Source organism: Bradyrhizobium sp. Unk1, assembly GCF_059512345.1.
Genome location: NZ_JCAMOP010000006.1, coordinates 163,051 through 271,769 on the forward strand (window position 1 = coordinate 163,051; position 108,719 = coordinate 271,769).

The window sequence follows — 108,719 nt, forward strand, 5'->3', positions numbered from 1 at the left end:
TTCTCATGGGATTCGCGCACCCGTCGCTCGAGGGCTTCCCGGCCTTCGACCTTGCGGTCGCCGACATAGTGCCGTCCCTCGGGGCCCCACAGTTCCGCGATCCGGCTCTTGCGCCGCTCCGTATCGGTCTCGTTCCAGACGGCGACGTAACGGTCGGCCAGACTGCTTGGGCTCTCCATGATGATCTCCTCGGCATGATTGGTCCTGCCCCAGCGCCATGGCTCGGACCTTCGCCAGGCCCGGGAAGGGTGCTTCACGCGACCGCGCTCGGTCGATAACCTCGTAGGTCAAAAACACGCTGACGTGCGGCGCGAATATGACCTCGGAGGTCATGGTGTGGCGGACGCGGCGCTTGGTAGGATGTCGTATGTCCGGCCGCGCAGTTGAATTCGGCGTATTGCTACGGAGGTGGCGGGTCAGCCGGGGGCTGTCGCAGACGGCGCTTGCGCTGGCCGCAAACAGCTCGACCCGGCATCTGTCATATCTGGAGACGGGTCGTTCGCGTCCGAGCAGGGAGATGGTCCACCGCCTTGCTGAGCAGTTGAACCTGCCGTTGCGGGATCAAAACGTGCTTCTGCTCGCCGCAGGCTTTTCGCCCGCCTTCGCCGAGAGGTCTCTCGAAGAGATGTCATCCGCCAAATCCGCGATGGAGCAGGTCCTCCGGGTCCACCTTCCTTATCCGGCGTATGTGCTGGACCGACACTGGAACGTCGTCCTGTCGAACGCGGCGCTGCCGCAGCTTTACGAGGGGTGTTCTCCGGAACTGCTTCGCAGTCCGGTCAACGCCGTGCGCCTCATCCTGCATCCTGATGGCATGGGACCGCGCATCGAGAATTTCGTCGAGTGGCGCGCCCACACCGTCACGGTGCTGAAGCAGCAGATCGAGGCGAGGGCGGATCCCGTCATCCACGCTCTTTTGACCGAAGTATCGTCCTACCCGGTTCCCAAGGGGAGCGTGGCGCTCGCATCGCGAGATGGTCCTCAGCGATATGTTTCGCCACTTCGTGTTCAAACCCGTCTCGGCAGAGTCTCGTTCCTGAACACCACGACCGTTTTCGGTGCACCCGCAGATGTCACGCTGTCGGAGCTTGCTCTCGAAATGCTGTTTCCGGCCGACGAGGCCACGATCGCCATCGTGAACGACATGGTCGAGGAGACCAGATTGTCGGTTGCGAGCAATCCGCTCACCTCCAGGGCTGGTTGACCTTTCTGGTCGGGCTCCATGTGTGTCGTCGAGGGGCAGAGGCGGCACGCGTTCTCCGAGCAGACAATTTGACTTGCGAGATCATCGACTCTCTCCACTGCACGGCGCACCCTGGCGCAGCAGCGAGGGGCTCGCCGCGAACGATGCATGGGGCAGCTCGAGGGAGAACAGAATGAACAGGCGTAATCTTCTGATGGCATCAACGATGGCCGCGCTTGGCGCGCGACTTTCGTCAGGTGCGGTCGCAGCCGAGCGAGCAAGCGATGGGGGAGACAAGATGGTCGGCGTCAACGACATCGTCGTGCGGTATCTGGCGGCGTGGAACGAGCGGGACGCGAAGCGACGGCGCGATCTCGTCGCCGCGACATGGACCGAGGACGGCACCTATGTCGACAGAGTTCGTGATGGGCGCGGGCACGACTCCATCGACGGCATGATCGCGAAGGCCCAGGGGCAGTTTCCTGGCTGCCGGCTCAATCTCGCGAGCGGTATTGAAGCCCATCATGACCATGTCCGCTTCTCCTGGGTCGCGGGCGCCACTGCGGATGCACCGCTCTACATCAAAGGCACCGACTTCGCCTTCATTGCCGACGACGGCCGCTTCAAGTCTGTCGTCGGCTTTGTCGACGCCGCTCCGGCGCCCGCGGCGCGACAGTAAGGTCGAATTGCACTTGCGGTGTTGCCGATGGCAATTCGAACTGAACACCAAGCAGGTTGCTCATCACCGCGGCAACGACACGAGTAGCCAGACGCCGGCGGCCGCGCACGCAATGCCGGCGGCGCGCGCGATCCATCGTCCGATCGGCGTAAGTTTCTCCAACAGGACGAGCAGGGCCAAAAGCGCAATCCAAAGCACGTTCATCACCCCGCCGACGAACAAAAGCGCCATCAGGACCCAGCAGCAGCCGACACAATAGCTTCCGTGCCGCAGCCCCAGCAGCAGGCAGCCTCGCAGGTCGTCGCGAAAGCCGCCGTGGCGCATCAGGAACAGGAACGGCGACTGGCATTGGGCGAGACAAACGTCCTTGAGCGGTGTCCATTGATAGACTCCCGCCGCGATCAGCACGATTGCATTGAGCAGATTGCTGGCGATCGTCATCCGGGAATCCAGCAGGACTGCCCGCTCGATTGCCCATTGGAGGAGGGTTGCTGCCAGCGAAAAGCCGCCCCAGGCGAGGAGATAACCGGCCGCAAACCAGCCGGTCGCAGCGAACGGCTTGCCCTGCGCTTTCCCCTGTCGACCCACGCGGGCGTACATGAGGATCATGGGCGCTGCCGAGGGTGCCATCATTCCGACCATCATCACCACCCACATCAGCAACACATACGCGAACTCGATCGCTCGCCATGGCTCGCTCGCCGGCAACATGATTCCGATTCCGGCCGGGATCATGCGGAACCCGGTCATGTCCATGCCGCCCATGTCCATGTCCTTGGCGAGCCAGAGCACATAGCCCCAAGCCAGCGCGACAATGATCCCGATCGCGCCGCCGACGATCCAGCGATCGCGCCGCAGCACGGTTTCCAGGGGGCCGTCGGTCATTTGCAGTAAGTGTTGCCGGCCTTCTCGCAAGGCCGGATCAGGAGTTGCATCACGCCTGGTTCGACCAGCGGATCGGCGCATAGAGGCCGTTCTTGCCGGAATTGTCCCAGCGCATGCCATGATCGCTGAACGTATTACCGGCGGCGCCGACTGCCATCACCATCCTGTCAGGGCTGACGGGATGGCCGATGTTGGCCCACATTTCCCCGCTCGGATGCATGGTCGGCAACGGGTCGACGGACATGTGCAGAATCTCAGGGATTTCCGCGGACCGCGTCTTGCCCTCGATTCGGAATGTGATCGGGACCTTGCGAACCCCCAGGTTCTTGCTGATCAGCGGTGTGAACGCAGCCATCGGACCACCGGCGGCGCCGGTGAAGATCGCAGCTAGAGCCTCGGTCTGCTCATCGTTGGCGCGCTGGTCGATATAGGCGGCCACCGACCAATCTCCATCTGCCATGATGCCCGGCGCGTGGAGGATGACCAGGACATTGAGTCCATCGAGCTCGGTGTTGCCATAGCGGCCGCTCTCGACGTGGAAGATCAGCGGTACGTTACAGAAGCCCTCGGTCGGTCGCGCGGTCAGCGGGGGAGCCGCCGACACGAGGCAGGGACACACGATGCTGCAACTGCAATTCTCGAAATAGTCACCGGAAAGGTGCCATGGGACATCCGCCATCGCTATCTCCCGCTAGGCCGAACCCGTTAGTTTACTTTCGAATGAGCTACGTGGAGTTGAAAGTTACGCCGCGTTGCGAAGTCCCGCAAGCTGAAGTCCCGCAAGCTATTGTGAGGCTCGGTCAACCTACTGGAAAAAGCTGAAGATCCACCCAGACTCTTTGCCCATTTCCGCAAGCCATTGAAATTTCAATAAATGCGATCGCCCTCCAAACGCGCCACTTTCAGCCTCACCGTTGTCTTGGTTGGCTTTCGGCGACCGCCTCGGGCGCACTTTGGCCTGAGCGATCATCCGCTGGCCCGCCGCACACGGTAACCGGCGGGAATATGCTGTCGTAGATCGCACGCGCCTCACGGATGAGGCGCTGCCGCTCGAGCTCGGATTTCGGAACGAATCGAACGACGTTGGTCATTTGCGTTCCGCAGATTCGTCCGCGCGGCGCCAGACCGGGAAGGGGTCTGCGAGCTTCGCCCATTCCGTGACGTTCATCGCCGGCTTTCCCGGGACGAGGCAGGCGTCCAGACGGGCGCAGAGCGAGCCTTCGTCCATGCCGGTGCCGATGAACACGATTTCCTGGCGGCGATCGCCGTAGATCTCGTTCCAGCTCTCACGCAACCGCTTCCGCCAGGACGGATCATCCGGCCATCGTTCCGCCGGCACGCTCGCCCACCACGCACCAAGGGCCTGCGTGCGCGTGATCGTGCCAGCCTGGCTGATCTCGCCAAGCCATTGTGGGCGCGTCGCGAGCCAAAAGTGTCCCTTGGCGCGAATGACGCCGGGCCAGGGCTCCCTGACGAACTTGTCGAACTTTTCCGGATCGAACGGCCGGCGCGCGCGATAGACGAAGTTGGTCACGCCGTATTCCTCGGTCTCCGGCACGTGATCGGCAAAGCCGTAGAGCTCTTTGAACCAGAGCGGATGCTGCTGCGCCCGCTCGAAGTCGAATTTTCCGGTGTCGAGAATGCGATCGAAAGCGACCCGGCTGTGGTTGGCTTCGATCAAATCCGCGTCCGGATTGAGTGCGCGGATGATTTTCCGTGCCGCCTCGCGCTGCTCAGGTCGGGCGTCGTCGACCTTGTTGAGAACGATCACGTCGGCAAATTCGATCTGCTCGACGAGGAGATCGACCAGCGTGCGCTTGTCGTTCGCCAGCGCTTCGCCACGTTGCTCCAGAAAATCCGTAGACGAATAATCCCTGAGCAGGTTCACGGCGTCGACCACGGTGACCATGGTGTCGAGACGCGCCACATCGGAGAGGCTTTCGCCGTCTTCGGAACGGAAATCGAAGGTCGCCGCAACCGGCAGCGGTTCGGAGATGCCGGTGGATTCGATCAGGAGATAATCGAAGCGGCCGTTCTCGGCGAGGGCGCGCACCTCCTTCAGGAGGTCGTCGCGGAGCGTGCAGCAGATGCAGCCGTTCGTCATCTCGACGAGCTTCTCGTCAGTCCGCGACAGGTTCGCACCGCCATCGCGAACCAGATCCGCATCGATGTTCACCTCGCTCATGTCGTTGACGATCACCGCCACCTTCAGGCCGTGCCGGTTGTTCAGGACGTGGTTCAGCAAAGTTGTCTTTCCAGCCCCGAGGAAGCCGGACAAGACGGTGACGGGGAGCTTTTGCATGGAGATCGAAGAGCCTTTTCAAGGGGATAGGGCGGCGACGCTTGGGATCGGGCATTGGGACCAAATATGTAATGTTATAACATTACATTCGCTGGCGGCGCCGTCGTCAAGTCGTTTCGCGGCTCAGCTCAAATTCACGCGAACATTGAGGTGGATGATCGTTGTAGCGATCGGCTGCCGCTCAGCTCCAGGCAGCAGCGCGCTCGAAGGACCGGCGCGACGCGCTCAGCCGTATTCGTCGCCGATCCCGTATTCCCGGTAGATCTCGAGCGGATCCGTGTCCGGAAACAGGCGGCATTTGGCCTGGGCGAGGTGCAGGCTCACCGCCGACGGCTCCTTGCCGTTCGCCAGCATCTTGCGGATGTCGTCCATATGCGCGCTCGGCTGGTGTTTCGGTTCGAGCTGCTCCAGCGCGACGAGCGCGGTCGCCAGGGCCTCGGTCAGAACCCAGTCGTCGTGGCCCGTGATTCCCTTCTTCGGCATCGGCAGACCCCACATGCGGTGGCTGTGCCAATGTACCGTAGCTTCCGGTGAATCTCCATCGCGCAGCTGGCAACCTCGCGTTTACGTGGAACACGCAGGCCCCGGTACTCTCGCTTGCATTATGAAGGCGCGTGGCTAAAAGGCGGCCGGCGATCGTATCTTTGTCGAAATAAAGATGGGGTAGACCGGTCGCACCGCTCAGGGCTGGAGCCAGCATGGTCTTTCTTAGCTTCGTCTACCGCTTCGTGACGAACTTCGCCTTCATGGCGATGGTCTATTTCAGCCTGAATTTCATGGAGAAATACCAGAACCGGGCGATCCTCGCGATCCTGGTGCTGGTCTATGCCGGCATGCGCGCGGCCTCGACGCTGCGTGCGTTCTATTTCTTCCAGAAGATCGAGAAGCTGGAGGCGGAGACCAAGCGCCTGCAGGCTCCGATCAATGACGGTTCGGGCGCAACGAACGCGCGCAAGCAGGTGGTGGCCGACGTTGCCCGGCTGCGCCGCGACGGCGAGCTCAAGTCCTATATGGACCTGTTCTTCCTGGCGCTGATCGTGCTGCTCTGCGTCGCCAACATCATGCGGCAATAGAGCTTACTGCGCGCGCTTCTTCAGGCTGGCGACGCGGGTCGGATGCGTCACGGCACTCTTCGGTGCCGCGCCCTTGGGGGCGGTGCTCTTGGCCGTGCTCTTGGGGACAATGCTCTTGGGGGCGGTGCCCGTAGCCTGCGCGGTGTGCTTCGCTCCCGCTGGCGCCGTGTGCGCGGTCCGATGTCCGCGCGACTTGCCGGTCTTGCCCTTGGTTGCACGGGGCGTCTCGGCTGCCATCGCCAGCCGCGCCGCGGCGCGCCGCGACAAGGTCGTCGACAGCAGGACCTCGACCGAGCCCTCGGGGATGGCAAAGAGGTCGCGGTTTGGCACGGGCAGGGTGGCCGCGACATTCGCCAGCGCCATGGTCTTGCGCGGCAGCAGCGGCTGATGCTCGATCTGCGCGTTGAGGTCGGCAAGCGACGGCGCCGGCAGCGTCTCGGTCTGCGCGAACACGAAGTTCGGCACGGACGGCCAGCGCGCGATCGGCACGGTCTCGGTCGGCGGATGCAGTAGCCATTCCACCGGCGTGGTCGGCGTCGCCGGCCGGTCGGCGGTCGCGGGCACCACATGCACGATGCGATAGCCGCGCGCCTTGAGGTCGCGGATGATTTTTGGCAGCGCTGCAACCGTCCGCGGCTGGATGTCGTGCAGCAGCAGGATGCCCTTGCCCTTGGCCTCCAGCCGCTGGATCGCGAGCTGATAGACGCGGTCGGACGACACGTGGCGCCAGTCGTCGGCGGGGAAGTCGGCGCTCCAGACCTGGATGCCGCGCGAGATCAGGAGGTTTTCGACGCCTTCGGCGCGCATCAGGCCAGGAATGCGGAAGAACGGCGCGAGCTTGGACGGATCGGTCATCGCGGCCGAGGTCCACTCGATGCCGCCGTTGATCTGCGCCTCGGCCTTGTCGAGCGGCATCCGGTCGAACGTCAGCGGATGGTTCATGCTGTGCGTGCCGACAGTGTGGCCCGCGGCAATCAGCTTGCGCACGCCTTCCGGGTTCGCCTTGGCCTGCTCGCCGATGATGAAGAAGGTCGCCTTGATGCACTCGTCATCGAGCATCTTGAGGATCTGGTTCGAATATTTCGGCAGCGGACCGTCGTCGAAGGTCAGGACGACTTCATGGTCTTTCAGCGGCAGCGTTTCGCGGTACTGCATGGTGCCGATGCGCGGATGCTCGCGCGGATCGACCACGAGGGTGCGGGAGGTCCCGAGTGCATCCGGATGGCCGGGACAGTCCGCCGCAAGGGCCGCCGGTGAACCGACGACCAACAGCCCCAGACACAGGACGATCCACGATCGCGTCCGAACAACAACGCTACTTCCGATCATGAACCTCGTCTGCCTCCTTACGCGACTGCCGCCTTAATTGGTCGGAGACGCCCAGAAACGGTTCAGGCGCAATACCCTCTACATCCTTGCATGCCGTAGCATGAACAGACTGTTAATAGGGCCCAAATCACCCCATTTTGCACCGCCGTGACATTACGGCATCAATGCGCATCGGCACTCTTCTGTGACGTGCCCGTCGGCACGACGTGAACGACGCGATAGCCGTTGTCCCTGAGGTACCGCAGGAAGGCCGGCATGATCGCGGCCGTGCGTGCCTTGGGGTCGTGGAAGAGGATGATGCCCTTGCCGGCGGCGGCGAGGCGCTCGGTGACGAGCTTCAATTCCTGCTCCGGCGTCATCTCGTTCCAGTCGCTGGCCCAGAGGTCGGCCCCGAACACGACGATGCCGCGCGACTGCAGCAGGTCGAGCTGCGCTTGCGTTCCCTCGAAATAGGGGAAACGGAAGAACGGCGTCGAGGGCGTCGTCGTCGACACGCCTTTGAGCGCCATCTCGTCGGCTGCGATGCCGCGGTCGATCTCGCTCTTCGCCTTCTCGAACGGGATCCGCGCCATGAACGGGTGCGACCAGGTGTGGTGGCCGATGGTGTGGCCCTCGCGCGCGATGCGCTTGACCATGTCAGGATGTTCGGAGGCGTGCAGGCCGATCAGGAAGAAGGTCGCGCGCACGCATTCCTGCGCCAGCGCCGCCAGCACCTTCGACGTCGTCGGCGGATGCGGGCCATCGTCGAAGGTCAGCACGACCTCGTGATCGGCGAGCGGCAGCGTCTGCGGAAAGCTCTTCAGGCCGACGCGCGGCGTGGTCTTGGCGTCGACGCTCAGAACGCGCGAGGTGCCGAGCGCGTCCTTGCGCGGGCAGTCCGCGGCCTCCGAAGCGGCGATGCCGATGAGGCCCGCGAAGACCGCGCCCACCGAGATCGACATCCATTTCAGCCGAAGCATCTTTGCCATTGCGCTCGCAGTTCGCTTGTGGGTATTGCCTGACCGTCAGCTCAGACCACTCGTTCCAACCTGTCAAACGGCGAGGCGCGCCATGGATGAACATATGGACGGTGCCCCATCCGCCGAGGCCTCGGTACTCGACCACGTTCCGATGCGCAATGAAGACGGCGAAATTCGTCACGAATTCGTCGAGGAGATTGCCCATGCGATCGAGGCCGGCGACAGCGCCGCGCTGCGCGCCTGCGTCGCCGAGCTGCACGAGGCCGATCTCGGCGATCTGATCGGAGCTCTCGCGCCCGACCACCGCGTTCGCCTGGTCGAGCTGACCGGACGCGACTTCGACTTCTCGGCACTGAACGAACTCGACGAGGGCGTGCGCGAGGAGATCCTCGAGGAGCTGCCGCCGGAGACCGTTGCGGAAGGCGTCCGCGAGCTCGAATCCGACGACGCGGTCGAGCTGCTGGAAACCCTGGACGAGGCGGAGCAGGAGGAAATCCTCGAGAAGCTGCCGTTGCAGGAGCGCGTCGCGCTCGAGCGCAGCCTGCTTTATCCCGAAAATTCCGCCGGCCGCCGGATGCAGACCGAGTTCATCGCGGTGCCGCAGGATTTCACCGTCGGCCAGGCGATCGACTACATGCGCGAGACGCCGGACCTGCCCGACCGCTTCTACGAGATCTACGTCGTGGACAAGGACCAGCACTGGCAGGGTGCGGTCTCGCTCGACGTCCTGCTCCGCGCCCGCCGCCCGGTAGCGCTTGCCGAGCTGACCGACGAGGATCGCCGCCGCGTCTCCGTCCTGGAGGACCAGGAGGAGGTGGCGCGCATGTTCGGCAAGTACAATCTCGTCGCGGCACCGGTGCTCGATACCCAGGATCGCCTGGTCGGCGTCATCACCGTCGACGACGTCGTCGACGTGATCGAGGAGGAGGCGGACGAAGACCTCAAGGCGCTCGGCGGCGTCAACAGCGACGAAGAACTCTCCGACACCGTGTTCACCATTGCGCGGGCGCGGTTCAACTGGCTGCTGGTCAATCTCGCCACCGCCTTTCTTGCATCCTCGGTGCTCGGCCTGTTCGAGGGGCAGCTCGAGAAGATGGTCGCGCTCGCCGTGCTGGCGCCGATCGTCGCGAGCCAGGGCGGCAATGCCGCGACCCAGACCATGACGGTCGCGGTGCGCGCGCTTGCGACGCGCGAGCTCGGCTCCTCCAACGCCTGGCGCGTGGTGATGCGCGAAGGCCTGGTCGGGCTCGTCAACGGCCTCGCCTTCGCCTTGATCACGGGCATCGCGGCGGTGGCCTGGTTCAAGATCCCGGGCCTCGGCATCGTCATCGGACTTGCGATCGTCTGCAACCTCGTCGCCGGTGCGCTCGGCGGCATCCTGATCCCGATGGCGCTCGAACGTGTCAGGGCCGATCCGGCGGTCGCGTCAGGCACGTTCGTCACGACAGTGACCGACGTGGTCGGCTTCTTCTCCTTCCTCGGCATCGCGACGCTGTGGTTCGGGTTGAGGTAGGGGAAGTGCGGCAACTATCTTTAATCCGAACTTAAGCGACTTGCCGCATCATTGCCCGTGCTTGGGGGAATGGACATGCGGTTGCGGCTGAAGGCGGACGGACGGGTCGTCGAGTTGCGGGATGGGCAAGAGCTTCCGGTCCAGTCGCTTCCGGTCCAGCCGTTGCCGATCCAGCCGGCGGTCGATGCCGCCGCTGGCGACGATGCCAGCTCGCTTGCGGTGCGCGCTCTGCGCCGCCGCGCCTGCCTCACCCAGATGGAATTCGCCGCCAAGCTCGGCGTGCCCGTCGAGACGATCCGCAACTGGGAGCAGGGCAAGCGCGCCCCGCGGGGACCCGCCCGCGCGCTGCTCGCGGTGATCGCGCATGCGCCGGACACCGTGTTCCAGGCGCTCGCCAAGGCCTGACTTCAAGGCCGGGCGCGAACCTGCCGTTAGCATTGCCCTGAATATCCGGTCCGGCGCCGGCGTCGTCCGTTGGCAGTGTCACGGGCCGGGTCCATAATGGCGCTCGGATGATGTTTTGAGGCGATCGCAACAGAGAGGATTCCTCATGCTGTTCGTCGAGGCCAATGGCGCAAGGATACCGGCGCTCGGGCTCGGGACCTGGGAGCTGAGCGGGCGCGCTTGCGGCCGCGTGGTCGAGCAGGCGCTGCGGCTCGGCTATCGCCACATCGACACTGCGCAGGTCTACGACAATGAGCGCGAGGTCGGCGACGGCCTGCGCGGCTCCGGCGTGCGCCGCGATGACATCTTCCTCACGACAAAGGTCTGGACCAACCATTTCGCGCCCCATGATCTCGAACGCTCGGTCAAGGAGAGCCTCGCCCGGATGCGGCTCTCCTCCGTCGATCTCCTGCTGTTGCACTGGCCCAATTCGCACGTGCCGCTGGAGGAGACGCTGGGTGCGCTATCGCATGCCAAGCGCATGGGCCTGACCCGCCACATCGGCGTTTCCAATTTCACCGTGGCGCTGATCGAGCAGGCGGTGGCGCTGTCGCCGGAGCCGCTCGTCTGCAACCAGGTCGAATATCATCCTTATCTCGACCAGACGAAGGTGAGGGCAACCTGCGACCAGCATGGCCTCGCGCTGGTCGCCTACAGCCCGATCGCCAAGGGCCGCGTCAAGGCCGACCAGACGCTCGCTGGGCTCGGCCGCGCGCATCGCAAGACGCCGGCACAAATCTGCCTGCGCTGGCTGGTGCAACAGAATGTCGCCGCGATCCCCCGCACCTCGCGCGTCGAACGTCTGTCGGAAAACATCGATATTTTCGATTTCGAGCTCTCGGACGACGAGATGGCCCAGATCGCCGCGCTGGCAAATCCCAAGGGCCGCCTGACCGATTTCGGCTTCGCGCCAAAATGGGATTGAGAGGGGGCCGCTGTATGCTAGGACCGGCGTGGCAACCCAAGATCGATCGATGGAACTGCGGAAGATCATACGGACGGACATTGCAGCGTCGGCGGTCGCGCATCTGACGCTGGTGGCGCTGATCATCCTGATCAGCGAAGTCCATCCGTTTCACGCCGCGGCGCCCGAGACTGTTTCGGTGGACATCGTCACGCCGGAGCAGGTGAAGCAGGAGGAGGCCAAGGCCGAGGAGAAGGCTCAGGAGCAGGCGAAAGAGAAGCCGCCGGAGCCGCTGCCGGACCTGAAACTGCCGAAACTGGATTTCACCGACAAGGACAAGGCGGAAGCCGCGCCGAAGCCTGCGACCAAGCAGCAGGCCGCGGCGCCGTCGCCGTCACCGTCACCGCAGGCCTCGCCTGAACCGCAGCAGAAACAGCCGCAGCCCTCTGAGGCACCGAAGCAGCGGGAGGCCAATGTGCAGCCGCAGCCTCAACAGCCGCAGCCGTCGCAACAGCCGCCTCCGCAACCCCAGCAACAACCGCCGCCCCAGACGATGCCGCAGCCGCCGTCGCAACAGCCGCTGCCACAAGCGATGCAGCAGCCACAGGCCGCGCCGCCGGCCTATCAGGCGCCGGAGCCTGACGTGACGGTCAAGTACGGCGTCATGCTGGGCCTGCCGCCGGAATTGCCGCTGGAGCTGCCGAAAGACGCCCCCAAGGACGATGGCGGCGATGCCAAGGATTCAATCGCAGCCAAGCTGCCACCCGAAGTCATCGCCGCGCTGCGTCGCCACCTGAAGAGCTGCGCCAAACTGTCGGCCGGGGTCGACCCGACCGACAACGTCAACATCAAGCTGCGCACGGTGTTCGCCACCGACGGCACGCTGGCGCGCCCGCCGATCCTGATCGAAGCTCCGCCATCCGCGAAGGGCGTGGCCATCGTGAAGTCCGCGACCGCAGCGCTCCAGGCCTGCCAGCCCTACAAGATGCTGCCGGCCGACAAGTACGACGAATGGAAGATCTTGGACCTGCCGTTCTCGCCGCGGGATTTTGGCGGAGGGTAGGCGGCTCGCTCCACTCCATCCATCCTGCGAGCTAAGGCCTCCCGGTTCGCGGCTTCAACCACGCCATGATCACGGCGTGCGGCGTTCTCCGGCTGCGTGGCAGGCTATGTCTTTCGATGGTGTGCCGTGCAAACGCGCCGGCCTGCTCGGCGGAGCGTCGCTGCGCCGGTGCGAGAGCCATCCACGCGCGAATGACGGTGCGTCGAATATTCGATTTTGGCATCGGATCAAATCCATGAGTTTCGGCGGATGTTCACGCGGCCTGCCGAAGGGCGATGGCCTCCGAACGGCGCGCCAGAAGCACGCTGCCGCAGGGATGGTCGGCGCCTTGCAGGACCACGAAGCCGCGCTTCGTCACCGCGGCACGCAATGCTTCCTTCGCGGCTGCCTTCTGCGCGTCGAGCCAGATGACCAGCACGGCGCGGGGGCTCAGGAAATCGTCGAGCCAATCCACTGTCGCATCGAGTGTGTGAAGCGTGCGTCGCCGCCAATCCACGAGCGCGACTTCATATTGACCGGCCGGGAGGCCGCAATTACCTGCCGCCGCCGCCAGCAGATATCCGCGACGGTGCAGCTCCATCATCAATTCCATGCTCTTTGCGCCGACCACGACGATGCGTTGCCGCGTCGAGCAGTTCGCGATGGCCATCATCGGATCGATGATCCTGTCGCTAACCCCTGAATTCGACATCATTTCACCAGTTCGCTACGCCGCGCGAGCTTGCGCGACGGAGCGGATATGGTGCTGGATGCCGTATGATTTCGAGATTGGCGCGATCGCGATTGCATAGGATCGGCATAGGATCGGCCTCGGCCGAGCGCTGCCGGCAACTTACGCCGCACTTATAAACAGACGATGCACTCCCCATCGCATTCAAATGCCGGCAGCGCCATTCTTCCGGCCCGCGCTTGCTATCGCGCCTTGCCTGGAGGCCAAAATGTCCGCTTACCGTGCATTGATCGTGGGACTACACGATCGTCCCATCAGAATGATCCACATGGATTGCATCGACGACGAAGCTGCGATCAGCTCCGCGGAGAGACTCGTCGACGGTCACGACGTGGAGCTCTGGCAGATGGATCGGCCTGTGGCCAGATTCGATTGCCGGTCCGGGACGATGCGCAGGAAGTGACGGAGCCAGTCGTGTCGTCATCGGAAGCATAGCGAAGCAATCCAGACTGCCGCTGCGGAAAGATTTTGGATTGCTTCGCTTCCGCCGTCGCTCTTCGAGCTATGGCGGACAAGGCGCTCGCAATGACGACGTGGAGAGAGCCGGGATCAATGACCGCGCCTCGGCCCCCCATCGCCGTCCACCTCCTCCGGCGCCATCGCCGCCCAGGCACTGGACGCGAACTGCCTTCGCCAGGTCACGACCACCACCGCCGCCGTGGTCACGAACAGCACCCAGGGGCTGACGAACCAGCCGAGATAGCCGAGTGCGAAGAAGAAGGCGCGCTGGCCGCGGTTGAAGTGGCGGCCGGCGGATTCGAACAGGCGCGAGGTGCGGATGACGTGGGCCTCGGCCTCGGGCGTGTCGCGCCGGTCGGCCGGCGGCATGCCGCCGAACAGGATCGCGACATAATTGAACAGGCGATAGGCCCAGGCGAATTTGAAGAAGGCGTAGACGCAGATCAGCACCAGGCCGACGCATTTCAACTCCCACATTGCGGGCGAGGTGCTGAGGTCGATCGGGAGCTTGGCGAGGATGGTGATGGCGTCGTTGGTGGCGTGCAGCAGCGCCAGCGCGCCGCCGAGCGCGAACAGGCTGGTGGAGGCGAAGAAGGCGGTGCCGTTCTGGAGCGAGGCCATGATCTGCATGTCGACCATCCGGGTGTCGCGGTCGAGCAGGCGGCGCACCCAGACCTCGCGATAGCGGTTCATGCGCGCCGACAGGCTGTCGCGGCCATAGGCCGAGTGCTCCAGCGTGAGGGCATAGACCAGCCATTCGATGATGAAGAAGCCGACCGCCGTGATGTCGACCCAATGCCTGCTCATGTCTAACTCCTCGCGAAGATCGCAACGATTGCCATGCGCGGCCGGGTGCGGCAACGATTGATTGGCGGCAGGCGATGGCGCTAAAAGCAGCCGCATCCAGGGGACTCAGGGAAGGACCAGCGACATGGCAGCGCTCAAGCTCGCGATCGGAAACAAAAATTACTCGTCATGGTCGATGCGGCCATGGCTCGCACTGCGCGCCAATGACATCCCGTTCGTCGAGACCGTCATTCCGCTCTACACGGATAATCCCGCGGACAAGGATCAGATCCTGTCCTTCAGCCGTGCCGGCAAGGTGCCGGTGCTGGTCGACGGCGACATCACGGTGTGGGATTCGCTCAGCATCATCGAGTACATCGCCGAGCGCTACCCGGACGTGAAGCTGTGGCCCGACGATGTCGCCGCCCGCGCGCACGCCCGTTCGGTGTGCGCCGAGATGCATTCCGGCTTCATGGCCTTGCGCAACGAATGCGGCATGAACCTGCACCGCCCCGTGGGCGCCGTGACGCTGTCGGCGGATGCCAAGGCCAACGTCGCGCGTGTGCAGGAGATCTGGCGGGAGTGCCGGGCGCGCTACGGTGCCAAGGGACCGTTCCTGTTCGGCCGCTTCGGTGCGGCGGATGCGATGTACGCCCCGGTCGTGCACCGTTTCCGCACCTACGCGATCGAGGTCACGCCGGAGACCAGGGCCTACATGGACACGATGATGGCGCTGCCGGCGTTCCAGGAATGGACTCGCGACGGCATCGCCGAAACGCTCGTCATCGAGAGGTTCGAGAACGTCTAACCCGCGAATGTGATCGGGCGCCGCTTGACGGTGTGCAGGCTGGCGGCGCTCAATCGCGGTGGAAAGACCGCTTGGGAGAGGGCACGGTCATGGGAATCCTGGACTCGCTGGAAAACAACCCCGCGCTTCGGAGCGCGCTCGGTCAGCTCGGCGCCGCGGTCTTGCCCGCCGTGCTGAACGAGGTGCTCGGCAGCAACAATCAGGGCGGCCTCAGCGCAATCGTCGCCAAGCTCCAGCAGTCCGGCTTCGGTGACCAGGTCAAGTCCTGGCTCGGCAATGGCCAGAACCTGCCGATCTCGGCCGACCAGCTCCGTGCGGTGCTCGGCAACGAAACCGTTCGCCAGCTCGCGGCACGCTACAACATCCCGGTCGACCAGCTCGGCCAGATTCTGGCCCAGGAACTGCCCAAGGCCGTGGACCAGGCAAGCCCGGAGGGTCATCTGCCCCACACCGCCTGAGGGAGCGGGTTCCAGCGGTATCCTCCACTCACCGGTTCCCGCACTATCGTCCTGAAAATACTGCCGGATCGGCCTATTTGCCATGCCTGTATACCGCTGGCCAAAACGCCGCATCGCGTGCTATATGTCACACCGGGTTTTCAGCCGGTCCGTCGCAGTGGGACCCTGGGCACGGCCGGCGCTGTTTGAGTCATGGAGATGGGCGTTGAAGCATAAATTCCCCGTGGGAACGCGCGTACTGTTCACTGCCAGCAACGTCGCGCGCCCGGCTGCGAGTGGCTCATACGAGATCATCCGCCTGCTTCCGACGGATGGCGACGACTGCCAGTACCGCATCAAGAGTTCGACTGAAGCTTTCGAGCGCGTCGCCAAGGAAAGCCAGCTCGCCCAATCCTGACGGATGACTGTGCCGCGCATTGACATCGCGGACGAATTCGCTTCGCTCGCCGTCAAAAGGCCCCCTTCGCCTCGACATGGTGAACCGGGGGCAGTTGCCGACTCGCGGGGGCTCGCTTTGACCATTCGCTCTTTGCTCGCGTGAGGGGACGTCGCGCATGAACTGGGCATGGGCCACTTCGTTCGACCAGATCGGGCGCTCGCAGGCCGTACCGATGTGGATGATCCTGGTAGCCGCCGGCTTCCTCGGACTGATCCTCCTGATCACGCTGCTGCGCGCCGAAAGGTCGGTTGCCAACGGCGCGCTGACGGTCATCGCGCTGCTTTCCATTGCCATCGCCGTGGCTGCCACCGTGCGCGTTCATGGTCCGGCGGAGGTGGCGGCTCCGGGCGAGGCGCGCGCGCAGGCAGCGGTCGTCGCCAGCCTGCCGGCGTTGTCCTGTCTCGACGATCTCGCCGGCAATGCCGTGGCGATCGGTTGCGAGAAGGCGCTGTTCGGCTCGCCTGACGCGGCGGCAGCGGCCGTCTCCTACACCGCCGCGCGGATCGACCGACTCACCGCGCTCGGCGATGCCGCGACCGCCGAGAAGAGCCTGACGCTGGACATGAAGGTGCTGCGCAAGGCGCTGGAGCGCGACCGCTACGGTCTCGTCGCGCAGGTGCTGGTCGCACGCGACGGCTGCACGCAGTTCGACTGCTCCGCCTTCCGCTCGCTGACCGATCAGCAGCGGGTCGCCGCCAACATGGATTCCCATCTCTACGACACGCTGGTCGCACGCTATGCGCCAGGCTGGAACGCGCCCGCAACGGCAACGGGACCGGCGATGCCGGCCACCGCGGCGCTTGCCGGGATGCCGCCATCGATGCCGACGGGCAGGCCGACCAATGCGGAGTTCCCGAGCGCGTCATCGACGCCGCCGGTGAGCATCATGAATCCGGAGCCGCCCACGGCGGCGGTGCGACAGGCTGCGCCTGCCGGAGGCGCAGCCTCGGCGCCGCGCCCGTCCGCTCCGACCTCGGCGCAGGCCGCTGCTCCAGCGGCGCCGGCTGCGAAGAAGCCGCCGGCACCGAAGGCCGCGCGTGCGCCGGCGGCAGCACCGGTTCCGCTCGCCCCGCCGGCCCCAGCCCCGGCTCCTGCGGCTGCGGATAAGGAATAGTTTGGCATTCCAAATGCGTGGCTGCCCGGCTAATGCTGGGGCATGCCGCTACATCTGATCAAGCTCGCCGTCGGCTGCGACTCCGTCAAGGAATTGAAGGGATGGATCGCCGAACGGATGCAGACCGCCAAGAAGAAAGGTCTGCCGCAACATCACATCCACATCACCCGCATGGTGCCCAAGCGCGACGCCGAGATCCTGGCGGGCGGATCGCTCTACTGGGTGATCAAGGGCGAGATCGCCGCGCGGGAAAAGATCATCGGCATCGAGCCGTTCCGCGACAAGGACGGCATCGGCCGTTGCCGGATCGTGATGCAGCCGAAGCTGATCTCGGTATCGCCGCGGCCGATGCGGCCGTTCCAGGGCTGGCGCTATCTCAGCGATGATTCCGTGCCGCCCGATCTCGGCAAGTCGGCCGCCGGCTCGATCGCGGCGATGCCGGAGCCGATGCGGCGCGAGCTGCGCGATCTCGGACTGCTCTGACGCGGCGCTCATGGCGACGTGACGATGTGCAGCCGCGCCCAGTCGGAGGGCGGCATCACGACCGGACGCCCGCCTTCCCCGATGGCGTCGATGATGTCGACCAGTTCGGGCTCGACGCCCATCTCGAGCAGGTACTTGCGATACTGCTCGCCAAAGATCGCCGTCAGGCTCTCGCGCTGTTCGGGCGCCACGTTGGGCGCGCGGCGATTGCGGATGGAGCGGCCGGTCAGCACCACCGTCGCCCCCTGCGGGAGGCTGCGATGCACCCCGCCCGCGAGCATGAGGACGCACGCGAAATCGCATGCCGGATCCGGCAAGGACACCTTGGCACCGAGCGGCCCGCCCGGGCGCTTCAGCGCAAAACAATCGGCTTCCGGCTTGCCGGCGCAGGCCTCGACCTCGGTCGCGCCGGCGGTGGCATCCAGGCCGCGGTCGCGCAGGATGCGGCCCATGCTGACTGCAACATTGAGGTTGGAGCTGCCCCAGCTATGGATGACGAGCGGCAGCTTGTGTCCCGCCTGGCGATCGAGAATCGCGATCCGCCGCTTGTAGCTGTCCCATTGCACCGTGCCCTCGGCGGCGATCCAGTCGGAGCAGCCCGGTCCGCAGGCCCCGGCGGGGCCATGGGCGACGTAGAAGATCATCGCATCCGGCGGCGACCCGTACAGGCCGACCGGCGGGCGCTGTTGCGCCTGGGCGGCAGTCGCGGCGACAAGCGCCAGCACGCCGTTCACGATCATCGTGCGGATGAATGACATGCCCCTGCCAGCCGGCCCGTTCCCTCGCGCCGATCATCCATCCGGGCGAGGGAACGCGCAAGATCGACCCTGGCGGTTACACCGCGATATTGTCGATCAGCCGGGTCGTGCCGAGCTTGGCCGCCACCAGGATCCGCAACGGGCCGTCCTTGCGCGAGGTGACCGGCGCGAGCGTCTCGGCATGGCGCGCCTCGAAATAGTCGAGCGCAAAGCCGGCCGCCGTGATCATCCCGGCGCCGCGCGCCATCTCGGATGCGATCGCTTCGCCGGCGCGGATGCGCCCGGCGCTGTCCTTCATGGCGCGGTAAAGCGTGGTCGCGGTCTGCCGCTCCTCCGGCGAGAGATAGACGTTGCGCGAAGACATCGCGAGCCCATCACGCTCGCGCACGGTGCGGGAGCCGGTCACCTTGACGCCGAGGTCGAGGTCGCGCGCCATCTGCGTCACCACCCGCAACTGCTGAAAATCCTTCTCGCCGAAGATCGCGACATCCGGCCGGCACTGCGTGAACAACTTGCCGACGACGGTGGCGACGCCGCCGAAGAAGTGCGGCCTGAAGCGGTCCTCCAGGCCGGCCAGCGCCGGCCCCTCCGGCACGATGCGGGTCGCAAAGCCGCCCGGATACATCGCCTCGGCGCCGGGGTGCCAGACGATGTCGACGTCCTCGGCGGCGAGCTTGGCGAGATCGGACTTCCAGGTGCGCGGATAGGCACCAAAGTCCTCGGTCGGGGCGAACTGGGTCGGGTTGACGAAGATCGACACCACGACGCGACTCGCGCGCCGCTTGGCGAGGCGCACCAGCGACACATGCCCGTCATGGAGGGCCCCCATGGTCGGGACCAGCGCGATCGTGGCCTTTCGCTTGCGAAGATTGTCGACGGCGCGTCGCAAGGCGGGGACCGTGCGGGCGATCAAGGGGCTTCGTGACATCAGGACTCGACAGGTTGGGAATGGGAGGCGGGCGCGTCCCGGCGCCCGGCCGGCTAACCTTAACAAGGGTCGATCGTGGACGCCATGCATTCGGATGCGGCACAGCATCCCGCGCGAGGCCGCGCATGATGTCGCGACATCGTGGGCTGAATCACAGGCGAGGGATGGCGCCGTGATTCATGTCGAACAACGGCGCGTGCGATTTGCATTTACTGTCACGCATTTCACTTGACCGCAGACGCGGCCAACTCGAAGATATTCATTAGGGGTGTTGAGGATCACTATGCTTGTGCAAGCTAGCCAAGGCCAATCCGGCTCGGCGCATGTTGTCGTGCTCGGCAACGAAAAAGGCGGCTCCGGCAAGTCGACCACCGCCCTGCACATCGCGGTCGCGCTGCTGAAGGCCGGCCAGCGCGTCGCCACCATCGACCTCGACTGCCGTCAGCAGAGCTTTACCCGCTACATCGGCAACCGTTCCGCCTGGGCGCGCCGCACCGGCCTCGGCCTCGAGCTGCCGGTGCATCGCTGCATCAAGCTCGGCGAGACCATGCAGATCGCCGAGAACGAGAATTCCGAGTTCCTGCAGTTCATGGAGGCGGTCTCGGCGGTCGAGAGCAATTTCGACTTCATCGTCATCGATACGCCGGGCACCGACAGCTATCTGATGCGCTTGGCGCACTCGATGGCCGACACGCTGGTCACGCCGATCAACGACAGCTTCCTCGACTTCGACGTGCTCGGCACCGTCGATCCCGCCAACTACGCAGTGACGGGCGAGAGCCACTATGCCGAGATGGTGCGGGATGTCAGGCGCAAGCGGCGCCAGCTCGACGGCTCCAGCACCGATTGGATCGTCGTGCGCAACCGCCTGTCGATGCTCGGCTCCCGCAACAAGCAGCTCGTCGCCGAGGGCCTCAAGGATTTGTCGCTACGGCTCGGCTTCCGCTACGTCGACGGCTTCGCCGAGCGCGTCGTCTATCGCGAATTTTTTCCGCGCGGCCTGACCGCGCTCGACGAGATCGACGAGGCAACGCTCGGCATGCGGCCCAACCTTGGCCATCTCACCGCGCGGGAAGAGGTGACGGGCCTGCTCCGTCAGCTCAAGCTGCCGCTCGACGAACGCGGCCGCCGCCGTGCGGCAAATCGCGCCGAGTGGTTCAGCCAGGTCGACAAGCCGCTCGAGGTCCACGACATCCTCGGCGCCTGAGGCGGCGGTATATCGCTACTTCCAGCCGATTGAAGCTGCCGGTTCCCGCCGGAACTGAGTGCGGGCTTGGCCGTTTCACCCAGTATTTACCGTGAAATTGCACCAAATCGGGACCGGTTGCATAGGATGGTGGCTGCACCTGACATAGCCGCCTGAGAACGGGATGCCCAAGAAACGCGTGCGCCGCACAATGAAAGGGCTGAAGGTTCACAATATTTAAGCTTCCTGTCACGCGGCTGTGACATATATTAGGGAATAGGCGACCAGGGGCCGAAGAGCCCCGGAAGAACACGATTTTCAACAGGGATTCAGGCCGCAAGAGCCTGAGGCTGAGGACGAAAATGAAGCGTGGAATTGCCGTTCTGGTTTCGGTTAGTGCCCTCTGCGGCGTCGCCTATGTCACGGCGAGCAAGTGGGCGATCAGGCACGAGACCATCACCTTCTACGACGCCTCGCGCGACAACCGTCCCGTGCCTGTCGATATCGCGGTCCGCCGCGACAAGGAAATGCAGGCCGATGCCGGCATGATCACGCTGCCGGTTGCAGTGATCAATCACGGCAACACCGTCAAGAATACCGAGTACGGCTTCCTCGCCAACATCTTCGCGGCGCGCGGCTACATGGTCGTAAGCCCGCAGCATGATTTGCCGACCGATCCTCCCATGGTGACCAAGCCCGGCGAGCTCTATGTCGGCCGGCTGCCGCAGATCCTGCGCGGCGTTGCCAACATCCATCTCGCCATGCAGGAGATGAAGAAGGTTCAGCCCAACGCCGATTACGACAGGGTGACGATGGTCGGCCACTCCATGGGCGGCGACATCACGATGTATTTCGCCAAGCAGTATCCGGATGAGGTCAAGAAGGTCGTCACGCTCGACAATCTGCGCGTGCCCTTCGTCACTGCCGGCAAGTTCAAGATCCTGTCGTTCCGTTCGCAGGATCCGCAGTTCAAGACCGACGCCGGTGTCATCCCGACCGACGAGGAATGCGAGAAGGCCGGCATCCAGGTCGTGAAGACTGAATTCCAGCACAACGACATGCGCGACACCGGTCCGGATGCGGCCAAGAACTCGATCCAGGGCATGCTCGACAAGTTCCTGACCGATACCGACAGCGGCGTGGCGCCTGTCGATACGCGCTCGGCCCCGCCCAATATCCTGGAGCCCGGTCCGGTTGCTCTGATGGCGCCTGCCAAGAGTTGACACCGACCTGCTGAGACCGACACCAGCGGACACCGACACCGCTCCGATCGTCTGCACGACCTGCAAAGCCTCCGCCGGCATCCGCTCGCGGAGGCTTTGCACATTGACCGGGCCGCAGGCGCTATCCACATTAGCCGCTCACGCAAGAAGCGAGCAGGGATGCCCGGCGAACCCGTCAAACCGCGTGGCCGTGATGCCGTCTCGAGCCAAACCGGCGGCACGCTGCCTCAAGCCAGCACCGCGGAGGACATCGCCGCGTTCGTCGCCAAGGCGCGGGCGCTGTCGCCGCACGCCCCCGGCGCGAAGGGGCGACTGATTTTCGCGCTGGATGCGACGATGAGCCGGCAGCCGACCTGGGACATGGCCTGCGCGCTCCAGGCGGACATGTTCCGCGAGGCCGCAGCGATCGGCAGCCTCGACATCCGGCTCGTCTACTATCGCGGCTTGAACGAGTGTCGTGCCACGGGCTGGATTTCCGACAGCGCCAAGCTCGCGACGTTGATGAGCAAGATCGACTGTCGCGGCGGCGACACCCAGATCGGCAAGGTGCTGAGCGACGTGCGGCGCGAGGCGGTCGCATCGGGCGTGCGTGCGGTCGTCTTCGTCGGCGATGCCATGGAGGAGAAGGTCGACGAGCTCTGCGCCAAGGCCGGCGAGCTCGGCATGCTCAAGGTCCCCGTGTTCGTGTTTCAGGAAGGCGCCGACGCCGTGGCCGAGCAGGCCTTTCGCGAGATCGCGCGGCTGACCGGCGGGGCCTGGTGCCGATTCGATCCCGGCGCGGCGGCGCAGCTCCGCGAACTGCTGCGCGCTGCAGCAGCTTATGCGGCCGGCGGCCGCGAGGCGCTGTTGAAACTGGCCAAGAATGCGAGCGGTGCGGCCAAGCTGATCGGGCAGATGAAGTAGCGGCCCGCGCCGGAGACGGACGCCATGCATTTTGCCGTGAGGGCGACTATATTCCGGCCATGACCCTGATCGCCGGCGCCGTCGCCGTTATCACGCTTTATCTGCTGCTCCAGATGTTCCGCTCCGCCAATCCGGCGGTGCTGGCGCGCACCATCAAGTTCGGTGGTGGCGTGGTGGCGCTCGCGGTCGCAGCGTTCACGGGCCTGCGGGGCGAGCTGGCGGTGGCGATCCCGCTCGGGATTTTCGGCGCCGGGCTCCTGGGCTGGACGCCGCTGGCGAATGCCGGCTTCGGCAATATCGGCGGGCTGTTCGGCGGTGGCGCAACGCGGCCGTCCGGACAGGCCTCGCGCGTACGTTCGCAATTCCTGGACATGCGGCTCGACCACGATTCGGGTCAGCTCGCCGGCCAGATCGTCGCCGGCCCTCACGCCGGGCGCGATCTCAACGAGTTCGATCTCGCTGGCCTGCTGGCGATGGCTCCGGCGTTCGACGCCGAGAGCGTGGCGCTACTTGAAAGCTATCTGGACCGCCGGTTTCCCGCTTGGCGTCAGAACGCGCAAGGCGATGCGGCAGGGCGGCAGCGCCGCACGGCGCCGAGCGGCAAAATGACGGCGGAGGAAGCCTATCAGATCCTTGGCCTGCAGCCGGGCGCGGGGCGCGACGACATCAGCCGGGCGCACAAGTCCCTGATGAAGAAACTCCATCCCGACCAGGGGGGCTCGACGTATCTCGCTGCCCGTGTGAACGAGGCCAAGGATACTCTGCTTCGCACGCATAACGGCTAACTCCGGCACTACGCTACAAACGCCCGTACCGCGTAGACTCTACTTGCTCTGTCTGCCGTCGCCCCGATGCCCGCCTTTGTCGGCGTGGTCGATCCCTTGAGTAAAGTTTTAACCGTAAATCCTTGACGAGAGGTTGTCGCGGAACTGGCATCGCCGCATCCCCAAACAAAAATGCCCGCGCAAGGCGCGGGCATTTTGATTGGAGTGGTACGACAGATCAGTTGCGGACGGTGATGCAGGAGATGTCGGCGCGCTTCAGGGCGCGGCAGACGGCTTCGGCCTGGTCCCGCTCGAGCCCGGCGAAACGGGCCCGGTAAAGCTTGCGATTGTCCTTGGCGAGGACCGGCTCGGTGAACGGGTCGGCCTTGCTGAGCAGGCCGCGGGCCGAGCTGCGCGCGGCGTCGATGCGCTGCTGGGCTTCGTTCTCGCTCTCGAGTGCGCCGACCTGGACGATCCAGCCGCTATGGGTGGCGACCGGCTTGGTGGTGGCGCTCATCTGGATCGGCTGCGGCACAGGATCGGCCGAAGCGAGCTTCGCAGCAGCCGGAGTGGGCGCGGCGGCCGGTGCGGCCGGCAGCACGCCGAGGATGCCATTGCCGGTGCCGAAGCCCGCCGGCTGACGGGGCATCTCGGTGCGGGTGAGCTCGGCCCTCGGCGCTTCCGGCTGGCTCGCCATCTCGGGCTTGTTGATGAGATCGGCGCGGGCGACGACGGCGCCGGAAGTCTCCGCGACGTCGGAGCGGGCTGCAATCGTGCTCGTGACCTGCGGTGCGACCTGAGCCGGCGCGGCGGAGGCGACCTTCACGGTGCCGGCCTTGACCTGAACCGTCTTGACCCGGACCGGCTTCATCGGCTCGGACGAGCCGGGGATGATGGAGAGCGGCTGGCTCGAGATCACGCCATTGGTGAGCGGCGCGGGCTCGATCCTGGATTCAGTTGGCCGAACCTCAGGCTTGCTGGTGTCCGGCCTGGCTTGAGCCGGCGGCATCGCGGCGGTCGCGGCCGCCAGCGCCGACAAGCGCGAGGCAAGACGCTGCGGGGCCGTTTCGGGGGCAGGGGTGGCCGCCGCCTGTTGGACCTGCGGAGCGGGGCGGGCCGGGGTCTCCGATGCATCGGCGACATCGGTATTGGCGTCTGCGCCGTTGCGCTCGGTGACGGCGACGACGGTGTGGGTGGTCGCGCCCTTCTCGAGGTTCTCTGCGAGCAGGTTACGCATGGTGGCGTCGCGCGAGCCGCCGCTGCGGCCGCCGAGCACCACGCCGATCAGGTGGCGGTTGCCGCGACGCATCGAGGTCACGAGGTTGAAGCCGGAGGCGCGGGTGTAGCCGGTCTTGATGCCGTCCACGCCCTCGACGCTGCCGAGCAGGTGGTTATGGTTGCGGATCGACTGTCCGCGCCAATTGAACGTCGAGGTCGCGAAATAACGGTAGTAGCGCGGGAAGCGCTCCTGGATGGCACGGCCGAGCGTGGCCTGGTCGCGTGCGGTCGTGACCTGCTCGTCGTTGGGGAGGCCGTTGGCGTTGCGGTAGACCGTCCTGGACATGCCGAGCGAGCGGGCCTTGCGCGTCATCATGGTGGCGAAGTCGTCCTCGTCGCCGGCGATGGCTTCGGCTATGACCACGGCGGCGTCGTTGGCGGAGCGGGTGACGAGACCCTTGATCGCGTCCTCGACGCGGATGGTCTGGCCGGCACGCAGGTTCAGCTTGGTCGGATCCTGATCGGCGGCGTGCTGCGACACCGGCATCTCGGTGTCGAGCTTCATCCTGCCGGACTCGAGGCGCTCGAACAGCAGATAGAGCGTCATGATCTTGGTGAGCGAGGCGGGGTGGCGGATTCCGTCTGGGCTCGTTGCCTGGAGTACGGAGCCGGAATTGCCGTCGACGATGATCGATGCGAATTTCGGGCTGGAACTGTCGGACACATCGCGCTGCACCCGGTGGTGCGCGTAATGGCGCCGGTGACGCCGTGCCTCGGCAGCATCGGTGAAGATGACTACGGCGGTGACCGTAAGAAGCCCGAAAACGCCAACCCGCGCCAAGCGCGAGGAAGACAAGTTTTTACGAAGCATGAAACCCCGTCCCCGTTTCTGACTTGATCACCGGCCCGTGAGGCGAAATTGTGCCCACTCGACCCGGGATCATTACCTGCTCAGGCTGTCTCTCCGCTGGTGTTCGCTGCGGGAAACGTTGGGCTTGAGCCGCTGTTCTGGCTAAGGTGATGTTCTCGAACGGCTTTTGACCATTCACGGAAGCTGAACACGTCCAGGGAATCAGGGTAGGGGTCCGCGGTTTCTAAAAGCTTAAGGAACCCTTGCGGGAAACCCCGGGAATCTCAGCGATTTACATCTAGTTTTGTGCGTCGCACAATATTGTTGACTTTTTTGTGCGTTGCACTATTTTTAGGCGGAGTCAGGGAGCCGGGGCTTCCGGACGAAAGCCAGGGAAAAGGATTCCGAAATGTTCAAGGTTGAAGACTTTCAGAGCTACGGGAAAGAGCAGTTCGAGCAGTGCGTTGCTTCCGCGACCTCGATGCAGCATGGCCTCCAGGCGATCGCCAGCGCGTATGGCGACTACACCAAGAAGTCGTTCGAAGACACCAAGTCCTTCGTCGAGAAGCTTTCCGGCGTGAAGTCGCTGGACAAGGCCGTGGAAGCGCAGACCGACTTCGCCCGGTCCAGCTACGAGACCTTCGTTGCGGAATCGCAGAAGATTGCCGGCCTTTACAGCGACCTCGCCAAGCAGGCGTTCAAGCCGGTCGAGACCATCGTTTCGAAGTTCACCCCGGCTGCCAACTAACGTCCTCTGGAACTCCTGGAATCGAAAAGCCCGGCTGGTTCAGCCGGGCTTTTTTGTTGTCGCGACAGAGATCCGCTTCAGCGCGCCGCGCGCGGCTTCGACAGCGACGTACCGACGTCAACCCCACACGGTCTCACTCGCCGACATCACCGGACCGAACGTGTCGATGCCGCTCGCGCAATGCTCGCCGCCTTGGCGTCGCCGCGCAGCTTCTTCCGCTGCGTGTCGATCTGCGAGGCATTGCTGTACCACCAGCGGTTCTGCGCATCGAGACCGCCGACGACGAGCACGAGGCCACTGAGCTCACCGACCAGGTTCTTCGCGGCCGTCTGCATCGCCGACATCTTGCCGTCCTGGGCCCTCAGAGCCGGCGTTGTCGAGCAGCATGGCAACGCGCATACGCACCTGGCGCCACGCGATTGAACGGCAGCTCGATTGGTCCGTAGAAAACCGGAGGTGTCCCGCGAAATCGCCGCTGCCGCTTAACGGCCGGGTTCCTGGTCAAGATGTTCTAAACGGTGACGGCCGAAACTTTTGTCAAATCGGTCCGGATTGACTAACCTTGGTTAGGATCGCCGGACCGGGAATCGGGATTGCCTCGACCATATCGGCCAGGCCGTTGCACGCTTGCGGCGAGCCGGGGGCGGGCCCATATTCCCTACAATCGAGCCGGGCTTGACCGGACCGGTTGGAAGCGACGATCCAACAAGGCGGCGCGCCCGTGCAAAGCTCCGAAGGGAGGGGCCGCGCGGCTGACCGTCACTCGCTTCCGTGGGGAATTTGAACGCCTGAGCCATGCCGCACCTGACTTTCAGACTAGACCTGTCCGCGCAAGCCGCTGCCCACGCTCCTCGTATGAGCAATGACGAGAACCGTTCGGGCGGACCGACGGGGCCGAATACGTCTGTCATCACCAAGGTCAAGCCGAAGACCAAACGGCCGAACCTGTATCGTGTGCTGATCCTGAACGACGACTACACGCCGATGGAATTCGTCGTCCATGTGCTGGAGAAGTTCTTCCAGAAGGACATCGAGGCCGCGACCAAGATCATGCTGCATGTCCATCATCACGGCATCGGCGAGTGCGGCGTATTCACCTACGAGATCGCCGAGACCAAGGTGACGCAGGTGATGGACTTCGCCCGCAAGCACCAGCATCCGCTGCAATGCGTGATGGAAAAGAAATAACTGCGCGTTCAAATCCAGAGTTATTTAGATCGGTTCTGGTCGCGCGGTATGTGACGGCAGCACATCCTGCTGCGTGATCCCGCGAAAATCAGCGGCGTCAATCCTGCCCAAATGGGTAGTTCTGCCCAAATCGGAACGGGTTTTGCATCGAGCATGCCGTGGGCGCGTAATGCCCATTTGAGTCGCGGAACCGGTCTTTCGCCGCGATCTTGTATAACTATATGTGACAAAGGTTGTTGTTGCCTGACCGGGCGATGGCGATCATGATGGTGGGGGCCATAGAGGACGCGAATGCCGACTTTTTCCCAAAGCCTTGAACAATCCCTGCATCGTGCACTGGCGATCGCAAACGAGCGTCATCACCAATACGCGACGCTCGAGCATCTTTTGCTCTCCCTGATTGACGACTCCGATGCAGCCGCCGTCATGCGCGCCTGTAGCGTCGATCTCGACAAGCTCCGTACGAGCCTCGTCAATTATCTTGAGACCGAATTCGAGAATCTGGTGACGGATGGCGCCGACGACGCCAAGCCGACCGCCGGTTTCCAGCGCGTGATCCAGCGCGCGGTGATCCACGTGCAGTCGTCCGGCCGCGAAGAGGTGACCGGCGCCAACGTGCTGATCGCGATCTTCGCCGAGCGCGAGAGCCATGCTGCGTATTTCCTGCAGGAGCAGGACATGACGCGCTATGACGCCGTCAACTACATCAGCCATGGTATCGCCAAGCGGCCGGGCGTCTCCGAGGCGCGGCCGGTGCGCGGCGTCGACGAGGAGACCGAAGCAAAGGGTACCGAGGACGCCAAGAAGAAGGGCGAGGCGCTCGAGACCTATTGCGTCAACCTCAACAAGAAGGCGCGCGACGGCAAGATCGATCCGGTGATCGGACGCAACTCCGAGATCAACCGCGCGATCCAGGTGCTGTGCCGCCGGCAGAAGAACAATCCGCTGTTCGTGGGCGAAGCCGGTGTCGGCAAGACCGCGATCGCGGAGGGCCTCGCCAAGCGCATCGTCGACAGCGAGGTGCCGGAGGTTCTTGCGGCTGCGACCGTGTTCTCGCTCGACATGGGCACGCTGCTCGCGGGCACGCGCTATCGCGGCGACTTCGAGGAGCGCCTGAAGCAGGTGCTGAAGGAGCTCGAGGCGCATCCCAACGCCATCCTGTTCATCGACGAGATCCACACCGTGATCGGTGCGGGCGCGACGTCGGGCGGCGCGATGGATGCGTCGAACCTGCTCAAGCCGGCGCTTGCCTCGGGCACGATCCGCTGCATGGGCTCGACCACCTATAAGGAATACCGCCAGCACTTCGAGAAGGACCGCGCGCTGGTGCGGCGCTTCCAGAAGATCGACATCAACGAGCCGACGGTCGAGGACGCGATCGCGATCCTCAAGGGTCTCAAGCCTTACTTCGAGGATTACCATCGGCTGAAGTACACCAACGAGGCGATCGAGGCCGCGGTGCAGCTCTCCTCGCGCTACATCCACGACCGCAAGCTGCCCGACAAGGCGATCGACGTGATCGACGAGTCAGGTGCGGCGCAGATGCTGGTGGCCGAGAACAAGCGCAAGAAGACCATCGGCATCAAGGAGATCGAGACCACGATCGCGTCGATGGCGCGGATCCCGCCGAAGAGCGTGTCGAAGGACGATGCCGAGGTGCTCAAGCATCTCGAGCAGACCCTGAAGCGCACCGTGTTCGGTCAGGACAAGGCGATCGAGTCGCTCGCCGCATCGATTAAGCTGGCGCGTGCCGGCTTGCGCGAGCCGGAGAAGCCGATCGGCTGCTATTTGTTCTCGGGTCCGACCGGCGTCGGCAAGACCGAGGTGGCGAAGCAACTCGCCGCATCGCTTGGCGTCGAGCTGTTGCGCTTCGACATGTCCGAGTACATGGAGCGGCACACCGTGTCGCGCCTGATCGGCGCGCCTCCCGGCTATGTCGGCTTCGATCAGGGCGGCCTGCTCACTGACGGCGTCGATCAGCATCCGCATTGCGTGGTTCTGCTCGACGAAATCGAGAAGGCGCATCCCGACCTCTACAACGTGCTGCTCCAGATCATGGATCACGGCCGGCTCACCGACCATAACGGCAAGCAGGTCAACTTCCGCAACGTGATCCTGATCATGACCACGAACGCGGGTGCTTCGGATCTCGCCAAGCAGGCGTTCGGCTTCACGCGCTCGAAGCGGGAAGGCGACGACCACGAGGCGATCAACCGGCAGTTCGCGCCGGAATTCCGCAACCGTCTCGATGCCATCGTCTCGTTCGGCCATCTCAGCGTCGAGGTGATCGGTACGGTCGTTGAGAAGTTCGTGCTTCAGCTCGAGGCTCAGCTCGGCGATCGCGACGTCACCATCGAACTGTCCGAGCCCGCCAAGACCTGGCTGGTCCAGCACGGCTACGACGAGCAGATGGGCGCACGGCCCATGGCCCGCGTCATCCAGGAGCACATCAAGAAGCCGCTGGCCGACGAGGTGCTGTTCGGCAAGCTCAAGGGTGGCGGTCACGTCCGCGTCGTCCTGGTCAAGGACGAGGCCGACGAGACCAAGGACAAGATCGGGTTCGAGTTCCTCGACGGTCCGATCACGCCGAAGCAGGAGAAGCTGCCCGGCGCCCGCAAGCGTCCGCCGGGCAAGTCCAAGCCGGGCGGTGGCGGCTCCGGCGGCTCGAAGGGGCCGACCTCGAAGGGCCCGCTGGTCAAGGCTTGATTGCGAGCGATATCAAATGAAAAGGCCGGCTGAAAAGCCGGCCTTTTTGTTTGCGTGGCAGTTGCGAGGGGCTAGGTGCCGGTGTCGGGCGCGGGCGCCGCCGGCGGCCGCGGCTTCTTCGGCGCGGGTGGCCGTGCGCGGGCAGGAGCTGACGGCTGCATGGTCACGATGACAGGGTTTGGCTTGTGATCGGTTGCCGCCCCGGTGGCAGCATCGACGCCCATGCCGACGACACCGCCGAGCAAAAGGTTTCCCGCGAAGCCGGCGGCCCCGGAGGTCGGTATGTCCCGGCTGAGCGGCACGATCTGCGGTTCATAGCCTTCCTTCTGGAAGGTGATCGAAATGTCCGCGTTCCGCTTGACGACCACGGAGCACGGCGTCGTGCAGGTGGTCGGCACTTCCATTCCGCTGACGACGGCTTCCACGCCCGACGGTGTCGATGAGATGCTGATGTTTTCGGTCGTGCCCCGCGTGACAGACGCGCAGCCGCCCAGCATGACGCTGAGCGCCACAATTCCAAATGAACGCATGAAATGCCCCTTATTCCCCGCGTCAATGAAGCGCAACCGGAGCGGGAGGGCAATACGTCACTGGTCCAGATAGTTAAGCCACGCACAAGTTGGGCGCGAGAACAGCCGAACCTGGACTGAGCTATTCGCCGCGCAGGCGCTGGTCGTCCTGTACCCGGACGTGCTCGGCGCCGCGCGCGCCGGCGGGCGACAGCCGCAGCATGCTCAGCACTGCACCGCACAGCGCAAATCCGACGCCGACAAGGAGCGCGATCCTGGTTCCCTCGGTCGGATAGCGGCCGAGCAGCAGTGCCACCAGCGCCGCGCCGGTGGTCTGGCCGAGCAGGCGCGCCGTGCCCAGCATGCCGCTGGCGCCGCCGGCGCGCTCGCGCGGGGCGGCCGCGATCATGGTGCGGTTGTTGGGAGTCTGGAACAGGCCGAAGCCGGCCCCCGCCAACGCCATCCGCCAGATCACGTCGAGCGGCGTCGGGCTTGCAGGCAGGAAGGCGAGTGCGCCGAGGCCGCAGGCAAACAGCGTGAGCCCGATGCCGCCGAGCAGGCCGGCCGGATAATGCTCGACCAGGCGGCCGGCGAGCGGGGCTGCGAACGCCACCGCGATCGGCCATGGCGTGATCAGGAGTCCCATATGCACCGCCGAATAGCCGAAGCGGCTCTGGAGATAGAAGGGGATCGCGACGAAGGCCAGCATCTGTCCGCAGAACGAGGCGATCGAGGTGGCGATCGACAGTGCGAATACCGGGATGCGCAACAGATCGACCGGCAGCAGCGGCGAGGTCATGTGGGTTTCGCGGTAGATCAGCAGCGCGCCTGCGACGATGGCGATGGCGAATTGAACGAGACAGGTGATGGCGGCCTCGCCATGACCGACGCTGTCGACGGCCGCGATGCCGACGCCGAAGGTGATCGCAGATAGCCCTGCGCTCTGCCAGTCGAAGGAATGGCCGGCGGGTTTTGTGTGCGGCAGGCTGCGCAGGCCGAGCACCAGCGTCACCGCACCCAGCGGGACGTTGATGGCGAACAGCCAGGGCCAGGTTCCGACCGCCAGGATGCCCGCGGCGAGCGTCGGGCCGACCGCGGCCGAGAAGGCGACGACGAGCGCGTTGATCCCGATGCCGCGACCGAGCTGGCTGCGCGGGTAGGTGAAGCGCACCAGCGCCGCGTTGACGCTCATGATGCCGGCGGCGCCAAAACCCTGGATGATGCGCGCGATCGTCAGCAGCGGCAGCGTATGCGCCAGCGCGCAGAAGGCGGATGCGAGCGTGAACAGGACGAGCCCGGCCAGATAGACGCGGCGATAGCCGACGATCTCGCCGAGCGATGCCAGCGGCAGCAGCGAGATCGTGATCGCGAGCTGGTAGCCATTGACGATCCAGATCGAGAAGGCCGGGCTGGCATCGAGGTCGGCCGCGATCGTCGGCAGCGCCACGTTGGCGATGGCGCTGTCGACGACGGCCATGATGATGCCGAGCGCAATCGTCAGCACCGCCTGGTTGCGCTGCGGCTGCGGCAGGCCGTCGGCATGCTCGATCGGGGCAGACGACATGATGGAGGCGAGCTTGATTCGAGCCGTGTTCATCTCCGGATTAGGAAATTGCAGGATGGATCGCAACCCGGCAGGACACGGACGGTTCCTGCGCCGGAAGCAGGCCTTCCGGCACAGGAAATCGGGTCGGGACCGCTTTCGCGAGGGCTCGGGGAGCCGAGCGGTCGGGCCGTTGGCCGTCTCTACACCGCCGGCGGATTGCGGTCGGAGAAGGTGCCGCGCTGGTGCCAGTAGGGATAGGGCAGCGTCACCTTGCTCGCGGCATCGAGCTTTGCGATCTGGTCGTTGGTCAATGTCCAGCCGACCGCGCCGAGATTTTCGCGCAGCTGCGTCTCGTTACGCGCGCCGATGATCAGCGTCGAGACCGTCGGACGCTGGAGCAGCCAGTTCAGCGCGATCTGGGAGACGCTCTTGCCGGTCTCCGTGGCGACCTCGTCGATCGCCTCGACCACGCGATAGACGTGCTCATCGGGCACGGGCGGGCCGAAATCGGCGGTCTTGGGCAGGCGACTGACCTCGGGCTTCGGTTGACCCCGTCGGATTTTTCCGGTGAGGCGCCCCCATCCGAGCGGTGACCAGACCACGGCGCCGAGCCCCTGGTCGACGCCGAGCGGCATCAGCTCCCATTCGTAGTCGCGCCCGATCAGTGAATAGTAGGTCTGGTTGGCGACATAGCGCGGGAAGCCGTGCTTGTCGGCAACCGAGAGCGACTTCATCAGGTGCCAGCCCGAAAAGTTGGAGACGCCGACATAGCGGATCTTGCCGGCGCGCACGAGCACGTCGAGGGTGGCAAGCACCTCTTCGGGCGGGGTGAAGGCGTCGAAGCCGTGAAGCTGGAACAGGTCGATGTAATCGGTGCCGAGCCGGCTCAGCGAACCGTCGATGGCCGCGAGCAGATGTTGCCGCGACGAGCCGATGTCGTTGGGCCCATCGCCGAAGCGGAAGGTGGCCTTGGTCGAGATCAAAACCTTGTCGCGGCGGCCCTTGATGGCCTCGCCGAGGACGCGCTCGGATTCGCCGAGCGAATAGACGTTGGCAGTGTCGAACATCGACACCCCCGCATCGAGGCAGATATCCAGAAGGCGCCGCGCCTCGGCCGCGTCCGTCGTACCCCATGCAGCAAGGCGGCCGACGCCGCCGAAGGTGCCCGTTCCCAGGCTCAAAGCGGGCACCATGAGGCCGGATCGGCCCAAGCGTCGGTATTCCATCGATATGCTCCTCGGCTGGCCGCTGGTTGATCAATGCGGCCTTGGGGGGCGATGGTAGTGCAAGCGCGGGCCGCGTCCTATCACGCGCTCACATACCGGCCTTGCTTGGGAATGACCTAGTCGTGCAGACGCATGTCATCGAATGCGGCATCGGCAACGCGTGGGCCGGCTGTCTTCACCGATGACTGAACCTCGACCTTGGTTGCGGGCGAGGGGAAACAGGCGACTTCGCCGTCACGCGCCTGCCGTGGCAGCAGCGTCAGGCCCCAGCCCACCAGGACGAGCACCGCGAGCCGGATCGCGATCACACCCAGCAACAGCTCCGATCCGCTTATGGTGGCGTGAGTCCTCATGCACGCCAGCCTGATCCGCGCGGCCGGACAAGGCAATCTGGAATTGACGAGGCTTGCCTTCGCCTGCAGCGAAGGCTCAAGGTGATAGCTGGCTGGATGTCAGTGCCGCAACTGGCTCTGCCTGAAGTCGCGCGGCGACATTCCGAAATGCTCGCGGAAGACGCGGCCGAAATGCGAGAGATCGTTGAAGCCCCAGGCGAAGGCGATCTCGCTGACATGGCGATGGGCCAGCACGGGCGAGGCGAGGTCACGCCGGCATTGGGCGAGACGCTCGGCAAGCACATGGCGCTGGAACGAGGTATCCTCGTCGGCGAGGAGATCGTTTACATAGCGCGGCGAGATGCCGAGTGCAGCCGCGGCCTCCGACAGCGAGAGGTCGGGATCCGCGAGGTGAGCGCGGATGTGGGCCTTCAAGCGATAGAGCAAGGCGGAGCGATGGGTGGAGGACGGCAGCGATGTCTTGCCGAGCCGTTCGCTCAGCGCCATCGCGAGCAGATCGACGGCCTGCTCCGACAACGCTGCAGCGTTGTCCGGGGCAAGTCGGTCCGCGCTCTGGCAAAGCCTGAAGATGAAATCATAGGCGAGCCGTTCGAGCGGCACATCGGCGCCGAACGACATCGCGGTGAGCGTCTCGGTGGCGCCGAGCCGGCGCTGCAGCATTTCGCGGGGCACCTTGAAGATCGTCTGCGTGAAGGCGTCGTTGAACTTCAGCTCATAGGGACGCGTCGTGTCGTAGAGCGCGAACTCGCCGGGATGGATCACGGTCTCGCGGCCGTCCTGCACCACGCCTCCGTCGCCGCGATTGCCGAGCGCAACGAGGACAAAATCCTGATCCGAACGCGCGATGCGGGACGGCGTCCGGAACACGTGCTGGCGGTCGGAGCAGACCTCGGAGCACACGGCCTTGCCGAGCGCGGCCTGCGTGACCGAGCCGCGAAAGGCGCTGCCGAGGTCGGACTTGCAGTCGAGCCCGACGAAGACGTCGCAGACGATGTCCTGCCACAGCGCCAGCCGCCGGTAGCCGGGGCTGCCGTCTGTCGTGAACTGGATTGGCATCGGCAAGCCTCCCTGTCACATCCAGCAAAACCGCATGTTGGCGCAAATCCAGCCAGACCGAAGGCAAGTCCCGTACCCGTCGGCGATCCCGGCCAGTCGAGTTTTTGTTCCACTGCGGTCGAGCGCCCGACCGGGTGGCTTGGCCAAATAGACTGCATCGGACGTGGCTTCCGATCAACCGGCAATGGAGGCGGGAATGGGCATCGAACATCCGAAATACAAGGTCGCGGTGGTGCAGGCGGCGCCCGCCTGGCTGGATCTCGACGCCTCGATCGACAAGTCGATCGCGCTGATCAGGGACGCGGCCGAGAAGGGCGCCAAGCTGATCGCCTTTCCCGAGGCCTTCATTCCCGGCTACCCCTGGCATATCTGGATGGACTCGCCGGCCTGGGCGATCGGCCGCGGCTTCGTGCAGCGCTACTTCGACAACTCGCTGTCCTATGACAGTCCGCAGGCCGAGCGGCTGCGCGACGCCGTACGCAAGGCAAAGCTCACCGCCGTGCTCGGCCTGTCCGAGCGCGACGGCGGCAGTCTCTATCTGGCGCAATGGCTGATCGGGCCGGACGGCGAGACCATCGCAAAGCGCCGCAAGCTGCGGCCGACCCATGCCGAGCGCACGGTCTATGGCGAGGGTGACGGCAGCGATCTCGCCGTGCATGCAAGATCAGACATCGGCCGCATCGGCGCATTGTGTTGCTGGGAGCATCTCCAGCCACTGTCGAAATATGCGATGTACGCCCAGAACGAGCAGGTGCATGTCGCGGCCTGGCCGAGCTTCTCGCTCTACGATCCCTTTGCGCCGGCGCTCGGCGCCGAGGTCAACAATGCCGCCTCGCGCGTCTATGCGGTGGAGGGCTCCTGCTTCGTGCTCGCGCCGTGCGCGACGGTCTCGCAGGCCATGATCGATGAGCTCTGCGACCGGCCGGACAAGAATGCGTTGCTGCATGTGGGTGGCGGATTCGCCGCGATCTACGGCCCCGACGGCAGCCAGATCGGCGACAAGCTGGCGCCGGACCAGGAAGGGCTGCTGATTGCCGAGATCGATCTCGGTGCCATCGGGGTTGCCAAGAACGCTGCCGATCCCGCCGGGCATTATTCGCGGCCCGACGTGACGCGGCTCCTGCTCAACAAGAAGCGATACCAGCGCGTCGAGCAGTTCGCGCTGCCGGTCGACACCATTGAGCCCACGGACATCGCGGCCGCGGCAAGCTGATCGCCGGGATCAAGGGGAGGGTACGATCATGGAATCCGCAATTCCTCTGCATCTCGAGACCCAGCGCACGCGCCACAAGCGCGTGCCGGACGATTACCAGCCGCCATACCCGTCGTTCGTGGCGCGCCACAAACCCACCGTGAGCCGTGTCGTGATGGCCTATTTCGGTGTGCAGTATCGCGGCGCGGCGCCGGCGGCTGCGACGGCGGCACTCGCCGAGATCGCGGCGCGGTTTGCTGCCGGGGGCGGGCCTTCGCATTGGGACCGCGCCCGCTACGTCGACCGCGCCGGTTATGAGACCGTCGTGTCGGTTGCCTATTGGGACGACATCGCGCGCTTCGACGCATGGTTCGCGCCGGCACGAGAGGCGTGGACAGTGAAGGCGCGCGAGGGCATCGGCACCTTCATCGAGGTGCTGCGTCCCACGGTCGCCCGGCACGAGACGCTGTTCTCCTCGCTCGACCGGCCCGAGGGCGTGGCCGCAATCGCCGACGGCATGAGCGGCGAGGTGCAGGAGCACGCCTATTGGGGTGGCATGCGCGATCGCATTCCGTTGTCGCAGACCGATCCGATGACGCCGGGCGGCGCGCCTGAATTGATCCGCGACGGCGCGCGGCTGCGGGTGAAGGCGCACGACAATCTCTGCCCGATCCGCTCCGGGCAGGACTGGAGCGATACGGAGGCATCGGAGCGAAAGCTCTACCTCGACGATGTCGAGCCGGTGCTGCGAGAGGGCATGGATTTTCTGCGTGATGACGGGCTTGGCATCGGCTGCTATGCCAACCGCTACATGCAGGTGCTCTCCACCGACGGCAGCGTGAGCGAAAAGTCCTACGGCCAGAGCTGGTGGAAGAGCCTCGCCGCACTTGAGCGCTGGGCGGAGTCGCATCCGACCCACGTCAGGATATTCGGCGCGGCGATGAAATACCTGTCGACGCTCGGGCCGTCGGCAAAGCTGCGGCTCTATCATGAGGTTACGGTGGCGGCGGCGGATGAGCAGTTCTTCGAATATCTGAACTGCCATGCGAAGACCGGCATGCTGGCGGCGGTCGAGACCGTCAGCGGCTGACGCTTGTTGTCTTGAGCATGATCTTATCGGAAAACCGCTGCGCACTTTTCCGGATGATGCTCTACGCCACGCAGTGGCCGAGCAGCTCGGGATGCGCGGCGCAGATGTGATGCGCGCCGGCATCCCGCAGCTCGGCTTCGCTGCCATAGCCATAGAGCACGCCGATCGCGGTCATGCCGTTGGTGCGGGCGCCGATCACGCGTGGCTGCGGTCGCCGATCATGATCGCGCTGCCGGGGTCGACCTTCGCCTCGACGAGCGCGTAGCGCAGCAGGTCGCGCTTGTCGACACGCGTGCCGTCGAGCTCAGAGCCGAACACGCGCTCGAAATACGGTTTCAGGCCGAAATGATCGACGATGCGGACGGCGTAGACCGCGGGCTTGTTGGTGGCGACGAACATGCGCTGGCTGGTTGCGGCGATCGTCGTCAGCGTGTCGATGATGCCGGCATAGGCCTCGTTCTCGAACAGGCCGATATCGGCAAATCGCTCGCGATAAAGCAGTAGCGCACGGTCGGCGAGCTCTTCGCTTCCGGTGAGCTTCTTCAGGCTGGCGTGCAGGGGCGGCCCGATGCACCAGGTCAGCTCGTCCTCGCTCGGCACGGCAAGGTCGAGCCGCTCCAGCGCGTATTGGATCGAGCGGGTGATCCCGGGCTTCGGGTTGGTCAGCGTGCCATCGAGATCGAAGAAGATTGTAGCCATGCCAGTCGTGCCCGTGTTGATACCGCCGTTGTTTGACCTAAACGACGCGGCTGCTCAAGGCAACGCCGCCGCGTCGCGCGACGTTTTAAAGCTCGCTATTGGCAGGGCATAAGCGTAAAGTCCTGCGATCACCGCCCCTTCCCATGGCATCCGTCGGTGACTGAGGGTCACTAGCGCTCCCGCCGAACGAGGAGGAGCGTGCATGCCGCGATTTAATCTGGCCGACTGGATCGTGCCGCCGGTGATAGTCCCTCTGTTTCTGTTGCTCCTGGTGGCTGCTGCGGCTTTTCTGCATGGATAGGACGCCGCTCCAATATCTGGTAAGCGGACGCGATCAAAGCGGCTACGTCAGCCTGGCCCGCACCACGACGGCCGCCGCTCTGAAGAAGGCGAGGGAGCTGTTGCAGGAAGGCTATGTCGACGTGCGGATATGCACGCCGCAGGGCCGGGTTCTGCTGTCTGACGAGTTCGACCAGTTCGAGGCATGAGGAGCGCGGGGGCGTCAAACGGCGCGCCCGGATTCTCCGCGAGGAAAGATACCCGTATGAGAATGCTTATTGTCGCATTGGCGCTTGGCACATTCGTGCAAGGTGCTGTCGCGAAAGAGCCGGACTGCCGCGCGATCGAGAGCACGAGCGGACGGCTCGCCTGTTACGACGCCGCGTTTCCGCCGCAAGCGAAGAAGCCCGCCACGTCGGAAACGGACGTATCTCGAGCCCCCTATAAAGATCCGTTCCTTGATGAAGAAGCCCGCACGGCGGCCAAACTCAAGAATATCTGTCGCGGTTGCTGAGGGAGCCGTCATGGTCCGCGAAACAACCTACGTGGTGCAGGCGTTCAACGCCGGCAAGGGGGGAAATCTGAAGGCCGACTCTCCTATCGTCTGCAAGTCGGAAAGCGGCGCGCTGCGCACGGCGGAGAGACTGGCCTTGAGCAAACTCGGCGTCGTCGCGTTCTCGTCCAGCGGCGATCCCGAAATGGGTGACTATGACGATGAGCCTACGGTGTTCTTCCGAAAGGGCGAGCTTCCGGCTGGTTTCGACTGAGGCCCTGGACGTGGTCGAGCAGATATTTGGCGGAGAGGCACAGATGAACGAGCGACTGGACATATTGAAGAAGGCCCGCGATCGCATGATCGAGGACAGGGACACGCATGCGAAGGTGCTGGCCGCTCCCTTTGATCGTGACAATGCCGAGCGAGCACGGAACAAGTTCGTCGAGCTTCAAATGCTGATCGATGCCCTGGACCGCGCAATCAGCGCAGAAATGCCGGTCTCGGCATAGGACCGAAGCGAGTGAAGGGCGGGACTGGCGGACGTTTCAACGCAGCACCGCAGTGGCATGCCGGCGGCCGCCACGGTTCGCTCTATTGCTGTCTTGCCCATTCGACGATCGCCGTGGCATCGGCGCCCGCCTGCGTCTCCCAGGTGGCGATCGCGGGCGTTGCCGCTTTCCGGAGCGCGGCGACGAGGGACGCCGGCGCCGGCTCGGCGATGCGGACGCCGTTGTCGCGCATGCGCGCATAGTTTTCGATGGTGCGATGGGTCAATAGCGCGAATTGGCCTTGCTCGGTCTCGGCGGCCGCGGCCAGCACCTCGCGCTGCATCGGCTCGGACAATTCGGCAAATGCGTCGCTGCGGACGAAGGCGATCGAGAGCGGCATCGCGTAGTTGATCGCTGTAAAGTAGGGCAGGAAGTCCCAGAGCTTGCGTCCCGCGCCGCCGTCGCCGGAGGTGAGGAACGCATTCAGCCGGTGCTCCCTGAGGCCAGCGAGCGCCGCGTCCATCGGCAGGAACTGTGCATTCGCGCCGGCTGCGCGCATGACCTCGCCGGAGTTGGCGTCGTAGGCCCGCAAATTCAGTTTCGGCAGGGCGTCGGCGCCTTCCAGTGCATGGTCCGACCAGAGGCCCGTGGCCGGCCAGATCGTGACATAGAGCAGCTTGAGGCCGCGTGCCGCGAGCGCCTTCTCGTAAAGCGGGCGCGCCCGCAGATTGGCGGCGCGGGCGAGGTCGACCGACTGCACCAGGAAGGGCAGGGTGGACAATCCGAACACCGGGTCGAGGCTCGAGAGCGCGCCGGCGAAGGCGTCGCCGCCGGCGATGCGACCATCCAGCGCGGCGCGCGGCATTTCGCCCGAGTTGATCTTGAGCTCGTTGTCGAAAGCGTTAGCTACGGTCACGAAGCCGTTTGTGCGCGCCGCGACGCGATCGGCGAAACTGGTGAGCCCGAGCCCGGAAATATTGTTCTGCGGATATTCCGTGGTCATCCGCCAGTTGACTTGCGCCATGGCCGGCGCGGCGGGCAGGACGAGGGCTACGAGGACGAGGATCGCGCGGATCCCTTGGGCGGGGCAGCGCATTGGGAGAAGCAGGTCAAACTGCATATATTGGCAACTCGTCGAACCATGGCACGATGCCACAACATGGCACATGATCTTGTTGCATGCCGCGCCGGAGCGCGCCACAGCGATGCTTGGGCACGGCTGACGCGAATTGCATCGCTCACCATCGCTGCACTGCTCGTCTCGGCGACACGGGTGGTGGCGTGGGACAGTTCGCCCGCGAAGACCAATATCGCCGTCCCCAGCGTCGAGGAGCTCGCGATGCCGCCGCCAAAGCCTGCGGATGCGCGCGAGAGCGATACGCGGGAGTCGATCTGCCTGATCGTCGAGGCCGCCGCACGGGATGCCAATTTGCCGCTGGAATTCTTCGCCCGCGTGATCTGGCAGGAGAGCCGCTTCCAGGCCGATGCCGTGGGGCCCATGACGCGCAGCGGCGAGCATGCGCAGGGGATCGCGCAGTTCATGCCGGGTACTGCCAGCGAGCGCGGGCTGCTCAATCCCTTCAATCCGGTGCAGGCGCTGCCGAAGTCGGCGGAGTTTCTGAACGAGCTGCGCAACCAGTTCGGCAATCTCGGTCTTGCGGCTGCTGCCTACAACGCCGGCCCGCGCCGGGTGCAGGAATGGCTCGCGGGCACCGGTCCGATGCCGGAGCAGACCCGCAACTACGTCTATGCCATCACCGGCACGAGCGTCGATGCCTGGGCCAAGGCGGGAGCGACCGGCAAGGGGCCGCCGAGTTCGCCGCCGACCAGCTGCCGCGATCTCATGGCGCTTCTGAAGCGCGCGCCGAATGCCTTCGTCGCCGAGCTCGAACAGCATGTGGAGCTCGCTGCCGCAAAGATCTGGGGCGTACAGCTCGCTGCCGGCTTCGACCGCAACCGGGCGCTGGCGATGTATTCCCGCGCCGTCACGCGGCTGACCGCGGTGATCGGCGAGCGCGATCCGAGCCTGCTGAGTTCGGTGATGCGCAGCCGCGGCACGCGTGCGTTCTATCAGGTGCGCATTGGCGCGGATACGCGTAGCGAGGCGGATGATCTGTGTAATCGGATACGGAAGGCCGGCGGTGCCTGCTTCGTGCTGAAGAACCGGGGTGTGAGCGGATAGGGGACTTCTCCCCCGCGCATGCCAGCCCCGCCGCGCGCTTCCTTGACGTCGGCCGCGGCATTGCCCGTTATGCGGGCACGATTCCGCAACCCCGACCAAAACTCCCCGTGGCGCTTCCTCCGCTCGATTCACCTCAATGGCAAAGTCCCTGGCGAGCCTTTGCGTGGGGGCTGCGCTCGATCACGCAGACGATCCTCACGCTTGTCCTGTTCGCGACCTACCTCGGCATCGGCGCACTCGCCCACGACACCCATTTCAGCCTGCTTTGGGCGCTCTGCTCGACGCTGTTCGTCTGGGCAGGTCCAGCGCAGATCATCCTGATCACGACGCTCGGCTCGGGCGCCACCATCATCCAGTCGGCGATTGCGGTGACGGTCAGCGCGATCCGGCTGTTCCCGATGGTGGTCTCGGTGCTGCCCCTGATGCGCACGCCGACCACCAAGCGGCGCGAGCTGTTCTTTGCGGCGCACCTCACCGCCGTGACGCTGTGGGTCGAATGTCATCGCTTCCTGCCGCAGGTGCCGCGCGAGCGGCGGATCGCCTTCGTGAACGGACTTGGCTTCGGCCTGGTCTCGGTATGCCTCACCGCCAACACGGTTGGCTATTTCCTTGCCGCCAACCTGACGCAGACGCTTGGCGCGGCGATCCTGATGCTGACGCCGCTGTCGTTCCTGTTCTCGACCGCGCGCAACAGCCGCGAGGTCGCCGACGTCGTCGCGCTGACGCTCGGGGTTCTGCTCTATCCGATTGCCGCGAAGATGAACTCCGGCCTCGACATCCTCGTCAGCGGCCTCGTGGCCGGCACGATCGCCTATGGCGTGCATTGGTGGCGGGAGGTGCGCGCATGAGCGCTGCGCAGCTCATCGGCGACTGGCATGCGCTTGTCGTGCTGTTCGTCGCCGGCGTTGTTCCCAACCAGATATGGCGCATGCTGGGCCTTTGGTTCGGCGGCGGCATCGACGAGGGCTCCGAGCTCCTGGTCTGGGTGAGGGCGGTTGCCACCGCGATCCTGGCCGGCGTCATCGCCCAGATCGTGGTCGAGCCGCCGGGGGCGTTGGCAAGCGTGCCTGACGTCTTGCGCTATGGCGCGGTCGGCGCAGGCCTCGTCGTCTTCCTGCTGACCCGCCGCTCGATCTTCGCGGGCGTGGTCACAGGCGAAGTCTTCATGCTGGCCGGGAAGTGGTGGTTAGGCTAAAACCACCGGCGAACAGCAAGGAACTGGAAATATGGTTCGCGAAAACGAGCTCCGCGAGGGTGAGGTCGCCATCGAGTTGCCGTCGACGGAGGATGCCGGCCTCGTCTTCATCGGCCGCATCCGCACGCCCTGGACCTCGCGGATGGAGACGCCGCGACAGGGACGTCAGGACGGCCCGGTGTGCCGGCTCGAGATCTTCGAGCCGTTCGTGCCGGCCATCAAGGGCGTCGATTTCTACAGCAATCTCGAGGTGCTCTACTGGCTCGACAAGTCGCGCCGCGACATCGTCCTGCAAAGCCCGAAGAACAACGAGAAGACCCGCGGCACGTTTTCGCTGCGCTCACCGGTTCGGCCCAATCCGATCGGGACCTCGATCGTCAAGCTCGTCGGTATCGAGGGCAATGCGATTCTGGTGCGCGGGCTCGACTGCATCGACAACACGCCGCTGATCGACATCAAGCCAGATCGTTGCGAATTCACGCCGCTGGCCGCCCCGCAAGCAGGGGATTTTCAGACGGAGTGAGGGGCGCGATCGTAGCCCGCATGGAGCGCAGCGGAATGCGGGGAGGTCCCGGATTACGCTTCGCTCCATCCGGGCTACAGCGCTGATATCTACCCCGCCTTCAGCGCCGCGATCAGCTTGGCCGCGTTCTCTTGCAGGACCTTGACGTCTTCCTTGCGGCTGGCGGGCGGCAGCATCGCCACGCCGTCGTGGCGCGGCATCACGTGCATGTGGAGATGAAACACCACCTGGCCGCCGGCGGGCTCGTTGAACTGCTGGACGGTGATGCCGTCGGCCTCGAACGCTTTCATCGCGGCCGCCGCGATCTTGTGCGCGCCGCGGGCGACGTGGGCGTAGTCATCAGGCTTGATGTCGAGGATGTTGCGGGCAGGGGCCTTCGGGATCACCAGCGTATGGCCCGATACCCGCGGCATGATGTCGAGGAAAGCCAGCACATGCTCGTCCTCATAGACCTTGTGGCAGGAAAACTCGCCGCGCAGGATCTTTGCGAAGATGTTGTTGGGGTCGTAGGCGGTCATGGCGGCTCCTCGAATTTTGCGCTTACTGTCACCAGCCACGGCAAACCGTCAAGGCGCCTCGTCGACGCCTTTCCGGAACGGGCCGAGCTCGGCCAGCTCCCGCCCGGCCTCGGCGACATAGGCACGCTCGCGCTTGAGGTAATCGTCGATGGCGCGGCGCAGGCCGGGATCGGCGATGAAGTGCGCGGAATGGGTCGTCTTCGGCAGGTAGCCGCGCGCGATCTTGTGCTCGCCCTGCGCGCCGGCCTCGACGTTGTCGAGGCCGTGTTTGATCGCGAAATCGATCGCCTGATAGTAGCAAACTTCGAAATGCAGGAACGGATGATGCTCGACCGCGCCCCAGTTGCGGCCGAACAGCGTATCCGAGCCGATGAAGTTGATCGCGCCCGCGATCCAGCGGCCGTTGCGGCGGGCCATCACCAGCAGCACGTCCTGGCTCATGCTCTCGCCGATCAGCGAGAAGAATTCGCGGGTGAGATAAGGCCGGCCCCATTTGCGCGAGCCGGTCTCCATGTAGAATTGGAAGAAGGCGTCCCAGGCATCCTCGGTGATGTCGCTGCCGGTGAGCCAGTGGATGGTGATGCCGCCGGCAAGCGCATCGCGCCGCTCGCGCTTGATCGATTTGCGGTGGCGCGAATTGAGCGTGGTGAGGAAATCGTCGAAGGTCGCAAATCCCTCGTTGCGCCAGTGGAACTGCTGATCGGTGCGCTGGAGGAAGCCGTGCCCGGCGAGCCGTTTCCACTCCCCCTCACGCGCGAAGGTCACGTGCACCGAGGAGGCCTTGCTGACGCCGCATAGCGCCACCAACCCGCTCGCCAGCGTCTCCGCGATGCGCTCGCGATCGACGCCGTCGCGGACCAGCAGCCGGGGCCCTGTGGCCGGGGTGAAGGGCACCGAGACCTGGAGTTTCGGATAGTAGCGTCCACCTGCGCGCTCATAGGCGTCCGCCCAGCCGCGGTCGAAGACGTACTCGCCTTGGGAATGCGATTTCAGATAGCAGGGCACGACCCCGGCGACGCGGCCATCGACCTTAGCCACCAGATGCCGCGGCCCCCAGCCGGTGCGGATGGTGGCCGAACCCGATTTCTCAATTGCGGATAAAAACGCGTGCGAGACGAACGGGTTATAGGCGGGTTTTGAGAGGCCGAGGGAATCGCCTGGAAGCCCGGATGAAGTTCCGGCGCCATGCCCGTTGCAAGCCTTGTCGGGATTGGCACAGGCGTCCCAATCCTCGGCAGATACCTCGCCAATCGAGGGTACAGCCTCGAGTGTGATTTCAGATGATGCCATCGTGCCCAAGATCGTGCATTGCAGCAGTGACTTCAAGAGGGCGGGAACAGCAAGCCCTACGGCACGAACCCCTCAAAGATCATCTGATCCGCATATTGCCCGACCCGCGTCCGCTGCTCCGGGGTGCGCACGGTCCAGCCGAGCAGGGCGCAGCCGAGGACGTTGCGGGCGATCCAGGGGGCGGGGGCCGGCAGATGGTCGACCTTGAAGGCGACGAAATGCGGCTGGGTCTGAAAGCCGTGGCGCAGGTACAGCATGCTGTCGCGCTGCGCCTGCGCCAGCTTCGCCCAGTACTCGTCCTCGTAGGTCCGCTGCGCGACGATGCCGCGCGGGCGGGAGGGCAACAGCTCACGCAGCGCCAGCACCTGGTCGGGATCGAACGACATGCCGACGGCGGGGCCCTGGTAGGACGACAGCACCTCGGCCATCCGCTTCACCAGCTTGCGGTCGCCGCCAAAATGGCTCTTCACCTCGATCACCAGCGGCACGCGGCCGGCGACCATGGCGCAGAGATCGCTGAGCGACATCATCCGCTCGTCCGTGTCTTTGAACTTGACCGCCTTCAGCTCGGCCGCGGTCTTCTCGACCACCTCGCCGGCGGCCTCGGTGAGGCGGCCGAGCGCGTGGTCATGATGCACCATGGCCTCGCCGTCGGCGGAGAGCTGGATGTCGACCTCGATCGAGAAATTGCCCGCGATGGCAGCCTGCACCGCGCCCGGCATGTTCTCGACGATGCCGCGCGAAATGTCATGCAGGCCGCGATGGGCGACCGGCCGGGCTGTCAGCCAATCAGGAGCGCGCAACGCCGTCAGCTCCGTGTCAGGCGACCTCGAACACGCCTTCGACCTCGACCGCCGCATCCGCGGGCAGCGAGGCGACGCCGACGGTGGTGCGGGCGTGGCGGCCCTTGTCACCGAAGGCGGCTACCATCAGGTCGGAGGCGCCGTTCAGCACCTTCGGCCCGTCCAGGAAGTCGGGTGCCGAGTTGATGAAGCCGCCGAGGCGCACCACGCGCACGACCTTGTCGAGGTCGCCGAGCGCCGCCTTGACCTGGGCCAGCAGATTGACGGCGCAGCCGCGCGCCGCCGCGGCACCGTCTTCGATCGAAACGCCGGCACCGAGCTTGCCCTTGGCGATCAGCTTGCCGGCGGGGTCGAAACAGACCTGGCCGGAGACGAATAGCAGGTTACCGGTGCGCACGAACGGCACGTAATTGGCGACAGGGGTAGGGGCCTCGTGCAGCTTGATGCCCTGTTCCGCCAGTTTTTGCTCGACCGTGCCCGCCATGTTCGACCTCGTTGTCCAAATTTCATCCGCCCGGCTGCGTCCGTTTGGGGGCCGGGCGCGCCCTGTTTCGCCCATCGAGCCGCCACATGCAAGCAACCGGGACGACTGCATTTTGTTGTGGCCAAGCAGCAGGTTCAAGGCGGGGGCCGCAACTTTACGTGAAACGGCCTCAGTTGCGACGCAATGGAACGGTCATTAAAATGTCGAATCTGCGCTTTCCCCAGGGATGACACATGGTGCACCTTTTCCGGACTTCGCTCAGTGTGATGGCGCTCGCGGCGGCTGCTTTCGGCGCAGGCGGGGGAGTGCAGGCTGCCAGCGGTCCGTTCCTCGCGCACCAGGCGCTCTATGACCTCAGCCTTGTCAAATCGCGCTCCAACTCGGTCAACAGCGCGCGCGGCCGCATCCTCTACAATTTCACGGGAAGTTCGTGCGAGGGCTACACCTCCGAATTCCGCCAGGTCTCCGAGCTCGACAGCGGCGAGGGCAAGCTCACGCTGAGCGACCTCCGCTCCAACTCCTGGGAGGACGCCGCGGGAAAAAGCTACCGCTTCAAGATCGAGACGCGGATGAACGAGGCCGATGCCGGCCGGGTCGACGGTTCGGCCGAGCGCGACGGCGACCACATCAACGTCAAGCTGAAGCTGCCGGCGCCGAAGAATTTCACGCTCGACGGCAAGATCGTGTTCCCGACCGAGCAGATCCAGCGCATCATTGCCGCGGCCAAGGACGGCAAGTCGTTGCTCGAGCTGTCGGTGTATGACGGCTCCGACGACGGCCAGAAAGTCTACAACACGCTGACCGTGATCGGTCAGCCGATTCCCGCCGAGCGCGCCACCTCGGCCGACCCGTCGACCACGGACGAGCACATGAAGTCGCTCAAGCGCTGGCCGATCACCGTCAGCTATTTCGACCGCGACGCCCAGCAGAAGGAAGGCGAGCAGACGCCGGTCTACGCGATGGCGTTCGAGCTCTACGAAAACGGCGTTTCGCGCCAGCTCGTGCTCGATTACAACGATTTCGTCATCTCCGGCGCGATGGGCAAGTTCGACGTCAAGGACAGCAAGCCCTGTAATTGAGGGGAGATCCCTCCGCGCGAGCAGGGCCGTAGGGTGGGCAAAGCGTAGCGTGCCCACCACTTTCCAGGTGAGCCGCAGGATCGTGGGCACGACGCTGTGCGCCTTTGCCCACCCTACGAGATCTCTCTTCGCCGCTTTGCTCTTCGCAGTGATAGACTAGCTCTCGTCATACTCCCCAGCTACGCTCCTCCTCCCAACCACAAACCCGGGAGGCAAGCACAATGCCCAAGCTCGACCATCTCCGCCCCAGCGGCCTGCATCACAATCCGGCCTATTCCCACGTCGTCACCGCTTCCGGTGCGCGCACCATCTACATCTCCGGCCAGGTGTCGGTGGACGAGGAAGGGCGGATCGTCGGCGAGGGCGATATTGCCGCGCAGACGACGCAGGTGATGCAGAATCTCGGCCACGCGCTGAAGGCGGCCGGCGCGACCTACGCCAACATCGTCAAGATCACGACCTTCGTGGTGAACTACAAGCCGGAGCTGCGCCGGATCATCGGCAAGGCCCGCTCGGCCTTCTTCGAGGGCATGGAGCCGCCTGCCTCGACGCTCGTCGGCGTCTCCGCGCTTGCCGCGCCGGAATGGCTGATCGAGATCGAGGCGATCGCAGTCGCGGATTGATCCCGCAGCCCGGATGGAGCGAAGCGCAATCCGGGAAACCCGTCGGACGCGCCGTCCCGGATTTCGCTGTGCTCCATGCGGGCTACAAGCGTTTCGCTTCGGACATCTCTTGCAAGACTTTCAGAGCCTCATCGGCACGCTCAACAGGTACGAAAAGATGATCGTGGTGGAAGGCCGACACCGCATTCACGCTGATGCCGGCTTCGGCCAGTCGCGCCGTGACTGCAGCCAGGAAGCCCACCGCATCGAGTGCGGAGTGAACCGTCAGGGTGATCAGGCGCGAGGCGAACGCGGAGCGTAAGCCTGACGCCTCGGCTTCTTCGCGCAGGATCACCAGCGTGGTTCCTTCCTGCTCGCGAAACGTCAGCAGCGGGTTGACCGCTGCGGGAATGGGCTCGCTGGGTGGGATCGTGCAAAACACGAAGATGCCGCCCAGCAGCTTCGGCTTCATGTTCCTCAACAGCGCGTCGAGATCGTGTTCGCCTGTCACGATGGTCAGCCTCTCAGCGCGTTCGGATCGGTGTAGCTTGCGAAACTCATCAGCGCTGGAACCTGACAGAGGGCCTCGCCAACATACCTTTGTATATCTCTTCCAATCCTTCTCATACGCTGACCTTACGCTGGTACAATTGAGCGACGGCGGGAGATTCTTACAATTTGAGTCTACTCGGGTCACTGCGAGGAAGCTCAAATGAACGTCGTGATTGGAAAGCTCAACGGCCTGTGGCACCTCATCGTCGGGTCTTGTCAGATCCGAACTCCGTTCCTGGCAACTCAGGATCGGCAGTTGGTCATTCAGTATGCCCGGCGTGTCTATCCGGGTGCACGGATCTTCGAACGCGACTGAATTGAGCAGGACTCGATCACTCCTGCTGTCCTGTTTCAGGGCCATCATACGCGATGCCGCGAATGACGGCGGAGTTGCCGAACTTCTTGCGCAGACTGTCCACCGCGCGCTCGGCATGCGCAGCACGGCGGTCGAGCATGTCAGTGTCGTCGGCGGGCGAGCCTTCGCGCAGCGCGCTGACGCCGGCGCCCATCAGGCGGAAGGCAGTGCCGTCGATCTCCTTCGCGAGCATCTCGCGGCAGATCGAGAATATCTTGGCGGCAAGCTGCGTCGGGCCTGCGATCGATTGCGAGCGGGTGCGCTGGCGGAAATCGGCGGTCTTCAGCTTCAGCGTGACGGTCGAGCCGGCAAGCTCGCTGCTCTTGAGCCGCGACGAGGTCTTCTCGCAGAGCCGCCACAGGATCTTCTCCAGCGTCGCGAAATCGCGGATGTCGGTCTCGAAGGTGGTTTCGCTCGAAATCGTCTTGGCGCCCCGATCGGGCTCGACGCGGCGGTCGTCGATGCCGCGGGCGAGCCGCCACAGCCTGCGGCCGTCGCTCGGAAATTGCCGCATCATCTCGATCTCGTCGGCCCTTTGCAGGTCGGCGATGATGCGGAAGCCGCGCTGCGCCAGGCGCTCCTGCGTGGCCGGGCCGACGCCGAAGATGAAGCCGACCGGCCTCGAAGCCAGCATCAAACGGGCTTCCTCCTGATCGAGCGCGGCAAAGCCGCGCGGCTTGTCGAGATCGGAGGCGATCTTGGCCAGGAACTTGTTGCAGGACAGGCCGACCGAGACGGAGATGCCGATGTCGCGCTCGATGTTGCGCGCGAACCGCGCCAGCACCTTGGCCGGAACCATGCCGTGCACCCGCTCGGTGCCGGAGAGATCGAGGAAGGCCTCGTCGATCGAGAGCGGTTCGACCAGCGGCGTCAGCGCCTGCATGGCCTGGCGCACCTCGCGGCCGACACGGACGTATTTCGCCATGTCGGGCGGGATCACGGTCGCGTGCGGGCAGGCCTCGAGCGCCCGATACATCGGCATCGCCGAGCGCACGCCATAGGTGCGGGCGATGTAGCAGGCGGCCGACACCACGCCGCGCTTACCCCCGCCGATGATGACGGGCTTGTCGGCGATATCAGGGTTGTCGCGCTTTTCGACCGTCGCATAGAAGGCGTCGCAGTCGATATGGGCGATGGTCAGGCCTGCGAGCGCGCGGTGGCGGACGAGGCGAGGGGAACCGCAGGCGGAGCAACGCCGCACGCCCATATTCAGATCGGCCAGACAATCCCGGCAGAAGCAGCGAGGCCCGGCCGGGTCAGAGGCGGTCACGGCACGTCGCGCTCCCAGGTCCGGTCGCCGAGCGCGTCGCCCAACACCTGCCGCGCCGCAGCAACGTTGGTCGGATGCAGCTCCGCGGTCGAGGCAAAGGCCTTCACGGTGGCGTCATCGCGCATCACGAAATCGAGCACGCTGAGGAGGAAATTCGGGTCCGAGGCGGCATTGCGCAGGGTCTCCGGACCGACCCCTGTCTCAGCCAGAAACAGGCCCAGCCGCTCGGGATCGCCAGCCACGAAGGAGAGCGCCTGAATTGCAACGATTTCAGCGACTTCGCGAGGGTTGTGAACAGGCTTTTTCAAGGGGCCAGTTTGCCTTTCCATTAACTTTCGGTGTCTACTTTGCAGCCATCATGCCCGAGTCTCAAGACCGCCGACAAGCAACTGGAAACCACATCGCAGAAAGTCGGCCCTCGGGTTTAACGAAACTCAAGCGAATCTGAGGCTAGTTTGAATCCAGTTTTCGAAGCGCCGGCGAGCGGCGCCTGAGGCGTCACATGTATAGGGCTTCGTGCCAATCAGGAGGGCGGGATGGCTAAGACCGTCCTGATCGTGGAAGACAACGAGCTCAACATGAAGCTCTTCCGCGACCTGTTGGAGGCGCACGGTTACCAGACCTCCGGCACCAGCAACGGCTACGAGGCGCTCGACCTCGTTCGCAAGATGCGACCCGACCTCGTGCTGATGGATATCCAATTGCCGCAGGTCTCGGGCCTCGAGGTCACGCGCTGGATCAAGGACGATCCGGAGCTGCGTGCCATTCCCGTCGTCGCGGTCACGGCGTTCGCGATGAAGGGCGACGAAGAGCGCATCCGCGAGGGCGGCTGCGAGGCCTATTTGTCCAAGCCGATCTCGGTCGGCAAATTCATTGAGACGGTCCGGCGTTTTATCGGATAGGAAGTGAGTTCACAGTGTCCGCGCGTATCCTGGTTGTCGATGACGTTCCCGCCAACGTCAAACTCCTCGAAGCTCGCCTGTCCGCCGAATATTTCGACGTGATGACCGCCTCGAACGGCACCGAGGCGCTGGCGCTGGCCAGCCGCGCCGAATGCGACATCATCCTGCTCGACGTGATGATGCCCGACATGGACGGCTTTGAAGTGTGCCGCCGTCTCAAGACCGATCCGGCGACGCACCACATCCCCGTCGTGATGGTCACCGCGCTCGACAGCCCCGCCGACCGCAATCGCGGGCTGGAAGCGGGCGCCGACGATTTCCTGACAAAACCCGTCTCCGATGTCGTGCTGATCGCGCGCGTGCGCTCGCTGACGCGGCTGAAGATGATGACCGATGAGCTGCGCATGCGCGCCATCACCTCGCTCGAGATCGGCATGCAGGCGCCCGAGCGCAGCGCGGTGGCTGACACCGGCAGGGGCGGCCGTATTCTACTGGTCGACGACCGTCAGTCCTCCTATGAGCGGCTGGCGACGATCCTCGCCGCGGAGCACACCATCGACGTCGAGCCGAACCCGACGGAAGCGCTGTTCCACGCCGCCGAGGGCAACTACGACCTGCTGATCGTCTCGCTCGACCTCAACAATTTCGACGGGCTGCGGCTGTGCAGCCAGGCGCGCTCGCTGGAGCGCACGCGCCACGTGCCGATCCTGGCGATTGCGGACCCCGAGAACTCGACGCGGCTGCTCCGCGGCCTCGAGATCGGCGTCAACGACTACCTGCTGCGCCCCATCGACAAGACCGAGCTGCTGGCCCGCGCCCGCACGCAGATCCGCCGCCGTCGCTACACCGATCATTTGCGCGACAACGTGCAGAACTCGATCGAGATGGCGATCACCGATGCGCTCACCGGCCTGCACAATCGCCGCTACATGGAGAGCCATCTGGCGACGCTCGCTGACCAAGCCTCGACGCGCGGCAAGCCCCTGGCGCTGATGATTCTGGACATCGACTATTTCAAGTCGATCAACGACAATTACGGCCACGACGCCGGCGACGACGTGCTGCGCGAGTTCGCGGTGCGCGTGCGCAAGTCGATCCGCGGCATTGACCTTGCCTGTCGCTACGGCGGCGAGGAGTTCGTCATCGTGATGCCGGAGACTGATCTGCACGTCGCCGGCATGGTCGCCGAGCGCCTGCGCCGCTCGATCGCGGGCGAGCCGTTCGCTGTCCACAAGGGCACCAAGCGCATCGAGGTCACGATCTCGATCGGCCTCACCACGCTGGAGCAGAAGGGCGAGGCGGTCGCCGACGTCCTCAAGCGCGCCGACACCGCGCTCTACCGCGCCAAGCACGACGGCCGCAATCGCGTGGTGTCGCAGGCGGCGTGAGGCCGCCTGCAACAAGAACTGCGAAAACAACCCCATGCACAGTACCCGGCGCTAGTCGGATCAATGGCTTATGCGGGTGGCTAGGCGGGCCTATGCCGATTGCCCGGGCGTTTGACACGTCGGGCAAAACAGGAGCATTTTGGTAGGATCGGGCAGGGCGCGGTTGTTGCGCGAAGCCCTCTCCCCAAACTCCACTGTCATTCCCCGCGGAGGCGGGGAATCCAGTACGCCGCGGCCTCTCGGTTCAATCACAACCGCTTCTGGAATACTGATCACCCGCTTTCGCGGGTGATGACACCGAGTGATGCGGCAGCAGTGCTCAGTGTGGCGAGCGCTTGTCTGCCACCGCCGGCTTCTCATCACCACCCACATCCACGCCCGCATTCCGCAGCAGCACCTTGGCCGCTTCCTTCGCGGCGCGGGCCATCGCGGGGTCGTCGCGCACGAGGTCCTGCGCGATCGAGCCATCGACCAGGAGCACGAGCTGGGTGGCGAGCGTATCCGCCTCCGTGACGCCGAGCTCGTTCAACCGCTCGCGAAACCAGACGCGGCGGCTCTCCTTGAAGGCGATGGCGATCTTCTTCACGGCGCGGTCCGTCGGCCCGAGCTCAGCGACCGCATTGACGAACGGGCAGCCGCGAAAATCCTTGGCCGCAAAGCGCCGCTCCAGCGAATCGAAGGTGCCGAGAATCTGCTCGGCCGGCGGCTTGTCGGAGGGGCGCGGCTTGACGAAGCGGCGCTCCAGATAGGCCGCGATCAGCGCGTCCTTGGAGGGGAAGTGGTTGTAGAGCGTGCGCTTGGAGATGCCGATCTCGGCCGCGATGGTGTCGACGCCGATGGCGCGAATGCCTTGCAGATAGAACAGCTTGTCGGCGGTCTCGAGGATCCGCTCCTTCATCGTCTGTGGTGTGGGCGGGGGAGCCATGCAGCGGGATGCGTCCTGTTCGCTTGACAACATGGACCTTTCATAGCCTAAGTACACAGGTCTGTGTAACCAAAATCATTGAGAATTGCAGACGCCGGCGCGCGCGTCGCGCCGACGAGGGAGAAGAATATGCCCCTGTTGCAGGTCCTGCGTCCGACATTGCCCATCCTGATCGGCGCCTCGATCATGCTGACGCTGAGCATGGGGCTGCGGCAGAGCCTCGGCATCTTCATGCAGCCGCTGACGCACGACATCCATTTGTCGGTGTCCGACTTCACGCTGGCGCTGGCCGTGCAGAACCTCGCCTGGGGCTTTCTCCAGCCGCTCGCCGGCGCGATGACTGTCCGCTATGGCTTTCGTCCCATCATGATCGTCGGCTCGTTCATGTACATTGCGGGCCTGGTGCTGATGGCGACCGCGAACGGGCTCGTCAGCATCATGATCGGCGCCGGCGTGCTGATCGGGACGTCGCTGGCCTGCACCGCGGCGGCGATCGCGATGTCGGTGGCGGCGCGCGCGGTGCCCGCGACGGTGCGCTCCACCGTGCTCGGCATCGTGTCCGGCGCGGGCTCGCTTGGTGCGCTGCTGTCCGCGCCGATCGGGCAGATGCTCAACGAGGGTTTTGGCTGGCGCGCCGGGCTCGCCGGCTTCGTCATCATGTCGGTGCTGATGATTCCCGCGGCGTGGTATGCGGGTCGCGTCGACCAGGTCCCGCTGCCGAAGCCGGCCGCCGACGACATCGGCGATGCCACCGCCGCATCGGTGGCGAAGGCGGCATTCGGCAACGTCCCCTTCGTGGTGATGACCTGCGCCTATCTCGTCTGCGGCATGCAGCTCGTGTTTCTCACCACGCATCTGCCGTCCTATCTGGCGATCTGCGGCCTCGATCCGATGCTGAGCGCGCAGACGCTCGGAATGATCGGCGGTTTCAACGTGCTGGGCTCGCTGTTCTTCGGCTGGGCCGGCCAGCGCTGGAACAAGCTCGCGCTGCTCGGTGGCATCTACATCCTGCGCTCGCTCGCGCTCGCCTGGTATTTCATGCTGCCGGCGACGTCGTTCTCGACGTTGCTGTTCGGTGCCATCATGGGTTTCCTCTGGATGGGTGTCGGGCCGCTGGTCGCCGGCGCCGTCGCCGAGATGTTCGGCCTGCGCTGGCAGGCGATGATCCAGGGCCTTGCCTTCATGAGCCACCAGATCGGCAGCTTCCTTGGCGCGTACGGAGGAGGGGTGCTCTACGACGCGCTCGGCTCCTACACCATGGCCTGGCGCATCGGCGTGGCGCTGGGCTTGGCCGGCGGCATCATCCAGGTCGCGTTCGCGCTGATCCGGCCGTCGCAGCCGCCGACGCCGGTGTTGCGGACGGCGTAGGCGGGGTGGTGCTCGCGAACGTCAGCTTGGGAGCTTACAGCGGATGCCGTGCGCTAGGCATGACAGGCAAAAGCCGCTCGCGCCCGAAGCGCACATCAGGCATGCGGCTCGCGGGCATCATCCTTCGCTGTTCAATAGCCTACGCGGGGCTCAGCGCTCTACCATGTAGGATGGGGGCGCAACGGTCAGAAAGTCTTCGCGCACCGGCGCGAAGAAATCGATCAACTCTGAATCTTCCGGAAAATAGGCTTCGTGTTCGATGCCACCCGGGATCACGGCGATGTCACCGGGCTTCATTGTTCGCTTTTTGTCGTCAATTCGAAATTCCATGGTGCCGGTAATCATCCACACGAACTGCTCATGCGGATGCTTGTGAGCGGCGGCGCGCGCGCCCGCCTTAATTCTCCAGCTGACCATCGTGCCTTGTTTGCCCGATATGACTCGGCGCCGAATGTTCTCGGTAATCTGCTCTTCGGGCACTGACGCCAGTTTGTCGAAACCTGTGATGACGGGCATGTCGCTTACCTCCGCGTGAGATGTCGGACGTCACGACCATATCGAACGTGCGCGGTCCGCGTAAGGCGGCCATGGCGAAATTCATCTCAGCGTCGTTTTGCTTTGCGAAGCAACGTCGAGCTCCCATCGCGCCAATTATTGTAACAAGAACAACGGCTCTCCTGTCGACTGTTGGCCCATTAGCGAAGTGCGAACCGTCTGATTGAGGTCGGCTTCGCGGGCCGCAGCGGACCAATTTTGCTCAGGTTGAGCTATTCGCATTTTGAACCAAGACGGACATGGACCGCACGGCGTTCCTTAGCTACCGACTTGCCCAATTCGGCGTGGGGAATCGCGGTGCAGGTCCCAACCCGTCGGGCCAGACTACCGCCTGCCTTCCGTCCTGCCACTGGATCGTCACGGCCTTCTGTCCGATCTGGAAACCGCGCTGGTCGACGGCGAAGTCACCGAGGACAGACCTGGTTTTGAGTGACAGCAGCGCGTCGCGGAGCTTTTCAGATTCGGTGGTCCCTGCCTGCCGCACCGCCTCGGCAAAAATCTGGCAGCCCGCATACGAGTTGGCCGATTGAACAGCCGGCGCGCGGTCGAATTCCTTTTGGTACGCCGCGACGAATTCCGGATTGCCGGGATTTGGCAAGCTGCCGTCCCAGAATGTTGCGCTGTAGACAAACTCGGCATCCTTTCCGAGCAACTGGTAAAATTCCGGCAGCAAGCCATAGGGCAGACTGCTCACCATCTTGGTATCGAAGTTCAGGACCCGCATCTGGCGAATCATCGCCATCAGATCATCGATCCGGACGGCTGCCGTAACCAACAGATCCGGAGCAGACTGCTGCACCTTCAGGAAGACCCCGGAGAAATCGCTTGTGCCAGTGGGATAGCTTTCGAGGGACACCACATTCAAACCCATGCTCCTGGCAAGTTCGTTGGTGGTTTTCGCCACTGCCTTCGGCAACAGCGCATCCTGATAGACGATTGCCACATTCTTCAGTCCATTGCGCGCTGCGAGGTCAAGCGCACCGACTGCTGCTGAGTCAACTGGTGCGAGTACCATGATCAGGTACTTGCGCCCCTTTTCCCAGATCGAGCTCGTCGCGGCGTTCGCCGCAATCATCACCTTGCGATACTTGTCCGGGATGTCAGCAACGGCTTCCGTAATTGCGGTGCCGTAAGGTCCGAGAATCGCGTCGACCTTGTCCTCGGTGATCAGCTTCTCGTACAGGCGCGCCGCAGTCTTTTCGTCAGATTCATCGTCGTAGATCAGGAACTCGACGGTCTTGCCGAGCAGACCGCCTTGCGCGTTCAGGTGCTTCTGACACAGCAGGTAGCCCTCCCGGCCATATCTGCCTTGAACGGAGTATGCCTTCCCGGTGATTGACATAGTGGCGCCGACCCGAAGCCGTTCGCGATCGGGATCCTGAGAGAGCGCGGATCCGCAAATCCCGAGCGTAACCAGAGCGGCGAGAACGATAACGACGAAGGACCTGGCCACGGGAATTCTCCCAAGCCTGACGATCCCACCCACTCGAGCATTTTAGCACAATGCGAACCAGATCGAAACGTACGCACTTGTGTCTTCTGACGTTCAGCGAGGAGAGGGAACTCTGTCCGAGCCTCGCCTTTCGCCTTCATTGCGCGATCTAACATAGGAACGGACCGCAAAGTCCGCTCGTGGCCCTCAGCTGAACAACGAACGGGCCGCCGCCATGTCGGCTGTCTGCGGGAGACCGGACGTTGTACGACGATTGCCTTGACGGGCGCTCCTGACCTATTTCGGACATCAATTTTCCAGCCCGAGACTGACCAGAGGTCGGTTGCCTCGACGACAGCGGCTCGCACACTCAGGCCTTCCAAATCAATGATCACCTCGCGGGGGAAATGGTCGGCGGGGCCGCCGGGTTAACGACGCCATAGTGGTCAGCCAGGAAATTGCTCGAGTTGGCATAATTCGCCGGCCGAGACCTTTCCGGTAGCATCGTGGCGTCCCAAGCCTCCCAGTCGCTTTTCAGCCGTTCGAATACGTCTTTCTCCCGATCCTTGAGGTTGGCCCGCTCACGCGGGTCTCTCGCAAGATCGAAGAGGAATTCGTTCCCAGCAACCCGCAAATATTTCCGATCGCCGTCGCGGATAGCACGCTGCGATCCCGCCTTATAGCGCCAGCACAATTTCCGAGGATGCGCCTCCATCCGGGTAGTCAAGACTTGTCCAAGATCCTCTCCATCGGATGGATACGCCGCGTCCGGCGATGTGCCGGCAGCAGCCAGTAAGGTCGGCATCCAGTCCATCGTGATCATGACCTGCTCGGACACCGCTCCAGGCGCGATCCGTCCAGGCCAGCGCACGATCGCGGGAATGCGAATGCCACCTTCGAGCAGCTCGTGCTTCATGCCGGTAAACGGCCATACGTTGGAGAATCGTTCGCCGCCATTGTCACTGGTGAGAACGACAATGGTGTTGCCGGCGAGACCGCTGGCTTCGAGCGCTTGCAGCACGCGACCGATATTGGCGTCCAGGCTCTGCACCATCGCCGCATAAGTTTTCTGCGAGCCGCCATCGCGGTCAAAAATATCCCTGATCCGCTTCGACTCTGCCTCATCATCCGGCCCTTCCCATGGCCAATGCGGAGCGGTGAAATGCAGGCTCAGCAGAAACGGCTCTTTTGACTTGGCGTAGCCTTCAATAGTTTGCACGGCTCGATCGCCGAGTAAGTTTGTCATGTAACCGTGACGCTCAACCGGTACCTCCTGCTCGTAAAGTTGATGCGCAAGTCCGGGGAACGGTAATACATACGTCCGGGAAGCCTCCGCTCCATGATTGAAATAGTCGGCGCAGCAGCCGAGTATCCCGAAAAACTGATCATAGCCGCTCTTCATCGGACTGAAATCCGGCAGATCACCAAGATGCCACTTTCCAACTAGCGTCGTGCCATACCCAACATTCTTCAGCAGCGACGGCAAAGTGGGGTGACTTGGCGCCAAGCCAGTCCCTTTGGGACTTAAAGAAATAAGCGGCTCTTCGAGCCCAACCGGCAAGCGAGCCTGATAGCGCCCCGTGATCAAAGCCGTGCGCGTCGCAGAGCAGTCAGGCGAATTGGAGTACGCCTGCGCGAATCTCAATCCCTCGGCAGCCAGCCGGTCTATGTTCGGTGTCGTATAGTCCCGCTGACCGTAGCAGCCCACATCGGCGTAGCCGAGATCATCCGCCAGGATGAAGACAATGTTCGGCTTTGTCGATTGAGCCCGAGCCGGGCGACGATGGCCCATCCCCGCGAGTGCCAATGAACTCGCGGCAGTCGTTTGGACAAAACGACGACGAGAAATTGCGCTCTGCTGAACCACGAGTGCTCTCCCTCTTAAGTTGATTGGTGACTGAGAACAAACCTTAACATCCTAGTCGCTTTCGCGATAGCGGATGGGTTGCCCGCGAGAGCTGAACCGAAGGCACTGCAGCAACCAGGATGTCCACTTCTGGCCCACTGCTGGCCAATCGGAGCATCGTTCGAGACGGCAGCTTTTGACCCTTATCGGAAGTCGGTGGGCCCAATCTCGCCGTCTACCGTTGGCAGGTATCGGAGCCATTCGCCGGATCGGATGCCTCGCGGGTCAACACCTTGGTGCGAAGCGGTGTAGTCGATCTCTCCGCACGTGGCGCCGATGTCCATCAGCTCCGTGTCGCTCAACTTGGACAGGGTGGCGCGCAATTTTTGGCATTCGCGGCGCTCCCGAAAGGCATCCCAATATTTCCAGATGAAGCTGGAGACATGCCGGGTTGATACGGATGTTCGTTCCAGCAACGTTGTGACGTGCGTCAAGTTCATTGCGAAGTCCCCCTGGGACGGAGTTTCTTCCACGGCCTTAGCGTTCCCCTGTTGCCATCATGGTGTCAGGAGCCGTCGCAGCCGGCACGAGGGTGCCGCGAGGGCGGCGGGTACGCTTGACCGGCATCTTACATTTTCCTCACCGGCAGCTTATTCTTGCGATTTCCGGCCAGGCCAAAGCGCTACCCGGTTTTCGGGGCTCTCATCCAAGGGGATTCGCATCTTGCGCTATCTCTTCGAGGATTACGTATTCGACCCTGACCGGCGCGAGTTGTATCGAGGGGCAGACGTTGTCCGTATCGCACCGCAGGTGTTCGATCTGCTCGATTATCTGATCCGCAACAGGGAGCGCGTCGTCGGTAAAGACGACCTCATCAAAGCCATCTGGAATGGGCGCAGCGTATCCGACGCGGCGCTGACAACCCGCCTGAATGCCGCCCGGACTGCAATCGGCGATTCCGGCGAGGAACAGCGCTTCATCAAGACACTACCGCGCAAGGGCCTCCGTTTCGTCGGAGCTGTCCGGGAAGCGAAGGAACCGGCAGGCGCAGCAGTTGCCGACGACCAGCTAGAACTTCAAAAACCCGACCTTGCACTCCCCGACAAACCCTCCATCGCCGTGCTGCCGTTTGAGAACATGAGCGGCGATCCCGAGCAGGAATATTTCGCCGACGGCATGGTGGAAGAAATCATCACTGCGCTATCGCGCTTTAAGTCTCTGTTCGTTATCGCGCGTCACTCGAGTTTTACCTTCAAAGGCAAAGCTGTCGATATCAAGGAGGTCCGACGCAGGCTTGGCGTGCGCTATGTGCTTGAGGGGGCTGTGCGCAAGGCATCTGGGAAAGTTCGCATCACAGGGCAATTGATTGATGCGGTGACAGGCGCGCATCTATGGGCGGACAGATTCGAGCGTGATCTGACGGATATTTTCGCTCTCCAGGACGAAGTAACGCTCGCCGTCGTCTCGGCCGTTCAGCCAAAGATGCTTCAAACAGAAATCGAAATGGCGACGCGGCGGCGACCAGAGAACCTCACTGCCTATGACTTTTTTCTCCGATCCATGCAACAGTATTACCTGACGACCCGCGAAAGTTTAGCCGAGGCGATCAGGCTGGCTCATCGCGCATTGGAGCTAGACCCCAGGTTCGGCTCCGCAGCGGCTCTGGCAGGTGACTGTCATGCGAGCAACGTCGCTTTAGGCTATGCCAACGATCCCCAGTTCGACTGCAAGGAAGCAGTTCGGCTTGCTCGTTTGGCATTGAGGATCGATGATGGTGATCCGGACACCTTGTCAAGAGTTGCCGTAATCTTGGCGGGCATGGTCGGCGATAGTGAAGCCGAGATCGAAATGGCTGACCGGGCGGTCGCGCTCAACCCAAATTCTTGGCGCACTTGGAACAACAGAGGCTGGGTCTATATAATGGCGGGGCAGCCGGAGGAAGCGATCCGAAGCTTTGAACGTGCCATTCGCATGAGCCCGGTAGACCCGCTGCTGCACATGACGTTTCTTGGCATTGGGCATGCCCTTATGGGGCTTCGCCGCTTTGACGAGGCGATCGTCGTATTGAAGAAAGCCCTTCGTCAGAATCCCTTCTTTATGCCAGCTTGCCGCGGCCTCGCGTCCGCCTTCGCCCATCTCGGACGCGACGCTGAGGCGCACGCGGCGGCGGCGCGCGTGCTTGAGATCGATCCCGCCTTTACAATATCGGCGCATATCGCCCGGGTCCCCAAAAACTCGAAGCTGTTTATCGAGGGTCTTCGGAAAGCGGGGTTGCCCGAATAAGCTTCCTGCGCTGTGCGGACGATGTGATCGAATGACGGCTTATGGCCCATCAGCGAAGTGGCGACACCTTTCGTTGAGGTCCGCTTGGTGGGGTAGAGCGGACTGACTTTGCTCACTCCGCGTTCTTCGCATTTTGACCCAACTGAGACATTGGCGGTCCACTGCGCAACGGCTTTGGAGCCGGTTTCAGCCCGATCCGAATATTCGTTTTCGCCGCCAAGGCTGGTGGAAGGGCTGCGCGCTCAACGTTTCGCGGTGCGCCCGCGGATGTGGTCAAAGCCTTGCTTGATTGCGGCGAAGCGCGCTTCGATCATCGGCTCAAATTCGAGGTCGGTGAAGATGTATGGCAAGTCCTTTTCGACGCCTTCGCGGACGAGTTCACCGACATAGTTGGGTTCTATGCCCTGAGAAATGCGTTCCCGGAGCATATTGATCCACTCGGCACGTGGGCCCGAAGTCGGCAGGGCAGGGAGCGCCCCCTCGAAGCGCTTGGGGAGGTTGCGTCGTGAGTTCATGATTTGAGTGCGGATGATCCCTGGACACAGCACCGATACGCCAATCCCTCGGGGCGCGAGTTCACGCCGCAGGCCCTCGGACAGCGCGACAACGCCATACTTGGAGACGTTGTATGCATTGCTCTCCCCTGAAATGAGGCCGGCGATCGAGGCTGTGGAGACGATGTGTCCACCCTCGCCATGCTGCTCGATCAACGGCCCGAAAATCTCGATCCCCCAAATGGTCGCCATCAGGTTGACGCCCAGGGTCCAGTTCCACGACGCCTCGGTCCAGGCGCCATAGGCCCCACCGCCGCCGACGCCCGCGTTGTTGACGAGGATATGCACCTTGCCATAGCGGGCAGTCGTGGCTTCGGCGGCCGCCACGAGTTCGGCTTTGAGTGAAACGTCCGCTTTCACGCCGTCGACATCGACGTTGGTGAGCCTCAGTTGCTCGAGCGCCGCGGACAGAGCCGCTTCTTCAATGTCGCAAAGCATGACTTTCGCCCCCGCTTGGGCGAAGGCGGTTGCGATCCCCAGTCCAATGCCTGACGCTGCACCGGTCACGAACGCAGTTTTTCCAGCGAGTTCCTTCACGCGCATTCTCCCCGTGCAAGCGGATACCCTTGCCCCAAAACGCCAAAGTGTCCCCGGACGCCATATGACCGCGTTTTCGAGCGATCGGGAAGCGTGCCGGATCCGGAGGCGCCTTGGCGCTGGTTGTGTTGTCTGCTATCATACATCCTGGGATAGCATGGCGGCTATCCTCCATTCGGGGGAAGATGATGAAAGCTTCATTTTTTCTACTTGCGGGTTTGACCATTCTGTCGATCAGTGCAGCCAGCGCCGCCCCCAAAGCCGCTGCTGCCCCGATCTCGGAAACGAAGGTTAGCCCGGTCGCATGTTCGACGTCGGGTGGCGGTTTCGGGACCTATCCGGCAGGTTGCCGAAACGGAGCGAACTTCAAGACCTACGATGAATGCAAGCAATCAGGCGTCAAGCGCGGCTGGAGACACGAAGACATGGCGTGGTATTGCAGCGGGTTGGGACTGCAATAACGAGCGGACGCTAAAGTGGTGATGACGATTCATTCCGATCTCATTGCGCTTTAGGACGCCACGACGTTCACCTTGGCCGATGCGGGCAGCGGAAGGCGCAGCCCGTGGGCCAGCGCCGGCCGTTTCGATGCCGGCTGCCTTCGCGCTGCGGCTTTGCGTTACCTGCAAATATGGCGGTTGCCATCCCACCCGAGGTAGGTGCTCGTTGCCGGATCGTAGGATCGATAACGCTCCGCGCAGGAACGTGAAGCCGTGCCATCCGCGCGAGCCATGGCGCTGTCCGCGCCTTGCGCAGGAGCTGCGCCATCCGGCAATTCGAGGCCCAGCCGACCTGCCGGCGTCAGCGTGCCGTTCAGGTTGCGATTGGGGTTCTCGGCCTCGTACGTATCCGGATGACTGCTCGCAAAGCCGGATTGCGCGTAGGCGGCGCTTGCGGTCAGGCCCGACAACAAAGCCACGGCAGCGAGAATTTTAAGTCCAGTCATCGTCCATCTCCATCATTGCCCGGTGCAATTGTGCTGCCGGTGCGAGAGGAGTTGGATCGACATCTGCGCTGAACAAGCGCGTTTGATCGCATGCGCGCGACCTGGCGCGATCTCGTCGTTCAAATGCAGAAAGAATCGTTTGCTTGCGGAACGGGAAGAATGGTCCACCGCGCGCCGGGCGCACGCCTGCCTTTGCTCTCGTTCCCCGGACGCAGCGCAGCGTCACCTCGACGGTGCGCTTGCGCGCGACCGGCGGGCGACGCTGGGCTGGCTGCGGCCAGCGCTGGCTGACATCGGGTCCAGGTTCAACTGAAACAGAAGGCCGCCGGGCGGTATGGACTAGCGACGTCCTGATCGCTTGAGTTCGGCGACCTTAAACCTGTTGCCGGCCTGCAGGCTGCTGCAAAACCAGTGGGCCCTGTTTCGGTTTTCGCCCAGGAACACCTTGGTTTCGACGCAACCCTCGTAGGATGTATGGGTGATGGTGTCTCGGCACGTTGGCGAGAAAGGTCCATAGTTCAGACCGCCGCCCGACTCGCTGCATCCAACCCAGGGATCTTTGCCGCTTGGGAAGCTTGATGCACAGCCACCGTTGCAGCTGCTGGCGACTTTCTCCAGGCTGGCAAGCCTCCCCATCGCCGAACCCGGCGCATACGAAGGCGTGCTCGTGGTTGACGTTCGAGTGGTTGACGCAGTCCGACGCGGCGCCGTTGTGTTTGCTCCCCGCTCCGACACGTGCGGCTTTGCCACCTGTTTCGGCGCGTCGACCGTGACAGGAGGAAGCGTGGCGGCGGAGCCAGTCGGGATTTGCGACGCTGCCGGAGCGCACAGCAAGGCAGTTGACAAGACAGCGATGGCTGAGGGCACGACAAAGCTTGACGATAATTTCATGAGCATGTCCTTCCCAAATCCGGGACGGAGATGCCGCCCCGGTAAATGCACGGTAACATACATTCCGGATTGGGCAACCGAGGGTTGAGGGGGGGTATCTGCCTATAAGCTCGCCATCCGCACCAAGCGTGGCCCTCTGCGAAACGGCTCTGGATTGCTTCGTCGCAACAGCTCCTCGCAACGACGGCGTGGAGAAAGAGCAGGGCGTCAGCTTCGGTCTCGCGCCCCGACATGAGAGGGCACAAATAAAAACGGGGCCGTGAGGCCCCGTCAAAAGTCCGTAGCTTAATCCGCGATCTTACTTGATCTTCTTACTTGATCTTGGCTTCGCGGAATTCGACGTGCTTGCGCGCGACCGGATCGTACTTCTTCTTGACCAGCTTGTCGGTCATGGTGCGCGAATTCTTCTTGGCGACGTAGTAGAAGCCGGTGTCAGCCGAGGACACGAGCTTGACCTTGATGGTGACCGCTTTGGCCATGTTCAGAACCTCAGGAATGAAGGGAATCTGGAGCCGGCCAAACGGCCCGCGTTGGCCGGCAACCTAGCCAGAAACCGCCTGATGTCAAGGTTTCGAAGCGTTTTCGAGCGAAGTGGGCACCGGTTCGCGTCAAGAAAACGCGTCAAAAACAACAACCTAGAGCCCCGAACGGGGCTCTAGTGCGGAAAACCACCCAAAACGGTCCCATTACGCCTCGAAGAACCGGTTTTTCGGCCGCGGCAGGCCCAGATTCTCCCTCAAAGTGGCCCCTTCATACTCTTTGCGGAAAATCCCGCGCCGCTGCAGCTCCGGCACCACCTTGTCGACGAAATCGTCGAGGCCGGCGGGCAGGAACGGGAACATGATGTTGAAGCCGTCGGAGCCGCGCCCGACCAGCCATTCCTCCATCTGGTCGGCGATGGTCTTGGCGGTGCCGACGAAGGACAACCCGCCATAGCCGCCGACGCGCTGGGCGAGCTGGCGCACCGTGAGCTTGTCGCGCTTGGCGACGTCGATCATGCGCTGTCGGCCGCTCTTGCTGGCGTTGGTCTCCGGAATCTCCGGCAGTTGCCCGTCCGGATCGAAGCCTGAGGCGTCCGTGCCGAGGATGACCGAGAGCGAGGCGATGGCGCTGTCGTAATGCACGCGGCTGTCGAGGAGGGCGCGCTTCTCCTTGGCCTCATCGACGCTGTCGCCGACCACGACGAAGGCGCCGGGAAGAATCTTGAGATGTTCGGGGTCGCGGCCGATCTTCTCCATGCGGCCCTTGATGTCGGCATAGAGCTTCTGGCCGTCGGCGAGGGGGCCGCCGCCGGTGAACACGGCTTCCGCCGTCTCCGCCGCAAGCTGCCTGCCGTCCTCCGATGCGCCGGCCTGCACGATCACCGGCCAGCCCTGCACGGGGCGGGCGATGTTGAGGGGGCCGCGCACCTTCAGATATTTGCCGTTGTGGTCGAGCACGTGCATCTTCGCGGGATCGACGAACACGCCGCTTTCGACGTCGCGCACGAAGGCGTCGTCGGTGAAGGAATCCCAGAGGCCGGTGACCACGTCGTAGAACTCGCGGGCGCGCTTGTAGCGCTCGGCATGCTCCATGTGGTCGTCGAGGCCGAAATTCAGCGCCGCGTCCGGATTCGAGGTGGTGACGATGTTCCAGCCCGCGCGCCCGCCGCTGAGATGGTCGAGCGAGGCGAAGCGCCGTGCCACGTGGTAGGGCTCGTCAAAGGTCGTCGAGCCCGTCGCGATCAGGCCGATGCGCTCGGTGACGGCGGACAGCGCCGACAGCAGCGTGAACGGCTCGAACGAGGTCACGGTGTGGCTGCGCTTGAGCGCGTTGACCGGCATGTTCAGCACGGCGAGGTGATCGGCCATGAAGAAGGCGTCGAACTTGCCGGCCTCGAGCTTCTGGATCAGCGTCTTGATGTGGCCGAAGTTGAAATTGGCGTCCGGCCAGGCCCCCGGATAGCGCCAGGCGCCGGTATGGATGCTGATCGGGCGCATGAACGCGCCAAGCTTGAGTTGCCGTTGTGCCATCGCCCCGTATCCGTTCTGGGTGTCGTTGGGGAAGACATAGGGACGCCTGGGAACTCCGCCATCGGGGGAGGCGGGAAGATTTTTTCGTTTTTCGCGACATGCTCAGCACAATCGCGTCATTCCGGGCTCGCGCTGCGCACGCCCCGGAATGACAAGGGGGAGCCATCGAACCGATCCGCCGCTCGCCCCGACCAAGCCAAGACCCGTGAGGAGACCTTCAATGGCAGGTGCAATGACCGTGGACGGCGGCACCGTCCGCATCGACCGGCCCATGCCATGGGTCGGCCGCCTGCTGTCGCTGCCGCTGCTGGCCGCGAGCGGTTATCTCTTGTGGAACGTCGCGCTCGGCCTGCGCCAGGATTTTTCCGGTTTTGGCCGGCTCGCCGATGATCTCGTGCCGGTGCTGGTGTTCACGGGGTTGGGACTGCTCGTCGGCATCCCCGGAATCATCCTGCTGACGTTCCGCACCTTCGTCGTACTCAACGAGACGCTGCGCCAGATCGTCATCACCAGGCAGTTCGGCCCGCTCAATATCCGCAGTCAGCGCGATCTCGCCGACTATCACTTCGTCAGCATCACCGACGACTACGATGCGGATCTGACGACCTACGACGTCAATCTCTGCGGCAACAGGGGCACCGAGCCGATCACGCTTCAGAGCTTCACGAAGCGCGAGGAGGCGGACAAGCTCGCAAGCGAGATCGGCCGCGTCCTGAAACTGCCGGCGCGCGACTATGTTGGCACCGAGCCCGATGATTCCTGATTGAGGTCCAGCCACGGCCTGTTGCTACCCGTTGCGGAAATTGCCATCCTCGCGGCCGAAACCGCAATGGAAGGCCATGACCTCAGCGAATAACTCCATTCCCGCGATTCTGCCGCGCGGCAAGGGCCACCAATTCCTGTTGTATGGCGACTCCTGTTCGGGCGTGCCGGATGGCTTGCACGAGAAGACCTTCGCCTCGGTCAATGCGGTCGTTCAACGCCTGAGACCGCAGCCTGAATTCGTTCTCTTCCCGGGCGATGAAATCATCGGATTGACGCCGGATCCGGGCGCGCTGCACGCGCAGTGGCGCTATTGGCTGGATACGGAAATGGCATGGCTCGACCGTGCGGCCATTCCGATGTGGCACACAACCGGCAATCACACGACCTATGATGTGATGAGCGAGGCGGTGTTTCGCGCAGTGCTCGCGCTGCCGAAGAACGGGCCGCCGGGGCAAGCGGGTCTCTCCTACTTCGTGCGGCGCGGCGACCTCCTGATGGTGTTCGTCAACACGCTCTGGAGCGGCCTTGGAGGTGAGGGCCATCTCGAGCTCGGGTGGCTGGAAGCGACGCTCAGAGAAAATAGTGACGCCCGGCACAAGCTCGTCCTTGGTCATCACCCGGTGTTTCCCGTCAACGGCTTTACGGGGACGTATCAGCGCGAGATCGGCCACGAATATGCCCGCCCGTTCTGGGACATCCTGGTGAACGAAAACGTGCTTGCCTATCTGTGCAGCCACATCCTCGCCTTCGACGTCCAGGCGCATCGCGGTGTCCTGCAGATATGCACTGCGGGCGCGGGAACGGCGCACAGGATGCCGGAAGGCGTCGAGTATCTGCATTGCGTTCAAGCCGCGCTGGACGAGGAAGGCCTGCGTTATCAGGTGCTCGATACCGACGGCGTTGTCAGGGAGAGGATGGAATGGCCGCTACGGGATACTGATCCCGCCAAATGGAGGGAGCTGCCGCCCGGGGAAGCCGAAGCGCCGTTCAGCGGATGTGTGGAGAGCGGACACAGGATCGAGCTGAGACTGGTCGGACGAAGTGCCGCGACCGATGTCGCATCAGCTCAGACGATTTTCACGGCCTTCGCGCCTGGTTCGATCGCGCCGTTCTGGCTTGGTCTCAGGGGACCGAAGCAAACTCTGACAGCCATCGTAGGGCGCCAACCGGGACGCAGTCCATCCTATTGGTTCGGACCTGATTTTCCGGCAGGCGGCGATTTCGATATTCACGTCGCTTTCTATCCGGATATGGGCCCCGGCGGTCTCCTATACCGCGATCACGGCTCCCCGCGTTGGTCGTCCTTCACCTCTGCGACGGCGCGAGGGTTGGAGCAGCTTGTGTGGCCGCAGTACTGGGCGATCGGTCACGGACAAGGTGGCAGCGAAGACCGCGCCTTCAGAGGTGCCGCGCTGAGTTTGCTGATCGCGTGAACGAGCCTGGAGAGCTCGGTGGCTGGATCAGCTCAAGATATCCTTCTGCATCTTGCCGCCGTAGAAATGGAAGAACGGCACCGGCGCATCGTGGCGGAGCGGGCCGGTGGCAAGGCGCGCATCGAGCTCGTTGAGCACGTTGCGTGTCATCGGATGCAGATCGGCGAGCGGCTTCGAGCCGAGCTCGACCCAGACCAGCTCGACCAGCTCGGCATCCGCATGGATCACGCCCTCGACGCGGTGGGTGATCGCGGACGCATCCGCGGTGAAGAAGCGGGTATCGAAGCGCTTGACGCGGCCGGGCGGGGTGATGGCGCGCGCGATCAGGAACAGGCTTGAGGGGTCGGGCAGCAGGCCCGCATCCGCGAACGGCTTCCAGGCGCCCTCGAGTTTTGCTTTCCCCTCGGTCTTGCGTCCGAGGCAGAGGCCGGTCTCTTCGCAGGCCTCGCGGATTGCGGCAATCGCCAGCGACTTGGCGCGCGAGGCCGGAGTCTTCGGGCTGCCCTTGGCGAGATTGGCTTCCAGCTCGGCGGTGATGGATGCAGCACACGGCACGCGATAGTCGTCCTTGTCGACACGACCGCCGGGGAAGACGAACTTTCCGGGCATGAACACCACCTTGTCGTGGCGCTTGCCGACCAGGACTTTTGGGATGTTGCCGCTACGGTCGACCAGGATCAGCGTCGCCGCATCGCGGGGACGGAAATAGGGATGGTGGTCGGCTTCCTTGCCCTCGTGGATCTTGGCCTTCTCGGCTGCCTGCGACGTGTCCGTCATGTCCTCACCCAAACCGCTTTTTGATTATTTGCTTAGACCGGCGGAATACCATCCGGAGGGTTGTCGTCAAAGCCGTGCATGCGCAGAGCCCATTGCAGACCGACCACAGCTCCCTTGACCGGCTGGAGCAACGCGAGCGAGGCGACGAAGGTGAAGGGCAGATAGGCCGCGAAGCTGAGCCAGACCGGCGTGGTGTAGTTGGTCTCGATCCAGAGGATCGTGGGCACCACGATGTGGCCGACGATGACGATGACGAGATAGGCCGGCAGATCGTCGGCGCGGTGCGGCGTGAAGTCGAGGCCGCAAACCGCACAATTGTCCGCGGTTTTGAGGAAAGCACGGAACAGCTTGCCCTCGCCGCAGCGCGGGCATCGGCCGCGGAAGCCTCGCTTCATGGCCGTCCAGACGTCGCGCTTCTCGACGAGGCCGGTCTCGCGCGTCCAGATCTTCGGGGCCGTGCTCGTCGTCACCATGCCTTGCCCTTCTGGCCCTTGCCTTTCCCTTTGTTCTTGCCTTGGTTCTTACCTTGGTTCTTACCTTGGGCCTTCTTGCCCTTGCCGGGCTTCTTCTGTTTCGCCGGCTTGTGTTTCTTCGCCGGGCTGCGTCCGGGATGCGCCTTGAACGAGGGGCGGCGTTGCGGACCGGATGGCCTGCGGCCGCGCGGCGCGGTCTCGCCGGTCGACGACAGCAGCTCGAAGCGCAGCGCGCCTGCGATGGGAGCTGCTTCTATCAGACGGACGTCAACGACGTCACCCAGCTGATGCATGGTGCCGCTGCGCGTGCCGACGAGCGCGTGCCGGCTCTCGTCATAGTTGAAATATTCCGTGCCAAGGGATCGGATCGGGATCAGGCCGTCGGCGCCGGTCTCTGCGAGCTTGACGAACAGGCCGGCGCGGGTGACGCCGGAGACGCGGCTCTGGAAACTCGCGCCGATGCGGTCGGCGAGGTGATGGGCGATCAGCCGGTCGACGGTCTCGCGCTCCGCCTTCATCGCGCGCCGTTCGGTTACCGAGATGTGGGCTGCGACCTCGCCAAGGCTTTCCGGCGTCTCGCTGTCGGGCAGGGCGCCTTCGCCGAGGCCGAGCGCGCGGACCAGCGCGCGGTGCACGACGAGGTCGGCATAGCGGCGGATCGGCGAGGTGAAATGCGCGTAGCGGCGCAGGTTCAGGCCGAAATGACCGTAATTCTCGGCGGAATATTCGGCCTGGGCCTGGGCGCGCAGCACGACCTCGCTCACCAGCGGGAAGTGGTCATGGCCTTCGAGCTGCGCCAGCACGCGGTTGAACAAAGCGGGCCGCAGCGCGCCGCCTTTCGCGAACGGAACGTCCAGCGTCTCCAGAAACTCCGCGAGTGCGTGGACCTTCTCCAGCGTCGGCTCGTCGTGCACGCGGTAGATCAGCGGGAGAGACTTCTTCTCCAGCATCTCGGCTGCCGCGACGTTGGCGAGGATCATGAACTCCTCGATCAGCTTGTGCGCATCGAGACGTTCGGGCACGACGACGCGATCGACCGTGCCGTCGCTCTTCAACAGGATCTTGCGCTCGGGCAGATCGAGATTGAGCGGATCGCGCTCGTCGCGGGCGCGTTTGGCGCAGGCATAAGCGGCGTAAAGCGGCCTCAGGATCGGATCGAGCAGCGGGCCGGTGGTATCGTCGGGCCGGCCGTCGATCGCGGCCTGCGCCTGCGCATAGTTCAGTTTCGCCGCCGAGCGCATCAGGATGCGGTGGAAGCTGTGCGAGCGCTTGCGCCCGTCGGGGCCCAGCACCATCCGCACTGCGAGCGCGCCGCGCGGCTCGCCCGGCACCAGCGAGCAGAGATTGTTCGAGATGCGCTCGGGCAGCATCGGCACGACGCGGTCCGGGAAATAAACCGAGTTGCCGCGATCGAGCGCATCGCGGTCGAGCGCGGTGCCCGGCCGCACGTAGAAGCTCACGTCCGCGATGGCGACGTCGACGATGAAGCCGCCTCTGTTGTTCGGATCAGGGTCGGGTTGCGCATGCACCGCGTCGTCGTGATCCTTCGCATCCGGCGGATCGATGGTGACGAGCGGCACGTCGCGCCAGTCTTCACGTCCCTTCAGATTGGCGGGCTCCGCCGCTTCGGCTTCACGCTCTGCCGCGGGCCGGAACTGCAGGGGGATGTCGTGCGCGTAGATCGCGATCAGGCTGATCGCCTTCTCCGACTTGACCGAGCCGAGCTTCTCCTTGACCCGGCCCGAGGCCAGCCCAAACGCGCGCGAGCGGATGATGTCGACGCTGACGAGGTCGCCGTCCTGCGCGCCGTGTGCGTCGGCCGCGGCGATGTTCAGCTCGCGGTCGGCAGACTTCTTGTCGACCGGGACCAGCCGTCCGCCGCCTTCGGGCAGACTGCGGAACACGCCGAGGATGCGGCTCTTCGTCTTGTCGAAGACCTTGATGATGTGGCCGCGATAGGCCGGGCCTTCGTTCTCGTCCGAGCGCTCGACGCGCAGCAGCGCGCGATCGCCGATTCCGGCCGCGGTGCCCGGCTTTGGCCGGCGCGGCATGACGATGAGGATTTTTGGCGGTTCGCCGCTTTCGACCTCGTCCCATTCGGTGGGGGAGGCGATCAGCTCGCCGTCACTGTCACGGCCGGTGATGTCGGCAACCAGCGTCGGCGGCAGGCTGTCCGGCTCGGAAACCTTGTGGCGCTTTTTCTTGATGGTGCCGTCGTCGGCGAGCTCGCGCAGCATGCGCTTGAGCTCGATGCGATTGGCGTTCTTCAGGCCGAACTCGCGCGCAATTTCGCGGGTCCCGACCTTTCCGGGATTTGCCTTGATGAAGGCGACGATGGCGCTCCGGTCGGGAAAGCCATGGTCATTCTTGCGTTTCACTTAACCTCTAATTCTTGATCTAGGTCTTGCCGGCACTCTTCTTGGCCGGAGCCTTGGGGGCGGCGGTCTTGGTCGGCGACGTTTTTGCGATCGTCGACACGGCGGCGCGCGCCTTGCTGGTGGATTCGGATTTGGGTTTGGCCGCCTTCTTCGCGGCCGGTTTCTTCGGCTTCGGCGCGGCGTCATCGCCGGCCTTCTCCGCAGCCTTCTTGGCCTTGGCCGGCTTCGCGGCTTTCTTCGCCTTGGTCTTGCCGCCGCCCTTGGCCGCGCGCTCGTCGATCAGCGCGATCGCCTGCGGCAGCGTGACGGTGTCCTTTTCGAACTCGGCCGGGATCGTCGCGTTGACGCCGCCTGCCGTGACATAGGCGCCGTAGCGGCCGCTCTTCACCGTGACGGTGCCGAGGGTCGGATGATCGCCGATCGCCTTGCCGGGGTCGGCGCCGAAGCGGCGGCTCGGGCCCTTGGCGACCTTCTCCGCGATCAGCGTCACCGCGCGGTTGAGGCCGATATCGAAGACCTCGTCGCCGCTCTCCAGGCTGGCGTAGGTCTTCTCGTGCTTCACGAACGGCCCGAAACGGCCGAGACCTGCCGTGATCGGCTGGCCGGTCTCCGGATGCTTGCCGATCTCGCGCGGCAGCGACAACAGCTTCAGCGCAAGCTCGAGCTCGACATCGCCCGGCGAGGTGCCCTTCGGGATGCCCGCGCGCTTCGGCTTCTCGCCTTCCTCATAATCCTTCTGCTCGCCGAGCTGGATATACGGCCCGAAGCGGCCGGCCTTGACCCAGACATCGCGACCCGTATCAGGGTCCTGGCCGAGCGAACGGTCGGCGGTGGTCTCGCTGTCGGCGGCGAGCTGGCGGGTGTAGCGGCATTCCGGATAGTTCGAGCAGCCGACGAAGGCGCCGAACTTGCCGGCCTTGAGATTGAGCCGGCCGTTGCCGCAGCTCGGGCACTGCCTGATATCGCCGCCATCGGCACGGGGCGGATAGATGTGCTGGCCCAACATGTCGTCGAGCACGTCGAGCACCTGGGCTACGCGCAGATCCTTGATCTCGTCGACGGCGCCGATGAAGCCGGTCCAGAAATCCTTCAGCACCTGCTGCCAGGAGATCTCGTTGTTGGAGATGCGGTCGAGCTGCTCCTCCAGATTGGCGGTGAAGTCATATTCGACGTAGCGGCTGAAGAAGCTTTCGAGGAAGGCGACCACAACGCGGCCCTTGTCCTCGCCGTGCAGGCGCTTCTTCTCCAGCTTGACGTAGCCGCGGTCCTTCAGGACCTGGAGGATCGAGGCATAGGTCGAGGGACGGCCGATGCCGAGCTCTTCCATGCGCTTGACCAGCGAGGCTTCCGAGAAGCGCGGCGGCGGCTCGGTGAAGTGCTGGGTGACGGCGAGCGACTGCCGCTTGAGCGCGTCGTTCGGGCTCATCGCGGGCAGGCGGCGGGAGTCCTCGTCCTCCTCGTCGTCGCGGCCTTCCTGATAGAGCGCCAGAAAACCGTCGAACTTGACGACCTGGCCCGTCGCCCGCAGCTCCAGCGTGCGGGAGCCTGCCTTCGCAGTGATGTCGACGGTGGTGCGCTCGAGCTCGGCCGATTCCATCTGGCTCGCGATGGTGCGCTTCCAGATCAGCTCATAGAGTCGCGCCTGGTCGGCATCGAGCTTGCGGCTCATGCTGTCGGGGCGGCGCGACATGTCGGTCGGGCGGATCGCTTCGTGCGCTTCCTGGGCGTTCTTGGCCTTGGCCTGGTACTGGCGCGGGGCCTCCGGCACATAGGCGTTGCCGTAATCCTCGCCGATCACCTTGCGCGCCTGGGTGATCGCGGACGGATCGATCTGCACGCCGTCGGTACGCATATAAGTAATGAGTCCGGTGGTCTCGCCGCCGATGTCGATGCCCTCATAGAGGCGTTGGGCGATGCGCATCGTGTGCGCCGGCGCAAAGCCGTATTTGCGGCTGGCTTCCTGCTGCAGCGTCGAGGTGGTGAAAGGGGCCTGCGGATTGCGCCGGGCCGGCTTCGCATCGACCGAGGTCACGGCATAGGCGGCTGCTTCCAGCGCCTTCTTGAAGTCTTCCGCTTCCGCGCCGCTGCCGACGTCGAGCCGCTGGATCTTCTTGCCGTCGGCGCCGACGAGGCGCGCCTCGAAGGCGTCGCCGCGCGGCGTCAGCAAGGTCGCGATCAGCGACCAGTACTCGCGCGGCACGAACTTTTCGATCTCGAGCTCGCGGTCGCAGACCAGCCGCAGTGCCACCGACTGCACGCGGCCGGCCGAGCGGGCGCCCGGCAGCTTGCGCCACAGCACGGGGGAGAGGGTGAAGCCGACCAGATAGTCCAGCGCCCGGCGCGCCATATAGGCGTCGACCAGCGCGCCGTCGATCTGGCGCGGATTCTTCATCGCATCCGTGACGGCCTGCTTGGTGATGGCGTTGAACACCACGCGCTCGATCTTCTGATCCTTCAGCGCGCGCTTTTCCTTCAGCACCTCCAGCACGTGCCAGGAGATGGCCTCGCCCTCGCGATCAGGGTCGGTCGCCAGAATCAAGCGGTCGGCGTTCTTCAGGGACTTGGCGATATCGTTGAGCCGGCCGGCCGCCTTGGGGTCGACCTCCCAGATCATCTTGAAATTTTCGTCCGGATCGACGGAACCGTTCTTCGCCGGGAGGTCGCGGACATGGCCGAACGAGGCCAGAACCTCGTAGGACGAGCCCAGATATTTGTTGATCGTCTTGGCTTTCGCCGGCGACTCCACAATGACGATATTCATGTAGTTCCAGTAACTTACGGGGAAATTACGAGCCGCTTCCGATGAGATTCGGATCGGCCGTTTCGACCCGAACATGGGTGGTGAGGCCCTCGCTGTCAAATCGAGGGGTGTTGAAATCACCCTGAATGGGAAAAGTTTCATATCGAGAAAGTTGCAAAATACCACCTTGGAGTTGCGGTCAATGTCAGCGTAGAGTCCTCCCGGGGCATGGATTCGGGTGGGGTCTGGTGACTAAGCCAGGAAAGAAACGGGCGCGCGCCGCATCAGGCGCGCCGGGGGGCTCGCGCGGCGAGGAACCAGGGGAGGGCGGCGTCGATGAGGCCGTCGCCTTCATTGCCGAGCAGGTCGCGGCGTTGCGCAAGCTCGCCGAGCGCCACAAGCTCGACGTGCTGCATTATCTCTTGGGCATGACCAAGCTAGAGGCCGACGAGCACCTGCGGCTGCGGAGCAAGCGCAAGCTGTCGTAGCGGCGCGCAATTCCATCAATTCCGTCATCCTGAGGCGCGAGTGGCGCGATGCAAAGGCATCGCGCCGGGAGCCTCGAAGGATGGGCGGCCCTGCTGATGCAGCCGGGCCGCCCATCCTTCGAGGCTCGCCGAAGAGGCGAGCACCTCAGGGTGACGGCGAGAGAATTGAGCGCGCTGCTCGGGCGCGGTCAGCCGCTGCGGCTTGCCATTCTAGCCAATCGCTGGCCGAGATATTCGGCCGTGCCGAGGTCGCTGTGTGGCAAGGCGCCTTCGACCAGATGCGTCGCCAGTCCAAGCTGGCTGCCTAATCGATTGCGGCCGTTCGGATCCTCGCCTCCGGGAATATCGAGCCCGCACCAGAGCATGCCGTGCTGAGCAGCCAGGATCGTAAAGTAGGTCAGCGTGTGCAGTTGATCGCCGCCTGCGCAGGCACCCGTCGTGAATCCGGCCGCGATCTTGTTGGCCCATCTTTGCTGGGTCCATCGGTCGCTTGAAGCGTCTGCAAAAGCTTTGAATTGCGCCGCCGGCCCGCCCATGTAGGTTGGGCTGCCAAATGCGACCGCGTCGGCGCGGTCAATTGTCTCCAGCAATCGCTCATTCTGGAAACGGCCCGACACGATGTCGTCGCCGGTGATCCGACAAAGCGCGATCTCCGCCATCCCGGCCGCGCCGCGCGCCACCGCATGCGCCAGCTCCTCGGTGGTGCCGGTGATGGAAAAATAGACGATGGCCAGCAGGTGCATGGTGGGCATCTAGCCATCTTTGACGCCGTCGATCTTTTGTACAAGTCCCTCTGCGTCGTCATTGAAGCAATCCAGGGTCTTTCCGCGGGTAGCAGTCTGGATTGCTTCGCTTCCGCCTTCGCTCTTCGACGGATAAGCCGCTCGCCATGACGGCGTGAAGGCAGTTCAATCCTGTAGGTAGCCTGCCGCATTCCGCTGGAAGGATTGGTCTCGAAACACCGGCAAGCTGAAGGGGACCATAACCGCGCGCCGTCTGAACACTCGTCCATTAACATAGGTTATTTCGCCGACGTTTTGGCGACCCCGCTTTCGGAACCGCGCAATTGTCAGGACGGTTGAAGATTCCATTCGTGCGGAATTCCAAGCCGGGATGAGAACATGAAACGAAGACGAGTGAAACAGGTGGACGCACTTGATGTGCGACTTGCCAGTGAAGCCCGAGAGTTGCGCGAACAGGCCAAACAACTCCCCCCAGGTCCCAAGAGAGAATCTCTGCTCCGTAGGGCACGTTTCGACGAAATCGCGGTTCACATGACGGAGTGGCTGACGTCGCCGGGGTTGCAGCCGCCGAGACGGTAATGGGTCTGTCGACTGTTGAAAAACTGCCGGCTGAAACCCGATAGGGGGCAATCGCATTTCGGCGGCTTGGGCCGGGGCTTTTCAGTGACCCACTAAACCGGCAGCAGGGCTTGTTGCGGCGCCGCAGCGCACAAAAACCGTTCGGGTACCGGAACCAAACCGAATACCTGGACTCCTTACCAAGGAGGCTGGTTTTGGAGGTTGCCCGGCCAGGAAAGCTTATCCCAAGCGGACAGACTAAGGTCGCGTCGCCGGCTCATCGACAGTCCGCAGCGGACAAGAGCACAAGACAGATCGATGCCCCATAACTTCGCGCCGTTTGTGACCAAATTATCGTTTCGGATGGCGTTGCCGATATCAGATCAGCAGGCGCTTTTTCGAACGGCTTCTGCGCCGCGGCGCGCGCTGAAAGGCGAATGCTTGATCGAAGAGGGCGCAGAATTGTCGTCGCTACTCATTCTTTGTAGCGGTATGGCGCGAGCGGTACGCACCTTCTCGGACGGCAATCAGCAAATTGTCGCGGTGTTCGTGGAAGGAGATTCGCTGAATGCCGGCAAGATCGTGTTTCGTCAATCCCGCAGATCGGTCTATGCGCTCACCGATGCGATCTGTCTTTCAATTCCCCTGCGCCAGTTGAACGAGCTGATGAATAATCGTCCGGCGATCGCGCGCGCGCTGTGGTTCGAGACCGCCGCGCAGGCCGCGATTCAGCAGGAATGGATGGTCTGGCTTGGACAGCGCACAGCCCAAACCAGACTAGCGCATTTTCTGTGCGAAGTTTCGCACCGCTTGCAGCTCAGTGGACGCGGCGCCCGCGCAACCTTCGAGTTTCCGCTGACCCAGCGCGATCTTGCAGACACTCTCGGGTTGTCGTCGGTGCACATCAACCGGACGATGCAGACCTTGCGGAGCCAGGGTCTGATTGAGCTTACCCGCACCCACCTTACGATTTTGGACAGAGAGGGTCTTTACGCAATCGCGGAATTCGACCCGCAATATCTCGACGGAGTGAAACTTTTCGACGAAGGAGCAATCTGATGCCCCGTTTCTTTATCAACCACACCTCACTAGGCGAGATTTGCGTTGACGACATCGGGGTGGAGTTCTCCTCGCTCGAGGCCGCCTATCTCGATACCTGTGAGGCTGCCTTGACTATCGCTTTTGAAAAGCTGCGTGAGCGGCAGGATCCGACAAGCGATGCGTTCGAGATCATCGACGATAAGAAAAATGTACTGATGCAGGTACCGTTTTCCGAAGTCCTGCGACCGTCGGCAGTGAGACACATTTCTAGCATCAAGCGAGAAAACGCCTTGGCGCTCGAAAATTGCCGGCGCCAAGCCGCGCGGAGCGAAAGGCTGAAGGACGAAATTCGGGCGGAGTTCACACGGACCAGAAGAATATTCGATGCCATTCGTGCCAATCTTTCCGCTTTCCATGCTGCGTAATCGGCATTTGCTGCTTTGCCCGCTAACGACCTCGAAGGGCAGTTGTGCGGACTTTCGCGCTCTTTTTTGCGAACGAAGCCGCCCTTCGGTAGCCTCTCCGCCGCGGACCAACCGACAAGCAGACCGACCCAAGCCGCGCGCTGCCGCATGAGCGAAGGCAGGCGATTGAGAAGGCAGGCGATTGATACGGGACCTATGCCCGTCCCTCAGCAGCCCCCCGAGATCAGGGTAGATACTGGCGCGAATTAGCGATTACCGACGTCACATATGTTAAGGTCATGAAAATTTTGAGGGCTCTCCATCAGCTGAGGACGAGCCTATCTTCTAACGCGCGCCTCGCTCGCGGGCATTCGCGCCTCCCATCGCAACCCATCCGGCGCGAGGTCAACCTGGACTGTGGCGTCGAGAGAACGTGTGACCATCTGGTCGATGACAAAATGGCCAAAACCCTTATGAGTCGACGGTTTGACCGGAGGTCCACCTAACTCTTGCCATTCCAATCTAAAGAACTCCGGAGCGCCATTTCCGCCGCCGAAACTCCAATTAAGCGTGACCTTTCCATTCGGCGTTGACAGCGCGCCATATTTCGATGCGTTGGTCGCGAGTTCATGCAGGGCCAGCCCAATCGTCTGGATGGTCTCGGCGGCCATCGTAGCCGGCGGCCCTGCCATCTCGATCCGCCCGGCATCAATGCCAATGAAAGGAGCGAGCTGAGCTTCGATCAGTTTGTCCAGCGAGACGCCTTTCCATTGTTGATCGATGAGCAGCGCGTTGGATTGGGCCAACGACTGTACCCGCGCCCCAAACTGCTGCTCGAAGTCAGCCAATGAGTCGCTGGTTCGCACTGCTTGGCGGGCCATTGCCTGAATGACCGCGAAAAGATTGTTGGTGCGGTGCTGCAGTTCCTTCATCAGTAACTGCAGATGATCGTGGTGCTGCTTTTGCTCGCTGATGTTGTTAAAGGTTATCACGACACCGGAGATGACGTTGGCGACGGTGCGATAGGGCCGTATCCGCATCATGTAGGTCGCGCTCTCGTCCTTGAGGTCGAGCTGGCTCTCGACGACCCCCAGCGTGCGCTGAACCTTGCTAACGTCCTCGCGAAGTTGGTCGTAGGAAAGCAGGGACACGATATCGGTCATTGGTCGGCCGCGATCGCCGTCACGCAGGGAAAACACCTCCCTCGCCGCCGGCGTGAAATTCCTGATGCAGAGCTCGTCGTCGAGAAAGATGGTCGCGATTTGCGTGCTGTCGAGAAGATTCTGTAGGTCGTTGTTCGCTTGCATCAGCAGGTCGTTCTTGCCGTGCAGCTCGTTATTGATGGTTTGGAGTTCCTCATTGACAGACTGCATTTCCTCCTTGGCCGTTTCCAGTTCCTCATTAGAAGACTGCAGTTCCTCGTTCACCGACTGGAATTCCTCGGTGACCGACTTCATGTTTTCGATCTGGCTTTCCAATTCGTCGCTAGTCGCCTGATAGCTGATTTGCAGCGCATGAAATTCCTGTTGGAGCGCCTCAACATCCGGCTGGGAGGCCGGCCACGCATCGCTCTGTGGCGTTGGTTCGTCTCGGGGCCGGCTCGGGCGAAACCCTACTACGACAAGGCCGGGCGGCCTTCCGGATTCGACGATCGGTTCGATGAGGAGGTCGACCGGTTGGCCCCCTTCGACCTTCAAAATCTCTTCTTCAATCGCATGGCCGGATGAAAAGGCACGCTCTACGGCGTGGCGCACATGCGTCCGCATGCTCTTCGCCAAATTCGCAAACAAATCCAGGCTCGCATTACCTTCCGAAGGCTCGAGATAGCGGCCGGTCTCGCCACCCGAATACCGCACGATGCTGTGGTGGCGGTCGATGACGAAATAGGCTGGAGAATGCTTCGCCATGACGCGGCGCGCGCTCTTGTCGATCTGATCCTCGGTGCGGGTAGTAGCAGCGTGGATGGCTAAACCGCTGCCTGCTTGGGGCAGAAATTCCGGCAACGCTGCTCGCACGCTGTCGTGTCGTTGCAAAATACGATGCTTCTTGTCGGCGGCGCTAAACAGTCGCGATTCTCGGCTAATGCTTTCCGACGGCCCGATGAAGAGATAGCCGCCGGGCCGTAGCGCATAATGGAACGTCTGCATGACGCGGTGCTGAAAGTCGTTGTCCATGTAGATCAGCACGTTGCGGCAGGAGATCAGGTCAATTCTCGAGAATGGAGGATCCCGTACCAGATTATGCTCCGAGAAAACGCACATCTCGCGAATAGCATGGACCGGAATGTAATCTTCCCCATCCCTCACAAACCAGCGCTGGAGCCGCTCCGGTGATAAGCCATCCATCCGCCGGAATCGCGCCGTACGTGCTAACGTGATAGCCTGTGGATCGATATCGGTTGCAAAGATGGTGACTGCGGCCCCGGTCCGACGCGAGCCGAGAACTTCCTGCAGCAGGATGGCGATCGAATAGACCTCTTCGCCGGTGGCACAACCGGCAACCCAGACCCGGATCGGATCGTCGGCATCCCTCGCTGCGAGCAGCGACGGCAGCATATTCGCCTTGAGCGCCTCAAACGGCTCTTCGTCGCGGAAAAATTGCGTGACACCGATCAGCAACTCGCGAAACAGCGCGTCGCCCTCCGACGGCTCGCGTCGCAGATGCTCAGCATATGCGGGAACGGCTTCGATCTGCAGTACTTGCATTCGCCGCTGGATTCGCCGGATCAGGGTATTTTGCTTGTAACCGCTGAAGTCATGCTTGAGGCGCTTGCGCAGCAGCGCAGTAATCGCGGTCAGGCTTTCCCGGATATCCTCGCGGGCCCCATCAGCACCCTTCTGCTCCTCGACCTTGGCCAGATGGGCCTGGTGCTCAAGAAGCTTCGTCGGAAGGCTCTCGACCGAGGCCACGCGATCGACAAGTCCTGTTGCCGCGGCGCTACTCGGCATCCCCGTCATGGCGGTTTCGTCGAATTCCGCCTGGGCGAGGGTGAAACCGCCATATTCCTTGATCGCCTTGACTCCCAGCGACCCGTCGCTGCCGACACCCGACAAGATGATGCCGACCGCGCAATCCTCCTGACTTTCCGCCAGCGAAGCAAAAAACGTATCGATCGGGCGGCGGTATTCCCTAGGGGGTACTGGCGTCGAAACTCGCAGCACATCGCCTTCAAGGGTCAGGGTCGCATTCGGCGGAATTACATGAATCTGGTTCGGCACCAGGATCGCCTGATCCTGCGCCTCCACCACTTCCATAGCGGTGTGCGGCCGCAGCAATTCTACCAGCAGGCTGTCGTGGTCGGGATCGAGGTGCTGAACGAGGACAAAAGCCATGCCGGTGTCAGCAGGCATATGATCGAAAAAGCTCCTGAACGCGGCAAGTCCGCCGGCCGATGCCCCGATACCCACGACGAGGGACGGCGGTCGTCTTCGTGTGGCGCCTGCCTTATCGCCGACACTGTTCGATCGCTTCTTTTCCATGTCTTCCTCGGCCGGAGCTGGGGAACTCGCACGGTGCAGGCCGCGGGAGATTCTGGACTTTGCCCGCCATGACCGCCCAGATTCGCACACTAAGCCTTTGCGAAACGCCATAAAACAGAAAAGGGAGAGAGCGCGCGCGGAGTTTCCGCCAGAGCAGTCCGGGCAGGCACCGGGCACGAAGGCAGGGGCAGCCCAATGTCGGTTAACGCGAGATTTGCTAAAGAGGTTGAGGTGATCGGGATGTCGGCTGCAGCAGATCGACCGTCTTCTCGTCGCTAATGCGCTACGCCCCGGATCCTAGTGCTCGATCTTAGCGTCGACGCGATGATCTTCGAGTTTCAGCGCCAAAAGGCGTTGGCGAGGCGCTCAGAGATTTCGGTCTGACCCAACTGAGATTGCCAAGATGGGTGCTCCACCCCGCGGAATGGGGTGGGTCTTTTCCAGGACCATGCTCCGTTCGGCATGATCGCAAATCGGGGAACGGGTGCGCGCATCAGCGGCAGTTGAATCCTCTCAGGCCGTCCGCCGTCGCGGCGCCGGCCGGGGCTTCACCATCGTATCCGCGGGACTGAGCAACCGCCCATCCTCGGCGCGCATTTCGAGCTTCCGGATCGGGCGGCCTTTCTCGCGATCGACCAGAATGGTTGCGATCTCGTCAGGCGTGTCGTCGAACTCCTCGCTCCATTGCCGCAGCGCCACCAGGATCGGAAAGGTGCCGCGGCCTTTCGGCGTCAGCACATACTCTTGATAGGCGCTGCCGTCGGAGGCGGGGGCGGTTGAGAGAATGCCGTGGTCGACCAGCGCGCGCAGCCGGGCCGACAAGATGTTCTTGGCCATGCCGAGCTTGCTCTGAAACTCGCCGAAGCGGCGCAGGCCGAACAGCGCCTCGCGAATGATCAACAGCGACCACCAGTCGCCAATCGCTTCCAGCGACCGCGCGATCGGGCAGGAATCGCCCTCGAAGCTCGTTCGTTTCACCATCGCCCTGGTCCTGTCGCGTTCGCACGGTTTCGGTGCCGATCACGCGCTTGTGTGGTTGCATCATAAAACCATCTGCTCTAGATGGCAACATAGTTTTATGATGCAACCACTGGAGACGAGCGTGAGACTGAAGAACAAGACGGCATTGATTACGGGCGGCAATAGCGGCATTGGCCTGGCGACGGCAAAGCTGTTTGTGGCCGAGGGCGCGAAGGTGATCATCACCGGGCGCAACAAGGAGACGCTGGAGGTCGCGGCGAAGGAGCTTGGCCCGAACGGGTTCGCGGTCGCGGCCGACGCCACCGACATTGCCGCGACCGAAGCTGCGATCAAGAAGGGCGCCGAAAAATTCGGCAAGCTCGACATCGTGTTTGCCAATGCCGGCATTCCCGGCGGCACGCCGCTCGGTTCGGCGACGCTGGAGGTTTTCGAGAAGGTCATCAGCACCAACCTCACCGGCGTGTTCTTCACGGTCCAGTCGGCGCTGCCTTATCTCAACGACAATGCCTCGATCATCCTCAACGGCTCGGTGATCTCCGTGCTCGGCATTCCCGGCTATTCGGCCTATGGCGCCGCCAAGGCCGGCGTGCGCGCGATGGCGCGGATCATGGCGTCGGAACTGTCGCCGCGCGGAATTCGCGTCAACGTCGTCGCGCCCGGTGCGATCCGCACGCCGATCTGGGGCGCCGCGGTCGCAACGCCCGAAGCGGAGAAGGAGTTCGAGAAGCGCATCGCGCTGTCGACCCCGTTGGGGCGCATTGGTGAACCAGATCACATCTCGAAGACGGTGCTGTTCCTCGCCTCGGATGATTCAGCGCACATTCAGGGCCAGGAGATCTTCGTCGACGGCGGCGCGGTGGCGTCTCCGAGCGGCGCACCGATCTATCGCGGCTGATCAACGTTTGCGAAAATTGAATCGGTCGGCGCGACGCCATCGGTTGCGCCGGCCGGTTCCTGCACCTCGGTGGCTGTATTGCTCTGAACCTTGCGTGAGGCGTTGAACCTTCGCTTGCGCTGCCGAGACCCTTTTGCGGGAAGGGGTCACAAGACTCATTTTCAGGGAGCCCGCGATGTCAAAGGCAGCTCGTATTTCTTCGTCGATTTCAGAACCGCGTATTTACACCGAACATTCCGTCATTCCCGCCAAGCACTCCGACACGTCCGAGTTCATCGGGGTGGCACTTTTCTCAGGCATCGGGCTTTTCATTTCGCTCGTCGCCGTCATTCTTGGCGTTCAGGGCGCCTGGTTTTAGCGCTGTTGAACTCTCAGCCGCCGCCGGAGTCCGGCAGCGGCTGGTGTCGGCGTAGGTTTTACGCCGCCTGCAGGCTGGTGGCAGCCTGAAGCGCTCCGGCCAGCGCTTTCTCACGATGCTCAGGGCCAACCTGGATGCCGTCGGCGATGATGAATTCGGGGCTCGTGATGCCCATGAACGCGAACACGCCGCGCAAATAGGTTTCGAGGTGCTCAAGCGAGGCGGCCGGTGTGCCCGGGCCGTAATAGCCGCCACGCGAGATCGCCACGATCACGCGCTTGTTGCCGGCAAGGCCCTGGGGGCCGTTCGCGTCGTATTTGAACGTTTTCCCCACCACGAGGACGCGGTCGATCCAGGCCTTGAGCTGGCTCGGGATCGTAAAATTGTACATGGGCGCGCCGATCACGACGATATCGGCATCGAGGAACTCGTTCAGCACCGCCGCGCTCGCGGCAAGGTCGGGTCCGAGTTCCGCCGGAGCCGGGGCGCCTTGCGCGGCCGCGAGGTGTGAGCCGGAGAGGTGGGCGAGCGGGATTTGCGTCAAATCGCGATAGACGAGGTCGAGCGACGGCGTCGCCTGCCGGAGACGGTCGACGATGGCGGCGGAAACCTGCCTGGAGACGGAGTGGGGGCCGAGCACGCTGGAGTCGATATGGAGGAGTTTCATGGGGGTTCACCTATGGTATAGATTTGTAACCCGCACTACATGAGTGACTGTCAAATCCCCCGCAAGAACGCACTTTTTTGAGCCATGGGCACATCATTGAAACCTGCACACACCGATTTGCCTGCACCGCGGCTGCCGGATCCCGACCATGCCGACTGCCGCGGCGTGGCCTCGGTCCTGTCGCGCGTCGGCGACAAATGGAGCGTGTTCGTCATCATGAACCTGAGCGACGGGCCCAAGCGCTTCAATGAGCTGAAGCGCATGATCAGCGGCATCTCGCAGCGGATGCTGACCTTGACGCTGCGCGGATTGGAGCGCGACGGCCTCGTCACGCGCACGATCTTTCCGACCATTCCGCCGCGTGTCGATTACGAGCTGACGGACCTCGGCCGAGGGCTGCAGCAGCCGGTGAAGGCACTCGGGCAGTGGGCGATGGACCATCTGACGAAGATCGAAGCTGCACGGACGCTATTCGATCGGCGCAGCGACAGCTAAAGCAGCGACACCAATCCACCGCCGTGCCGTTCGAGGCGGCCGGCAAGCTCCAGCTCCAGCAGCACCGTGCGGACGATCGCGGGCGAGGCGCCGGACATCCGCACGAGGTCGTCGATCGAGATGGGCGCTGGCCCGAGCAGGCCGGTGATCTGGTCGCGGTCGTGTGATTGCGGATCGCTCTCGAACGGTTCGCTGTCGGGCTCGTTCGCCGGATGCATCAGCGGCCGCTCCATGATCGGTGCGACAGCGTTGATGATGTCGGACGCTTCGGTGACGAGCGTTGCGCCCTGCTTGATCAGATCGTTGGTGCCGGCGGCGCGCGGGTCGAGCGGCGAGCCGGGCACCGCGAACACCTCGCGGCCCTGTTCGGCCGCCATGCGCGCGGTGATCAGCGAGCCCGAGCGGTGCGCGGCCTCCACCACGACCACGCCGAGCGCGGCGCCCGAGATCAGCCGGTTGCGGCGGGGGAAGTCGCGGGCGCGCGGCTCGTGGCCGAGCGGCATCTCGGAGATCGCAGCGCCCGAATGATCGAGGATCGCGGCGAGCAGGTCGCCATGCTCGGGCGGATAGATGCAGTCATGCCCGCCAGCGAGCACCGCGATCGTGCCGCTTTCGACACTTGCGCGGTGCGCGGCCTGGTCGACGCCGCGGGCGAGCCCCGAGATGACGATGAAGCCGGCTTCGCCGAGCTCGCGCGCGAGCTGGCCGGCGAATTTGAGTCCGGCGCCGGAGGCGTTGCGCGAACCGACGATCGCGATCATCGGACGCATCAGGGTCGTGGTGTCGCCGCGCACGGCGAGCAGCGGCGGCGCGTCGTCGAGCGTGGCGAGCCGCGCCGGATAACCGTCCTCACCGGGCGCGAGCCAGGCGATGCCGAACTTGCGGCTTGCGTCGAGCTCGGCCTTCGCCTCATCCGCGCTACAGATACGCCCCGATCGCGACGCGCCGCCCCGGCGAGCCAGATCGGGCAGGCGCTCCAGCGCGGCGCGCGCCGTGCCGAAATGATCGACCAGCGAACGGAAGGTGCGCGGCCCGACATTGTCGGAGCGGATCAGCCGCAGGCGGTCGATCCGTTCGGCCTCGGTCAGCTCAACGCTCGGATTGATGGCGTCCACGGCGTCTCCTTGTGGGAGCAGCATGGAACAACCTGAGGGCGTGGGCAACAGTTGCGTGCGCTTGATCGGGCTTCAAAGGCGCGGCCGGAAGACCCGACGTGGTCGACGGGTCTTCCGCAAGGTCGTCCATTCAACGCGCGTGCGCCGCCTGAGCGACAGCGACGCCGCTCCGCGAGACGCGAGCGTCAAGGCTGAGCGCACCGGCTCCGAAGGCAAAGATCTGAAGCAGACCGCCTGCCATCATCACATTCTTGAGGAAATGGATCATCTGATTCTGGTCGGCAAAGTTGTTGTGGAACGAGACGGCCGCGGCCAGCGAGAATATGGCGAGCGCCAGCGCGACCGAGCGGGCTTGATAGCCCGCGATCAGCAGGAGACCGCCACCGAGCTCGACGAGAACTGCGATCGCATATGCCAACGGGGGCACCGGCAATCCCGCAGAGGCGATGTAAGCGGTCGTCGCACCATAGGCGGTGAGCTTGCCGAAGCCACTCATTGCAAACGGGAGGCCGATCAGCAGCCGGCCAACGAGGGAAGCATAACGGGTCGTATCCATGGTCATCGCTCCTGAGCTTGGTTGAGGTCCGACGGCGGTGACGCACCAAGCGTTCGTGGTCCGTAAGAGTGCGCGCCGCAGGGCCCTGCGTTGTGACCTCAAACTGGCCCGATCTGCGATAAAAATAGAAATAATTGAAAGATACTGTTTCCATTCTTGATCTCATCGGCGCGGCGCCCACGAAGGCGAATGCTCTGGTCGAGCCGCTGGTCCCGATCGACTTCACGCATGGATCGACCGCGTCCAGGTGCGCTTGCGCGACCTCGCCCCGATGCTAAAAGCGATGGCAATAAGAAGGATATTGCCATGATCTCACTTGCCGACCTCCAGCGCCGCATCGAAGCGGGCGAGCTTTCGCCCGATGACGCCATCGCCCAGTCGCACGCGGCGATCGAGGCCAAGGAGAAGGACGTCCACGCCTTCGTCCGTCACGACAAATCCGCGAAGGCGCAAGGCACCGGTCCGCTGCGCGGCATCGCCGTCGGCATCAAGGACATCATCGACACCGCCAACATGCCGACCGAGATGGGCTCGGAGATCTATCGTGGCTGGCAGCCGCGCTCGGACGCGCCGGTCGTGATGATGCTGAAGCGGGCAGGCGCCACCATCATCGGCAAGACCACGACCACGGCGTTCGCCTCGCGCGATCCGACCCCGACGCTCAATCCGCACAATCTCGGCCATACGCCGGGCGGCTCGTCCTCGGGCTCGGCCGCGGCCGTCGGTGCCGGCATGATCCCGCTGGCGCTCGGCACCCAGACCGGCGGCTCGGTGATCCGGCCCGCCGCCTATTGCGGGGCTGCCGCGATCAAGCCGTCGTTCCGGATGCTGCCGACGGTCGGCGTGAAATGCTATTCCTGGGCGCTCGACACGGTCGGCCTGTTCGGCGCGCGCGCGGAAGATCTCGCGCGCGGACTGCTCGCGATGACCGGCCGCACCGAATTCTCCGGCATCGTCGCGGCGAAGGCGCCGCGCATCGCCGTGGTCCGGCAGGAATTTGCCGGCGCCGTGGAGCCGGCCGCCGAAGAGGGGCTGCAAGCCGCGATCAAGGCGGCCGAGCGCGCCGGCGCCAGCGTGCAGATCATCAACCTGCCCGAAGCGGTGCAGGAGGCCTGGCGCATCCATCCGATCATCCAGGACTTCGAGGCGCATCGCGCGCTCGCCTGGGAGTTTTCGGAGCGTCACGACGAGATCGCGCCGATGCTGCGTGCCAGCCTCGATGCGACTGTCGGCCTGACGCCCAAGGATTATGACGAGGCGCGCCGGATCAGCCGTCGCGGCCGCCGCGAGATCGGCGAGCTGTTCGAAGGTTTCGACGTGCTCCTGACCTATTCGGCGCCGGGCACGCCGCCGGCCAAGGAACTCGCCTCCACCGGCGACCCCCGCTACAACCGGCTCTGGACGCTGATGGGCAATCCTTGCGTCAACGTGCCGGTGCTGAAGGTCGGCGGCCTGCCGATCGGCGTGCAGGTGATCGCGCGCTTCGGCAACGATCCGGGCGCACTTGCGGCGGCATGGTTCCTGGAGGATGCGCTGGCGAAATCAGGCTAGCGCAGGCTCAGTGGCGGGCAGCGCGCGTTCGGCCTCGGTGCCAACAGCGCCTTGTCCGAGCCAACGCTCGGCGGCCTCGCGACCACTCCGGTGCAGCGTGCGAATGAAGCCGCGGCCGAGATCGGTGGATGAGCGCTGCGCCAGGCCCTCGACGGAGTCTTCGGCCGCGATCCTGGAGAGCCGCAGCGAAGGTGCGGCCGTGGCTCGCGCCCATTCCAGGGCCGCGATCTCGGCGTTGAGGGCGGCGTTGGCTGCAATCTGGTCGAGCCTGCGGTCGATCGCGGCGAGCGTGATCGGCACGTAGCTGTCGCGCGTGGGCGTGACCTGGACGAGCAGCAGATCGGACGCTGTCGACTCCTGCACCAGGCGCACCAGCGGCGGATTGCCGCCAAAGCCGCCATCCCAATAGGCCTCGCCGTCGATCTCGACGGCGCAGTGAACCAAGGGCGGGCAGGTCGAGGCCAGCGCGACGTCGGCGGTAATGCAATCGTTGCGGAAGATCTGCTGCTGCCCATCGCGGATTCGCGTCGCGGCGATCAGCAGTTTTGGGCAGGCCGCGTCGCGCAAGGCGGCAAAATCGATGTCGCGCGACAGCGCCTGCCGCAGCGGATCGAGATCGAACGGATCGAACTGGCCGGAGCGCAGCGTCGGACCGAACGCGACCGAGCTTCCCGCCGGCGAGAATCCGCCGACCAGCATCAAGGAGCGGAACGAGGCCTCGTGCATCAGGCGGGCCCAGAACCGGTTCAACCGCGAACGGGCGCCTTCGCGTCCGCCTTCGGCAAGGCCGGAGGCGAGCAGCAGCGCGTTGATGGCGCCGGCGCTGGCGCCGCTGATGGTGTCGAATTCGATCGACGGCTCTTCCAGCAGCCGCTCCAGCACACCCCAGGTGAAGGCCGCAAAGGTGCCGCCGCCCTGAAGGGCCAGCGACAGTTTTTGCGGAGGCCATTGGCCGGAGTGCGGCTGCGCGGGCGCGACCGGCGCGGCAATGGTCACGATCTCGACGCGGGCTGCGGCTTGCGCGACGGGCGCAGGCTGGGTCACCGGCGGGGGAATGGGAGCAGGCTCGGGCGTCGGCAGCGGCGAGGGCGCGTCGGACCAGACATTGGTCATCGAGAGCAGCCGGCTTGCCGCGGTGCTGGAAGCACCGTGCGAACCAGGCCCGTCATGCGCGCCGACAATCTTCCCGCTCATTCTGAGCAACCGCGTAACGCCACTTCTGTGTCAGGATGACAGGCATGGAACCTGTTCGCCACTCTCGCTGAGAGTGAGCTGAGAGTTGCGAACAGGATTTGGCATATAATGCGGAAGGGTTGCGGCGGTATCCGGACTTTTTCCGGCTTTAGGCCTTTTCGCCGATCCGGCTTTCCTTGCCCGATTGCAGGCGCTTGATGTTCTCGCGATGCGCGTAGAACAAGAGCAGCGTCAGCGCGGCGAACAGCGATGCGAGCGCGAGGTGCCCGAACCACCACAGGAAAATCGGGGTGATGAACGCTGCCACCAGCGCGGACAGCGAGGAGTAGCGGGTGGTGAAGGCGGTGGCGAGCCAAAGCAGGCAGAACACGACTGCGCCGGGCCAGAACAGGCCGAGCAGGATGCCGATATAGACGGCGACGCCCTTGCCGCCTCTAAACTTCAGCCAGACCGGGAAGAGATGGCCGAGGAAGGCGCCGAGCCCGGCGACCATGGCGGCATTGGGCCCCGCGATGTAGCCGGCGATCACCACCGCGACCGTCCCCTTGAGCGCGTCGAGCAGCAGCGTGCCCGCGGCAAGGCTCTTGCGTCCCGTGCGCAGCACGTTGGTGGCGCCGATGCTGCCGGAGCCGATCGAGCGAATATCCTGCGTGCCGGCGAGCCTGGTCAGGACCAGCCCGAACGGAATCGAGCCGAGCAGGTAGCCGATGACGAAGGCCACAGGCAGGAAGGCTTCAAGCCCCATGGCCGCAGCTCCATGCTGAACCGAGACGCCACGCATGAATTTGCCCGTCAGACATGCTCGTACACCGTCCGTCCGCCGACAATGGTGCGCACCACGCGGCCTGTAAAGCGGGCCTCGTCGAACGGGGTGTTCTTGCAGGGCGATTTGAGGTCGGCGGGATCGACGATCCAGGGCACATCGGGATCGATCACGATGACATCGGCCGGGCTGCCCGTGCGCAGGGTTCCACCCGGCAGACCCAAAATCTCGGCCGGCCGCGTCGACATGGCCCGGATCAGCGTCTTCAGGTCGAGTTCCTCGTTGTGCACGAGGCGAAGGCCCGCCGGCAGCATGGTCTCGAGCCCGATGGCGCCGGGGGCTGCTTCGGCGAACGGCAGGCGCTTGACCTCGACGTCCTGCGGATTGTGGTCGGACATGATGACGTCGACGAGGCCGGAGGCCACCGCCGCGACCAGCGCGCGGCGGTCGTCCTCGGTGCGCAGCGGCGGCGACAGCTTCAGGAACGACCGGTAGGGCCCGATGTCGTTCTCGTTGAGCGCAAGATGGTTGATCGAGACGGAGGCGCTGACGGCGAGCCCGGCGTCGCGGGCGCGCTTCAGCACGTCGAGCGAGTCGATGCAGGACAGCGAGGCCGCGTGATAGCGGCCGCCGGTCAGCGCGACGAGGCGCATGTCGCGTTCCAGCATCACGGCTTCCGCCGCGTTCGGGATGCCCATCAGGCCGAGCCGCGAGGCGAACTCGCCCTCGTTCATCACGCCTTCGCCGACGAGATCGGGATCCTCGGTGTAATGCACGATCAGCGCGTCGAAATCGCGCGCATAGGTCAGGGCCCGGCGCATCACCTGGGCGTTGGTGACGCTTCTGTCGCCGTCGCTGAAGGCGATGGCGCCTGCGGCCTTCAACAGGCCGAACTCGGTCATCTCCTCGCCGCGCATGCCCTTGGTGAGCGCGGCCATCGGCTGGATGTTGACGATCGCGGTGTCGCGGGCGCGGCGCATCACGAAGTCGACGGTCGCCGAGTTATCGATCACCGGAGACGTGTCGGGCTGGCAGATGATGGTGGTGATGCCGCCGGTCGCAGCCGCCTGGCTCGCGGAGGCAAAGGTCTCGCGGTGGCTGAAGCCGGGCTCGCCGACGAAGGCGCGCATGTCGACCAGGCCGGGGGCCACGATCTTGCCGGCGCAGTTGACGACGTCGGTGCCCTCGGGGACGCCGGCCGCTCCGATGCCGCGACGGGTCTCGCGGATGATGCCGTCGGCAATCAGGACATCGCCGGGGCCGTCGAAATCCCTGGAGGGATCGACGACGCGGGCGTTGGCAAGCAGGATGGGGCGGCGGTCAGTCAGCATGAGCATCACGCGTTCGGCAAGTTGCGGGCGAGCGCTTCGAGCACGGCCATCCGTACCGCCACGCCCATCTCGACCTGTTCGCGGATCAGCGATTGCGCGCCGTCGGCGACCGCGGTGTCGATCTCGACGCCGCGGTTCATCGGGCCGGGATGCATGACGAGAGCGTCTGGCTTGGCGTAAGCGAGCTTTTTCTGGTCCAGCCCGAAATAGTTGAAATATTCGGAGGTCGACGGCACGAAGGAGCCGTTCATGCGCTCGCGCTGGAGCCGCAGCATCATGACGATATCGGCGCCGTTGAGCCCTTCGCGCATGTCGCGCGCAACCTCGACCCCCATGCGCTCGATGCCTGGGGGCAGCAGCGTGGAAGGGCCGACGACGCGGACGCGGGCGCCCATGGTGTTGAGCAGGATGATGTTGGAACGGGCCACACGCGAATGCAGCACGTCGCCGCAGATCGCGACCACGAGGCCCTCGATCCGGCCCTTGTTGCGGCGGATGGTCAGCGCGTCGAGCAGCGCCTGCGTCGGATGCTCGTGCGCGCCATCGCCGGCATTGATCACGGAACCGTCGACCTTGCGCGCCAGCAGTTCCACCGCGCCGGAGGCGTGATGGCGCACCACCAGGATATCCGGATGCATGGCGTTGAGCGTCATCGCGGTGTCGACCAGCGTCTCGCCCTTCTTGATGGACGAGGAGGAGACCGACATGTTCATGACGTCGGCGCCCAGCCGTTTGCCGGCGAGCTCGAACGAGGACTGGGTTCGGGTGGAGGCCTCGAAGAAGAGGTTCACCTGCGTCCGTCCACGCAGGACGGTGCGCTTCTTGTCAACCTGGCGGTTGAGCTCGACATATTCTTCGGACAGGTCGAGGAGGCCGGTGATGTCGGCCGCGGAAAGGCCCTCGATGCCCAGCAAATGCCGGTGGCCGAGGACGAAGGTCGATTTCGATGTCATTAAAACGAGAGCTATAGGCGGGGATGGCAGGGGGAGCAAGGGCCAATGCCGGGGCGGGGAGTTATCCCCTGATCTGTCGGTGCGGGCTCACCCTCTCCGTCATGCCCGGGCTTGTCCCGGGCATCCACGTGCTTCATTCGCATTTGACGTAAAAGGCCGGATGGCCGGGCATAGGCGAGCGGAAGCGACGCCGTCCTTCAGACGGCTAAGCCCGGCCATGACGATGTGGGGGGCTCCAGTTGAATACAATTTTGACCGCGCTCTTGGCAGCAACCGTGATCAGCACCGCCCACGCCCAATCGCTTCCCGGCGGCTTCGTCTATCTGCGCGACATCGATCCCGGCATCATCCAGGACATCCGCTACGCCACTTCGAACAATTTCGTCGGCCGTCCGCTGGCCGGCTACGGCGCCGGCGAATGCGTGGTGCAGCGCGAGGTCGGGCTGCGGCTGAAGGCGGTTCAGCAGGAGCTGGCGGCGCAAGGCCTGTCGCTGAAGATGTTCGACTGCTACCGGCCGGCGCGGGCCTCGCTCGACATGGTGAAGTGGTCGCAGAACGGCCGCGAGACGGCGGCCGGGCGGCGCTACAATCCGAAGATCCCGAAGAGCGAGCTGTTCCGCCTCGGCTACATCGCGAGCCGCTCGCAGCATTCCACGGGCGCGGCGCTCGATCTCACGCTGGTCGATCTCAAGGCTGACAATTCCGCCAGATACGATCCATCAAAAGCCTATGCCGATTGCACGGCGCCGGTCGAGGCGCGATTGCCGGAGGGCAGCGTCGACATGGGCACGGGCTACGACTGCACGGACGCGAAGGGGCATACCGCTGTAACGTCGATCAATCCGGACCAGCGCGCCTGGCGCAAGCGGCTGGTGGCCGCGATGGCGAAGCAAGGCTTTGTGAACTATGCGAAGGAGTGGTGGCATTTTTCCCTGCCGGGGGCGGGCGGGGCGGCCTATGATTTCCCGATTCCGCCGCGAACGAAGTAGATCGTCGTGCGAACGGCCCCGGAATGATGGTGCCGTCCCAACGAAAGCGCTTGAATGGACTCCCTCAATCCCGATCTCCCGCCGATGACCGTGACGCCAGCCGCGCCGCGCGTCTGGAAATTCTGGGGCACGGCGGTGTGGGGCCTGCTCATCTTCGTCGCGATGTTCCTCGGCCAGGTCGGTGCTATCCTCTACCTGGTCTGGGACCGTGGCGATCCCCTCGACCTGATGTCGATCCAGCGTGTCGGTCGCGAGCCCGCGGCGCTCGCGCTGTCGGTGACCATGGGCCTGCCGGCGACGCTGGCCGCGGTGTGGCTCGCCATCCGCATCAAGAAGGCCTCGTTCGTCGACTACCTCGCGCTGCATTGGCCGTCCTGGAAGCAAATGCTGTTCGGCGCCATCGGGCTTGTCCTGATCGTGGTCGCCTGGGAGACGATGTCGCGGAGCCTTGGCCGCGAGGCGACGCCGGGCTTCATGACCGATCTGTTGAAATCGGGCCGCGACAAGGGCGCGGCTGTGATGCTGCTGTTCGCGTTCAGTGTCGCTGCGCCGATGTCGGAAGAGGTGTTGGCGCGCGGCTTCCTGTTTCGCGGCTGGTCGGCGAGCTTCCTGCGCGTGCCCGGCGCGATCATCCTGTCGTCACTGGTGTGGACGGTCGTGCACCTGCAGTACGACATGTACTTCCTCGCCGAGGTCTTCTCCATCGGCCTGTGGTTCGGCTACATGCGCTATCGCGCCAGCTCGCTCTGGCTCACGATCCTGCTGCATGCGCTGAACAATCTGACGGCGGTGGTGCTGACGATGTGGCTGGGGAGCTGAGGCCCCATACTCCGTCATTGCGAGCGTAGCGAAGCAATCCAGAATCGTTCCGCAGAGACAGTCTGGATTGCTTCGTCGCAAGGGCTCCTCGCAATGACGAGGTGAGGGAGGTGCGCGCCAATGACGCGTTTCTAAGCCACCAGCGCGATCGCGATCGGCATCGTGATTGCCGCCAAGATCGTCTGCAGCGTGATGATCTGCGCCAGCAGCGGCGCATCGCCGCCCATCTGGCGGGCCAGCACATAGGCGCTGGGCGAGGTCGGCACCGCCGCGCAGATTGCGACGATCGCCAGGCTGTCGCCCGAGAGCCCGAACCAGGCGGCGAGCGCCAGCGCGAGCACGGGCATCAGGACCAGCTTGAACGCGACGCCGATCGTCGCGCTGACGCTCGGGCGGAGCAGGCCGTTGAGCTGCAGGCCGGCACCGGTGACGAGCAGGCCGATGGCGAGCGAGGACCGGCTCAGCGCGTCCGCCACATCATGCCAGATCTTGGGCAGCGGCAAATGAATGACGTTGATGAAGAGGCCGATCACGCAGGCCCAGATCAGGGGATTGCGGATCACCGTCATGACGATGGCGCGCGCCGATTGCTTCTCGGGCGATGCATAATGCGCGAGCACGGCGACGCTGAACACGTTGACCAGCGGAATGATCGCGACCATCGCCACCGAGGCCAGCGCCAGTCCGACATCGCCGAACATGTTGGCGGACACCGAGAGCGCGACATAGGTCTGCCAGCGCGTCGCGCCCTGGAAGATCGAGGTGAAGGCGGGGCCGTCGATGTCGAACCGCGCGAGCGCCGGGCGGAGCGCGAGGCAGAGCAGCGACATCGCGAGCACCGACAGCAGCAGCGCGCCGCCGACGCCGGCGACCGGCACCCTGGAGAGGTCGGCCTTCACCAGCGTCTGGATCAGCAGCATCGGGAACAGCACGAAATAGGTCAGCCGCTCCAGCCCGTGCCATTGCGTGTCGAGCCGCATCAGGGTGCGCCTGAGCACCACGCCGAGCACGATGAGGATGAAGACCGGCAGCAGCCCCGCGATCACGACGGCCATGGCGTCAGCCAGTTCCGCCGCGAAGATTGGCGAGACGGTCGAGCGCGCCTTGCAGGATGAAGATCGCGGCGTGCTCGTCGATCACCTCGGCGCGCTTGGCGCGGCTGACGTCCATGCCGATCAGCTCGCGCTCGACCGCGGCGGTCGACAGACGCTCGTCCCAGAGGCCGATGGGGAGTGTGGTCAGCCCAGCAAGGTTGCGGGCGAAGGCGCGGGTCGATTGCGCGCGCGGGCCCTCGCTGCCGTCCATGTTGATGGGCAGGCCGAGCACGAAGCCGACCGCCTTGCGCTCGGCCGCGATCGCGAGCAACCGCGCCGCGTCCTGCTTGAACGCCTTGCGCTGGATGGTTTCGACGCCGGTCGCCAACCGCCGGTCCGGATTGGACACGGCAACACCAATGGTCTTGGTGCCGAGGTCAAGGCCGACCAACCCGCCGCGTTCGGGCCAGTGGGTTGCAGCATCGATCAGGGGCAGGATAAGAGCCGGCATGGGACTAGCGCTTATCACGCGTCGCGCTGCGGAGTGAACCCGGAACATGGATGCGCTGACATTATTCGGTCTGTTCGCCGTGACGGCGATGCTGGTCTGCTATGCCCTGGAGGATCGCAGCCATTGGTTCGTGCTGCTGTTCGCAGTGTCCTGCGCGCTCGGCTCGGCTTACGGCTTCCTGCAAGGCGCCTGGCCGTTTGGCCTCGTCGAGGCGATCTGGGCCTTCGTTGCATTGCGGCGCTGGCATCTCAGGCCGCGGTGACGGAGAGGCCGGGCGAGGGGCCTGCCGGGTGGCAGGCGGATCCCCGCCCGGGTCGACGTATCGGTCAGCGGATGGCGATCGGGTTGATCATCGCCTGCACGCCGCCGGTCCAGCGCGGCTGGCCGAGCACGAACAGGAATTCATAGCCCTTGTCTTTGGCGAGCGCGGCGGTGTCCATGTTCTCGAGAATGTAGGTCCCGTTCATCGCGAGCAGGATCTGGTGCACCTCGAACACGTTCTTGGACTCGAACGGCAGCACCTCGAGCGCCCAGGTGTCCGCCCCGATGGCGACCACGCCCTTGCCGGTCAGGTACTTCGCGCCTTCGACGCCGAGACCGGGCTCGCCGGCCGAGTAGCGCTTGTCGTCCTTGCCGATCAGGCTGAGCCAGCCGGTGTGGAAGATGACGACGTCGCCCTGGCGGATCTCGACGTTCTGCTGCTTGGCGGCTTCCTCGATCTCCTTGACGTTGAAGGCGGTGCCTTCCTTCACGATGTCGGTTTTGAAATAGGCGGCCATGTCGAGCAGCACGCCGCGGGTGACCATCGGCGGCACCTTTTCGATGCCGAGTTTCTTCAGCCCGTTCGGATCGGCGAAATCGGCGAGCTTGTTGCCGTTGTAATAGACGTGCTCGACGCCGAGATGGCCGAGACCGTCGAGCTGGCTGCCGATGCCGACCCACGTGTCGAGGATGTCGTCGTTATAGGTCGCCTTGTTCGGACCGAGGCCCGGGCTGCCCGCCTGTCCCGGCTGAACGATGGTGAGCTTGAACGTGCGCGGCGGATATGCGGGCGTCTGGGGCGTGACGGGAATGCCGAGGGCGTAGGTCTTGCCGGTCTTCACCAGCGATGCCGCTTTCACCACCAGCTCAGGCGTCATGTAGTTGGCGGCACCGATCTCGTCGTTCGGTCCCCATTTCGATTTGGTCCAGTCTTGTGCGCTTGCAGTTCCTGATATCGCCGACAACGCGGCGACACAGCACAACACGAGCGTATTGCGCATCGTTAGTCCTCCCGATGTTTTGGCTTCGTTATGTTTTCGCGCTGGCCAGCGACTCATCCTAACGTAGAACGGATGCGTGCTTCAAAGCTTTTCGAAGTGCTGCGCTGCGGCGGCTGAACGCAGCGCAGATTGATTCAAGCGCGATGGATTGTGACGAATTTCGTCGCGTGGAACACTGCGCCGGCGTCAGGCCGCGATGACGTCGTTGTCTTTCTTCAGGCAGGACATGAAACCGCTGAGCGCGCTGTATTGATGTCCGCCGCTGCGCTGGATGAAGAGCGTCTCGACGCGCGCATGTGACGGGCCCAGCGCGTGGATCGACACGCTGCCGGCCATCGCGCTGCGTTCGACCACGGCGCGCGGCAGCAGCGTCACGCCCATGCCGGCGGCGACACAGCCGATCATGCCGTCGAGCGTGCCGAGCTCGAAGCGTGCCGCCGACGGCCAGCCGAACTCGACAAAGATCTGTTCGAGACGCTGGCGGTAAGTGCAGCCGGTGCGGAACACCAGCGCGGTCGGACCGGACTCCGGCGTGCCGGCGCGCAGCTCGGCAAGCGAGGCCCAGCGCCGCGCGCTGACCAGCACCAGCTCTTCACGAAACGCGCTCGTCGCAGTGAGGTCGGCATGTGCGATGGGACCCGCGACGAAGGCACCGTCGAGCGTGCCTTCGAGCACGCCCGCGACGAGGTCGGCGGTGGTCGCGGTGCGCAGGCTCAGCCGCACGGCAGGGAAGTTGCGGTGGAAATCGGCGAGGAGGGACGGCAACCGCACGGCTGCGGTCGTCTCCATCGAGCCGATCGCGAGCGGTCCCTTCGGCTCGCCGTCGTCACGCGCGGCGAGCACGGCCTCGCGTGATAGCGCGGCCATCCGCTGTGCGTAGGGGAGGAGGCGTTTGCCGGCGCCGGTCAGCGTCATGCCACGGCTGTGGCGTTCGAACAGCGGTGTGCCGATCTCCGCTTCCAGCGCCTTCACGCGTTGGGTGACGTTGGATTGCACCGTGTTGAGCTCTTCGGCGGCGCGGGTGATGCCGCCGGTACGAGCGACCGCGGCAAAGGTCTGGATATCGCTGAGTTCCATGGTGGCGTCGTTTCGCTTTTGTGATGGCAGCGTTCGCAACAATTCATTTTTCGAGAATGCTAGTCGCGCCTAGTCTCCCTGTCCAGATCAGGGAGGGGCTATGCCCATTGAGACGTCGCTGACCAGGCTGCTGGAGATTGAGCATCCCATCCTGCTGGCGCCGATGGACATCGTTGCCGGCAGCCGGCTTGTGACGGTTGTGAGCCGTGCCGGCGGTTTCGGCATTCTGGGCGGCGGCTATGGCGAGAAGGTGTGGCTGGAGCAGGAGACTGCGAAGCTCGCGCGCTTGTCGGCGCCATTCGGGATCGGCTTCATCACCTGGAGCCTCGCCAAGCGGCCCGAGCTGCTCGATGTCGCTCTTGCCGCAAGACCGTCTGCGATCATGTTGTCGTTTGGCGATCCCGCGCCATTCGCGCCGAAGATCAAGTCCGCAGGCGCACGCCTGATCTGCCAGGTGCAGGACGAAGCCATGGCGCGGCAGGCGCTCGATGCCGGCGCCGACATCCTGATCGCGCAGGGCACGGAGGCGGGCGGTCACGGCGCCTCCCGCACCACCGCCGATCTCGTGCCTGCAATCGTCGACCTTGCCGCGGGCCACGTGCCTGTCGTCGCGGCCGGCGGCATCGCCGACGGGCGCGGTCTCGCCGCCATGATGATGCTGGGCGCGAGCGGCGTGCTGCTCGGCACGCGCTTCTATGCGAGCCAGGAGGCTGATGGCGCGGAGGAGGCCAAGCGGCGTATCTGCGCAGCGAACAGCGGCACGACCGTGCGCGGCATCATCTTCGATCTCTCGCGCAACAATGTCTGGCCGGCGCCGTTCACGGGAAGGTGTCTGGTCAACGACCATGCTAGGCGCTGGATCGGCCGCGAGGTCGAGCTGATGCAGAATGTTGCCGCAGTCGCGGCGGACTATGTCGCGGCAAAGGCCGCCGGCAATTTCGACGTCGCGGCGGTGATCGCGGGCGAGGCGGTCGGATTGATTCATGATATTGCACCGGCGGCCGAGATCGTGGAGCGGATTGCGATTGAAGCGGAGCAGCTTTTGGCTGGCGGTCGGAATTCCGTGACAGCGCCGCAGATTCTTTCACCCTCCCTTGGAGGGGGAGGGTCGCTACGCATGTAGCGAAGCGAAATGCGTGGCGGGGTGGGGTGATCTCTCCACTCGGGCAGCGTCTCAATGGAGAGACTGTCACCCCACCCCGCTCACGCTTCGCGCGATCGACCCTCCCCCTCCAAGGGAGGGTGAGAACGAACTAACGAGAGAGACGCACCATGTGGCCTGACCGTCGACTGATCGATCTCTTCAAGACCGAATTCCCCATCGTGCTGGCGCCGATGGCCGGTGTGATGGATGCCGAGCTGGTGATCGCCGTGGCAGAGGGCGGCGGGCTCGGCTCGCTGCCGAGCGCGTTGCTGTCGCCGGAGAAGGCGCGCGAGCAGGTCAACATCATTCGCCAGCGCGTGAAGGCGCCGGTGAACATGAACTTCTTCTGCCACACGCCGGTTGACCTCACCGCTGAAGCCGAAGCGCGCTGGAAGCAGCGGCTCGCGGGCTATTACACCGAGCACGGTCTCGATCCCGCCGCGCCCATCAACGCCGCGAACCGTGCGCCGTTCGACGCCGCCTTCTGCGAGGTCGTCGAGGAGCTGAAGCCGGAAATCGTCAGCTTTCATTTCGGTCTGCCCGAGCAGGCGCTGCTCAAGCGCGTCAAGGCGGCCGGCTGCCTCGTCATCTCGTCGGCCACGACGGTGAAGGAAGCAGTCTGGCTGGAAGAGCGCGGCGTCGATGCCGTCATTGCGCAAGGCGCCGAGGCCGGCGGCCATCGCGGCATGTTCCTGACCGACAAGATCTCCGAGCAGCCCGGCACCTTTGCGCTGGTGCCGCAGGTCGCCGACGCCGTGAAGGTGCCTGTGATCGCGGCCGGTGGTATCGCCGACGGGCGCGGCATCGCCGCAGCCTTCGCGCTCGGCGCATCCGGCGTGCAGATCGGCAGCGCCTATCTGCGCTGCCCGGAATCCAAGGTCAGCGCGGGCGGGCGCAAGGCGCTGGCTGAAGCGCGGGACGATTCCACCGTCATCACCAATGTCATGACCGGGCGTCCGGCGCGCGGCGTCCAGAACCGCCTGATGCGCGAAGCCGGCCCGATCTCGCCCGAGGCGCCGCCGTTTCCCCATGCCGCGACCGCGCTGGGGCCGCTCAAGGCGGCTGCCGAAAAACAGGGCAGGGTGGATTTCACCAATCTCTGGGCCGGCCAGGCCGTGGCCCTGGGCCGTGAGGTCCCCGCGGCCGAATTGACCCGGGATTTTGCCAAATCGGCCCTGGCCCGCATCAAGGGACTGGCTGGCTAAGGTCCCGCCGCCGGTTGCGGCGCAAAACCGGCCTCTGCTATACGGCAGTTAGATTTTGCCGTGAGAGGCCTTATATAATGTCCGTCGACGCCACTACCGTCCGCCGCATCGCGCATCTGGCGCGCATTGCGGTTTCCGAGGACGAGGTTCCGCATCTGCAGGGTGAGCTCAACGCCATGCTCGCCTTTGTCGAGCAGCTCTCGGAGGTCAATGTCGAGGGCGTGGAGCCGATGACCTCGGTCACCCCGATGCAGATGAAGAAGCGGCAGGATTTGGTCAATGACGGCGAGATCGCCGACGATATCGTTGCCAACGCGCCCGCGACCGAAGGTCACTTCTTCCTGGTGCCGAAGGTCGTCGAGTAACATCTCAATTCAGGACGCTGTCCGATGTGCATGCTTTGCGACGATGAGAAGGCCTATCAGGCCTACATGAACTATCTCGACAAGATGGAGCGGCAGGGCAAGGCTGCCGATCCCAACGTCGCCGTCAATGCCGTGCTCGACGAGATCGAGGCCGCCGCGAACGCCGCCGCCAAGAAAAAAGACGACCCGGCCAACGACAAAACCCTGTCTCCGTTCTTCTGCAGCCCGATCAATAAATGACCGATTTGACATCGCTGACGCTCGCCGAGGCCCGCAAGGGTCTCGCGGCAAAAACTTTCACGTCGCTCGAGCTGACCGACGCGCATCTGAATGCGATCGAAGCCGCACGTGTGCTCAATGCCTTCGTCATGGAGACACCCGATCGCGCGCGTGACATGGCGAAGGCCGTGGACGAGAAGATCGCCAAGGGTGAGGGCGGTCCACTCGCCGGCATCCCGCTCGGCATCAAGGACCTGTTCGCGACCAAGGGCGTGCGCACCACGGCGTGCTCGAACATCCTCGGCAATTTCGTGCCGACCTATGAGTCCACCGTCACCTCGCAGCTCTGGCGCGACGGCGCCGTGATGCTCGGCAAGCTCAACAATGACGAGTTCGCGATGGGCTCGGCGAACGAGACCTCCTGCTTCGGTCCCGTCGGCAATCCCTGGCGGCGCGAGGGAAGCAACACGACGCTGGTGCCGGGCGGCTCGTCCGGCGGCTCGGCCTCGGCCGTGGCGGCGCTGCTGTGCATGGGTGCGACCGCGACCGACACCGGCGGCTCGATCCGTCAGCCGGCCGCGTTCACCGCGACCGTCGGCATCAAGCCGACCTATGGCCGCTGCTCGCGCTGGGGCATCGTCGCCTTCGCCTCCTCGCTCGACCAGGCCGGTCCGATCGCGCGCAGCGTGCGCGATAGCGCGATGCTGCTGCGCTCGATGGCCGGGCACGATCCGAAGGACACGACGTCGGTCGACATTGCCGTGCCGGACTATGAGGCCGCGATCGGCAAGTCCGTGAAGGGCATCAGGATCGGCATCCCCAAGGAATATCGCCTCGACGGCATGCCGGCCGAGATCGAGAAGCTCTGGAGCGAGGGCGCGGCCTGGCTGAAGGCGGCCGGCGCCGAGCTCGTCGAGGTGTCGCTGCCGCACACGAAATATGCGCTGCCGGCCTATTACATCGTGGCGCCGGCGGAGGCGTCCTCCAACCTCGCGCGCTATGACGGCGTCCGCTACGGACTGCGCGAGCAGGGCAAGAACATCATCGAGCTCTACGAGAACAGCCGCGCCGAGGGTTTTGGCGCGGAGGTGAAGCGCCGCGTCATGATCGGCACCTATGTGCTCTCGGCCGGCTATTACGACGCCTATTATCTGCGTGCGCAGAAGGTGCGGACGCTGATCAAGAAGGATTTTGAGGACTGTTTTGCCAAGGGCGTCGACGCGATCCTGACGCCGGCGACGCCGTCGGCAGCCTTCGGCATCGGCGAGAAGGGTGGCGCCGATCCCGTCGAGATGTATCTCAACGACATCTTCACGGTGACCGTGAACATGGCGGGCCTGCCGGGCATCGCCGTGCCCGCCGGCAAGGACGCGCAAGGCCTGCCGCTCGGCCTGCAGCTGATCGGCCGTCCGTTCGACGAGGAGACGCTGTTCTCGCTCGGCGAGGTGATCGAGCAGGCCGCCGGCCGCTTCACGCCCGCGAGGTGGTGGTGAATGTCGCCGCGTTCATCGCGAGTCTCGACGGCGCGGCGCCCGCGCCGGATCTGAGCGCGCCGCTCGCCGGCCTCTGGTGGGCCGCGAAGGGCGACTGGGATCAGGCGCACAAGATCGTTCAGGACGAGAACAGCCGCGACGCCGCCTGGGTGCATGCCTATCTGCACCGGGTCGAAGGCGATCTCGGCAATGCCGGCTACTGGTATCGCCAGGCCGGCCAACCCGCGGCAAAGGATTCATTGGAGGCGGAGTGGGAGCGGATCGCTGCCACGCTGCTCGGGAGCAGGACATGAGCACGGCCACGCACAAGCTTCTCAAGGGCGCCACCGGCGACTGGGAGATGGTCATCGGCATGGAGATCCATGCCCAGGTGACCTCGAACTCGAAACTGTTCTCGGGCGCGTCCACCACGTTCGGCGGCGAGCCGAACAGCCATGTGTCGCTGGTCGATGCCGCGATGCCGGGCATGCTGCCCGTCATCAACGAGGAATGCGTCAGGCAGGCTGTCCGGACCGGGCTCGGCCTGAACGCGCAGATCAATCTGCGTTCGGTGTTCGACCGCAAGAACTATTTCTATCCGGACTCGCCGCAGGGCTACCAGATCAGCCAGTACAAGTCGCCGATCGTCGGCGAAGGTGAGGTCGTGGTCGAACTGGATGGCGGCAAGACCGCGACCATCGGCATCGAGCGCCTTCATCTGGAGCAGGACGCCGGCAAGTTGCTGCACGACCAGTCGCCAGCCATGTCCTATGTCGATCTCAACCGTTGCGGCGTGGCGCTGATGGAGATCGTCTCCAAGCCCGACATCCGCGACGCCGAGCAGGCCAAGGCCTATGTGACCAAGCTGCGCTCGATCCTGCGCTATCTCGGCACCTGCGACGGCGACATGGAGAAGGGATCTTTGCGCGCCGACGTCAACGTCTCCGTGCGCAAGCCGGGCGCGCCGCTCGGCACCCGCTGCGAGATCAAGAACATGAACTCGATCACCTTCATCGGCCAGGCGATCGAGTACGAGGCGCGGCGCCAGATCGAGATCCTCGAGGACGGCGGTGAGATCGACCAGGAAACGCGGCTCTACGACCCCAACAAGGGCGAGACGCGATCGATGCGGTCCAAGGAAGAGGCGCATGACTACCGCTACTTCCCTGATCCCGACCTGCTGCCGCTCGAGTTCTCACAAAGCTTCGTCGACGAGCTGAAGACAGAGCTGCCGGAGCTGCCGGACCAGAAGAAGGCGCGCTTCGTCGCTGATTTCGGCCTGTCGGCTTACGATGCGAGCGTGCTGGTCGCCGAGCGCGAGAGCGCGGTGTTCTACGAGACGGTGCTGGACACGCTCGGCAACCGCGCCCGCGACGGCAAGATGGCGGCGAACTGGGTGATCAACGAGCTGTTCGGCCGTCTCAACAAGGAAGGCCGGGGTATTACGGACTCTCCCGTCAACGCCGAGCAGTTGGCTGCGATCATCGACCTGATCGGCGAGGGCACGATCTCCGGCAAGATCGCCAAGGATCTGTTCGAGATCGTCTGGCAGGAGGGCGGCGATCCGCGTGCGCTGGTCGAAAGCCGCGGCATGAAGCAGGTCACCGATCTCTCGGCGATCGAGAAGGTGGTCGACGACATCATCGCGGCCAATCCCGACAAGGCCGCGCAGGTCAAGGACAAGCCGCAGTCGCTCGGCTGGTTCGTCGGCCAGGTGATGAAGGCGTCCGGCGGCAAGGCCAACCCGCAGAGCGTCAACGACCTCTTGAAGTCGAAGCTCGGCATCTGACGTCACACATTCGAACGAGGTGACGGATAGCTTCGTCACCTCGCTCCGGTGCGCGCTGCGACGCTCGCGCGCACCCTCGGCGGCAAACTCCATCCCGATCGATGGCGATGCGGCGGCCGAATCGCCGCCACGCGATTCGCGCAAAACGGCGGCTTCCACACGCTCTGACGAGCGCTCGCGCCGTTAAGCATGAAAATAATTTCGTTGCCAAAATCCGCGACTCAGAGTCCGCGCATCGCCTCCGCGGCGCGATCGAGCGCTTTGCTGCGTGCTACATCGCATTGATCACGCGTGATGTGCGCGCGCAGAATAATACTTGCTGCATAGGTTTTTTTGCAATCGCTGCTCTTGCCGACGTCAATGCTGCGAGAAACATTTGCAATCGCAGACGCGTGTTTCTGCGTGTCCGCAAATCAAGCGCGGCTGACGCACGCACACCGCGTCGTCAACACTTCCTTAAGTGAGAAGATGTTTTTTTCGTCGTGTTGGTGTATTCGGGGTGAGTGCATTCGATCCCCGACTGCACGCAGCGATTAAAGCCATCTCACACATCGGAGGGCAACATGGCCAAGAAAGCAAAGAAGGCGAAGAAGGCGAAGAAGGCGAAGAGCGCAGTGAAGAAGACTGCGAAGAAGACCCGCAAGGTCGCCAAGAAGAAGTAACTTCGACTTCTGAAGTTGCCGGCTCCTAGAGCCGGCACGTCATCAGCGCCTTCTAACAGGTTCTGGTCGGCGATAGAGGGTGTCGGCGAGACATCAGGCCAACGGTCGGATCGTTCTCTTTCGCGGGTTCGCTCGCCAAAGTACGGTCCGGCAGAAGAAACAAGTTTTCTTCGTTCGGTGCGGTTCTCCTTCTCAAGGGCTCCGCAATTTCACAAGCGGCCTTCGGGCCAACGTGGAATCTGGTCCTGACGTGTTCGCCGACGCCCTCGTTCTCTTGAGGCCGGGGTATTGCCGGCATTCCCTTTTCCCACATTGCTGATCTGACCGAGACGTGGCCGCGCTGCCTTGGGGCAGGCGAGGGCTGCGGCGAACCGTCGATTGCCGCGACGGCACGCCGCGCAGGCGCAATGCGAAGCCGTCGCTCCGATTCCTGAGTCGCGAGCTTCGCGCCGCACGGGCTGCCGGCCAGGGGGTGGCGCCGCCGCGCGAGGCGCCCGTGTGGCCTTGCCAGCGCGCCCCTCCCACAACGCGCCCCTCCCATGAATTCTAACCGCAGGGCGCGCGTCACCGCGCGCGATGGTTATCGTTCTCCCAAAATCCCAGGGTAAACCGAATCTGACGAATCGCAGAAGTGCCTGCAAAGCGGGGACTTCTTGCATTTGTCGCGCGCGCCCCGTGCGGGGGCGTTTACGTCTGCTTCATCGCGATACTTAAACTGCCATTCAAATTTGCCCGCCATCATCGCCTTCAACAAGCCGGCAAACGGCATGGGGATGAGTTGAACAGTTTTTTGGACGGGAGCCGCGCTCGGGGGAACGAGGCGGCAGAAAAAAAGGGGATGCGTTATGTTTCAGGGTACTTTCGATCTGGAGACGGCGACGCCGATCGACGCGAGCGCGCTGTCGGACGTGCTGTTCGAGCGCGGGATCTATTGGGCGAGCGGCCGCTCCGGCCTCGTCGACCTCGTCGCCGCGCATAAATGGTTCAACCTCGCCGCGCTGAAGGGCCGCAAGGACGCCGTGGCGCTGCGCCAGGAAGTCGCCGGGCAGATGTCGGACGCCGAGATCTCGGCCGCGCAGCGCGACGCGAGGGCGTGGGTCTCGGCTCACTGAGCCGAGAATCGCATCCGCACCCCTGTCTTCATCGGGCAGCCCGATTGCGCGCAATCAAGTTCCTTCATCGTGTCGCCACCTAGACCCGCGCGGCATGACCGAGCCACCGCCCGACGACTACGCTCTGGAACCTGGACGGCCGCACAAGACGGTCCTCTTGCCGGGGATATGAAGGTCCTGGGCCTTCCGTCCCGGCGCGGCTCCGGCGTCTGGTTCTATGTCCGGGCCGGCGAGGCGGTGCTGAACGCGCCCTCGCAGCGGTGGATCCGGCAATCCCGCCGCTGGATGCGGACATATATAGAGAGAGCGAATCGGCTGCGCGTGCCGCGCTGATCCTTGCGCCAGGCTTTCGCAGCCCTCCGGCGGTCGCTTTCAGGTGAAAGAACGCACAGACCTTAATTCTGCCGCTTGCGGCTAGCCGCCGTGTCGGGCATACCCGGCATATTGGAGACGTGGCCGAGTGGCTGAAGGCGGCGGTTTGCTAAACCGTTATAGGCTTGTAAAGGCCTATCGAGGGTTCGAATCCCTCCGTCTCCGCCAGATCATAATTCGCCTCCATTCGCTGGCCTCCAAAAACCCCCTGTAGATACATGATTTTCCGCGCTAGGTCATCCTTGCGCGTTCGCCGCCATTCGCCTAAATTCGCGGTTCCGGTGTGGGTACTGGAGGGGGTAAATGGCAGGCGGCAAGCTTACAGCCCTTGAAGTGACCAAGGCGAAAGAGCCCGGCATGTACGGTGACGGCGGCGGGCTCTACTTGCAGGTCAAGGGCGACGGCAAGGAGCGCATCTCAAAATCGTGGATCTTCCGATACCGCTTCAACGGCCACATCAGCCGGCTCGGGAAGCCGCTGGCGCGCGAGATGGGCTTGGGCTCGGTCGATACGTGGTCGCTCGCCGAGGCGCGTGAACGGGCCCGCCAGCAGCGCCAGCTTCTCGATGAGGGCAAGGACCCCATCGACGTCAGGAAGCTCTCTGACCAAGCCAGCGCGCTGGAGAAGGCCAAGACGACGACCTTCCAGGAATGCGCCAAGGCCTACATCAAGGCCCACCGGTCCGGCTGGAAGAACGCGAAGCACGCCGAGCAGTGGTCGGCCACGCTGGAGACCTGGGCCTATCCGTTGATCGGCAAGCTGCCCGTCGGCGGCATCACCACCGACCTGGTGTTGAAGGTGCTTGAGCAGCCGGTCGGCGAGGGGGAGGCGGCGCCGACCTTCTGGACCGCGCGCACGGAGACCGCGAGCCGCGTCCGCGGCCGCATCGAGAACGTGCTGGACTGGGCCAAAGCCAAGAAGCTGCGCGACGGCGACAATCCGGCGCGATGGAAGGGTCTGCTCGACAAGCTGCTGCCGGCGCCGTCCAAGGTCTCGCCGGTGGAGCACCACAAGGCGCTGCCATATGCCGACCTGCCGCGGTTCATGGCCGAGCTCCGCCGGCGGGATAGCTTGAGCGCGCGCGCGCTCGAATACACGATCCTCACGGCCGCCAGGACAAGCGACACGATCGGCGCTGTGCGGACGGAGGTCGACCGAGCCGGCGGCCTCTGGACCGTCCCTGCGGCCCGCCTAAAGGGCAAGAAGGGGGCACGCAAGCGCGACCATGCCGTGCCGCTGTCCGACCGCGCTCTGGAGATCCTGGAGGCCCAGCCGGAGCGCTCAGCCTATGTGTTCGCCAACGAGGCAGGCGAGCCGCTGTCCAACATGGCCATGCTCGAGTTGCTCCAAGGCATGGGCTTCGGTGAGGACCTGACCGTCCACGGCTTCCGGTCGACCTTCAAGGACTGGTGCTCCGAGCAGACCGGTTTCCCGAACGAGATGTCCGAGATGGCGCTCGCGCACACGGTGTCGGACAAGGTTGAGGCGGCCTATCGCCGCGGCGACATGCGCGAGAAGCGTCGGCGGATGATGGACGACTGGGCGGCCTATTGCGCGACTCCGCCGGCGGAGAGGGGTGGCAACGTGGTGGAGATGCGCCAAGTCTCGCTGATGTGACCCCGCCGACACAGGTTCCAAGCGAATCGGGGCGCTAGGCCGTTGCAAGTAGGAAAAAGTTCGATCGACCAGCTATCGCTCGACTGCGAAAAGGACTTACATACGTACAAACGGTCACCGACCGATAACCAATAACGGCTAAAAGGCCGACGAGGAGAACCATCATGGCAGCACGTCAACCACTACTCGGACCCGCACCGGTAGACCAGGAGCTCGAAGCGCTCCTCGAGGCAACGAAGACTATCCCGGTCACGGAAAGCGACCTGAGGGAGCAACGGATCAGTTTTGCGTACGGCAACGCGCCGGAGTCGTCCCGGATTACAAAGGATTCGGTGCGAGGTGCATCGGGCTCAATTTTGTTGTCGCGATAATTCAATAATTCGGAGGAGGAGCCCGGCTTAGGCCGGGCTTTTTATTGGCATGTTGGTATTGGAGCAGGACAATCCGGATCTTTTCGCGAAGATCCAGGAAAAGAATCTAATAAGACAATACGATCTCCTGACAAATTGCATTGAGCTGGGGTTGAGAGGCGGGCCGACGGCGTTCGACAAGTACATGCTGTGGTCGCTGAATCATGTTGCTGTCGCTAACATCTCTCAGTTTGGCGGTCGGTTTCGCAATGAGCCGATCTATGTTGGCAATCACATTCCACCCCACTTCAAGGAGGTGCCCGATCTCATGGATCGGTTCATCTCCTTCATCCATGAGAACTGGTACGTCCTTCAGCCCACTCAATTAGCCGCTTATGCTCTCTGGCGGATGCTGTGGATTCACCCGTTCATTGAAGGGAACGGCAGAACTGCTCGCGCGATCAGCTATTATCTGCTTTGCGCCCGGGTCGGCCGGCTGCTTCCAGGCAAGAGGATCGTGCCCGAGCGTATCCGTGAAAACCGGGGCCCCTATATTGCTGCTTTGAGAGCCGCAGACATGGCATGGGAAGGCGGCAACTACGACATCAATGACTTGGCTGCCTATCTGAGTGGTCTCCTGAGAGATCAACTTCGAGAGGCAGCTCAGGAGGAAGCGGCAGCGAAGGCGATCGAAGGGCAGGCCTTGGAAGGCTGAGCGCAAGAGGGGCCGTCTAACCTCTGCGAAAACCACGCGCCGCCCACAGGCCCATCCAGCCTAGAACGAACAGTGCTAGGGGTGGTCCGAGCACGACGGCAAGTGAGGGCGAGCGCAAGAGAAAAGCCCGCCGGCTTCTCAGGCGGCTCCAAGCCTCGTCATTGCCGTTCGCGCCTGGATGCCACGGTCCCGGTGGTGAGCCTTTTATCGCCTAGGGTCATCGAATAATCCGAGAGTCGATACCCCCGCCAACGCCTGATGGTGCCGGCACGACATTTGTGCGCTCTGATGTTGCGCTAATCAAATCGGCGGCCAATGCGATAGCCTCATTAATAGAAGTATCGCCAACGCGTTTGAA

At 64.0% G+C, this 108,719-nt stretch carries 115 protein-coding genes, 1 tRNA gene and 1 pseudogene (2 of these 117 only partly in view); 61 read left to right on the forward strand and 56 right to left on the reverse strand.

Annotated elements, in window-relative coordinates; genetic code table 11:
* Positions 1 to 179, reverse strand: the start of a protein-coding gene (locus AC5ZFO_RS09895) for a nuclear transport factor 2 family protein (RefSeq protein WP_282520980.1). Its footprint begins 187 nt before the window's first position; 179 of the gene's 366 nt are visible here — the first part of the coding sequence; the start codon lies at positions 177 to 179; its stop codon lies beyond the left edge, outside the window.
* A gap of 188 nt (positions 180 to 367) precedes the next feature.
* On the opposite strand from AC5ZFO_RS09895, the gene AC5ZFO_RS09900 reads away from it, so the two are divergent.
* Together AC5ZFO_RS09900 and AC5ZFO_RS09905 are read left to right on the forward strand one after the other, a co-directional pair.
* Positions 368 to 1,204, forward strand: coding sequence for a helix-turn-helix domain-containing protein (locus AC5ZFO_RS09900; protein ID WP_282520979.1), 837 nt, complete (start codon positions 368 to 370; stop codon positions 1,202 to 1,204).
* Between the two features lie 172 nt (positions 1,205 to 1,376).
* Positions 1,377 to 1,862 carry a nuclear transport factor 2 family protein gene (locus AC5ZFO_RS09905; protein WP_496122011.1) on the forward strand — a complete coding sequence of 162 codons (486 nt, stop codon included), beginning with the start codon at positions 1,377 to 1,379 and terminating at the stop codon, positions 1,860 to 1,862.
* 63 nt (positions 1,863 to 1,925) lie between these two features.
* On the opposite strand, the gene AC5ZFO_RS09910 is transcribed toward AC5ZFO_RS09905, so the two are convergent.
* The 5 genes from AC5ZFO_RS09910 to AC5ZFO_RS09930 all read right to left on the reverse strand — a co-directional run bounded on the left by AC5ZFO_RS09910 (position 1,926) and on the right by AC5ZFO_RS09930 (position 5,532).
* Positions 1,926 to 2,747, reverse strand: a complete 822-nt coding sequence (locus AC5ZFO_RS09910; protein WP_282521222.1) for a DUF2182 domain-containing protein — start codon at positions 2,745 to 2,747, stop codon at positions 1,926 to 1,928.
* Positions 2,748 to 2,796: 49 nt separating this feature from the next.
* Positions 2,797 to 3,426 (reverse strand): DUF1326 domain-containing protein, encoded by a 630-nt coding sequence (locus AC5ZFO_RS09915; protein WP_282520977.1) that lies wholly within the window; start codon positions 3,424 to 3,426, stop codon positions 2,797 to 2,799.
* A gap of 229 nt (positions 3,427 to 3,655) precedes the next feature.
* A complete protein-coding gene (locus AC5ZFO_RS09920; protein ID WP_282521229.1) occupies positions 3,656 to 3,838 on the reverse strand; it encodes a hypothetical protein in 183 nt (60 codons plus the stop codon).
* The gene (gene zigA / locus AC5ZFO_RS09925) at positions 3,835 to 5,049 is read right to left on the reverse strand and encodes a zinc metallochaperone GTPase ZigA (RefSeq protein WP_282520976.1); all 1,215 of its coding nucleotides are present in this window, start codon (positions 5,047 to 5,049) and stop codon (positions 3,835 to 3,837) included. The genes AC5ZFO_RS09920 and zigA overlap by 4 nt, the downstream gene beginning before the upstream one ends.
* A 225-nt stretch (positions 5,050 to 5,274) precedes the next feature.
* Complete coding sequence (locus AC5ZFO_RS09930) at positions 5,275 to 5,532, reverse strand: hypothetical protein (protein WP_174770120.1); 258 nt, start codon at positions 5,530 to 5,532, stop codon at positions 5,275 to 5,277.
* Positions 5,533 to 5,747: 215 nt separating this feature from the next.
* Here AC5ZFO_RS09930 and AC5ZFO_RS09935 point away from each other — a divergent pair, with 215 nt between their 5' ends.
* The gene (locus AC5ZFO_RS09935; RefSeq protein WP_014494631.1) at positions 5,748 to 6,122 is read left to right on the forward strand and encodes a hypothetical protein; all 375 of its coding nucleotides are present in this window, start codon (positions 5,748 to 5,750) and stop codon (positions 6,120 to 6,122) included.
* 3 nt (positions 6,123 to 6,125) lie between these two features.
* On the opposite strand, the gene AC5ZFO_RS09940 is transcribed toward AC5ZFO_RS09935, so the two are convergent.
* On the reverse strand, positions 6,126 to 7,451 hold the full coding sequence (locus AC5ZFO_RS09940) for a polysaccharide deacetylase family protein (RefSeq protein WP_282520975.1): 1,326 nt from the start codon (positions 7,449 to 7,451) through the stop codon (positions 6,126 to 6,128).
* A gap of 161 nt (positions 7,452 to 7,612) precedes the next feature.
* Positions 7,613 to 8,419, reverse strand: a complete 807-nt coding sequence (locus AC5ZFO_RS09945; RefSeq protein ID WP_282520974.1) for a polysaccharide deacetylase family protein — start codon at positions 8,417 to 8,419, stop codon at positions 7,613 to 7,615.
* Positions 8,420 to 8,501: 82 nt separating this feature from the next.
* On the opposite strand from AC5ZFO_RS09945, the gene mgtE reads away from it, so the two are divergent.
* From mgtE to tolA, 4 genes are all read left to right on the forward strand, one after another.
* Positions 8,502 to 9,923, forward strand: a complete 1,422-nt coding sequence (gene mgtE, locus AC5ZFO_RS09950) for a magnesium transporter (RefSeq protein WP_039147656.1) — start codon at positions 8,502 to 8,504, stop codon at positions 9,921 to 9,923.
* A gap of 69 nt (positions 9,924 to 9,992) precedes the next feature.
* A complete protein-coding gene (locus AC5ZFO_RS09955; RefSeq protein ID WP_282520973.1) occupies positions 9,993 to 10,328 on the forward strand; it encodes a helix-turn-helix domain-containing protein in 336 nt (111 codons plus the stop codon).
* A gap of 145 nt (positions 10,329 to 10,473) precedes the next feature.
* Positions 10,474 to 11,292 (forward strand): aldo/keto reductase, encoded by an 819-nt coding sequence (locus tag AC5ZFO_RS09960; RefSeq protein ID WP_282520972.1) that lies wholly within the window; start codon positions 10,474 to 10,476, stop codon positions 11,290 to 11,292.
* 49 nt (positions 11,293 to 11,341) lie between these two features.
* The gene (gene tolA / locus AC5ZFO_RS09965; protein WP_496122012.1) at positions 11,342 to 12,334 is read left to right on the forward strand and encodes a cell envelope integrity protein TolA; all 993 of its coding nucleotides are present in this window, start codon (positions 11,342 to 11,344) and stop codon (positions 12,332 to 12,334) included.
* A gap of 253 nt (positions 12,335 to 12,587) precedes the next feature.
* Here tolA and AC5ZFO_RS09970 read toward each other — a convergent pair whose 3' ends face one another.
* Positions 12,588 to 12,986, reverse strand: a complete 399-nt coding sequence (locus AC5ZFO_RS09970; protein ID WP_282520970.1) for a hypothetical protein — start codon at positions 12,984 to 12,986, stop codon at positions 12,588 to 12,590.
* Here AC5ZFO_RS09970 and AC5ZFO_RS09975 point away from each other — a divergent pair.
* A complete protein-coding gene (locus tag AC5ZFO_RS09975) occupies positions 12,976 to 13,125 on the forward strand; it encodes a hypothetical protein (RefSeq protein WP_282520969.1) in 150 nt (49 codons plus the stop codon). The genes AC5ZFO_RS09970 and AC5ZFO_RS09975 overlap by 11 nt on opposite strands.
* A gap of 488 nt (positions 13,126 to 13,613) precedes the next feature.
* Here AC5ZFO_RS09975 and AC5ZFO_RS09980 read toward each other — a convergent pair whose 3' ends face one another.
* Positions 13,614 to 14,330: a DUF599 domain-containing protein gene (locus AC5ZFO_RS09980; RefSeq protein WP_282520968.1), complete on the reverse strand. Its 717-nt coding sequence runs from the start codon at positions 14,328 to 14,330 to the stop codon at positions 13,614 to 13,616.
* A gap of 124 nt (positions 14,331 to 14,454) precedes the next feature.
* Between AC5ZFO_RS09980 and AC5ZFO_RS09985 the strand changes: the two genes are divergently transcribed.
* From AC5ZFO_RS09985 to AC5ZFO_RS10005, 5 genes are all read left to right on the forward strand, one after another.
* Positions 14,455 to 15,117, forward strand: a complete 663-nt coding sequence (locus AC5ZFO_RS09985; RefSeq protein WP_282520967.1) for a glutathione S-transferase family protein — start codon at positions 14,455 to 14,457, stop codon at positions 15,115 to 15,117.
* 89 nt (positions 15,118 to 15,206) lie between these two features.
* On the forward strand, positions 15,207 to 15,575 hold the full coding sequence (locus tag AC5ZFO_RS09990; protein WP_282520966.1) for a YidB family protein: 369 nt from the start codon (positions 15,207 to 15,209) through the stop codon (positions 15,573 to 15,575).
* Positions 15,576 to 15,780: 205 nt separating this feature from the next.
* Positions 15,781 to 15,972: a hypothetical protein gene (locus AC5ZFO_RS09995; protein WP_014494643.1), complete on the forward strand. Its 192-nt coding sequence runs from the start codon at positions 15,781 to 15,783 to the stop codon at positions 15,970 to 15,972.
* A gap of 157 nt (positions 15,973 to 16,129) precedes the next feature.
* A complete protein-coding gene (locus tag AC5ZFO_RS10000) occupies positions 16,130 to 17,128 on the forward strand; it encodes a hypothetical protein (protein WP_282520965.1) in 999 nt (332 codons plus the stop codon).
* Between the two features lie 42 nt (positions 17,129 to 17,170).
* Complete coding sequence (locus AC5ZFO_RS10005) at positions 17,171 to 17,611, forward strand: DUF1489 family protein (RefSeq protein ID WP_282520964.1); 441 nt, start codon at positions 17,171 to 17,173, stop codon at positions 17,609 to 17,611.
* A gap of 8 nt (positions 17,612 to 17,619) precedes the next feature.
* Here AC5ZFO_RS10005 and AC5ZFO_RS10010 read toward each other — a convergent pair whose 3' ends face one another.
* On the reverse strand, positions 17,620 to 18,369 hold the full coding sequence (locus AC5ZFO_RS10010; protein WP_282520963.1) for a COG3904 family protein: 750 nt from the start codon (positions 18,367 to 18,369) through the stop codon (positions 17,620 to 17,622).
* A gap of 76 nt (positions 18,370 to 18,445) precedes the next feature.
* Positions 18,446 to 19,297 carry a pantoate--beta-alanine ligase gene (gene panC, locus AC5ZFO_RS10015; RefSeq protein WP_282520962.1) on the reverse strand — a complete coding sequence of 284 codons (852 nt, stop codon included), beginning with the start codon at positions 19,295 to 19,297 and terminating at the stop codon, positions 18,446 to 18,448.
* Positions 19,298 to 19,580: 283 nt separating this feature from the next.
* Between panC and AC5ZFO_RS10020 the strand changes: the two genes are divergently transcribed.
* The 4 genes from AC5ZFO_RS10020 (at position 19,581) to AC5ZFO_RS10035 (ending at position 23,394) form a co-directional block, all read left to right on the forward strand.
* Positions 19,581 to 20,504, forward strand: a complete 924-nt coding sequence (locus AC5ZFO_RS10020; protein ID WP_014494648.1) for a division plane positioning ATPase MipZ — start codon at positions 19,581 to 19,583, stop codon at positions 20,502 to 20,504.
* Positions 20,505 to 20,845: 341 nt separating this feature from the next.
* Entirely contained in the window at positions 20,846 to 21,706 is an 861-nt protein-coding gene (locus AC5ZFO_RS10025; RefSeq protein WP_282520961.1) for an alpha/beta fold hydrolase, read from the forward strand.
* 159 nt (positions 21,707 to 21,865) lie between these two features.
* On the forward strand, positions 21,866 to 22,609 hold the full coding sequence (locus AC5ZFO_RS10030; protein ID WP_282520960.1) for a vWA domain-containing protein: 744 nt from the start codon (positions 21,866 to 21,868) through the stop codon (positions 22,607 to 22,609).
* 59 nt (positions 22,610 to 22,668) lie between these two features.
* Positions 22,669 to 23,394: a DnaJ domain-containing protein gene (locus tag AC5ZFO_RS10035; RefSeq protein WP_282520959.1), complete on the forward strand. Its 726-nt coding sequence runs from the start codon at positions 22,669 to 22,671 to the stop codon at positions 23,392 to 23,394.
* A gap of 217 nt (positions 23,395 to 23,611) precedes the next feature.
* Here the strand turns inward: AC5ZFO_RS10035 and AC5ZFO_RS10040 are convergent, their stop codons facing one another.
* Positions 23,612 to 25,462, reverse strand: coding sequence for a D-alanyl-D-alanine carboxypeptidase (locus tag AC5ZFO_RS10040; protein ID WP_282520958.1), 1,851 nt, complete (start codon positions 25,460 to 25,462; stop codon positions 23,612 to 23,614).
* A gap of 388 nt (positions 25,463 to 25,850) precedes the next feature.
* Between AC5ZFO_RS10040 and AC5ZFO_RS10045 the strand changes: the two genes are divergently transcribed.
* A complete protein-coding gene (locus AC5ZFO_RS10045) occupies positions 25,851 to 26,189 on the forward strand; it encodes a phasin family protein (protein ID WP_014494653.1) in 339 nt (112 codons plus the stop codon).
* 146 nt (positions 26,190 to 26,335) lie between these two features.
* On the opposite strand, the gene AC5ZFO_RS10050 is transcribed toward AC5ZFO_RS10045, so the two are convergent.
* Positions 26,336 to 26,533 (reverse strand): hypothetical protein, encoded by a 198-nt coding sequence (locus AC5ZFO_RS10050; protein WP_282520957.1) that lies wholly within the window; start codon positions 26,531 to 26,533, stop codon positions 26,336 to 26,338.
* 511 nt (positions 26,534 to 27,044) lie between these two features.
* On the opposite strand from AC5ZFO_RS10050, the gene clpS reads away from it, so the two are divergent.
* Complete coding sequence (clpS, locus tag AC5ZFO_RS10055; protein ID WP_014494655.1) at positions 27,045 to 27,377, forward strand: ATP-dependent Clp protease adapter ClpS; 333 nt, start codon at positions 27,045 to 27,047, stop codon at positions 27,375 to 27,377.
* A gap of 291 nt (positions 27,378 to 27,668) precedes the next feature.
* Entirely contained in the window at positions 27,669 to 30,083 is a 2,415-nt protein-coding gene (clpA, locus tag AC5ZFO_RS10060; protein ID WP_014494656.1) for an ATP-dependent Clp protease ATP-binding subunit ClpA, read from the forward strand.
* Positions 30,084 to 30,154: 71 nt separating this feature from the next.
* Here clpA and AC5ZFO_RS10065 read toward each other — a convergent pair whose 3' ends face one another.
* From AC5ZFO_RS10065 to AC5ZFO_RS10085, 5 genes are all read right to left on the reverse strand, one after another.
* The gene (locus AC5ZFO_RS10065) at positions 30,155 to 30,613 is read right to left on the reverse strand and encodes a PEGA domain-containing protein (protein WP_092193127.1); all 459 of its coding nucleotides are present in this window, start codon (positions 30,611 to 30,613) and stop codon (positions 30,155 to 30,157) included.
* Between the two features lie 121 nt (positions 30,614 to 30,734).
* The gene (locus AC5ZFO_RS10070; protein WP_282521221.1) at positions 30,735 to 32,156 is read right to left on the reverse strand and encodes an MFS transporter; all 1,422 of its coding nucleotides are present in this window, start codon (positions 32,154 to 32,156) and stop codon (positions 30,735 to 30,737) included.
* A 182-nt stretch (positions 32,157 to 32,338) separates the two neighbouring features.
* Positions 32,339 to 33,364, reverse strand: a complete 1,026-nt coding sequence (locus tag AC5ZFO_RS10075) for an aldo/keto reductase (RefSeq protein WP_282520956.1) — start codon at positions 33,362 to 33,364, stop codon at positions 32,339 to 32,341.
* A gap of 116 nt (positions 33,365 to 33,480) precedes the next feature.
* A complete protein-coding gene (locus tag AC5ZFO_RS10080; protein WP_282520955.1) occupies positions 33,481 to 33,717 on the reverse strand; it encodes a hypothetical protein in 237 nt (78 codons plus the stop codon).
* Between the two features lie 99 nt (positions 33,718 to 33,816).
* Positions 33,817 to 34,773: an AraC-like ligand-binding domain-containing protein gene (locus tag AC5ZFO_RS10085; RefSeq protein WP_282520954.1), complete on the reverse strand. Its 957-nt coding sequence runs from the start codon at positions 34,771 to 34,773 to the stop codon at positions 33,817 to 33,819.
* A 196-nt stretch (positions 34,774 to 34,969) separates the two neighbouring features.
* Here AC5ZFO_RS10085 and AC5ZFO_RS10090 point away from each other — a divergent pair, with 196 nt between their 5' ends.
* Together AC5ZFO_RS10090 and AC5ZFO_RS10095 are read left to right on the forward strand one after the other, a co-directional pair.
* Positions 34,970 to 35,986, forward strand: a complete 1,017-nt coding sequence (locus AC5ZFO_RS10090; RefSeq protein WP_071917400.1) for a carbon-nitrogen hydrolase family protein — start codon at positions 34,970 to 34,972, stop codon at positions 35,984 to 35,986.
* Between the two features lie 28 nt (positions 35,987 to 36,014).
* On the forward strand, positions 36,015 to 37,055 hold the full coding sequence (locus AC5ZFO_RS10095; RefSeq protein WP_496122013.1) for a phenylacetaldoxime dehydratase family protein: 1,041 nt from the start codon (positions 36,015 to 36,017) through the stop codon (positions 37,053 to 37,055).
* Between the two features lie 61 nt (positions 37,056 to 37,116).
* Here AC5ZFO_RS10095 and AC5ZFO_RS10100 read toward each other — a convergent pair.
* Positions 37,117 to 37,754 (reverse strand): annotated as a pseudogene (locus AC5ZFO_RS10100) (HAD family hydrolase).
* Between the two features lie 293 nt (positions 37,755 to 38,047).
* Here AC5ZFO_RS10100 and AC5ZFO_RS10105 point away from each other — a divergent pair.
* From AC5ZFO_RS10105 to AC5ZFO_RS10120, 4 genes are read left to right on the forward strand one after another with little or no spacing between them, the layout of a single operon-like run.
* On the forward strand, positions 38,048 to 38,242 hold the full coding sequence (locus AC5ZFO_RS10105) for a hypothetical protein (RefSeq protein WP_063982774.1): 195 nt from the start codon (positions 38,048 to 38,050) through the stop codon (positions 38,240 to 38,242).
* Between the two features lie 56 nt (positions 38,243 to 38,298).
* Positions 38,299 to 38,547 (forward strand): type VI secretion system-associated protein TagO, encoded by a 249-nt coding sequence (locus tag AC5ZFO_RS10110; RefSeq protein WP_282520952.1) that lies wholly within the window; start codon positions 38,299 to 38,301, stop codon positions 38,545 to 38,547.
* 10 nt (positions 38,548 to 38,557) lie between these two features.
* Positions 38,558 to 38,800 carry a hypothetical protein gene (locus tag AC5ZFO_RS10115; protein WP_063982778.1) on the forward strand — a complete coding sequence of 81 codons (243 nt, stop codon included), beginning with the start codon at positions 38,558 to 38,560 and terminating at the stop codon, positions 38,798 to 38,800.
* Between the two features lie 43 nt (positions 38,801 to 38,843).
* Positions 38,844 to 39,038: a hypothetical protein gene (locus tag AC5ZFO_RS10120; RefSeq protein ID WP_282521220.1), complete on the forward strand. Its 195-nt coding sequence runs from the start codon at positions 38,844 to 38,846 to the stop codon at positions 39,036 to 39,038.
* A gap of 82 nt (positions 39,039 to 39,120) precedes the next feature.
* Here the strand turns inward: AC5ZFO_RS10120 and AC5ZFO_RS10125 are convergent, their stop codons facing one another.
* Positions 39,121 to 40,137 (reverse strand): TRAP transporter substrate-binding protein, encoded by a 1,017-nt coding sequence (locus AC5ZFO_RS10125; RefSeq protein WP_282520951.1) that lies wholly within the window; start codon positions 40,135 to 40,137, stop codon positions 39,121 to 39,123.
* 39 nt (positions 40,138 to 40,176) lie between these two features.
* Between AC5ZFO_RS10125 and AC5ZFO_RS10130 the strand changes: the two genes are divergently transcribed.
* From AC5ZFO_RS10130 to tsaA, 4 genes are all read left to right on the forward strand, one after another.
* The gene (locus tag AC5ZFO_RS10130; RefSeq protein WP_282520950.1) at positions 40,177 to 41,199 is read left to right on the forward strand and encodes a lytic transglycosylase domain-containing protein; all 1,023 of its coding nucleotides are present in this window, start codon (positions 40,177 to 40,179) and stop codon (positions 41,197 to 41,199) included.
* A 107-nt stretch (positions 41,200 to 41,306) separates the two neighbouring features.
* Positions 41,307 to 42,047, forward strand: a complete 741-nt coding sequence (locus AC5ZFO_RS10135; protein WP_282520949.1) for an AzlC family ABC transporter permease — start codon at positions 41,307 to 41,309, stop codon at positions 42,045 to 42,047.
* A complete protein-coding gene (locus AC5ZFO_RS10140) occupies positions 42,044 to 42,394 on the forward strand; it encodes an AzlD domain-containing protein (protein ID WP_282520948.1) in 351 nt (116 codons plus the stop codon). Before AC5ZFO_RS10135 ends, AC5ZFO_RS10140 begins: the two co-directional genes overlap by 4 nt.
* 31 nt (positions 42,395 to 42,425) lie before the next feature.
* Positions 42,426 to 42,917: a tRNA (N6-threonylcarbamoyladenosine(37)-N6)-methyltransferase TrmO gene (gene tsaA / locus AC5ZFO_RS10145; protein WP_014494668.1), complete on the forward strand. Its 492-nt coding sequence runs from the start codon at positions 42,426 to 42,428 to the stop codon at positions 42,915 to 42,917.
* A gap of 89 nt (positions 42,918 to 43,006) precedes the next feature.
* Here the strand turns inward: tsaA and AC5ZFO_RS10150 are convergent, their stop codons facing one another.
* From AC5ZFO_RS10150 to AC5ZFO_RS10165, 4 genes are read right to left on the reverse strand one after another with little or no spacing between them, the layout of a single operon-like run.
* Positions 43,007 to 43,435, reverse strand: a complete 429-nt coding sequence (locus tag AC5ZFO_RS10150; protein ID WP_282520947.1) for an HIT domain-containing protein — start codon at positions 43,433 to 43,435, stop codon at positions 43,007 to 43,009.
* A 48-nt stretch (positions 43,436 to 43,483) separates the two neighbouring features.
* Positions 43,484 to 44,725: a GNAT family N-acetyltransferase gene (locus AC5ZFO_RS10155; protein WP_282520946.1), complete on the reverse strand. Its 1,242-nt coding sequence runs from the start codon at positions 44,723 to 44,725 to the stop codon at positions 43,484 to 43,486.
* 56 nt (positions 44,726 to 44,781) lie between these two features.
* Positions 44,782 to 45,528: a glycerophosphodiester phosphodiesterase gene (locus AC5ZFO_RS10160; protein ID WP_282520945.1), complete on the reverse strand. Its 747-nt coding sequence runs from the start codon at positions 45,526 to 45,528 to the stop codon at positions 44,782 to 44,784.
* Positions 45,529 to 45,544: 16 nt separating this feature from the next.
* Positions 45,545 to 46,012 (reverse strand): RidA family protein, encoded by a 468-nt coding sequence (locus tag AC5ZFO_RS10165; RefSeq protein WP_014494672.1) that lies wholly within the window; start codon positions 46,010 to 46,012, stop codon positions 45,545 to 45,547.
* Between the two features lie 233 nt (positions 46,013 to 46,245).
* On the opposite strand from AC5ZFO_RS10165, the gene AC5ZFO_RS10170 reads away from it, so the two are divergent.
* Together AC5ZFO_RS10170 and AC5ZFO_RS10175 are read left to right on the forward strand one after the other, a co-directional pair.
* A complete protein-coding gene (locus AC5ZFO_RS10170; protein WP_282520944.1) occupies positions 46,246 to 47,091 on the forward strand; it encodes a cell envelope integrity EipB family protein in 846 nt (281 codons plus the stop codon).
* Positions 47,092 to 47,312: 221 nt separating this feature from the next.
* A complete protein-coding gene (locus tag AC5ZFO_RS10175) occupies positions 47,313 to 47,714 on the forward strand; it encodes a RidA family protein (RefSeq protein WP_282520943.1) in 402 nt (133 codons plus the stop codon).
* A gap of 82 nt (positions 47,715 to 47,796) precedes the next feature.
* Here AC5ZFO_RS10175 and AC5ZFO_RS10180 read toward each other — a convergent pair whose 3' ends face one another.
* Positions 47,797 to 48,204, reverse strand: coding sequence for an ACT domain-containing protein (locus AC5ZFO_RS10180; RefSeq protein WP_496122014.1), 408 nt, complete (start codon positions 48,202 to 48,204; stop codon positions 47,797 to 47,799).
* A 201-nt stretch (positions 48,205 to 48,405) separates the two neighbouring features.
* Here AC5ZFO_RS10180 and AC5ZFO_RS10185 point away from each other — a divergent pair, with 201 nt between their 5' ends.
* Positions 48,406 to 48,561 carry a hypothetical protein gene (locus AC5ZFO_RS10185; RefSeq protein WP_496122015.1) on the forward strand — a complete coding sequence of 52 codons (156 nt, stop codon included), beginning with the start codon at positions 48,406 to 48,408 and terminating at the stop codon, positions 48,559 to 48,561.
* 16 nt (positions 48,562 to 48,577) lie between these two features.
* Here the strand turns inward: AC5ZFO_RS10185 and AC5ZFO_RS10190 are convergent, their stop codons facing one another.
* Positions 48,578 to 49,870: a DNA polymerase IV gene (locus tag AC5ZFO_RS10190; RefSeq protein ID WP_282520941.1), complete on the reverse strand. Its 1,293-nt coding sequence runs from the start codon at positions 49,868 to 49,870 to the stop codon at positions 48,578 to 48,580.
* On the reverse strand, positions 49,867 to 50,178 hold the full coding sequence (locus tag AC5ZFO_RS10195) for a DUF3572 domain-containing protein (protein WP_045008046.1): 312 nt from the start codon (positions 50,176 to 50,178) through the stop codon (positions 49,867 to 49,869). The genes AC5ZFO_RS10190 and AC5ZFO_RS10195 overlap by 4 nt, the downstream gene beginning before the upstream one ends.
* 228 nt (positions 50,179 to 50,406) lie before the next feature.
* Between AC5ZFO_RS10195 and AC5ZFO_RS10200 the strand changes: the two genes are divergently transcribed.
* Together AC5ZFO_RS10200 and AC5ZFO_RS10205 are read left to right on the forward strand one after the other, a co-directional pair.
* Positions 50,407 to 50,772: a response regulator gene (locus tag AC5ZFO_RS10200; protein ID WP_008566616.1), complete on the forward strand. Its 366-nt coding sequence runs from the start codon at positions 50,407 to 50,409 to the stop codon at positions 50,770 to 50,772.
* Between the two features lie 14 nt (positions 50,773 to 50,786).
* Positions 50,787 to 52,160 carry a PleD family two-component system response regulator gene (locus AC5ZFO_RS10205; RefSeq protein WP_028150565.1) on the forward strand — a complete coding sequence of 458 codons (1,374 nt, stop codon included), beginning with the start codon at positions 50,787 to 50,789 and terminating at the stop codon, positions 52,158 to 52,160.
* A gap of 319 nt (positions 52,161 to 52,479) precedes the next feature.
* Here the strand turns inward: AC5ZFO_RS10205 and AC5ZFO_RS10210 are convergent, their stop codons facing one another.
* Positions 52,480 to 53,085 (reverse strand): TetR/AcrR family transcriptional regulator, encoded by a 606-nt coding sequence (locus AC5ZFO_RS10210; RefSeq protein ID WP_282520940.1) that lies wholly within the window; start codon positions 53,083 to 53,085, stop codon positions 52,480 to 52,482.
* A gap of 129 nt (positions 53,086 to 53,214) precedes the next feature.
* On the opposite strand from AC5ZFO_RS10210, the gene AC5ZFO_RS10215 reads away from it, so the two are divergent.
* A complete protein-coding gene (locus AC5ZFO_RS10215; protein ID WP_282520939.1) occupies positions 53,215 to 54,453 on the forward strand; it encodes an MFS transporter in 1,239 nt (412 codons plus the stop codon).
* Positions 54,454 to 54,603: 150 nt separating this feature from the next.
* Here the strand turns inward: AC5ZFO_RS10215 and AC5ZFO_RS10220 are convergent, their stop codons facing one another.
* From AC5ZFO_RS10220 to AC5ZFO_RS10235, 4 genes are all read right to left on the reverse strand, one after another.
* Positions 54,604 to 54,969, reverse strand: a complete 366-nt coding sequence (locus AC5ZFO_RS10220) for a cupin domain-containing protein (RefSeq protein ID WP_282520938.1) — start codon at positions 54,967 to 54,969, stop codon at positions 54,604 to 54,606.
* 301 nt (positions 54,970 to 55,270) lie between these two features.
* Positions 55,271 to 56,461, reverse strand: coding sequence for an amino acid ABC transporter substrate-binding protein (locus tag AC5ZFO_RS10225; protein ID WP_496122016.1), 1,191 nt, complete (start codon positions 56,459 to 56,461; stop codon positions 55,271 to 55,273).
* Positions 56,462 to 56,831: 370 nt separating this feature from the next.
* On the reverse strand, positions 56,832 to 58,307 hold the full coding sequence (locus AC5ZFO_RS10230) for a sulfatase family protein (RefSeq protein ID WP_496122017.1): 1,476 nt from the start codon (positions 58,305 to 58,307) through the stop codon (positions 56,832 to 56,834).
* A gap of 182 nt (positions 58,308 to 58,489) precedes the next feature.
* On the reverse strand, positions 58,490 to 58,786 hold the full coding sequence (locus AC5ZFO_RS10235) for a DUF1127 domain-containing protein (RefSeq protein ID WP_282520935.1): 297 nt from the start codon (positions 58,784 to 58,786) through the stop codon (positions 58,490 to 58,492).
* Between the two features lie 223 nt (positions 58,787 to 59,009).
* Here AC5ZFO_RS10235 and AC5ZFO_RS10240 point away from each other — a divergent pair, with 223 nt between their 5' ends.
* Positions 59,010 to 60,569 (forward strand): winged helix-turn-helix domain-containing tetratricopeptide repeat protein, encoded by a 1,560-nt coding sequence (locus tag AC5ZFO_RS10240; RefSeq protein ID WP_282520934.1) that lies wholly within the window; start codon positions 59,010 to 59,012, stop codon positions 60,567 to 60,569.
* 242 nt (positions 60,570 to 60,811) lie between these two features.
* Here the strand turns inward: AC5ZFO_RS10240 and AC5ZFO_RS10245 are convergent, their stop codons facing one another.
* Positions 60,812 to 61,660, reverse strand: a complete 849-nt coding sequence (locus AC5ZFO_RS10245; protein WP_496122018.1) for an SDR family NAD(P)-dependent oxidoreductase — start codon at positions 61,658 to 61,660, stop codon at positions 60,812 to 60,814.
* 188 nt (positions 61,661 to 61,848) lie between these two features.
* Here AC5ZFO_RS10245 and AC5ZFO_RS10250 point away from each other — a divergent pair, with 188 nt between their 5' ends.
* Entirely contained in the window at positions 61,849 to 62,121 is a 273-nt protein-coding gene (locus AC5ZFO_RS10250) for a hypothetical protein (RefSeq protein ID WP_282520932.1), read from the forward strand.
* 158 nt (positions 62,122 to 62,279) lie between these two features.
* Here AC5ZFO_RS10250 and AC5ZFO_RS10255 read toward each other — a convergent pair whose 3' ends face one another.
* The 3 genes from AC5ZFO_RS10255 to AC5ZFO_RS10265 form a co-directional block, all read right to left on the reverse strand.
* Positions 62,280 to 62,606: a BA14K family protein gene (locus AC5ZFO_RS10255; RefSeq protein ID WP_063982797.1), complete on the reverse strand. Its 327-nt coding sequence runs from the start codon at positions 62,604 to 62,606 to the stop codon at positions 62,280 to 62,282.
* Between the two features lie 1,202 nt (positions 62,607 to 63,808).
* The gene (rpmG, locus tag AC5ZFO_RS10260; protein WP_007603295.1) at positions 63,809 to 63,976 is read right to left on the reverse strand and encodes a 50S ribosomal protein L33; all 168 of its coding nucleotides are present in this window, start codon (positions 63,974 to 63,976) and stop codon (positions 63,809 to 63,811) included.
* 207 nt (positions 63,977 to 64,183) lie between these two features.
* A complete protein-coding gene (locus tag AC5ZFO_RS10265; protein ID WP_282520931.1) occupies positions 64,184 to 65,509 on the reverse strand; it encodes an LLM class flavin-dependent oxidoreductase in 1,326 nt (441 codons plus the stop codon).
* Positions 65,510 to 65,729: 220 nt separating this feature from the next.
* Here AC5ZFO_RS10265 and AC5ZFO_RS10270 point away from each other — a divergent pair, with 220 nt between their 5' ends.
* Complete coding sequence (locus AC5ZFO_RS10270; protein WP_282520930.1) at positions 65,730 to 66,272, forward strand: hypothetical protein; 543 nt, start codon at positions 65,730 to 65,732, stop codon at positions 66,270 to 66,272.
* 76 nt (positions 66,273 to 66,348) lie between these two features.
* Positions 66,349 to 67,707 carry a metallophosphoesterase family protein gene (locus AC5ZFO_RS10275; protein ID WP_496122019.1) on the forward strand — a complete coding sequence of 453 codons (1,359 nt, stop codon included), beginning with the start codon at positions 66,349 to 66,351 and terminating at the stop codon, positions 67,705 to 67,707.
* A 27-nt stretch (positions 67,708 to 67,734) separates the two neighbouring features.
* Here AC5ZFO_RS10275 and AC5ZFO_RS10280 read toward each other — a convergent pair whose 3' ends face one another.
* Genes AC5ZFO_RS10280 through topA form a run of 4 tightly spaced genes read right to left on the reverse strand, consistent with a single transcriptional unit; the run spans position 67,735 to position 74,096 of the window.
* Positions 67,735 to 68,484, reverse strand: a complete 750-nt coding sequence (locus AC5ZFO_RS10280) for an NUDIX hydrolase (RefSeq protein WP_496122020.1) — start codon at positions 68,482 to 68,484, stop codon at positions 67,735 to 67,737.
* Between the two features lie 32 nt (positions 68,485 to 68,516).
* Positions 68,517 to 68,957, reverse strand: coding sequence for a DUF983 domain-containing protein (locus AC5ZFO_RS10285; RefSeq protein ID WP_028155044.1), 441 nt, complete (start codon positions 68,955 to 68,957; stop codon positions 68,517 to 68,519).
* The gene (gene rnr, locus AC5ZFO_RS10290) at positions 68,951 to 71,335 is read right to left on the reverse strand and encodes a ribonuclease R (protein WP_496122021.1); all 2,385 of its coding nucleotides are present in this window, start codon (positions 71,333 to 71,335) and stop codon (positions 68,951 to 68,953) included. Before rnr ends, AC5ZFO_RS10285 begins: the two co-directional genes overlap by 7 nt.
* Positions 71,336 to 71,354: 19 nt before the next feature.
* Entirely contained in the window at positions 71,355 to 74,096 is a 2,742-nt protein-coding gene (topA, locus tag AC5ZFO_RS10295; protein WP_496122022.1) for a type I DNA topoisomerase, read from the reverse strand.
* Between the two features lie 227 nt (positions 74,097 to 74,323).
* Here topA and AC5ZFO_RS10300 point away from each other — a divergent pair, with 227 nt between their 5' ends.
* A complete protein-coding gene (locus tag AC5ZFO_RS10300; protein WP_282520925.1) occupies positions 74,324 to 74,563 on the forward strand; it encodes a hypothetical protein in 240 nt (79 codons plus the stop codon).
* Positions 74,564 to 74,751: 188 nt separating this feature from the next.
* Here AC5ZFO_RS10300 and AC5ZFO_RS10305 read toward each other — a convergent pair whose 3' ends face one another.
* On the reverse strand, positions 74,752 to 75,315 hold the full coding sequence (locus AC5ZFO_RS10305; protein WP_282520924.1) for a flavodoxin family protein: 564 nt from the start codon (positions 75,313 to 75,315) through the stop codon (positions 74,752 to 74,754).
* Positions 75,316 to 76,182: 867 nt separating this feature from the next.
* Between AC5ZFO_RS10305 and AC5ZFO_RS10310 the strand changes: the two genes are divergently transcribed.
* Together AC5ZFO_RS10310 and AC5ZFO_RS10315 are read left to right on the forward strand one after the other, a co-directional pair.
* Positions 76,183 to 76,923 (forward strand): Crp/Fnr family transcriptional regulator, encoded by a 741-nt coding sequence (locus AC5ZFO_RS10310; protein WP_496122023.1) that lies wholly within the window; start codon positions 76,183 to 76,185, stop codon positions 76,921 to 76,923.
* Complete coding sequence (locus tag AC5ZFO_RS10315) at positions 76,923 to 77,330, forward strand: DUF6894 family protein (RefSeq protein WP_282520921.1); 408 nt, start codon at positions 76,923 to 76,925, stop codon at positions 77,328 to 77,330. The genes AC5ZFO_RS10310 and AC5ZFO_RS10315 overlap by 1 nt, the downstream gene beginning before the upstream one ends.
* Positions 77,331 to 77,647: 317 nt before the next feature.
* On the opposite strand, the gene AC5ZFO_RS10320 is transcribed toward AC5ZFO_RS10315, so the two are convergent.
* Together AC5ZFO_RS10320 and AC5ZFO_RS10325 are read right to left on the reverse strand one after the other, a co-directional pair.
* On the reverse strand, positions 77,648 to 80,788 hold the full coding sequence (locus tag AC5ZFO_RS10320; protein ID WP_496122024.1) for a chemotaxis protein CheB: 3,141 nt from the start codon (positions 80,786 to 80,788) through the stop codon (positions 77,648 to 77,650).
* A 513-nt stretch (positions 80,789 to 81,301) separates the two neighbouring features.
* Complete coding sequence (locus AC5ZFO_RS10325) at positions 81,302 to 81,769, reverse strand: winged helix-turn-helix transcriptional regulator (RefSeq protein ID WP_282520919.1); 468 nt, start codon at positions 81,767 to 81,769, stop codon at positions 81,302 to 81,304.
* Positions 81,770 to 81,890: 121 nt separating this feature from the next.
* Between AC5ZFO_RS10325 and AC5ZFO_RS10330 the strand changes: the two genes are divergently transcribed.
* Together AC5ZFO_RS10330 and AC5ZFO_RS10335 are read left to right on the forward strand one after the other, a co-directional pair.
* Positions 81,891 to 82,664 (forward strand): SDR family oxidoreductase, encoded by a 774-nt coding sequence (locus AC5ZFO_RS10330; protein WP_282520918.1) that lies wholly within the window; start codon positions 81,891 to 81,893, stop codon positions 82,662 to 82,664.
* 175 nt (positions 82,665 to 82,839) lie between these two features.
* Positions 82,840 to 83,022 carry a hypothetical protein gene (locus AC5ZFO_RS10335; protein WP_282520917.1) on the forward strand — a complete coding sequence of 61 codons (183 nt, stop codon included), beginning with the start codon at positions 82,840 to 82,842 and terminating at the stop codon, positions 83,020 to 83,022.
* Positions 83,023 to 83,080: 58 nt separating this feature from the next.
* Here AC5ZFO_RS10335 and AC5ZFO_RS10340 read toward each other — a convergent pair whose 3' ends face one another.
* A complete protein-coding gene (locus AC5ZFO_RS10340; protein WP_282520916.1) occupies positions 83,081 to 83,689 on the reverse strand; it encodes an FMN-dependent NADH-azoreductase in 609 nt (202 codons plus the stop codon).
* A gap of 84 nt (positions 83,690 to 83,773) precedes the next feature.
* On the opposite strand from AC5ZFO_RS10340, the gene AC5ZFO_RS10345 reads away from it, so the two are divergent.
* On the forward strand, positions 83,774 to 84,184 hold the full coding sequence (locus AC5ZFO_RS10345; protein ID WP_282520915.1) for a winged helix-turn-helix transcriptional regulator: 411 nt from the start codon (positions 83,774 to 83,776) through the stop codon (positions 84,182 to 84,184).
* Here AC5ZFO_RS10345 and dprA read toward each other — a convergent pair.
* Together dprA and AC5ZFO_RS10355 are read right to left on the reverse strand one after the other, a co-directional pair.
* Entirely contained in the window at positions 84,181 to 85,323 is a 1,143-nt protein-coding gene (dprA, locus tag AC5ZFO_RS10350; protein WP_282520914.1) for a DNA-processing protein DprA, read from the reverse strand. The two genes, AC5ZFO_RS10345 and dprA, sit on opposite strands and share 4 nt — an antisense overlap.
* A gap of 106 nt (positions 85,324 to 85,429) precedes the next feature.
* On the reverse strand, positions 85,430 to 85,855 hold the full coding sequence (locus AC5ZFO_RS10355; RefSeq protein ID WP_404979773.1) for a DoxX family protein: 426 nt from the start codon (positions 85,853 to 85,855) through the stop codon (positions 85,430 to 85,432).
* A gap of 306 nt (positions 85,856 to 86,161) precedes the next feature.
* Here AC5ZFO_RS10355 and AC5ZFO_RS10360 point away from each other — a divergent pair, with 306 nt between their 5' ends.
* Complete coding sequence (locus tag AC5ZFO_RS10360; protein ID WP_282520912.1) at positions 86,162 to 87,406, forward strand: amidase; 1,245 nt, start codon at positions 86,162 to 86,164, stop codon at positions 87,404 to 87,406.
* Here AC5ZFO_RS10360 and AC5ZFO_RS10365 read toward each other — a convergent pair.
* The 4 genes from AC5ZFO_RS10365 to AC5ZFO_RS10380 form a co-directional block, all read right to left on the reverse strand.
* The gene (locus AC5ZFO_RS10365) at positions 87,398 to 88,600 is read right to left on the reverse strand and encodes a patatin-like phospholipase family protein (RefSeq protein WP_282520911.1); all 1,203 of its coding nucleotides are present in this window, start codon (positions 88,598 to 88,600) and stop codon (positions 87,398 to 87,400) included. The two genes, AC5ZFO_RS10360 and AC5ZFO_RS10365, sit on opposite strands and share 9 nt — an antisense overlap.
* A 148-nt stretch (positions 88,601 to 88,748) precedes the next feature.
* Entirely contained in the window at positions 88,749 to 89,345 is a 597-nt protein-coding gene (gene plsY, locus AC5ZFO_RS10370; RefSeq protein ID WP_028150656.1) for a glycerol-3-phosphate 1-O-acyltransferase PlsY, read from the reverse strand.
* A gap of 47 nt (positions 89,346 to 89,392) precedes the next feature.
* Positions 89,393 to 90,694 carry a dihydroorotase gene (locus tag AC5ZFO_RS10375; protein ID WP_282521219.1) on the reverse strand — a complete coding sequence of 434 codons (1,302 nt, stop codon included), beginning with the start codon at positions 90,692 to 90,694 and terminating at the stop codon, positions 89,393 to 89,395.
* Between the two features lie 5 nt (positions 90,695 to 90,699).
* The gene (locus AC5ZFO_RS10380) at positions 90,700 to 91,647 is read right to left on the reverse strand and encodes an aspartate carbamoyltransferase catalytic subunit (RefSeq protein ID WP_014494716.1); all 948 of its coding nucleotides are present in this window, start codon (positions 91,645 to 91,647) and stop codon (positions 90,700 to 90,702) included.
* A 239-nt stretch (positions 91,648 to 91,886) separates the two neighbouring features.
* On the opposite strand from AC5ZFO_RS10380, the gene AC5ZFO_RS10385 reads away from it, so the two are divergent.
* Together AC5ZFO_RS10385 and AC5ZFO_RS10390 are read left to right on the forward strand one after the other, a co-directional pair.
* A complete protein-coding gene (locus AC5ZFO_RS10385; protein ID WP_282520910.1) occupies positions 91,887 to 92,636 on the forward strand; it encodes a M15 family metallopeptidase in 750 nt (249 codons plus the stop codon).
* Between the two features lie 54 nt (positions 92,637 to 92,690).
* The gene (locus tag AC5ZFO_RS10390; RefSeq protein WP_282520909.1) at positions 92,691 to 93,455 is read left to right on the forward strand and encodes a CPBP family intramembrane glutamic endopeptidase; all 765 of its coding nucleotides are present in this window, start codon (positions 92,691 to 92,693) and stop codon (positions 93,453 to 93,455) included.
* 131 nt (positions 93,456 to 93,586) lie between these two features.
* On the opposite strand, the gene AC5ZFO_RS10395 is transcribed toward AC5ZFO_RS10390, so the two are convergent.
* On the reverse strand, positions 93,587 to 94,510 hold the full coding sequence (locus AC5ZFO_RS10395; protein ID WP_282520908.1) for an AEC family transporter: 924 nt from the start codon (positions 94,508 to 94,510) through the stop codon (positions 93,587 to 93,589).
* Positions 94,511 to 94,514: 4 nt separating this feature from the next.
* The gene (ruvX, locus tag AC5ZFO_RS10400; protein WP_282520907.1) at positions 94,515 to 95,000 is read right to left on the reverse strand and encodes a Holliday junction resolvase RuvX; all 486 of its coding nucleotides are present in this window, start codon (positions 94,998 to 95,000) and stop codon (positions 94,515 to 94,517) included.
* 46 nt (positions 95,001 to 95,046) lie between these two features.
* On the opposite strand from ruvX, the gene AC5ZFO_RS10405 reads away from it, so the two are divergent.
* Positions 95,047 to 95,262, forward strand: coding sequence for a hypothetical protein (locus AC5ZFO_RS10405; RefSeq protein WP_028155062.1), 216 nt, complete (start codon positions 95,047 to 95,049; stop codon positions 95,260 to 95,262).
* 64 nt (positions 95,263 to 95,326) lie between these two features.
* Here AC5ZFO_RS10405 and AC5ZFO_RS10410 read toward each other — a convergent pair whose 3' ends face one another.
* Positions 95,327 to 96,262 (reverse strand): cyclase family protein, encoded by a 936-nt coding sequence (locus AC5ZFO_RS10410; RefSeq protein ID WP_282520906.1) that lies wholly within the window; start codon positions 96,260 to 96,262, stop codon positions 95,327 to 95,329.
* Between the two features lie 186 nt (positions 96,263 to 96,448).
* On the reverse strand, positions 96,449 to 97,339 hold the full coding sequence (locus AC5ZFO_RS10415) for a LysR family transcriptional regulator (RefSeq protein ID WP_282520905.1): 891 nt from the start codon (positions 97,337 to 97,339) through the stop codon (positions 96,449 to 96,451).
* A 100-nt stretch (positions 97,340 to 97,439) separates the two neighbouring features.
* Between AC5ZFO_RS10415 and AC5ZFO_RS10420 the strand changes: the two genes are divergently transcribed.
* The 11 genes from AC5ZFO_RS10420 (at position 97,440) to AC5ZFO_RS10470 (ending at position 108,361) form a co-directional block, all read left to right on the forward strand.
* Positions 97,440 to 98,462, forward strand: a complete 1,023-nt coding sequence (locus tag AC5ZFO_RS10420) for an NAD(P)H-dependent flavin oxidoreductase (protein ID WP_282520904.1) — start codon at positions 97,440 to 97,442, stop codon at positions 98,460 to 98,462.
* Between the two features lie 149 nt (positions 98,463 to 98,611).
* A complete protein-coding gene (locus tag AC5ZFO_RS10425) occupies positions 98,612 to 99,688 on the forward strand; it encodes an NAD(P)H-dependent flavin oxidoreductase (protein WP_282520903.1) in 1,077 nt (358 codons plus the stop codon).
* Between the two features lie 77 nt (positions 99,689 to 99,765).
* Positions 99,766 to 100,053, forward strand: a complete 288-nt coding sequence (gatC, locus tag AC5ZFO_RS10430; RefSeq protein ID WP_084807678.1) for an Asp-tRNA(Asn)/Glu-tRNA(Gln) amidotransferase subunit GatC — start codon at positions 99,766 to 99,768, stop codon at positions 100,051 to 100,053.
* Positions 100,054 to 100,077: 24 nt separating this feature from the next.
* The gene (locus tag AC5ZFO_RS10435) at positions 100,078 to 100,293 is read left to right on the forward strand and encodes a hypothetical protein (RefSeq protein WP_014494728.1); all 216 of its coding nucleotides are present in this window, start codon (positions 100,078 to 100,080) and stop codon (positions 100,291 to 100,293) included.
* A complete protein-coding gene (gene gatA, locus AC5ZFO_RS10440) occupies positions 100,290 to 101,765 on the forward strand; it encodes an Asp-tRNA(Asn)/Glu-tRNA(Gln) amidotransferase subunit GatA (protein ID WP_282520902.1) in 1,476 nt (491 codons plus the stop codon). Before AC5ZFO_RS10435 ends, gatA begins: the two co-directional genes overlap by 4 nt.
* The gene (locus AC5ZFO_RS10445) at positions 101,756 to 102,058 is read left to right on the forward strand and encodes a hypothetical protein (RefSeq protein WP_282520901.1); all 303 of its coding nucleotides are present in this window, start codon (positions 101,756 to 101,758) and stop codon (positions 102,056 to 102,058) included. The genes gatA and AC5ZFO_RS10445 overlap by 10 nt, the downstream gene beginning before the upstream one ends.
* A complete protein-coding gene (gatB, locus tag AC5ZFO_RS10450; protein WP_282520900.1) occupies positions 102,055 to 103,533 on the forward strand; it encodes an Asp-tRNA(Asn)/Glu-tRNA(Gln) amidotransferase subunit GatB in 1,479 nt (492 codons plus the stop codon). The genes AC5ZFO_RS10445 and gatB overlap by 4 nt, the downstream gene beginning before the upstream one ends.
* 1,507 nt (positions 103,534 to 105,040) lie before the next feature.
* Positions 105,041 to 105,307 carry a hypothetical protein gene (locus tag AC5ZFO_RS10455; protein WP_212432215.1) on the forward strand — a complete coding sequence of 89 codons (267 nt, stop codon included), beginning with the start codon at positions 105,041 to 105,043 and terminating at the stop codon, positions 105,305 to 105,307.
* A 446-nt stretch (positions 105,308 to 105,753) separates the two neighbouring features.
* A tRNA-Ser gene (locus AC5ZFO_RS10460) sits at positions 105,754 to 105,847 on the forward strand.
* A gap of 135 nt (positions 105,848 to 105,982) precedes the next feature.
* Positions 105,983 to 107,296: a tyrosine-type recombinase/integrase gene (locus AC5ZFO_RS10465; RefSeq protein ID WP_496122025.1), complete on the forward strand. Its 1,314-nt coding sequence runs from the start codon at positions 105,983 to 105,985 to the stop codon at positions 107,294 to 107,296.
* A 420-nt stretch (positions 107,297 to 107,716) separates the two neighbouring features.
* Positions 107,717 to 108,361, forward strand: coding sequence for a Fic family protein (locus AC5ZFO_RS10470; protein ID WP_496122026.1), 645 nt, complete (start codon positions 107,717 to 107,719; stop codon positions 108,359 to 108,361).
* A gap of 217 nt (positions 108,362 to 108,578) precedes the next feature.
* Here the strand turns inward: AC5ZFO_RS10470 and AC5ZFO_RS10475 are convergent, their stop codons facing one another.
* Positions 108,579 to 108,719 carry the 3' end of a hypothetical protein gene (locus AC5ZFO_RS10475; RefSeq protein ID WP_496122027.1) on the reverse strand. Its footprint extends 657 nt past the window's final position, so 141 of the gene's 798 nt are visible here — the last part of the coding sequence; the start codon falls outside the window, past its right edge; it ends in the stop codon at positions 108,579 to 108,581.

Bases quoted from the DNA above. Each gene is read 5' to 3' on its own strand.
- AC5ZFO_RS09900 (WP_282520979.1), top strand. From the start codon at position 368: ATGTCCGGCCGCGCAGTTGAATTCGGCGTATTGCTACGGAGGTGGCGG.
- AC5ZFO_RS09905 (WP_496122011.1), top strand. From the start codon at position 1,377: ATGAACAGGCGTAATCTTCTGATGGCATCAACGATGGCCGCGCTTGGC.
- AC5ZFO_RS09910 (WP_282521222.1), bottom strand. From the start codon at position 2,747: ATGACCGACGGCCCCCTGGAAACCGTGCTGCGGCGCGATCGCTGGATC.
- AC5ZFO_RS09915 (WP_282520977.1), bottom strand. From the start codon at position 3,426: ATGGCGGATGTCCCATGGCACCTTTCCGGTGACTATTTCGAGAATTGC.
- AC5ZFO_RS09920 (WP_282521229.1), bottom strand. From the start codon at position 3,838: ATGACCAACGTCGTTCGATTCGTTCCGAAATCCGAGCTCGAGCGGCAG.
- zigA (WP_282520976.1), bottom strand. From the start codon at position 5,049: ATGCAAAAGCTCCCCGTCACCGTCTTGTCCGGCTTCCTCGGGGCTGGA.
- AC5ZFO_RS09930 (WP_174770120.1), bottom strand. From the start codon at position 5,532: ATGCCGAAGAAGGGAATCACGGGCCACGACGACTGGGTTCTGACCGAG.
- AC5ZFO_RS09935 (WP_014494631.1), top strand. From the start codon at position 5,748: ATGGTCTTTCTTAGCTTCGTCTACCGCTTCGTGACGAACTTCGCCTTC.
- AC5ZFO_RS09940 (WP_282520975.1), bottom strand. From the start codon at position 7,451: ATGATCGGAAGTAGCGTTGTTGTTCGGACGCGATCGTGGATCGTCCTG.
- AC5ZFO_RS09945 (WP_282520974.1), bottom strand. From the start codon at position 8,419: ATGGCAAAGATGCTTCGGCTGAAATGGATGTCGATCTCGGTGGGCGCG.
- mgtE (WP_039147656.1), top strand. From the start codon at position 8,502: ATGGATGAACATATGGACGGTGCCCCATCCGCCGAGGCCTCGGTACTC.
- AC5ZFO_RS09955 (WP_282520973.1), top strand. From the start codon at position 9,993: ATGGACATGCGGTTGCGGCTGAAGGCGGACGGACGGGTCGTCGAGTTG.
- AC5ZFO_RS09960 (WP_282520972.1), top strand. From the start codon at position 10,474: ATGCTGTTCGTCGAGGCCAATGGCGCAAGGATACCGGCGCTCGGGCTC.
- tolA (WP_496122012.1), top strand. From the start codon at position 11,342: ATGGAACTGCGGAAGATCATACGGACGGACATTGCAGCGTCGGCGGTC.
- AC5ZFO_RS09975 (WP_282520969.1), top strand. From the start codon at position 12,976: ATGGCCATCATCGGATCGATGATCCTGTCGCTAACCCCTGAATTCGAC.
- AC5ZFO_RS09970 (WP_282520970.1), bottom strand. From the start codon at position 12,986: ATGATGGCCATCGCGAACTGCTCGACGCGGCAACGCATCGTCGTGGTC.
- AC5ZFO_RS09980 (WP_282520968.1), bottom strand. From the start codon at position 14,330: ATGAGCAGGCATTGGGTCGACATCACGGCGGTCGGCTTCTTCATCATC.
- AC5ZFO_RS09985 (WP_282520967.1), top strand. From the start codon at position 14,455: ATGGCAGCGCTCAAGCTCGCGATCGGAAACAAAAATTACTCGTCATGG.
- AC5ZFO_RS09990 (WP_282520966.1), top strand. From the start codon at position 15,207: ATGGGAATCCTGGACTCGCTGGAAAACAACCCCGCGCTTCGGAGCGCG.
- AC5ZFO_RS10000 (WP_282520965.1), top strand. From the start codon at position 16,130: ATGAACTGGGCATGGGCCACTTCGTTCGACCAGATCGGGCGCTCGCAG.
- AC5ZFO_RS10005 (WP_282520964.1), top strand. From the start codon at position 17,171: ATGCCGCTACATCTGATCAAGCTCGCCGTCGGCTGCGACTCCGTCAAG.
- AC5ZFO_RS10010 (WP_282520963.1), bottom strand. From the start codon at position 18,369: ATGTCATTCATCCGCACGATGATCGTGAACGGCGTGCTGGCGCTTGTC.
- panC (WP_282520962.1), bottom strand. From the start codon at position 19,297: ATGTCACGAAGCCCCTTGATCGCCCGCACGGTCCCCGCCTTGCGACGC.
- AC5ZFO_RS10020 (WP_014494648.1), top strand. From the start codon at position 19,581: ATGCTTGTGCAAGCTAGCCAAGGCCAATCCGGCTCGGCGCATGTTGTC.
- AC5ZFO_RS10025 (WP_282520961.1), top strand. From the start codon at position 20,846: ATGAAGCGTGGAATTGCCGTTCTGGTTTCGGTTAGTGCCCTCTGCGGC.
- AC5ZFO_RS10030 (WP_282520960.1), top strand. From the start codon at position 21,866: ATGCCCGGCGAACCCGTCAAACCGCGTGGCCGTGATGCCGTCTCGAGC.
- AC5ZFO_RS10035 (WP_282520959.1), top strand. From the start codon at position 22,669: ATGACCCTGATCGCCGGCGCCGTCGCCGTTATCACGCTTTATCTGCTG.
- AC5ZFO_RS10040 (WP_282520958.1), bottom strand. From the start codon at position 25,462: ATGCTTCGTAAAAACTTGTCTTCCTCGCGCTTGGCGCGGGTTGGCGTT.
- AC5ZFO_RS10045 (WP_014494653.1), top strand. From the start codon at position 25,851: ATGTTCAAGGTTGAAGACTTTCAGAGCTACGGGAAAGAGCAGTTCGAG.
- AC5ZFO_RS10050 (WP_282520957.1), bottom strand. From the start codon at position 26,533: ATGTCGGCGATGCAGACGGCCGCGAAGAACCTGGTCGGTGAGCTCAGT.
- clpS (WP_014494655.1), top strand. From the start codon at position 27,045: ATGAGCAATGACGAGAACCGTTCGGGCGGACCGACGGGGCCGAATACG.
- clpA (WP_014494656.1), top strand. From the start codon at position 27,669: ATGCCGACTTTTTCCCAAAGCCTTGAACAATCCCTGCATCGTGCACTG.
- AC5ZFO_RS10065 (WP_092193127.1), bottom strand. From the start codon at position 30,613: ATGCGTTCATTTGGAATTGTGGCGCTCAGCGTCATGCTGGGCGGCTGC.
- AC5ZFO_RS10070 (WP_282521221.1), bottom strand. From the start codon at position 32,156: ATGTCGTCTGCCCCGATCGAGCATGCCGACGGCCTGCCGCAGCCGCAG.
- AC5ZFO_RS10075 (WP_282520956.1), bottom strand. From the start codon at position 33,364: ATGGAATACCGACGCTTGGGCCGATCCGGCCTCATGGTGCCCGCTTTG.
- AC5ZFO_RS10080 (WP_282520955.1), bottom strand. From the start codon at position 33,717: ATGAGGACTCACGCCACCATAAGCGGATCGGAGCTGTTGCTGGGTGTG.
- AC5ZFO_RS10085 (WP_282520954.1), bottom strand. From the start codon at position 34,773: ATGCCAATCCAGTTCACGACAGACGGCAGCCCCGGCTACCGGCGGCTG.
- AC5ZFO_RS10090 (WP_071917400.1), top strand. From the start codon at position 34,970: ATGGGCATCGAACATCCGAAATACAAGGTCGCGGTGGTGCAGGCGGCG.
- AC5ZFO_RS10095 (WP_496122013.1), top strand. From the start codon at position 36,015: ATGGAATCCGCAATTCCTCTGCATCTCGAGACCCAGCGCACGCGCCAC.
- AC5ZFO_RS10105 (WP_063982774.1), top strand. From the start codon at position 38,048: ATGGATAGGACGCCGCTCCAATATCTGGTAAGCGGACGCGATCAAAGC.
- AC5ZFO_RS10110 (WP_282520952.1), top strand. From the start codon at position 38,299: ATGAGAATGCTTATTGTCGCATTGGCGCTTGGCACATTCGTGCAAGGT.
- AC5ZFO_RS10115 (WP_063982778.1), top strand. From the start codon at position 38,558: ATGGTCCGCGAAACAACCTACGTGGTGCAGGCGTTCAACGCCGGCAAG.
- AC5ZFO_RS10120 (WP_282521220.1), top strand. From the start codon at position 38,844: ATGAACGAGCGACTGGACATATTGAAGAAGGCCCGCGATCGCATGATC.
- AC5ZFO_RS10125 (WP_282520951.1), bottom strand. From the start codon at position 40,137: ATGCAGTTTGACCTGCTTCTCCCAATGCGCTGCCCCGCCCAAGGGATC.
- AC5ZFO_RS10130 (WP_282520950.1), top strand. From the start codon at position 40,177: ATGGCACATGATCTTGTTGCATGCCGCGCCGGAGCGCGCCACAGCGAT.
- AC5ZFO_RS10140 (WP_282520948.1), top strand. From the start codon at position 42,044: ATGAGCGCTGCGCAGCTCATCGGCGACTGGCATGCGCTTGTCGTGCTG.
- tsaA (WP_014494668.1), top strand. From the start codon at position 42,426: ATGGTTCGCGAAAACGAGCTCCGCGAGGGTGAGGTCGCCATCGAGTTG.
- AC5ZFO_RS10150 (WP_282520947.1), bottom strand. From the start codon at position 43,435: ATGACCGCCTACGACCCCAACAACATCTTCGCAAAGATCCTGCGCGGC.
- AC5ZFO_RS10155 (WP_282520946.1), bottom strand. From the start codon at position 44,725: ATGGCATCATCTGAAATCACACTCGAGGCTGTACCCTCGATTGGCGAG.
- AC5ZFO_RS10165 (WP_014494672.1), bottom strand. From the start codon at position 46,012: ATGGCGGGCACGGTCGAGCAAAAACTGGCGGAACAGGGCATCAAGCTG.
- AC5ZFO_RS10170 (WP_282520944.1), top strand. From the start codon at position 46,246: ATGGTGCACCTTTTCCGGACTTCGCTCAGTGTGATGGCGCTCGCGGCG.
- AC5ZFO_RS10175 (WP_282520943.1), top strand. From the start codon at position 47,313: ATGCCCAAGCTCGACCATCTCCGCCCCAGCGGCCTGCATCACAATCCG.
- AC5ZFO_RS10185 (WP_496122015.1), top strand. From the start codon at position 48,406: ATGAACGTCGTGATTGGAAAGCTCAACGGCCTGTGGCACCTCATCGTC.
- AC5ZFO_RS10200 (WP_008566616.1), top strand. From the start codon at position 50,407: ATGGCTAAGACCGTCCTGATCGTGGAAGACAACGAGCTCAACATGAAG.
- AC5ZFO_RS10210 (WP_282520940.1), bottom strand. From the start codon at position 53,085: ATGGCTCCCCCGCCCACACCACAGACGATGAAGGAGCGGATCCTCGAG.
- AC5ZFO_RS10215 (WP_282520939.1), top strand. From the start codon at position 53,215: ATGCCCCTGTTGCAGGTCCTGCGTCCGACATTGCCCATCCTGATCGGC.
- AC5ZFO_RS10220 (WP_282520938.1), bottom strand. From the start codon at position 54,969: ATGCCCGTCATCACAGGTTTCGACAAACTGGCGTCAGTGCCCGAAGAG.
- AC5ZFO_RS10235 (WP_282520935.1), bottom strand. From the start codon at position 58,786: ATGAACTTGACGCACGTCACAACGTTGCTGGAACGAACATCCGTATCA.
- AC5ZFO_RS10250 (WP_282520932.1), top strand. From the start codon at position 61,849: ATGAAAGCTTCATTTTTTCTACTTGCGGGTTTGACCATTCTGTCGATC.
- AC5ZFO_RS10255 (WP_063982797.1), bottom strand. From the start codon at position 62,606: ATGACTGGACTTAAAATTCTCGCTGCCGTGGCTTTGTTGTCGGGCCTG.
- rpmG (WP_007603295.1), bottom strand. From the start codon at position 63,976: ATGGCCAAAGCGGTCACCATCAAGGTCAAGCTCGTGTCCTCGGCTGAC.
- AC5ZFO_RS10265 (WP_282520931.1), bottom strand. From the start codon at position 65,509: ATGGCACAACGGCAACTCAAGCTTGGCGCGTTCATGCGCCCGATCAGC.
- AC5ZFO_RS10270 (WP_282520930.1), top strand. From the start codon at position 65,730: ATGGCAGGTGCAATGACCGTGGACGGCGGCACCGTCCGCATCGACCGG.
- AC5ZFO_RS10275 (WP_496122019.1), top strand. From the start codon at position 66,349: ATGACCTCAGCGAATAACTCCATTCCCGCGATTCTGCCGCGCGGCAAG.
- AC5ZFO_RS10280 (WP_496122020.1), bottom strand. From the start codon at position 68,484: ATGACGGACACGTCGCAGGCAGCCGAGAAGGCCAAGATCCACGAGGGC.
- AC5ZFO_RS10285 (WP_028155044.1), bottom strand. From the start codon at position 68,957: ATGGTGACGACGAGCACGGCCCCGAAGATCTGGACGCGCGAGACCGGC.
- topA (WP_496122022.1), bottom strand. From the start codon at position 74,096: ATGAATATCGTCATTGTGGAGTCGCCGGCGAAAGCCAAGACGATCAAC.
- AC5ZFO_RS10305 (WP_282520924.1), bottom strand. From the start codon at position 75,315: ATGCCCACCATGCACCTGCTGGCCATCGTCTATTTTTCCATCACCGGC.
- AC5ZFO_RS10310 (WP_496122023.1), top strand. From the start codon at position 76,183: ATGCCCCATAACTTCGCGCCGTTTGTGACCAAATTATCGTTTCGGATG.
- AC5ZFO_RS10315 (WP_282520921.1), top strand. From the start codon at position 76,923: ATGCCCCGTTTCTTTATCAACCACACCTCACTAGGCGAGATTTGCGTT.
- AC5ZFO_RS10320 (WP_496122024.1), bottom strand. From the start codon at position 80,788: ATGGAAAAGAAGCGATCGAACAGTGTCGGCGATAAGGCAGGCGCCACA.
- AC5ZFO_RS10325 (WP_282520919.1), bottom strand. From the start codon at position 81,769: ATGGTGAAACGAACGAGCTTCGAGGGCGATTCCTGCCCGATCGCGCGG.
- AC5ZFO_RS10335 (WP_282520917.1), top strand. From the start codon at position 82,840: ATGTCAAAGGCAGCTCGTATTTCTTCGTCGATTTCAGAACCGCGTATT.
- AC5ZFO_RS10340 (WP_282520916.1), bottom strand. From the start codon at position 83,689: ATGAAACTCCTCCATATCGACTCCAGCGTGCTCGGCCCCCACTCCGTC.
- AC5ZFO_RS10345 (WP_282520915.1), top strand. From the start codon at position 83,774: ATGGGCACATCATTGAAACCTGCACACACCGATTTGCCTGCACCGCGG.
- dprA (WP_282520914.1), bottom strand. From the start codon at position 85,323: ATGCTGCTCCCACAAGGAGACGCCGTGGACGCCATCAATCCGAGCGTT.
- AC5ZFO_RS10355 (WP_404979773.1), bottom strand. From the start codon at position 85,855: ATGGATACGACCCGTTATGCTTCCCTCGTTGGCCGGCTGCTGATCGGC.
- AC5ZFO_RS10360 (WP_282520912.1), top strand. From the start codon at position 86,162: ATGATCTCACTTGCCGACCTCCAGCGCCGCATCGAAGCGGGCGAGCTT.
- AC5ZFO_RS10365 (WP_282520911.1), bottom strand. From the start codon at position 88,600: ATGAGCGGGAAGATTGTCGGCGCGCATGACGGGCCTGGTTCGCACGGT.
- plsY (WP_028150656.1), bottom strand. From the start codon at position 89,345: ATGGGGCTTGAAGCCTTCCTGCCTGTGGCCTTCGTCATCGGCTACCTG.
- AC5ZFO_RS10375 (WP_282521219.1), bottom strand. From the start codon at position 90,694: ATGCTGACTGACCGCCGCCCCATCCTGCTTGCCAACGCCCGCGTCGTC.
- AC5ZFO_RS10380 (WP_014494716.1), bottom strand. From the start codon at position 91,647: ATGACATCGAAATCGACCTTCGTCCTCGGCCACCGGCATTTGCTGGGC.
- AC5ZFO_RS10390 (WP_282520909.1), top strand. From the start codon at position 92,691: ATGGACTCCCTCAATCCCGATCTCCCGCCGATGACCGTGACGCCAGCC.
- AC5ZFO_RS10395 (WP_282520908.1), bottom strand. From the start codon at position 94,510: ATGGCCGTCGTGATCGCGGGGCTGCTGCCGGTCTTCATCCTCATCGTG.
- ruvX (WP_282520907.1), bottom strand. From the start codon at position 95,000: ATGCCGGCTCTTATCCTGCCCCTGATCGATGCTGCAACCCACTGGCCC.
- AC5ZFO_RS10405 (WP_028155062.1), top strand. From the start codon at position 95,047: ATGGATGCGCTGACATTATTCGGTCTGTTCGCCGTGACGGCGATGCTG.
- AC5ZFO_RS10410 (WP_282520906.1), bottom strand. From the start codon at position 96,262: ATGCGCAATACGCTCGTGTTGTGCTGTGTCGCCGCGTTGTCGGCGATA.
- AC5ZFO_RS10415 (WP_282520905.1), bottom strand. From the start codon at position 97,339: ATGGAACTCAGCGATATCCAGACCTTTGCCGCGGTCGCTCGTACCGGC.
- AC5ZFO_RS10420 (WP_282520904.1), top strand. From the start codon at position 97,440: ATGCCCATTGAGACGTCGCTGACCAGGCTGCTGGAGATTGAGCATCCC.
- AC5ZFO_RS10425 (WP_282520903.1), top strand. From the start codon at position 98,612: ATGTGGCCTGACCGTCGACTGATCGATCTCTTCAAGACCGAATTCCCC.
- gatC (WP_084807678.1), top strand. From the start codon at position 99,766: ATGTCCGTCGACGCCACTACCGTCCGCCGCATCGCGCATCTGGCGCGC.
- AC5ZFO_RS10435 (WP_014494728.1), top strand. From the start codon at position 100,078: ATGTGCATGCTTTGCGACGATGAGAAGGCCTATCAGGCCTACATGAAC.
- gatA (WP_282520902.1), top strand. From the start codon at position 100,290: ATGACCGATTTGACATCGCTGACGCTCGCCGAGGCCCGCAAGGGTCTC.
- gatB (WP_282520900.1), top strand. From the start codon at position 102,055: ATGAGCACGGCCACGCACAAGCTTCTCAAGGGCGCCACCGGCGACTGG.
- AC5ZFO_RS10455 (WP_212432215.1), top strand. From the start codon at position 105,041: ATGTTTCAGGGTACTTTCGATCTGGAGACGGCGACGCCGATCGACGCG.
- AC5ZFO_RS10465 (WP_496122025.1), top strand. From the start codon at position 105,983: ATGGCAGGCGGCAAGCTTACAGCCCTTGAAGTGACCAAGGCGAAAGAG.
- AC5ZFO_RS10470 (WP_496122026.1), top strand. From the start codon at position 107,717: ATGTTGGTATTGGAGCAGGACAATCCGGATCTTTTCGCGAAGATCCAG.